The organism is Rhodoglobus vestalii, from assembly GCF_006788895.1.
Lineage (GTDB): Bacteria > Actinomycetota > Actinomycetes > Actinomycetales > Microbacteriaceae > Rhodoglobus > Rhodoglobus vestalii.
In genome coordinates this window covers 2,639,997-2,755,339 of the sequence record NZ_VFRA01000001.1, presented here as the reverse complement: position 1 = coordinate 2,755,339, position 115,343 = coordinate 2,639,997, and the positions used below count along the sequence as shown (strand labels likewise).

Here is a 115,343-nt window from a genome sequence, read left to right as displayed (position 1 = left end):
GTCACCCCCTGTTGTCGGCGCCGTCCAGCTCAGCGCGATGGAGCCACCGTTGACGGTAGCCACCGGCGTGCTGGGCGTTCCCGGCGCGTCCGGGGGAGCAGGTAGCTCGAAGACGACATCCAGCGAGTTCGCCGACAGGGCCGAGGTTGCGCCGGTGGTCGCACGAACCGTGCAATCGCCGCCACCGGTGTAGCCGATCACGCCGGTCGTCGCGTTGACTGTGCAGCCAGTCGTCCCTGCGTCGACCACACTGTAGGCGATGGAAACACCATCGGTGCTGCTGGGGAGAACGGGAGGGGTGAAGGGAGACTCGAATGCGGCGGGAGCACGCTGAGTGTCACTGATTGACCACTCGATATTCGCCGGGGGCAACTGCACAAGATCGAAGGTTTTTCTCGTAGAAACCGGATACGTCGTCGAGGTGGCAGAGGCCGTCGCCACTACGGTGCAGGTGCCGCTGGTGCTGTACGTGAGCTCACCCGACGAGAGCCCCACCTGACAATCACTCGTTGTGGAGGACCCGGATTCGACCGAGTACGACACCGGCCCACCCGAGGTTACGGGCACTGGGCTCGGGGTAAAGGGTGAACTGGTCGTCGTTGTTGGAGTTGGGCTCCAAGAAATCGTGGCCGGGGTCGAGTCGCACTCGGTCCTCTTGGCATCGACAGCCGCGGTATTCCAACCATCCGTAATGATCCACCCGAGAGTATCCGCCGCGTACACGCGCGCGCAGGTGTCGGCAACTTTCGTGCCTGCGCTCAGGGTGAGTCCTGATTGAACGGGCTGAGTAACCCACCCGTTGAGAGTCGCCGCATAGTTCGCGTCGGTCATACCCGATCCGCTCAACATTTCGTACAGGCTGCTAGCGGGATTCGCCACGACTCCAGTGATGTCCAGTGCGCCAAGGTCCTGGTTCATGGACGTCGCGCCCGAAAACATGCGTGCCATTTTGGTGACTTGTGAGGTGTTCCAGCCGCTGACGTCCTGATTGAAGGCGGTGGCACCGCCGAACATGAATCTCATGTCGGTGACCTGTGAGGTGTTCCAGCCGCTGATGTCCTGATTGAAAGCGACAGCGTTTCGGAACATGTTGACCATGTCGGTGACTTGTGAGGTGTTCCAGCCGCTGATGTCCTGATTGAAAGCCTCAGCGCCAAAAAACATTAGGGACATGAGGGTGACTTGTGAGGTGTTCCAGCCGCTGATGTCCTGATTGAAGGCTTTTGCTAACCCGAAGATCCCGTTCATTCTCGTCACGTTCGAGGTGTTCCAGCCGGATAGATCCTCGTTGAAAGAGTCGGTGCTGGTGAATGTGCTCGACAGGTTGGTCACCTGACTGACATCCCACGCACCCACACCGGGCGAAACAACACCGGACTGTTGGAACGCGGCTTGCAAATCTGTGACGGTGGGAGGCAGACTCGCGGTCATCTGAAAATTAGGTGTCTTGAGAAATGCGCTTTTAAGCGACGTCAGGCCGAGGGTTCCCAGACTGACAACTTCGGAAACAAACTTCGCGCTGGCTATGTCAATCAGGGTACTGGCCCCAGAAAACTGGCCAAGACTCATTCTCAGCACTTGCGAATTGATACTCGTGCCCGAAACCGTGACCGTGACAACGTCACCATTCTGGAAAGGCCCAATTGAGGTCAGCCCTATGCCGCCTGACGACAAGTTCGGCATGAAAAGAACCAGAGTTGCGGTGAGGTCATTGGCCGGCACGGTCGAGTAAGAAACTGCCGGAACCCCGCTTCGTTCCCTCGTCCACACGAGTTCAATGTCTTGATAGTTTTCGAGTGCGATCCCAGGGGTCGGTCTGGTCGATCCCGTGTTGTCCCAAACCCACGTGACCTCGATGTCATCAGGGTCGCCCAGGGCGTGTGCGGCGCTTGTGGGGGCCACCACTGCGGGCAACACTAGAGCGCTTACCAGCAGCAACAGCATGGAAAGGAACCGAGGAGCATGTCGAGAATCGTGGCCGGGCGCGCTGCGTCTTGTTGACAAAGGGAAGGCCTCTTTCTGGTACATTCTGTATCGCCGATGTCAGCATCGTGACAATACCACAATTCGTCGAGGCCGACAGTGCGAACACCACTACCCCGGCTACCTCGCGGCGAGTCCCCTCAATTTACCGGGTTGCGTCCAACAGTGTGGTGAGGCAGCGTGCCAGAGAGCGTGCGGCACGCGATGCTGAAGTTACGAGACTGCACGTGCGGGTGCGTGAACTTGAGCAGACCAACGAGGCTTTGCGAAAAGCTATCGGGCTCTTGCACTCGAGGAGCGAACAAGAGCCCGCCGGCACCCCGATACGGACCGATCAACCTGACATTACCGTCGCAGCCCTCGCCTGCGGATCGCGGACCCCGTCCCGCAGAAAGACCGCACGTATCCCTCGCGGATAAGCGAGCTCGAACCCGCGGAAGTCACACAACGGATCGCCCGCGACATTGAGAACCAATCGGCCCGGGCAGGCCTGGAGCTGGGACATCACCGACCTGCGCACCCCGTGGCGTGGTTGCGCATTCGAGGCGTACTCGATCATCGATATCTACTCCCGTAAACTCGTCGGTTGGCGCGTCGAGGACCGCGAGGTCGACGACCTCGCCGTCGAGATGTTTCAGGACGCGTTCGCCCGCGAGGGGCTGCCCAAGGTCGTGCACGCCGACTCCGGACCCGCCATGCGCTCAACCGTCCTGAAGGATCTGCTCGCCGATCTGGAGATCACTCAGACCCACAACCGGCCGCGGGTCTCCAACGATAATCCGTTCTCGGGGACGGAGTTCCGCACGATGAAATATCGACCGAACTACCCCGGCACCCTCCCCGGCACCCTCCCCGACATCGAGCAAGCCCGCATCTTTATGGCTTGGTACGTGCCCTGGTACAACGCCGACCACAAGCACTCCGGCATCGCCCTGTTCGCGCCCAACGAGGTCCACGACGGCACCTGGCAGCTTGACAACGCCCACCCAAAAAGAAAAGAGCCCCGCAACTTCTCCAGAAGTACGGGGCTTTCGCTCCTCGACTTGGACTCGAACCAAGAACCTACCGGTTAACAGCCGATTGCTCTGCCAATTGAGCTATCGAGGATCGCTGTGCAACGCATTCACTTTAGCAAACGATCGCGCACATCAAAAACCATCGGGGATTCGCACAAGGTATGTCGGCGAAAGCTGGCAACGGTGTTTGAGAACTGATTGCTGACGTGCAACACGTTTTCGTGCTGCACAAGATGCCGGGGCCAGTCACCCTCGCACGACACCGCGGTCAGGGGGGCCACGCTGCGGCCATCTTCAGCAATCGTGAGCACCGCAATGAGGTTGCTGCCGCGCACTCCGAGATACGCGTGACGGCTGTCGGGCGAGATTGCGATAGCAGAAGCGTGGTCGCCGTCACGCGCCTCCGGAAGCGAGATCGCGCAGAGTTGATGAAACTCGCGATCGCGCCACTCATAAACGATGACCCCCAGCCCAAGCTCTCCCAGAACGAAGAAGACGTTGTTGGGGCGAGCCACAATATCGCGCGGACCGAACCCGGCCGGCAATACCACCTCATCCACGGGGGTCAGCGCGAAATTGCGGTAATCAAAGATTCGGATGCGGTCAGCGCCAAGATCAAGTGTGACCAGGGTGTGGTCGTCAACAAATAGCGAAGAGTGGGCGTGCGGCCCTTCTTGTTCAGGTCGGGGGCCCCCGCCGGTGGTCTGTACTGATCCACGGTGCTGTAGCACGGCTGAGGCCCCTGAGCCCTCAGATCGTTCGATGATGCCGATAGAGCCTGTTCGGTAGTTCGCGGCGACCACAACGGAACCGTGCACGGTCAGATGGCAGGGGTACTCGCCGCCGCTGGATGCGGTGCGCCGGTTGGTGAGCGTCTCACCGACGCGGTCGAAGGCCACCACCCCGCCCGAGCGAACCATCGCTTCTGCTGCGCAGCAGCGAAATCCCTGCAGAACTACCCTCCATGCCGGCGCAGCATCCTCCCGCAAACCAACAGGACTCCGGGTGTGGGGTTGCGCTAGTGCTGTTCACGATGAAGCTCCGCAAGAGAATGGGCGAGCCCCTGCACATACGGATGCCAAGGGTCGGAAAGAACTTCGTCAAGCTCGCCAATTCCCACCACGATTCCGCGATGCATCACCGCAACGTTGGTGGAAATACGTCGGACGGCCGCGAGGTCGGCGGTGACGAGGAGTGCTGAGAATGCACGTTCCTTCTGAAGGCCAACAATCAGATCAAGAATCGCCGCCCGCGCATTAATATCGATACCGGCAGTGGGATCATCGGCAACCAACAACTGCGGTTCAAGAATCATGGATCGCGCGATCGCCACACGCTGGCGCTGCCCCTTACTCAACTCGTACGGGTAGCGGTTCATTGTGGCCAGCGGCAACCGAACCGTATCAATCAGCGTCGCGACCGCCTCCGCTGCCTCACGCTGATTGAACCGACGATCGCGCACAAAAATGGGTTCGGCAATGTTCTCGCCAATAGTAAGCCGGCCATTCAGGTGGGTTCCTGCGTCTTGGGGCAAATAGCCGACCCTGAGACTCAAACGGTCCCGTTTGCGTCGACTCACTGACCTCAATTCGACCCCCATCACGCTCAACAGACCACCACTAAAGAGTGGCGAACCGTAGGCACCGGTCTCCGCCTGGAGCGCCACCGCTTTAGCGAGAGTGCTCTTGCCAGACCCGCTCTCACCAACCACCGTCAGGACTTCACCTTCGGCAATGTCAAAACTGAGACCATTCACCGCAACGGATCGTGTTTCTGGATTGCGCGAGGGATAGCGCAGTGACAAGTCACGGGCGCTCACTGTTGGTCGAGAAGAGGTCACCTCATTAATCTACGGCAGTCAGCAACCGGAGCGCTTCGCGTCGCCCTGCTTGTTCGCGTGGATCGGGCACGGGCAGCGATGCGAGCAAACGTTGGGTGTATGGATGCTGCGGGTTTCCGAGCACATCCGAACCCACACCCTCTTCGACCAATTGTCCTTTGTATAGCACCGCAATGCGGTCAGACAGCATATCCACCACCGCGAGATCGTGGCTGATGAACAGGGCTGCGAATCCCAAATCGCGCTGCAGCTCAGCGAAAAGTTCGAGAACTTTCGCCTGCACAGACACATCGAGTGCGCTGGTCGGCTCGTCGGCGATCAGCAATCGCGGACCCAATGCTAGCGAGCGGGCAAGACTGGCACGTTGGCGTTGGCCGCCACTCAACTCGTGCGGATACCGGTCAGCAAACGTTCGAGGCAGCTGAACTGCCTCGAGCAGCTCGTTAACCCGACCACGGGCATCCTTGGCATCCTTGGCCTGGTGATGCACGATTAGGGGTTCCGCAACGCACTCCGCAATTGTCAGTAGCGGGTTAAAGCTGGATGCCGGATCCTGAAATACGAACCCGATTTCACCACGAACCGGTCGAAATTTTCGCTCCTTGAACCCCAGCATCTCGTGACCGAGAACCTGAAGCGAACCACCGGTGACCTTGTTGAGCCCCCCAATGGCACGACCGATTGTGGTCTTACCCGATCCGCTCTCCCCCACAAGGCCAAGAACCTCCCCGGGAGAAATGCTGAAACTAACGCGATCGACAGCTCGAAAGGGTGGCTTTCCGAATCGGCCGGGGAACGAGATCTCAAGGTCGGTTGCAACCACAACAGGCTCCACGTTCGTTTCGCCTCCGGCCTCTGCACGGTCAACAACTCGAGCCGCTGCGCGCGCAGCACCGGTGCCAATGCGCGGGACCGCAGCGAGCAGCTTCTGGGTGTACGGGTGCTTAGCTGAATCAAACAACTGCTGAGCGGGCGCCTCTTCCACCAGTTTGCCCTCATACATCACGGCAACCCGGTCAGAAAGGTCTGCCACAATCCCCATATTGTGGGTGATCAGGATGATCGCAGCACCGAACTCGTCACGACACCGCCGAAGTAAATCCAGAATTTCGGCCTGAACCGTGACATCCAACGCAGTGGTTGGCTCGTCAGCAACAATGAGCTCAGGCTCGAGAACAAGAGCCATAGCAATAACCACGCGCTGCTTCTGTCCCCCCGAAAACTGATGCGGATAGTAATCGACCCGCTTCTCCGGCTCCGGAATCCCAACCTTGCTCAGAATCTCGATCGCTTTGACGCGCGCCTGCTTCTTGCTGACCTTCCCGTGCGCCCTCAAACCCTCGGCGATCTGCCAACCAACAGTGAAAACCGGGTTGAGTGCCAGCGAAGGTTCCTGGAAGACCATAGCGACATCCACGCCCCGAAGCTCCCGCAGTCGCTTGCCAGACATGCCAATGACATCCTTGCCATTGAGTACGATCGCACCGCGTGAGACAGCAGTTTCGGGCAACAGACCGAGCACCGATTTGGCTGTGACGCTCTTGCCGCTGCCACTCTCGCCAACGATCGCCAGAACTTCGCCGGGAGCAAGGGTCAGCGAAACGTCATCAACCGCTTTTACGTCCCCGCCATCAGTGGCGAAAGTCACTTCAAGATTTGTGATCTCCACAATGTTGCTCATGAGCGGGCCCCCAGAGGATCGATCGGTGTCTCATCGCCATCAACGTCAACCGTGGTGAGAGCAGACGTCTCAAGAACCGGAACCGATTGGTCAGCGCGACGACGCATGCGCAGTCGCGGATCAGCGAGGTCGTTAAGGCTCTCGCCGACAAGAGTGATTCCCAGCACAACAAGCACAATTGCCGAGCCGGGAAACACTGACGTCCACCAGATGCCGCTCGTGACATCCGAAATTGACTTATTCAGGTCATAGCCCCACTCCGCCGCAGCGGACGGTTCGATACCGAAGCCGAGGAACCCCAGACCAGCCAGCGTCAAAATTGCTTCTGAGCTGTTCAGGGTGAAAATCAACGGCAGGGTGCGAGTGGCATTGCGGAATACGTGACGGAACATGATTCGTGGCGTGCTTGCGCCAAGCACCTTCGCCGACTCTACATACGCTTCCGACTTGATACGCACCGTTTCTGCACGGATCACACGGAAGTACTGCGGAATGTAGACAACCGTGATCGAGAGGGCCGCCGCAAAAACTCCGCCCCAAAAACTCGAACGACCACCGCTAATCGCAATTGCTGCAACAATCGCCAGCAGCAGAGTAGGGAACGCGTAAACGGCATCCGAGATGACAACCAGAACGCGATCAATCCAGCTACCGATGTACCCGGAAACCAGACCAAGAAGCACGCCCGCAAAAATTGACAAAGCAACCGCAACAACGATCACGAGCACCGCGGTGCGCGATCCCCAGATCACCCGAGAGAGCACGTCGTAGCCACCAACGGTGGTGCCGAGAATGTGCTGGCCGCCAGGGGGCACCTGAGCGCCAAAAGTGCCATCGTCATCGCGCAGTTGCGAGAAACCATACGGCGCAAGCAGCGGGGCGAATAGGGCAGTAAGCAGGAAGATTCCGGTCAGAAGAAGACCAGCAACGAGCATCCCGCGCTGAAGGCCAACCGATTGACGGACCTGATGAACAACGGGCAGGCGACGCCAAATACGAACAAACCGTGAGGGTACTGAAGCCATGATTAGTACCTCACTCTCGGGTCGATAATCGCCGCAACTATGTCCACGATGAAGTTGGTCAGAGCAACAATCACAGCCAGCAGCACCACAATGCCCTGCACCGCCACAAAGTCGCGTGCACCCAAATACTCGACAAGCTTGAAGCCGAGCCCCTTCCACTCAAACGTGGTCTCGGTCAGCACCGCGCCTCCCAGCAGGAGCGCGATTTGGAGACCAATAACCGTAATGATTGGGATAAGCGCAGGCTTGTAGGCGTGCTTGCGCACCAGACGGAACTCACTAACGCCACGTGAACGTGCAGAATCCACGTAGTCCATCGACAGCGAGCCGATGACGTTGGTGCGAACCAGACGCATGAAAATGCCCGCCGTCAGCAGACCGAGTGCGAGACCAGGAAGCACTGCATGAGAAAGCACATCAGCAATTGCGGCAGGGCTACCCAGCCGGATCGCATCAATCAGATAGATGCCCGTCGGATTCTCAAGAGTAGTGAGTTGCAGTTCCGTGCGAATGGATGCGCGGCCGGCGACCGGCAAAACCTTCAGCCAGACAGCAAACACCAACTTGAGCAGCAGCCCAGCAAAGAAGACCGGGGTGGCATAGGCGAGGATCGCGGCAACACGCAGCACTGCGTCGGGCCACTTGTCACGAAAATAGGCCGCAATCATCCCGAGCGGAATACCGACAACAAGGGCGACCAGGATCGCGTAGCTCGCGAGCTCGAGAGTGGCACTGCCGTAGGTCACGAGAAGTTCTGAGACCGGACGACCGTCAGTAATCGCCGTACCGAAGTTACCAGTGAAAATTTGGCCCAAATATTCAAAATACTGAACCAAGATCGGGCGGTCGTAGCCGGCCGAACTGATCCGCTCTGCCAGCTGGGCGGCAGTAAGCCGCCCACCGAGTGCGGCCGTGATGGGATCACCAATTGATCGCATCAACACAAAAACCAATGTGACGAGGATGAAGATGGTGGGAAAAATCAGGAGAAAGCGAACGATGAGAAAACGAGCGAGAGGATTTGTGATTCCCCGAGGTCGCCGGGTAGGCGCTGAAGTTGGTGCCGGATCAATGACGGCGAAAGCAGACTGCGACATACCTACCTATCGTGCAGAGGATGGAGACGAGGAGGTGACCCACATTGACTGTGGGCCACCCCCTGTTCGTCACAACGCTAGGCCGAAACCTAACCGGGGCGATTTAGTGCTATTTTGCCAAGCTGCCGAAGCGGAACTTGAACGAACCATCGAGCGTAGCTCCGGTAACGTCCTTGCCCGTAACAGCGATCTGCGCTCCCTGAAGGAACGGCACGGTCGACAGCTGTGCTGCAACCTTTGCTTGGATCTCCTCAATCATTCCCTCACGCGTGGCAGGGTCAAGTTCGGTTGCTTGAGCCACGATCAAATCGTTGACTTCAGCATCCGCATAGTGGTTACCGAGGAAGTTACCTTCACCGAAGAACGGGGCCAGATAGTTATCGGCGTCGGAGTAGTCAGGGAACCAACCCAGCTGATAGGCGGGGTAAGCATCTGCTGAGCGCTCCTTAGCGTAGGTGACCCACTCAGTCGACTGGAGATTGACATCGAAGATTCCCTCCGCCTCAAGCTGACTCTCAACAAGCGCGTACTCGTCACCCGAGGACTCACCGTAGTGGTCTGGGTTGTACTGAAGGTTGAGTGTCACAGGAGTTTCTACTCCAGCATCAGCAAGACGCTTTTGCGCAGCCTCAGTGCTGGGTCCACCATCGCCGTCGCCGTAGAGATCCTTGAGGACCTCGGTTGCGCCGGTGAGTCCGTCGGGAACGTAGGAGTACAGCGGCAGGTAGGTGCCCTTGTAAACCTGGTCAGAAATTTCCTGGCGGTTGATGAGGTCAGCAACGGCTCCCCGAACGGCGAGCGACTTCGCGGCATCAGCCTCGGGAGTCTTTGCACCGAAGGGCTGGGTGTCGAAGTTGAATACGATGTAGCGGATTTCTCCACCGGGGCCTACGACGACATTGACATTGTCATTGCCTTCGAGGTCGGCAACGTCCGTAGCGGAAAGGCTGCGGTGCGCAACATCGATGTTGCCCTCTTGAACATCGAGCTTCAGGTTCGAAGCATCGGTGTAGTACTTGAGCGTGATGCTGTCGGTCTCCGGTGCACCCAAAACGCCCCGGTAGTCAGCATTGGCCTTGAACGACACAATGTTGTTGAAATCGTAGCTGTCGATAACGTACTGGCCAGCAAACGCATTACCCGCGACGATATCATCGTCTGGAGTCACTGCATCGGCGGCAAATACTTCTTCATCGACGATTGGGGCTGCGGGGCTTGAAAGGATTTGCGCAAACGTCTGGTCGTTCCCGTTTTTCAGGTTAAAGACCACGGTCGTGTCGTCGACCGCGTCGACGCTCTCGATGTTTCCCAGCAGCACAGACGGGCCATTCTCGTCAGCGATGGCGACTTGACGGTCAAAGCTGAACTTCACATCAGAAGACGTGAGCTCGTTGCCGTTGGCGAAGGTGAGACCTTCTTTGAGTACAACCGTGTACTCATCGTCGCTCGTGTACTCCGCTGACTCCGCAATGTCTGGTTCAACATCGGAGGTGCCGAGCGGGGAGTTGAGCAGGAACGGGAAAACCTGGTTCATTAGCGCAAACGAACCGTTGTCGTAGGAACCGGCCGGATCAAGGAACGTGACCTTGTCGGTCGTGCCTACGATAAGCGACTCGGAACCGCCACCGCCGGAGGAGTCTCCTCCAGCTTGGCAGCCGGTCAAAGCGAGCGCGAACGCTGCTGAACCGGCAACTACAGCAAGGACTCGCTTGCTGTTCTTGGATGCGGATGTCATATCCGTCCACCTCTTCCTATTACGTGCAGAAAATGCGACGACGCTTTGTGGGCGCCGCGCATCCTAATTCCTCAGTCCTAACACATAGTGAGCCGCAACATCTAGGTTGTTGGCATCCTAATGATCGATGTTTACACGAACGCAACGAAGTGGGGAGAACAACTAATCGTCGCGAAGTGCTCGGCGCTCAGCCTCAATCCTCATCAGATCGCGCTGAGTTTGAACGTAAACGGCAGGATCACTCTCCCGGTCCATGCGCTGAAGCACCCCCAGTAGCTCACGCTTCTGTCGAAGCAGATCGCGCTCAACAAGGTCAGTGGTTACCTGAACGCAGTAGACAGGAATGCGATCTTCGCGCTCAGGAATGGGGGCGACGCTCAATTGCTTCACGAAAGTGGCGAACGACTGCGGCACCTCATCGGCGACCGCCGAGGCCCACCCGGGGAGCAGTGCGCGCTCAACCTGGGACGCAATCGCATCGCGAACAACCGACAGGGTGCTGTCAGCAAACGAGATTTGCGTGAGCTTCTGGATGAGCTCGTCACCGACAATATCCGGATGCTGCAACACCGCCATGAGGGCGTCGCGCTCAAGGCGCGTCGTTGCGTCAGTCTTGAGGCTCATGATCGAAGGACCGCGCTGTTCTGGCACTTCCGTCACCGCGCCACCGGAGCCACTCCCGCCGCCAGACTCGGAGCCTGAACGCATACCCGAACCCGCACCAGAACCGGCCGACGAAGACGTCGGAGCGTGAGAGCTTGCGGGCACCTGACGTTTGGCCGAAGTCACCGCACTCTGAACATCGGAAGGATCCATCCCCAGCCAGCCCGCAACACTGCGCACATACCCGATTCCGAGCGCCTGGTCACGAATGCCCGCAACCACCGGCGCCGCCGCGCGAAGAGCAGCCACCCGACCCTCAACAGTCTCCAGATCGTGCACAGCCAGCTCTCGACGAATCTTGAACTCAAACATGGGCTTGCGGGTGCTGACGAGCCGCCGAACAGCACCGTCACCCTTCTTGAGCCGCAAATCGCACGGATCGAGACCGTCGGGGGCCACCGCAACAAAAGTTTGCGCGGCGAAACGGTGCTCCTCAGCGAACGCACGATTGGCGGCATTCTGGCCCGCCTCATCCGGATCGAACGTAAAAATAACTTCGCCGGTGGCGGTGGTATCAGCGTTGTCATAGTCGCCGATCATCCGTCTAACAATCTTGATGTGGTCCACCCCAAACGCGGTGCCACAGGTCGCAACCGCCGTCGTGACGCCGGCAAGATGGCAAGCCATGACATCCGTATACCCCTCAACAACAACAATCTGTTTGCCGCGCGAAATGTCCTTCTTAGCGAGATCGAGCCCGTACAACACTTGGCTCTTGTGGTAAACGGGAGTTTCCGGCGTATTAAGGTACTTGGGGCCCTTGTCATCATCGAGCAACCGTCGCGCACCAAAACCGAGTGTTTGCCCCGTAACATCCCGGATCGGCCACACCAGCCGCCCCCGGAAACGGTCATAAAAGTCGCCGCGCTCCCCCTTGCCGATCAACCCAGCGATCACCAGTTCATCTGACGTGAAACCCAGAGTGCTGAGGTGCCGAGTGAGCGCACCGCCACGCGGCGCAAACCCGATAACGAAACGCTCGGCAGCAGACTGGTCGAAACCGCGCTCCCCCAAAAAGTTGCGCCCCGGTTCGGCTTCAGGAGTCGCCAACTGGGCAACAAAGAAGTCGGATGCCGCCTGATTCGCTGCCAAAATTCGGGCGCGGTTGCCATGGTCGGTCGCTGCCCCACCATCTTCGTAATGCAGCTCGTAGCTAATGCGCCCCGCAAGACGCTCAACAGCTTCAGAGAATGAGACGTGATCCATCCGCTGCAAGAACGTGAAAACATCACCGCCCTCACCGCAACCAAAACAGTGGTAAAAACCGACCTGAGGCCGCACATGGAAGCTAGGACTGCGCTCTTCGTGAAACGGACACAGCCCCTTCATCGACCCAGAGCCCGCGCTCTTGAGGGCAACATAGTCGCCCACAATATCGGCGAGGTTGGTGCGCGAACGCACCTCGTCAATATCGCTTCGTCGAATCAGGCCAGCCACAATCGTAATTGTAGGCTCACCGGCCGGTGACTCTAGCCAACCAGTCGTGTATGCCAGGCGATCGCCGACTGATCGGTCAGACTGGCCACCTGATCGACCACCGCACGTTTGCGCTGAGGATCAGTCACGGCAGCATCCCAATCGGATTGGAATCCCGAATCGAGGTTGCGCGGAGCCGTCCACAACAACACATCAGCAAGCTCGGTGAGCACATCTTGCTGCTGCCGGTAAATCGGACGACGCGCGTTAATAGACATCACGAAGGCAGCAACAATGCCCTTCAGCACCGCGATCTCCGCCTGAATCTCGTGCGGCACGATCAAGCTCCCCCCAAAACGCGCCAGCGCATCAGTGGCATGGGCCTCACGAGTGGCCTGAACCGCGGCCCCCGCAAAACGACCGATGAGTTGACTCGTAAGATTCTTGAGTCGCCCATGTGCCGCACGGCTCCCATCCCACCGGTCAATCCACTGTTCGAGGAGATCGAGACGGTCAAAGGCGGCAATGAGTTGGTCGTGAGTGAATTCGCCGCCAATCCACTCAAACATCGAATCCACAAGATCATCATGATTAACGCGGGCACCAAGCGCAGTGACATCAATGAAATCGCCAACAATGGCATCCTCGAAATCGTGAACCGAATAGGCGATGTCGTCAGAGAGATCCATCACCTGAGCTTCGATGCAGCGCTGGCGGTCAGGGGCCCCGGCCCGCAACCACTCGAAAGCTGCCATATCGTCGTCAAAAAAACCATACTTGCTGCGACCGCTCGGATCAAGGATTCCCTGAGCGCTCGGCCACGGATACTTAGTGCTCGCATCCAGGCTGGCACGCGTCAGGTTCAGGCCGAAGCTCACCCCATCGCAACCGAAAACTTTTGGCTCGATACGGGTCAGAATGCGCAGCGTCTGCGCGTTGCCCTCGAAACCCCCAATATCAGCCGCCCACTCGTTGAGAGCGCGTTCGCCATTGTGCCCAAACGGCGGATGCCCAAGATCGTGAGACAAACACGCGGTGTCAACCACATCGGGGTCAAGCCCCAAGCTGTCAGCCAACTCACGCCCGACCTGCGCCACCTCAAGCGAATGCGTCAGCCTAGTGCGAGCAAAATCTGCGCCCATTGTCGGGCTGAGCACCTGAGTTTTGGCCGCAAGACGGCGAAGCGCACTCGAATGCAGCACGCGCGCACGATCCCGCGCAAAGTCACTACGCCGACTCGAATGCTGCTCGGGCAACCATCGTTCGCTATCGGCCTCCGAATATCCCCTAGCCTCCACTGGTGCTCAGTTCTGCCTGATTGAGCTCGCTGCGATGAGTCTCCTGCAATTCGCGGCTATCGAGCCACCCCTGCGGAAGCGACGGCCTCTTCGGGGTTCCCGCGCGACCGCGCTGACCCTCCGCATCCGCACCCGGATACTGCTGATCCCCATCCAACTGGCCAAGCAGATCATCAAGCTGCGCAAGAGACTGCACCGTGGCCATCGCCGCACGCAGCCCACCACCAACCGCATACCCCTTGAAATACCATGCAACATGTTTACGGATGTCGCGGCAAGCACGATCCTCCTCACCAAAAAACTCAACGAGCAACTCTGCGTGCCGCTTGAAAGCGGCCGCCACCTCGCCAAGGCTGGGCTCCGCCTTAAGGGTTTCGCCACGGAAAGCGGCGGCGAGGTCACCAAAAAGCCAAGGACGACCAAGGCAACCGCGGCCGACCACAACACCATCGCATCCGGTCTCATCGACCATGCGCAGCGCATCCGCTGCACTCCAAATGTCTCCGTTGCCCAAAATGGGCGTATCGGTGATGGTGTTCTTGAGCTTCTCGATCGCCGACCAGTCAGCAGTGCCCGAATAGAACTCGGCGGCGGTGCGCGCGTGCAGGGCGATGCTGGCAGCGCCGGCACCGGAAGCCACCCGAGCCGCCTCCAGATAGGTGAGGTGATCGGAGTCAATACCCTTGCGCATTTTGATCGTCAGCGGAACATCACCGGCGGCCTTGACAGCACCCTCCACAATGTTGCGAAAGAGATCGATCTTCCACGGAAGCGCCGCACCCCCACCCTTGCGAGTAACTTTGGGCACCGGGCATCCAAAATTCAAATCAATGTGATCAGCGCGGTCTTCCGCCACCAACATCGTCACCGCCTCAGCAACCGTCGTGGGGTCAACGCCATAAAGCTGGATGCTGCGAGTCGTCTCCGACTCATGGTGCGTGATCAGGCGCATACTCTCCGGTGTGCGCTCAACCAGCGCTCGGCTCGTGATCATTTCGCTGACATACAGGCCAGCGCCGTACTCGCGGCACAGGCGGCGAAAAGCGGTGTTCGTGATCCCCGCCATGGGTGCCAAAACGACCGGAACATCGAGATCAAGTCGTCCGATCGACAGCGGTGGCGCGACACGCGGGTCAGCAGGGGCAAGAATAGTCACAGACTGATTGTCCCACGGCGCGCCTCAAACAGCGCCGCCCCTACCGGGAGGCTCCCATTGCCGTTAGAAACCAGACTCCCTCGCCGGGTCGTGACGGCCAAAATTGTGCGGAGCAGGCAGGGCAACTGATGGCAATCGACAATCACCCCAACGTCTTTCGCTTCGAAGGCCACACCTGGGTGAGCATGGCGGACCGTGACAACGCGATCGCTCAACTTCGCACTCAACGAGCGTGGGATGCCTCAAACGCAAAACTTCAGCGCTGGTGGATTGCCATCGCGATCGGAGCCGTTGCCGGCGTTGCCATAACTCTGGCGCTCGGTACAGCAGCACAATTAGACCCCACCGTGTACCTGCTGTCGCTACCGTTCGGATTTGGGGTCGGTGCCATAGCCGGAGCGCTCATCAATAAACGATTCGCTGCTCCCGAAGGGCATCATGCATCACTGCCGGCGCGCCCCACAACAGTGGCGCTCACCAAGGTTCCGCCGCGCGTGGCACGCGAGGCCCCCCTTGGCGCTAGCGCCGAAGAGATTATCGAGTGGTCTAACCGCGGCTTTGTCGGCTAGGTATCGTGCTGCAGGGCTTGGCGCTGCTGGGCGCGGTGCTGCAGTGCCTGATGCTGCAGGGCGCGGCTGACGCGACAGACCTCAGTCGGCTCTAGACGAGGCCCTCATCGATTTGACGGTTCACGAAGGCCTGCGAGTGATGGTCGTCAACGAGGCACGCGTCACCCTCGCAGAGCCCCACATTGGGGTCGCCGACCTGTTGAAGGGCAAGGGTCGGGATCGGCTTTGTAGCGGCGTCCATGGGTTACGCATCTCTTTCGGTAAGTACCTGTGTGAGAACGTTAGCGAAAGTTTCGCTTTCTTGCGCGCCTGAAACTCCATATTTGCCGTCAATCACAAAGAACGGCACGCCCTGAATGCCATATTCCCAGGCAAGGGCCATGTCAGCTTTGACGGCAGGCAGGTACTCGCTTGAGTTGAGAACACGCAGAACGTCGTCACGATCAAAACCAATGGATGCCGCAATGTCGGCAAGATCGTCGACCCTTCCAACATGCTCGGTCTTCACAAAGTAGGCCTCGAGGAGGCGCTCTTTCATCTCCAGCTGACGACCGTGGGCCTTCGCATAGTGAAGAAGCTCGTGCGCTTTCACCGTGTTGGTCTGATGAATATGTTCGTAGTCATAGTCGAGACCCAGGCTCGTGGCAATGTCAGTTACGCGGGTCAGCATCTCTTCTACCTGTGGCATCGGGAGACCTTTGCGTTCGCTCAGGAACTGGGTCGGGGTGCCCTCATACTCAACCGGGGTATCGGGTGCCAGCTCAAAAGAGTGGTACTCGATATCGACCGCTACTCCCGAGCTTTCAACCGCAGCTTCGAAGCGCCGCTTTCCGATGTAGCACCATGGGCACTGAACATCAGACCAGATGTCGACTTTCACGGGCTCACCCAGTGTCGCGTTCTCCGGCTCCGCTTCGGTTGCCGTTGCTGCTTCTGCTGTTGCGTCATCCACTCTCTCCTCAACAGCCCTGAGCTCTAGGTATTCCCGCCTCTCCACCGCCCGCCTCGCCGGTTCCCGTTCGTTCCAGTTGCAAATTCAGGAATTTGCACAAAGGCTGGCTGGGTACCCGCCATATCCCGGCTGTGTCAAATCTCATCCAGCAGGAAGTCCTGAATTTCCGGAGCGACGCGAGGCCGGCGATGCCAGCGCCACGCTGACTGCCCGATAGAAGAGATCCCACTGGGTGAATACCATTTTGGCGCTCACGCTCAGGGCATGAAAACCGGCGATCGTGATCTGGATGCTTTTCAGGTGGTCTTCTTCGAACGTGTCCGCGTGAAACCGCTTTCCGTTAATCTCGAGCCCGACCACATCATCGATGACCATGTCGATTCGCTTATTTCCGACGGCGACCTGAATTTCAACGCGGTGACCAGCGAGCCTCAATCGCGTGCGTGCAAGGCTTTCGGGAAGGCTGTCGGAACGCCCATCCACCCACGACTCAATCCACCGCTTGTGCCTGGGCAGGCTCAGTATCAACTGCTCAAGCCCGAAGGTGTCCAGGCGTCTCGAATACAGCGCCCAATCGATAGCAGCGACCGCAGTTTCGAGATCCTCATCCGAGACCACTCTTCGAAGAGCCTCAGCCAAGCTGACGTGCCAAGTGGATCCGCGTTCGCTGGTAGATGGCGGATCCCAATGCACACAGATCCCGCGGCTAGCTCCGATAGGTTTTCGTCGGTTCCACTGGCTGCGCAATCGTGCCGCATTCTGCGGCACAGAAACGTGAAGCAGGTGCTCTCCGAGAACCCACCCGCCCCAATCGACGATGGCGGATATCCCCGTCAGCCGTCCGCCGACCCGAACCGCTCTCACTCGCCGGGACCCAAGATCCATCGTTGTGTACCAACCTTGGCGGGCTCTCGCTACCGAGCCGTCTCTCACCGCCCGGGTTAGGTCCCAATCTCGCGCACCCCGAGCCACCAGCTGGCGCTTCTGCGCGAAACCGCCCAACTCGTTAACCAGCGCCTGAATGTCTGCCATAACGAGAGCATCGCAGCGAGTGTCGGTGGGCGATCGGAAGCAGCCGTGATCGGTGGACTTGCGGCTTTCACCACGGCTGTGGAGTAGCTGCCAGCTTCGGAAATTCAGGAAATGGGCAGAGTCGCGGGAGAGTTTGACCGTCTTCGGTGCACCCAACAGCGCACAGTCCCACGATTTCCTGAATTTCCGTGGAAGCATGGAGCGCTGCGGGAGCGGGAGCGCTGCGGGAGCGGGAGCGCTGCGGGAGCGGGAGCGCTGCGGGAGCGGGAGCGCAAGCGCCGCCGGAGCGGGAGCGCCGCCGGAGCGGGGGGCTCTCGCCGCGAAATACGCTGGCGGCCCCGCGCGGCGACTAGCAGCCGATGAGCTCCTGCGCGAGATAGGCGCGCAGTCCCTCAAGGGGGATGCGCTGCTGTTCCATCGAATCGCGCTCACGGATCGTCACAGCGTCATCGTCAAGCGAATCGAAGTCGACGGTGACACAGAATGGCGTGCCGATTTCATCTTGACGACGGTAACGACGACCGATGGCACCAGCATCATCGAAGTCCACGTTCCAGTACTTACGCAGGTCGGCGGCAACACTTCGTGCCAGCGGCGAGAGGCGTTCATTGCGCGAGAGCGGCAGAACAGCAACCTTCACCGGCGAAAGTCGGCGATCAAGGCGCAGCACGGTGCGCTTATCGATGCCGCCCTTAGCGTTGGGAGCCTCGTCTTCGGCATACGCGTCGATGAGGAAAGCCATAAGCGCGCGGGTAAGGCCAAACGCCGGCTCAATCACGTAGGGTGTCCAGCGCTCATCCTTGGCCTGATCGAAGTACGACAGGTCGGCACCGGATGCTTCGGAGTGTGTGCGCAGGTCAAAGTCGGTGCGGTTGGCGATACCCATAAGCTCGCCCCATTCACTACCGGCGAAGCGGAAACGATACTCAACATCCACGGTTCGCTTGGAGTAGTGCGAGAGCTTTTCTTGCTCATGCTCATAGAAGCGAAGGTTATCGGGGTTGATGCCGAGGTCGGTGTACCACCGCATGGACTCGTCGACCCAGTACTGGTGCCACTGCTCATCCGTGCCGGGCTCGACAAAGAATTCCATCTCCATCTGCTCAAACTCACGGGTGCGGAAGATGAAGTTGCCGGGCGTGATTTCGTTGCGGAACGATTTGCCCACCTGACCAATACCGAAGGGCGGCTTCATGCGTGCAGCGCCCATGACGTTGGCGAAGTTGGTGAAGATTCCCTGAGCAGTCTCGGGGCGCAGGTAATGCAGACCCTCTTCGTTGTCGACGGGGCCAAGGAAGGTCTTGAGGAGGCCGGAGAAGTTTTGCGGTTCGGTCCACGATCCCGGCTGTCCGGTGTCGGGATCACGAATGTCAGCAAGCCCATTTGCCGGCGGATGCCCGTGCTTCTCTTCGTACGCTTCAAGTAGGTGGTCGGCACGGTAGCGCTTGTGGGTGTGCAGCGATTCCACGAGCGGGTCAGAGAATACCTCTACGTGACCGGATGCTTCCCACACTTTGCGGGGAAGGATGACGGCCGAGTCGATGCCAACAACGTCGTCGCGGCCCTGAACAATGGTCTGCCACCACTGTTTTTTGATGTTCTCTTTGAGGGCGGTTCCCAGCGGGCCGTAGTCCCAGGCTGAGCGTGAGCCGCCATAAATCTCTCCCGATTGGAAGACGAATCCTCGGCGCTTAGCGAGGTTGATGACGGCGTCGAGGGGGTTAGGCGTAGCCACAGAAACTCCAATGGTCAGCCGAGCTGGATGCCCGGTCGGCGAGAGTCCAGCTTAGCTAAGCACGGAGTGCCGCAATGACCGCCGCCACGTCGTCGTCGGTATTCCATAAATGGAATGCTGCACGAAGCCGACCGGCACGCCCCGAAGCAGTAATCCCTGCCGCTTCTAGTTTCACGAGGTCGGCACCACTCTCGTCAGGCCACGTCACGATCGCCCGATCCTGTTGTTCGATCCCCAGGGCATCGCACAGCATGTTTCCGAGGCGGATGGAGTGCTCCCACACTTCAGCAATGTCTATATTCGCGAACAGCTCAATGGAGTGCTCGGCACCCACCCAGGCCTGCCAGGCGGGGGAAACATCGAACTGGCGAGCATCCGTAGCCAGCGTCATATCGGGCCCGTAGACGCTGCACCAAATATCCTCTCCCGCATACCAGCCGGCCTGCACCGGCGTGATGTGCTCGGCAAAATCTTCGGAGATCGTGAGAAAGGCGACGCCGCGGGGCGCACACAACCACTTGTAGGCGTGGCAGACGGTTGCGTCGAATCGGCTGGCATCCACGGGATGGACTCCCGCAGCCTGAGTGACGTCGCAGAGGGTGCGGGCACCATGGCGTGCGGCCGCTCGGGTGATGGCCTCGACGTCGGCGACGGCTCCGTTGCACGACTGGATGAGGGAAAACACGACAAGGTTCGTCGTGTCGCTGACAGCTTCGGCGAGTTCTGCGAGGGGCACCGAACGCACGGTGAGGCCCTGTTGTTGCAAGAACGGGAAGACGATGGAGGTGAAATCTGAGGTGACACACACCACTTCTGAGCCCGCAGGCAGTGAGCACGCGATCACCGAGGCGAGCACGGAGGTTTGAGAACCAATCGCGACCCGGCTCGCGTTGACGCCAACAAGCTTCGCGTAGTGCGCCCGGGTGCGTTCGACAATATCGCCGTAGTCCATGGGCTCACTCTCGGCAGCAGACCAGCGTTGAAGTTCCTCAGCAAGAGCGGTAACAGCGGCTCGCGGCGGGAGGCCCATGGTGGCGGCGGCAAGATAGCCGCGCGTGTGCGTGAAGCTCTCGATTGCGTTGGCGAGTGCCGTGGATGTCATGTCTCTCATAGTGCCGCGAACCGATACATGCAACAAGGGCATGATTGGGATATAAAGCATCATATTCAGTTATGCTTTATCCGTGGATACCACCCCCGACCTCCTCACCCTGCGCATCGTGCGCGCCATCGCCGACCACGGAACCATCAGCAAAGCCGCCCTGGCACTCGGCTACAGCCAACCGGCCCTCAGCCAACACCTCAGTCGCTCACAAGCGCGGCTCGGGCTGGCCCTCGTCCTGCGTTCAGGGCGAGGCGTGCGACTGACCGAAGCGGGGCGAGCATTGACCAGTCACGCCATCACCGTTCTCAATGCCGTGGATGCCGCGAGCGCCGAACTGGCAGAACTGGCGGGCCTCACCAGCGGAACGGTGCGCATCGCGGCCTTCCCCACGGCCTCCTCGACACTCGTTCCTCGACTCATTCGGCAGCTGCGGGAACGGCATCCGCAGTTGACGATCAACTACGTCGAAGCCGAGCCACCGCAGGCGCTGCAACTGTTGCGTGATGGGGCCGCCGATCTAGCTATCACCTTCTCGTATCCCGGCGATCGCTCTGACCCACATCTGGCGCGGGATGGCGGTTACTCAACGGTGCCGCTCTATACCGAGCCCGTCGTGCTGGTACTGCCCGCCAGTCACCCGTCAGCCACCAGCGATGCGGTGAAGCTCGCCGACCTCGCGAGTGACCCCTGGATCGCGGGCTGTACGCTCTGCCGGGGCCACCTGTTGGCGCTGTGCGACGTGGAGGGGTTCGCTCCCGAGATTGGGCTTGAGACCGATAACGCCCTTGCGGTACTGAGTTTTGTTTCCCGGGGGCTTGGCGTCGCGCTATTACCTCAGTTGGCACTGTCGTCACTGACGGTGCCGGAGGGCGTCAGCATCCACGCACCGCAGCCGTCGAGCGAGCGCACCATTCAGTATGTGATTCAGCCGGGCGCAACCCGGATCCCGAGCGTGGCGACGGCGATAGCGACTCTACGCGAGCTGGGTGGCACTATCTGGGGGCTGCGAGACTATCCGGAGAGCGAGCGGACTGCTGGGCTATCCCGAGAGTGAGCGGACCGCCCTGTAAGCGGTTTCGATCTGGGCTGCGACAGTGGCAAGTTGTTCGGCGGTGGTGTCGCCGCTGAGGCTGAACCGCACCGCCGTCTGGGCAATCGCAGGGTCAATGCCCAGGGCGACCAGAACGTGGGATGCTTCGTCGCTGCCGACAGCGCACGCCGAGCCGGCAGAGCAGATGATGCCGGCGCGCCCCAGCTCGAGCAGCAGAGACTCGCCACTGGTTCCCGGGAAACAGAACGAGGCATTGTTGGGGAGGCGGTGCGCGGATTGAGGCACTGTGCTCGGTGCGGCGGGGCCCGTCAGCACCGCCTCGGGCACGGCGGGGCCAGTCAGCACTGCCTCGGGCACTCGCGACAGCACATCGGCAGCGAACGCATCGCGCAGGCTCGCGGCACTCTGCGCGCGTGCGACCCGATCACTCTCGGCGAGCGCGAGCGCATGAGCAATGCCGACAGCTCCAGCCACATTCTCGGTCCCCGATCGTTTACCACGCTCTTGACCGCCACCATGAATGACCGGCTCCAGGGCCCGGCGACCGCGCACGATCAGTACCCCAATTCCCTTGGGTGCACCAAGCTTGTGGCCCGACAGGCTCAGCGCGTCCACTCCCAGCTCAGCGAGACCGAGAGGGAGCCAGCCTGCCGCCTGCACCGCATCCGTGTGCATCGGCACCGAGTGTTCACGGCACAGTTCGGCAATAGCCGCGATCGGCTGAACAACACCGACCTCATTGTTGGCGTACATGATCGTGCAGAGCGTCGTGTCTGCACGTAGCGCCGCCCGCACGTCTTCAAGGTCAATGAGACCCCGATGGTCAACGGGCACCACTGTGACCTCGAACCCGTGCACGCGTCGCAGAAAATCGACCGATTCCAGCACGGCCTCGTGTTCGATGGCACTCGTGACGATGTGTCGGCCGCGGGGCTCAGCGAGAGCCAGACCTTTGATCGCTAAATTGTCTGACTCGGTGCCGCCGGAGGTGAAGATGACATCGGATGCTCGGCACCCGACCGACGCCGCAACACTCTTGCGGGCGGCATCCAGAGAACGTTTGGCTGACTCCCCCAGCTCATGATGACTCGACGGGTTACCAAAGTCACCCGTCAGCAGCGGCCACATCACCTCAAGCACCTCTCGGCGCACGGGAGTGGTTGCTGCTGAATCGAGAAAAATCATCGCTTCGCTGCACTCACCGCAATGTCGAGCCCCAAATCGAGAGAACGCACACTGTGGGTGAGAGCGCCGACCGAGATCACATCAACACCGGTTGCAGCGATTGCCGCCACCGTCTCGAGGGTCACACCCCCACTGGCCTCCACAATGGCGCGACCAGCAACAAGGGCAACACCAGCACGCAAGTCGTCAAGAGAAAAATTGTCAAGCATAATCGTATCCACCCCCGCAGAAACCACCGTCTCAACCTGATCAAGCCGATCCACTTCAACCTCAAGGTGAGTCGTATGTCCGATGCGTTCCCGCGCACGGCGGATCGCTTGCCCCAGATCGATGCCGGCCGCAGCCAACACCGCAAGATGGTTGTCCTTTGCCATCACCGCATCCGAAAGACTAAACCGGTGGTTATGCCCTCCACCGCAGCGCACCGCGTGCCGTTCCAACGCCCGCAGCCCCGGTGTGGTTTTGCGGGTATCAACGATGCGTGCGTGCGTACCAACCACCTGAGCTACATAGGCTGCCGTCTGGGTGGCGATTCCCGACATTCGCTGGCTGAGATTGAGGGCGATTCGCTCCGCCCGCAAGACGGCGCGTGCGTTGCCCGTGACGGTGGCCAGGTGCTGGCCTGCGGTGAAAGAGTCGCCATCACTCACCTGCAGAACGACCTCGGTGCCAGCATCCACCAGCACGAAAGTGCGGGCAAAGAGATCGAGGCCGCTCGCGACTCCCAGCTCGCGGGCACTCAGCACGGCGGTCGCCACCGCGTCGTCGGGAACGAAGGCCTCACTCGTGATGTCACCCCAGGGCGCATCTTCGGCGAGAGCACGATCGATGACGTCATCGACAAGCTGCTGGTTCATCGTGTTGCCGTTTCTACATGATCGTCACGGGTCATGAGGTCCTCCGCCTGCACGCGGTCCTCCGCGTGCAAGCGGTCTTCTGTGGCCATTCGTTCGACTGCCGGCACGAAATCTCCGGCAACATTCACTGCAGCCCAGCGGGTAGAGAACGCCAGCTCGTCGCGCGTCTCGGGGTAATCGGTTCGCTCATGCGCGCCGCGCGACTCTTCGCGACGGAGCGCCGCGACCACGACGAGGCGGGCAAGGTCGAGCAGGTTCGCATTCTCCGCACCCTCAACGGTGGTGGAATCGGCGTGCCAGCGGGCAAGGATCGACCCAGCCTCGGTAAGTCGAGTAGCATCCCGCTCGAGACCGACGTGACTCCACATGAGTTCGCGAAGTTGGTCACGAGTAAACGGCTCCCGGCCCGTGATCTCACACTGCGGCTCCAACGCTTCGACCTCGATCGCCCGCTGCGGCTCAGTGAGTGCATCGGCGGCCCGCCAAGCAAAAACCAGTGACTCCAGCAGCGAGTTGGATGCCAGACGGTTTGCCCCATGCACACCGGTGCAGGCTGCTTCGCCCACGGCATACAGCCCGTACACGCTTGTTCTCCCGGAGATATCGGTGCGGATGCCACCCATCCAATAGTGGGCCGCCGGCGTCACCGGCACTGGCTCGGTTCCCCAATCGAACCCATGCCGTTGGCACACTTCGGTGATCCCGGGGAACCGCATGGCGAGGTAGTCACTCCCCAACCCGGTGGCATCAAGCATGATGGGTCGGCCACCCTGACGCTCCATCGCTTGGGCGATGCCTCGGGCGACGACGTCGCGCGGTGCCAGCTCCCCGTCGGGATGGACGTCGAACATGAAGCGCTTGCCGTGTTCATCGATCAGCGTCGCGCCCTCCCCCCGCACTGCTTCGGAGACAAGCGGATTGCCCGGTACTGCCAGTGAGGTCGGGTGAAACTGGTAAAACTCGACATCGGCAAGCGCTGCGCCCGCGCGATACGCCGCCGCTACCCCATCACCGGTGGTCACAACGGGGTTCGTGGTGTGCTTGTAGAGCTGACCGGCGCCACCACTGGCGATCACTACGATGTCACCGTCGATGACCCGCGAGTTGCCGTCGGCTGCGATGACATCGATCCCGGTGACCCGGCGGACACCGTACGCATTAGTTTCCATCACAAGGTCACGCATGAACGTGTATTCGTACGTCTCAACGGCGAGCGCACGAACCGCCCGCAGAAGGGCAACCTCGATCGCAAGTCCGGTGGCGTCTCCTCCCGCATGCACGACACGGCGCGAGGAATGCGCTGCTTCATGGCCACGAGCCAACTCCCCATTGATGCGGTCGAACTCGACCCCGAGAGCGATGAGTTCGCGCACTCGCAGCGGACCTTCACTGCACAGCACTTCAACGGCATCCCGCTCGCAGAGACCGGCACCGGCTCGCATCGTGTCAGCCACGTGGCTGGCAACCGTGTCATCCGGGAACAGCACCGCGGCGATGCCGCCCTGAGCATATTTGGTGTTGCTCTCGGCCAGTTCTGACTTCGTCACTAGAACCACATCGTGGTGCGCGCTCGCCCGGTAAGCGGTGATGAGACCGGCAATTCCGGTGCCAACAACAATGACCCTCGCCATGGCTACGCCTGAGTGGATGCGGCCGGTGGCTTGGCGGCGAGCATGCGCTCAAGGGCGAGCCGCGCAGGCTCCGCCACATCATCGTCGACCGTTATTTGGTTGAGAACTTCGCCGCGCACCAGCCCTTCCAAAACCCAGGCGAGATAGCCGGGGTGGATGCGGTACATCGTTGAGCACGGGCACACCACCGGGTCGAGACAGAAGATGTGGTGCTGTGGATACTGGGCCGCGAGCCGGTTAACCATGTTGATCTCTGTACCAATCGCAAAGGTCGTGGGCTCCGTGGCGGCTGCAACCGCCTTCTGGATGTAGTCGGTTGACCCAGCTTCGTCTGCGGCATCCACAACGGGCATGGGGCACTCGGGGTGCACAATCACCCGAACGCCAGGAAAGTCTGCGCGAGCCTTGTCTATTTGGCCGACGTTAAAGCGTTTGTGCACACTGCAGAAACCGTGCCAGAGCACAACTTTTGCGTCGGTGAGTGTCTCAGAATCGTTGCCGCCGAGCGGCTTGTTGGGGTTCCACATCGGCATCAGATCGGTCGAGATGCCCATCTTTTTTGCTGTGTTGCGCCCCAGGTGTTGGTCAGGGAAAAACAGCACACGCTGCCCACGCTCATACGCCCACTCCAACACCGTTGTCGCATTAGAACTCGTGCAGACGATTCCCCCATTACGACCACAGAACCCCTTAAGCGCAGCAGACGAGTTCATGTACGTCACCGGGATGATCGGCACACGACCATTGGCATCGGGCTCTGTGCCGTACACCTCCGTTAGTTGCTCCCAACATTCTTCGACCGAGTCGATGTCGGCCATATCGGCCATGGAACATCCCGCAGCAAGGTTCGGCAAAATCACTGCCTGATCAGAACGGGCGAGGATGTCTGCAGTCTCAGCCATAAAGTGCACACCACAAAAGATGATCGCTTCGGCATTTGGCACCGTCTGAGCGGCATTGGCGAGCTGAAAGGAGTCGCCGAGGAAGTCAGCGTGCTGCACGACCTCATCGCGCTGGTAGAAGTGGCCGAGAATGACCGCACGATCGCCCAGGGTCGCTTTTGCGGCAACGATACGGGCGTTGAGATCGTCGTTGGATGCCTTCTGGTACTCGAGCGGCAGTTGACCCTGGCGCGGTGCCCCGGTAGGAATCACATCACCCATCGATGCGCCCGGGCCGTAGCTGGGCAGAGCGAGGTCGAATGTCCACGGACCATCCGCCAGCTCGGGTGCGCACGTCTCACCCTCTCCGGTCGTCGTGATGCGCTGAATGGTCGAATCAATTGATGACACGAGTGCTCCCTGTCTTTGTGTGCCCCAGTGGGCCGTTGTCGACGAGCTCAACGCCCTCGTCATAGCGGTACAGTCTCGGCGGTCGGTGGCGACCTCCCGAGACAACGTGGTTGGTGGGCACGAGCGAGCCTGAGCTCTCGATCTGACGACGAAAATTGGCAGGGTCAAGCTCGCGTTGCAGTACCGCCTCATGCACGAGTCGAAGCTCACTGAGAGTGAACGTTTCACCCAAAAAGGCTCGCGCGATTCGCGAGTATTCCATCTTGGTGCGCAGTCGCCAGAGCGCGTAGTCGACGATGACGTTGTGGTCGAAGGCGAGCTCAGGAAGGTTGTCGGCCGCAAACCAGCGCACATTCTCACCCTCGGTGGCGCGTTCAGCCTCTTCTTGCCGCACGAGTGCCCAGTAGATGATCGAGACCACCCGGGTGCTGACGGAACGCTCAACGTCACCGAAAGCATAGAGCTGTTCGAGGTACGCCGGTTCGAGGGCGGTCGTTTCGAGCAGGTTGCGGCCCGCGGCGTCCGCCAAACTTTCATCATTATCGACCCAACCACCGGGCAAAGCCCACTGGCCGGCAAACGGTTCGCGGGTGCGACGCACCAACGGAATCCAGAGAGCGCTTTGACCTGACTCGGGGATGGGGCGCAGCGCGAAAATTACGGTGGACACCGCGAGCGAGATGCGCTGCTCACTCTTATTCATCGCCGCCCCTCCCAGTAAGAGTCATTGTGACCTGAACAAAGAATACACCTTAAAGTCTTCGTGACCTAAACCGGGATCGTTTTAGGTCAGACGTGCGTCAGTGCGTCAGTGCCTCAGCGCGTCAGGGCCTCAGCGCGTCAGGGCCTCAGGGCCTCAGGGCGTCAGGGCGTCGGGGTATCGACTGCCCGGCCGAAGCGCCTCGTACGACCCGCATAGATCTCGATCGCCTGCCACAGTTGCACGCGGGTGAAATCCGGCCACAGAGTGTCTAAAAACACCATCTCGGCATAAGCGCTCTGCCACGGCATGAAATTGCTCATGCGCTGCTCCCCCGATGAGCGCACAAACAGATCAACATCGGGAAGCTGAGGTTGATAGAGACGCTTCTGGATGAGTTTCTCTGTCACGGCAGCAGGCCTGAGCTTGCCCGCCGCAACGTCATCGGCAATCGACCGCACAGCATCCGCAATTTCGGTGCGGCCACCATAATTGACGCACATCGTCAGCGTGAGCGTGCTGTTGTGCTCGGTCAGTTTCTCGGCAAACTGCAGCTCCTTGATTACCGAAGTCCAGAGCCGCGGTCGACGTCCAGCCCAGCGCACCCGCACACCCCACTCGTTGAGTTGATCGCGACGACGGTGAAGCACATCGCGGTTGAAGCCCATGAGAAAACGCACCTCCTCAGGTGAGCGACTCCAGTTCTCCGTCGAGAACGCATAGACGCTCACCTGCTTCACCCCGATTTGGATGGCGCCGGCCACCACATCGAGCAGGCTCGCCTCGCCAGCCTTGTGACCCTCCACGCGCGTCAACCCGCGAGCGTTCGCCCACCGACCATTGCCGTCCATGACAATAGCGATGTGTTCAGGCACGGAACCCTTGGGCAGCTTCGGCGGCTGAAGCCCCGTCCAATCGAGCGGACGAAAATCGACAGAATCTTTGTGAGTTTTTGCTACGCGGCTCATGCGCTCCGATCCACATGCTGAATAGAGCGAAGACTGCGCTCCAAATGAAACTGGGTGTACGCGGCAACAACGCCACTGGCTTGCGAACGTGAGCGTTCGTCTGCAGCCTCGGCGACATCCCACGTTCCCGAAAGAAGCGCACCGAGCAGTTCGAGGGTGTCGGCGCTCAGCCTGGGAGAGCCGGGCGGGGCAACCTCGTCGGCAACCACACCACCCAGCTGTGCCACGAAAACCGAGTGCGGCCCGGGCGCACCGGTGACAGCACAGTCAACAAAACTGGGCGCCCAGCCCGCGATCGACAGGCTGCGCAACAGGTACGAATCGAGGGTGAGACTCGGGTTGTGCTCGCGCCGCGACAGAGACCGAAGTGCCCCAACCAACAGCAGGTACTGCTGAAGGGAACCATCATCATCCGTGACCTTATCGGCAGTTTCGACCATCACACTGGCGGCCGTATAGCTCGCATAGTCGGCGGTGATCTCAGACCCGTACGAGCCCAAAGTCTCAGCCTGCTGGATGATGTCGAGGCTGCGACCGATATAGCACTGGATGTCGGCGACCATAAATGGTTCCAACCGCGCCCCAAACTTTGAGGCCGTGCGACGCACCCCCTTGGCTACCGCCCGAATCTTGCCGTGCTCGCGCGAGAGCATCGTGACAATGCGGTCTGCTTCACCCAGCTTGTGGGTGCGCAGCACGACGGCTTCATCACGATAGGTTGGCACCCCTCAAGTATCCCCCGGCATGGGGCTGGTCGATGATCGACGGTCCGACGCCACTCGGCATTTGTGGCTCCAAGAGGCTGACTCGTCACTGCGCTGTCGCAGGTGTTGCCTGCGCCGTGGATCTCCGCACCCTGCGCGACCCCACCATTCGGAAATTCAGGAAATTACGGCGCAGAGAGCTGAGAACGCGCACGTTTTCAGGGAAGAAATTGCGGCTGGCTCGAATTTTCCTGAATTTTCGAAGATCGCAGGCGCGCAAAGGTCGGGTCGGGCACGCAGGTGCGTCGCGCCGAGAGCGAAGCGAGAGCGATTGCAGGCTTGCCCGCCGCACAACAGAGCGGCCGGTGCCGCGCATGATACGAATAGTGCGTGAATGAGACTTTCGAAATTCCGCTGTGGGCTGGGCTGCTTGCCGTGGGCGTAGGAGCAATGCAAGGGGCCATGTTTGCTTCGCAATTTCGCGACCGTCGACTTGACCTTCTGGGGGTCGCCATCATCGGAATTTCGACAGGATTCGGCGGCGGCATTGTGCGCGACGTGGTGCTTTCTGAAGTACCCGCGGTTCTCACCACCAACTGGTACCTAATCGTGGCGACCGGTGCTGCCCTGTTCGGCATGCTACTTGAAAGGCTGATTTCCCGGCTCGGGCCCGTCATCACCGTTCTTGACGCGCTCACAATCGGGCTGTTTGGTGCAATCGGCACCACAAAGGCTCTCTCGCTGGGACTCCCCGAGGTGCCGGCAATCTTTGTCGGAGTTATTTCAGCGGTCGGCGGATCCATTCTGCGCGACATGCTGCTCTCGCTGCCAATCTCACTGATGCACGTGGGATCGCTCTATGCGGTAGCGGCCACCGCAGGAGCAACAAGTTTGGTCATTATGCGGGTCTTTGACGTTCCGGTGTTTCTAGCCGCATCGATCTGCGTTGGGCTCACCGTTGGCGTGCGCGTGCTCGCCGTGCTGTTCAATTGGACACTCCCTGAGCAACGCACCATCAGCGGCATGCCGAAGTTTCGTCGCCGCTAGCCCTAATGCCGACCGTGGTTAGAGCACGCTGGCACCAACGCCCACTGGCACCAACGCCCTCAAGCTCCAACGCACACCAATGCTAGTGAGCGATCAGCTCGGCATCGGGAACGGCATTCGCTGCCCGCACCCACCGGTTGACCGCTGACACGATCGCTTTCAGCGAAGCGCGCGAGATGTCGCCATCAATGCCTACACCCCAGAGTCGTTGACCGTGAATGTCGAGCTCGACATAGGCAGCAGCCTGAGCGTTGCTACCGGCACTCATCGTGTGCTCGACGTAGTCATAGAGCTTCACCTCGATGCCTTGGCCCTGGGCGGACAGCATGCCCAAGAACGCATCAATCGGCCCATTTCCGACGTGGGTGCTGTCCACCTCGGCATCGTCGACACGCAGTCGCGCTTCAAGGCTGACTTCGCCATCGTTGGCGCTCGTCGTGCGAGTCGCGAGCAACTCGTATCGACCCCACTTCTGTTTGACCAGATCTGCGGATGCCGGCAGGTATTCATCCTGGAATGACGTCCAGATCTGCTCGCTCGACACTTCGCCGCCCTCAGAGTCCGTCTTGGACTGCACGACGCCACTAAATTCGATCTGGAGTTTACGCGGAAGATCGAGGTTGTGATCGGCCTTCAGTAGGTAGGCGACGCCGCCCTTGCCCGACTGCGAGTTAACCCGCACAACGGCTTCATAGCCGCGGCCCAGATCCTTGGGATCAACCGGCAGGTATGGCACAGCCCACACCAACTCGTTGACGTGTTTACCTTCGCGCTCGGCCTGAGCGGCCATTGCCTCGAAGCCCTTTTTGATCGCATCCTGGTGGGAACCGCTAAAGGCCGTGTAGACGAGGTCGCCAGCCCACGGGCTGCGCTCGTGCACCTTCAACTGGTTGCAGTGCTCTGCGGTGCGACGGATCTCATCCAAGTCACTGAAGTCAATTTGAGGGTCAATTCCCTGCGTAAACAGGTTCAACCCGAGAGCGACAAGGTCAACGTTTCCGGTGCGCTCTCCGTTGCCGAACAGGCAGCCCTCAATGCGGTCGGCACCGGCCATGTAACCGAGCTCAGCCGCAGCGATTCCTGTTCCGCGGTCATTGTGCGGGTGCAGCGAGATGAGAACGTTTTCGCGATGGTTGATGTTGCGCGACATCCACTCAATGGAGTCGGCATAAACATTGGGGGTTGCCATTTCGACCGTAGCGGGGAGGTTAATGATCACTTTGCGCTCGGGGGTGGGCTGGAACACTTCGAGCACTTGGTTGCAGATATCGACAGCGAAGTCGAGCTCGGTGCCCGTGTAGCTTTCGGGCGAATACTCGTAGTAGACCTCGGTCCCGGGCACCATCGCCTCGGAGGCCTTACAGATGCGAGCACCATTCAGAGCAATGTCGATGATGCCCTGCTTGTCTTGGCGAAATACCACATCACGTTGCAGCACACTCGTCGAGTTGTAGAGGTGCACGATCGCCTGCTTGGCGCCCCTAATCGACTCGTAGGTGCGCGTGATCAGCTCCTCGCGTGCCTGAGTGAGAACCTGAATGGTGACGTCATCCGGGATCGCGTTGGTGTCAATGAGCGAACGCACAAAGTCGAAGTCGGTCTGACTCGCCGACGGGAAACCAACCTCGATCTCCTTGTAGCCCATTGTGACGAGCAGATCGAACATGATCCGCTTGCGTTCCGGGCTCATCGGGTCGATTAGCGCCTGGTTGCCATCGCGAAGATCAACAGCGCACCAACGGGGTGCCTGGGTGATGCGTTTCGACGGCCAGGTGCGGTCCGGCAGATCGATCGAGATGACTTCGTGAAATGGACGGTACTTGTGAATCGGCATCGAGGATGCGGACTGATTGTTCTTCATGTGGTGCTCCTGCTGTTCTCAAGGCCTTGTGGGCCACTCGCTTCGGGGTTTGGTCAGCCAATGACGAACTCCGCGACGAGTGAGGCCTGAATTAGGACTCGTCGCGGCAGCTAAGAAGGAGCAGACCGAACAACATGAGTTCAGGGTATCACTGCCCGTGCCGGGAACGACGAGTGGTTTCCTAACCGTTACCGCACGCCCCAAACGCCGGCAGAATCGATGCTAGAAGCCCAATCGCCCCAACTGCTTCGAGTCACGCTGCCACTCCTTGGCAACCTTCACCCGCAGAGACAAAAAGATCTGCTTACCCACAAGCTTCTCAATCTCGGAACGTGCACGCGCACCGACATCCTGAAGGCGTTCGCCGCCCTTACCGATGATGATGCCCTTCTGGCTATCGCGTTCCACAAAAATATTGGCGAAAACTTCGAGCAGGTCTTTGTCTTCGCGTTCGATCATGTCGTCGATGGTGACGGCGATGGAGTGCGGGAGCTCATCCATGACCCCCTCCAGCGCGGCCTCGCGAATCAATTCAGCAACCCGCGACTCGGTCGACTCGTCAGTGACCGCGTCATCCGGGTAAAGCGCGTGCGAGACGGGCATGAGCTTCACAAGCTCGGTTGCCAAAATATCCAGTTGGATGCTGTCAAACGACGAGATCGGAATAATTTCGTCCCAGTCGCGCAGTTCACTCACGGCACGAAGTTGTTCCGCAACACCGGGTCGCGATGATGCGTCAATCTTGGTGACGATCGCGACCTTCTTGGCACGCGGAAATGAGTCGAGCTGCTCATTGATGTAGCGGTCGCCGGGACCGATTTTTTCGTTGGCGGGAATACACAGGCCGATCACATCAACTTCGCCGAGGGTGTCTTGCACAATTGAATTCAGCCGCTCACCGAGCAGGGTGCGGGGGCGGTGCATTCCGGGAGTGTCGACAATGACCAGTTGGCCGTCTTCGCGGTGAACAAGCCCGCGAATGGCTCGACGCGTCGTTTGTGGTTTGGATGAGGTGATCGCCACCTTTTCGCCAACGAGCGCATTGGTGAGGGTCGACTTTCCCACATTGGGCCGACCAACGAAGGTCACAAATCCTGCTCTGAACTCACTGCTGTCGGTCACTGTGATTCACCGTTCTCTCGGTCATTCGAGTCTGATTCGTGTTGGTTCTCGAGCCAAGGGTCTTTGGCGACCAGCACGGTACTGATGCGTTTGCGTCGTCCTTCGGTGCGCTCGGCCGTGAGCACAAGCCCCGAATAGTGCGCTACCGCACCGCTCTCGGGAAGTCTGCCCAGAGTTTTCATGATGAGCCCTCCCACGGAGTCAACCTCGTCATCATCAAGCTCCAGTCCGAATAGATCGCCCAGTTCATCGATCGGCAATCGCGCGCTCACCCGGAACGTGCCATCAGCGAGTTCTTCAAACTCGGCCACCTCACGGTCGTACTCGTCAGAAATATCTCCGACAAGTTCTTCGATGAGGTCTTCCAATGAGACTAGCCCGGCGATGCCACCGTACTCATCGACCACCATCGCAAGATGGTTCGATTCCCGTTGCATTTGACGCAGCAGGCTATCGGCGCGCTGCGATTCCGGCACGAACAGTGCGGGGCGAGCAAGCTCTCTCGTTGTGAGCTTGTCGGATTCAACCGGCTGTTCGTAGACCACTCGGGCAACATCGCGCAGGTACAGCACGCCCATGACTTGGTCTATGTCTTCGCCAATCACGGGAACCCGTGAAACACCCCGGCTCAGGAACAACCCCATTGCCGCGCTCGCCGTGACATCCGCTTCTACCGTCACCATGTCGGTGCGCGGAATCATGACCTCGCGAACCACGGTGCTGTTGAACTCGAAAATTGAGTGGATGAGATCACGATCGTCTTGATCCAACACCTCGTGTTCGGTGGCTTCATCCACCATGCTGAGCAGTTGTTCTTCGCTGGAGAAAGTTGCGCTGCGCGGTCGGCCCGGGGTCACCCGGTTGCCGATAGCCACTAGGGCATCAGCGATGGGCCCCAAGATGACGCGCACACCCCGCACGAGAGGGGCCGCGATTTGCACTACCTTGCGTGAGTGTGCCCGTCCGACACTGCGCGGGCTTGAGCCGACCAGAACAAAGGACGCTCCGATCATGATGAGCGCGCTAAAGAGCAGCGCAAGCCACCACTGCTCAAACACTGACGCAAATACGAGGGTTACGAGCACGGCCGCCGTGGTTTCGAGCACAATTCGCATGAAGTTGAGTGCGTTGAAGTGGGCGCCCATGTCGTGCGAGATGGCCATAATAGCTTTTTTGGCGCGGCTGCGTCCGGCAAGCTCGACGAGATCACTGCGGCTGAGCACGGTCAGCGCAGAGTCGGCCGCTGCCAGTAATCCACCGAGCGAGACCAGCAGAATCGCCACGGTGAGGAAGATGCCGTTCAGCATTGCTGCTACCTACTTCGTTCGGCGAGGGTGAAGCCCAGCAAGATCTCGCGCTGGAGGCTAAACATTTCTTTCTCTTCGTCAGGCTCCGCGTGATCAAAGCCAAGCAGGTGAAGCAGGCCGTGGGTGGTCAACAAGAGCATCTCTTCCAGCGGCGGATGACCAGCTGTCTCGGCCTGCGAAATCGCTACCTGGGGGCAGACCACAATGTCGCCGAGCAGCCCCGCCGGGGTCTGGTGCGCTTCGGTACCGGGGCGCAACTCATCCATCGGAAAGCTGAGCACGTCGGTGGGGCCGGGCTCATCCATCCATTGCAGGTGAAGCTGTTCGATCGCTGCCTCGTCGACAAAGACGATGCCGAGTTCGGCATCCGGGTGCACATGAAGCTGATCGAGCGCAAAAGTGGAGAGACGCTGAAAGGCATGCTCATCGACGTCGATGCCTGACTCGTTGTTGATTTCAATTGACACGCTAGCGTCCCTCGTGGTTGCGGCTGCGCGCGCGCGGTCGGTTCTTGCTGTAGTAGTCATCGCGCTGCTTCTCGGCGTCGTACGTCGTATACGCGTCAACGATCCTGCCCACGAGGCTATGACGCACAACGTCGGCGCTTGTGAGCTCCGCAAAGTGGATGTCGTCAATATCGCGCAGAACCTTCGAGACAAGTTTGAGCCCGCTTGCACCTTCGGGCAGATCGACCTGCGTGATGTCTCCGGTGATGACCATCTTGGAGTCAAAACCGAGGCGCGTCAAAAACATTTTTATCTGTTCGGGGGTGGTGTTTTGGGCTTCATCGAGCACGATGAAGGAGTTGTTTAGTGTGCGACCGCGCATGTAGGCCAGCGGTGCCACTTCGACGGTTCCTGCCGCAAGCAGCTTCGGCACCAGTTCGGGATCCATCATCTCGTTGAGCGCGTCATATAGCGGACGAAGGTAGGGATCAATTTTGTCCGTAAGGGACCCGGGCAAGAAACCCAGACGCTCCCCTGCTTCGATCGCCGGGCGACTCAAAATGATGCGGTCAACTTCTTTGCGCTGCAGTGCCTGCACAGCTTTTGCCATTGCAAGGTACGTCTTGCCAGTGCCGGCCGGGCCGATGCCGAAAACTATGATGTTGTTATCTATCGCTTCGACATACTGCGATTGGCCCAGAGTTTTTGGGCGAATGGCTTTTCCGCGGGAGGTGAGAATTGTTTGGCCCAGAAGCAGATTCGGGCTGCCCTGGTTCTGTCGCAGGATGCTCGCTGACGACTCGACTTCTTGCTCGCCGATATCGTTACCGCCGCGCACCATCGTGACCAATTCGTCAACAAGTTCGCGTGCTGACGCTACCGCAACTGCGTCACCGGTGAGGGTGATCTGGTTTCCACGAACGTGCATCTCAACATCCGGAAATGTGCTCTCAACCACGCGGAACAGTCGATCGTGGGGGCCAAGCAGCCGCACCATGGCAACGCCATCTACTTCGATCGAAACGCTGTCGCGCTCAGCCGGATGTGCTTTATCTGTGTGTGCGAACTCAGAGTCACTAGTGACCAAGGGTGCCTTCCTCGAGGTGTCCGCCGAGCACATGAGCGTGCACGTGGAACACGGTTTGACCGGCGCTCTCGCCGGTGTTGAAAATGAGTCGGTATTCGCCGTTGGTGTGCTCGTTGGCGAGTTGCTGTGCCACTGTGACGACCTCGGAAAGCAGCGCCGGGTTGCCAGCCGCAAGCTCTGCAACGTTGGCAAACTGCTCGGTCGTGGGAACAACGAGTAAATGCACCGGTGCTTGGGGCGCAATATCCCGAAACGCAATCACCGAAGCTGACTCGAAGACAATATCGGCGGGAATCTCGCGAGCAATGATCTTTGTGAAGATCGAAGGGGAATCAGACATGGCTCTAGCCTAAACCTCTAGCCCCAACGACCAAGCTTGACGTTCAGCACGGCGAGCGCCGCCGGTCCCGCCGTAGAGGTGCGCAACACTTCAGTGCCGAGGCGAATCGCGGATGCTCCGGCCGCCGTCAATAGCTCAAGCTCATGGTCAGCCACGCCACCCTCCGGCCCCACGACGAGCACAATGTCGCGATCATCAACGATGAGGTCGGCAAGCGTTTCTGTCGCGGTCGGCTCGAGGATGAGCATCCGGGTGGTGGAGGCGAATGCTGCCAATTGTTTGGTGGAGACGAGATCGAGCACGTCCGGCAGCCATGAACGCAGCGACTGCTTGCTCGCCTCGCGAACAATAGCCGCCCACCGATCGCGCCCCTTGGCAACTTTGGGGCCCTGCCAGCGGGAGATGCTGCGCGCCGCCGACCACGGAACAACACCGTCGACACCCAGCTCAGTGGCGACCTGCACCGCGAGCTCATCCCTGTCTGCTTTGGCAAGAGCCTGCGCGAGGAACACTGCGGGAGTGTTTCGCTCAGCATGCTGAACCTCACTCACACGAATGCTGAGTTCCGTGTGTTCGGCTGTGATGATCGGCCCCGACACGGTCAGCCCGGCACCGTTGCTAATGGCGATCGACTCCCCCACCGCGAGGCGCGAGACAGTCACCGCATGACGCGCTTCCGCTTTCGTCAACGAGACAGTGTCGCCGACCTGGGCGGCATCCAGTTCTTCATCGATATACAGGTGAGCCACCGGCGGTTACCTAAAGGAACCGGTCGCGCAGCTTAGCGAAGAGTCCCTGCTGGAACTCGGCGAAGTGTGGCGCTTTGTTCTTACGAGCGGCCGCCAGCTGCTTGATCAGGGCCTGCTCAGCGTTACTCAACTTGGTGGGAGTGATCACCTGGATGCCCAGCCGTAAGTCACCGCGCCCACCTCCGCGCAGGCTCGTGATGCCCCGATCTTTGACAGTGAGAACCTCGCCACTCTGGGAACCCGGCTTGATATTCACTTCAACCTTGTCGTCCAAACCGTCGAGGGTGACGGTGGTTCCCAGGATTGCATCGACCATCTGCACTTCAACTGTGGCCAGGAGGTCGTCATCGGTGCGGCTGAACACGTCGTGGTGGCGCACCTTCATCTCCAAGAACAGGTCGCCGCTGGGGCCACCCGCTGGCCCGACCTCACCCTGAGCAGGCATCTGAAGACGTAGACCGGTTTCGACGCCAGCCGGGATATCGACCGAAATCGTGCGCTGAGCCCGCACTCGACCCTGCCCGGCGCAAGTGCCACACGGGTTGATGATGATGTTGCCGTAGCCGCGGCACGTGCCACACGGACTCGACGTCATGACGTTGCCAAGAAGGCTGCGCACTTGACGCTGAATCTGGCCGCTGCCCCGACAGATGTCACAGCGAACCGGGGATGTGCCTGGTGCCGTGCAGCTACCTTCACACGTCTCGCACAGCACTGCAGTATTGACCTCAAGGTCGCGGGAGACACCAAAAATGGTCTCCTTGAGGCTCACCTCAACGCGCAGGAGCGCGTCCTGCCCGCGCTCACGTCGCGAACGAGGCCCGACGGATTGCCCTCCGCCCCCGCCTCCGAAGAAGGTCTCAAAGATGTCACCAAAACCGAAGTTTGCGCCACCGAAACCGCCACCGCTGCCGCGGCCGCCCATGTCGTACTGCTGACGCTGTTGGGGGTCACTGAGCACGTCATAGGCGTGCGTTACCGATTTGAAGCGCTCCGAAGCATCCGCACTCGGGTTTACGTCGGGGTGCAACTCGCGGGCGAGTTTGCGGTACGCCTTCTTGATTTCTTCTGGCGTGGCCTCGCGGGCAACACCGAGTGCTTCATAGTGATCTGCCAAAGTTCCGATTGCTCCTTACGAGCTCAGTTTTCTTCTAAAAGTCGTGACAGGTACCGCGCTACCGCGCGCACTGCTGCCATATTGTTCGAGTAGTCCATCCGAGTCGGGCCCAAGACTCCCAGTCGCGCGACGTCGCCGCCCGATGAGGAGTAGCCACCCGTAACGACGGAGGTCTCCTCAAGCCCAAATTCTGCGTTTTCTCGGCCGATGCGAGTAGACACTGACCCACTTGTCACCTGCATCTCACCAAAGAGGCGCAACAACGTGACCTGCTCTTCTATTGCCTCAAGCACGGGAAAAATGCTGCCCGCAAAGTCTTGCTCAGTTCGTGCAAGGTTTGCTGTGCCTGCCAGAACAAGTTTGTCATGCCGATTGGCCAACACCTGTTCCACGAGACTGGAGGCAATCTGACTCACAATGGGCTGGCGCTCAACCGGGAAAATTTCAGCAAAGCGGGTGAGGCTCTCGGCCGCATCAGGCAGTGACTGCCCCATGAGTGCCGAGTTCAACTTCGCTCGCATCTCTCCCAAGAACACATCATCGAGCGGTTCTGAGACATCGATAAGACGTTGTTCGACGCGGCCAGAATCGGTAATGAAGACCGTCATGATGCGGGATGCACTCAGCGGCACCAACTCGATGTGGCGCACCCGTGCCGTTGCCAGCGAGGGGTACTGCACCATCGCGACACTGTTGGTGAGCTGGGAAAGCATGCGTACTGTGCGGGCCAGCACATCATCCAAGTCGTCAGCCTGGCCCAAAAAGGACTCGATTGCTTGGCGTTGAGCGCTCGTGAGCGGGCGAAGATCAGCGAGTTGATCCACGAACACCCGGTAGCCCTTATCGGTGGGCACACGGCCAGATGAAGTGTGCGGGGCAGTGATCAACTCTTCATCTTCGAGGAGAACCATGTCATTGCGGATCGTCGCCGCCGACACTCCAAAGGAATGACGTTCGACAACCGACTTCGATCCGACAGGCTCGCGCGTGGCAACGTAGTCCTGCACAATGACTCGAAGCACGTCAAGCCCGCGGGCGGAAACCATGCCACCACCCACCTCTCTTGATTGGCACTCAATCTGCTCGACTGCCAATCTTACTCGACACACTCTGACACCACCGTTGCACCGCACGCGTGATTAGCGCTAGCGTGTTCCTGTACTTGGGCGATACCCTACCGGGGCAATGCTCAGGTGTTACGCCGAGTATTTTGATGAAACCCGGGAACTTCCCTCGTTCACCTGAAAGGCACGAACACATGACTGACGCAAATCCGCAGCCCGCCGCACCGCAGCCGGCAGCGCAACTAACCCCGGCTGAGGACAAGCAGTGGGCGTCCTTCGCTCATCTGGGTGGAATCATCGGCTTCCTGCCCTCGCTCATCATCTGGCTGGTATTCAAGGAGCGCGGCGCTTTCGCTAACACCGAAGCCAAAGAGGCCCTGAACTTCCAGATCACGATGGCGATCGCACAGGTTGCTCTGTTTATCATCGGTTCGATTCTCACAGCAGTCACCTTTGGCCTCTTCGCCATCCTCCAGACGCTCTTGAGCTTCGCGATCTGGGCCGCCTCGCTGATCTTCTCGATCATCGGATTCACTAAGGCCAAGGACGGCACGAACTACCGTTACCCCTTCGCTCTTCGCCTCATCAAATAGCACGCCTTTGGGTAGCTAACTGATACCCAGCCCCGAGAGCTTCTGCTCTCGGGGCTTCTCTTTTGCCCAATGCACGCTTTAATGGAGTCATGTCAGACTCCACACCCCCCACCAGCTCACCGTACGCACCAACCCAGCCGATGAATCCCAGCGACGAGAAGCTTTGGTCGACGCTTATTCATGTCGGTGGAATTTTCTTTTCCTTCATCCCAGCGCTCGTCGGACACCTCGTGTTTAAGGATCGCGGGCCATTCGTGCGCGCCCACACGCGCACGGCGCTCAATTTCCAGATCACCGTGGCGATCGCCTACGTTCTGAGCCTCATCCTCACCGTGGTCCTCATCGGCTATCTCATGCTCGTTGGCGTCGGCATTGTCATCATTGTGTTCAGTATTATGGCCGCAATTGCTGCCAACAATGGTCAGGCCTACAAGTACCCGCTGACCTTCGAGTTCATTAAGTAGTTCGAACTCGCTAGACAGAGCGAACCTACCGCTTCAAATGGGGGCGTCCGCTAGCAGTCGCCGCACCACGGCATCCGCAAGCAGGCGCCCCTTCAGCGTGAGCTCAATCGTTCCCCGCAGTGCGGAACGCGCAACGACAAGCTCGTCAGCGATGAGGCCAGCTACCGCGTTCCGGCCGTCAGTATCGAGGGTGTTGATGTGCAAACCATTCCGAACGCGGGCGCGCAACAGCACGTGCTCCAAATATTTGCTCGAATCGGCCAACGTCTCCCTGCCTGCCCCCGGCGAGTGCCCGGCGGCCATCCGGTCGGCGTAGGCAGCAGGGTGCTTCACGTTCCACCAGCGCACCCCTCCCACGTGGCTGTGCGCGCCAGGGCCAATACCCCACCAGTCATTGCCCAACCAGTAGCCCAAATTGTGACGGCTTGTGTTAGTCACTTCTGGGTCACTGCTGCCTTTGGCCCAGTTGCTGACCTCGTACCACTCATAACCCGCAGCGCTAAGTTTCTGCTCGGCCAGCTCATACATGTCGGCCTGCAGGTCGTCATCGACCGAAGCGACCACACCGCGGCGAATTTGACCCGCAAGCTTTGTGCCCGCCTCGATGATGAGAGCGTAGGCAGAAATGTGATCCGGGCTCTGCCCAATTGCTTGGTCGAGCGAGCGCTCCCAATCCGCCAAACTTTCGCCCGGCGTGCCATAGATCAGGTCGAGGCTGACATCGAGCCCTACCTCGCGGGCCCACGCGACTACGTGGGGAACCCGCGCAGGGTCATGGGTGCGCTCAAGAGTCGCCAGCACGTGCGGCACCGCCGACTGCATCCCGAACGAGATCCGCGTGAAACCGGCCTCCTTGAGCGCGAGCAAATATTCTCGATCAACTGAATCTGGATTTGCCTCGGTGGTGATTTCGACATCCGAAGAAAAGCCCCACGTGTCGCGGGCAGCGGCAAGCATTCGGGTCAGGTCGGTCACCGGCAGCAGCGTTGGCGTGCCTCCGCCGAAAAACACCGTGGAGGTCTCCCGCGACGCAACCCCAGCCTGAGACAAAACAGCCGAAGCCAAAGCCATCTCAGCAATAGCTTCCGAAGCATAATCAGAGCGCTTCGCCCCCCGCAACTCCTCGCTGGTGTAGGTGTTGAAATCGCAGTAACCGCAGCGCACCCGGCAGAACGGAACGTGAATGTAGACGCTCCACGGTCTGCCCTCAGAACCCACCGCTGCAGACTCGGGAAGGGCACCATCGAGGGGTGCGGGATCTGCAATGGGCACAACACCTGGCACGAACTAGTCTCCTCATCAACCGATTACAAGCGCGCAACAGCGAGTGTGTGCAGGCCTCACTCAATTGTCGCACCTCGTACGTGGGAGAATGAAGAAGTGAAAACACACATCCTGTGGGACATCGACGGCACCCTCATTCACAACTCGCCAGACGGCGCCAACGTGTACCTTGAGGCGTTCACACAGCTCACCGGCGCCCCGCCGCTGCATCGCATCACCAACCCACACGGGATGACCGAAGGGCAGCTGCTCAGCGAACTGCTGCAACTGAACGGTCAACCATCCACGATGCTCGATGACCTTCTCACAGAGCTCGACGTACATACCCTTGCTCAACACGACGGTGGTTTTATCCGTGAGGCTGTTGCTGGTGGCCCCGAGGCCCTTCGCGAGGTCGCGCACCGCGGATGGGACAATGCGCTGCTCACCGGAAATGGTCCGCTCCACTCCCGCTACAAACTGCTGGCCGCCGGATACTCGGCTGACGACTTCACTTGGCAGAATTCGTTTTTCGGCGATCGTTCACCCAGTCGCCCCCACCTCACCTCGCTCGTGACACCCCAACTCGGTGACGGAACCCACATCATTGTTGGCGATACACCCAACGACGGAATCGCCGCCGATGCCGCCTCGCTACCCTTCATTGCCGTCGCCACAGGTGCCTACTCGGTCGCAGACCTCCGCAACACCAGTGCACTATTGGTCGTAGACAATCTCGTCGGCGGGCTCGAAGAGGTGCTTGACACCATCACGCAACTCACCGAGCGCGGCTAATCCGCAGGAATTGCTCCCGCAAGCGCTCGCAAATAGCGGCCAACCACGACGAACTGCAACACTCGCAATGCGGGTGACAGCAGCATCCACTTCGTCGACGCCGGTCGCGAGAAGGAGCGGACAGTGATCCACACCGAATTATCGTCGCGACGCTCGATCATGAACGACTCTTCGCCACGAAGCGGATGACCTTCAAGCGTTCCATACGCAAAACCGGCAACGGTGGGCTCATCCACCACATACACGACACGGACGGGCTCATGCGCCGTCAACCTGCCGCGACCGATGGAAAGAATGATTGTGTCGCCGGCACGCATCTTCGGATGCGTCGCGCTGTCCTTCGACAGATCGAGTAATTCACCGGCCGCATCGCGCGGCAACAACGTGACCCCGAAGCCGCTGCGACGCTTCACACCCCACGTCATGATCTGATGGTGGGCAAAAGCCCACCGTTCATCACCGTGCCCGATGCGAGCGCTGCGCTCGACCCGGCGAAAGCCCGCCGGCGGAAGCACCGTGAAAGTGCTGCCGCGCGTGGCACCTACCGCTCCGTACGTAACGGGCGCATTGGGGTAGGTGCGGGCATCCACTTCGTCTACTTCTTCTCTTTGCCCGACTCGACTTCACCAGACAGCGCCGCAATAAACGCAGCCTGCGGAACCTCGACCCGGCCCACCATCTTCATGCGCTTCTTGCCCTCTTTTTGCTTCTCAAGGAGCTTACGCTTGCGACTAATATCGCCACCATAGCACTTAGCCAAAACGTCCTTGCGCAATGCACGAATCGACTCCCGGGCAATGATGCGCGCACCAATCGCTGCCTGAATCGGCACCTCAAACTGTTGACGCGGAATCAGATTCTTCAGCCGCTCCGTCATCAGCACACCATAGGCATACGCCTTGTCGCGGTGAACAATGGCGCTGAACGCGTCAACTGCTTCGCCCTGAAGCAAGATGTCAACCTTCACGAGATCAGCAGTCTGATTGCCACTGGGCTCATAGTCGAGACTCGCATAGCCCTGCGTGCGGCTCTTCAGATGGTCGAAGAAGTCGAAAACAATTTCGCCAAGAGGCATCGTGTAGTGAAGCTCAACACGGTCAGTACCAACATATTCCATACCCTGCATGGTTCCGCGCCGCGACTGGCACAGTTCCATAACCGTGCCGACAAAATCTTTCGGAGTCAGGATGGATGCCTTCACCATCGGCTCGGTGACGCTCGTGATCTTGCCGACCGGGAACTCGCTCGGGTTAGTGACCGTAGTAACGCCCTTGTCATCGCTCATGACCTCATAGATTACCGAAGGCGCAGTCGCGATCATGTCGAGATTGAACTCACGCTCAAGACGCTCGCGCACAATCTCCAAGTGCAGCAGCCCCAAGAAACCGCAGCGGAAACCAAACCCCAAAGCAACCGAAGTTTCAGGCTCGTAGACAAGCGCAGCATCCGACAACTTCAACTTGTCGAGAGCCTCCCGAAGAACCGGGTAATCAGAACCGTCAATCGGGTACAGCCCCGAGAACACCATCGGCTTCGGCTCGGAATAGCCCTTCAGAGGCTGCGTCGACGGCTTCGCGAAGTTGGTGACCGTATCGCCCACCTTGCTCAGGCGAACATCCTTCACCCCCGTGATGAGATAGCCGACCTCACCGACACCAAGACCCTTCGTCGCCGTAGGTTCCGGCGAACTGACACCGATCTCCAACAACTCGTGAGCCGACTTCGTCGACATCATCATGACCTTCTCGCGCGGCGCCATCGAGCCATCAATCATGCGGACATAAGTAATCACACCGCGATACGCGTCATAAACAGAATCAAAAATCATCGCACGGGCAGGTGCAGACGGATCACCCACCGGTGCCGGGATCAACCGTGTTGCCTCATCGAGCAACTCGGGAACACCCACCCCCGTCTTACCCGAAACACGAAGAACCGTCAACGGATCGCAACCAATAAGGCCCGCAATCTCCTCCGCATATTTGTCCGGATCAGCAGCAGGCAAGTCAATCTTATTCAGCACAGGAATGATCGTCAGATCGTTCTCCATCGCCAAATACAGATTCGCGAGGGTTTGAGCTTCAATACCCTGAGCGGCATCCACCAAAAGAATTGCGCCCTCACACGCCGCCAGAGAACGCGAAACCTCATAGGTGAAATCGACGTGGCCAGGCGTATCAATCATGTTGAGCGCATACGCCTGCTCAAAGCCACTCTCGTCCGTGAGAGCCCACGGCATACGCACCGCCTGGCTCTTAATGGTGATGCCGCGCTCCCGCTCAATATCCATACGGTCCAAATACTGGGCACGCATATCGCGGTCGCTGACAACCCCCGTGACCGACAGCATGCGGTCAGCGAGGGTGGACTTGCCATGATCAATATGGGCGATTATGCAAAAGTTGCGGATAAACGCAGGATCGGTCAAGGCAGGCTCAAGAGTGTAAGAGGCGCGAGGAGACATCCACCCAATTCTCCCACGACACCGACAGTCTTGCGCGCACCCCGCTAAAGTTGAGGTTTTGGGGGCTGTGCGCTGGGGTTAACAACTTGCCAAATGCATTTTTCACGGCGCAGGGGCTCCCGTAAAAACCCGTGCAAACAAGTTTGCACGGCGCTGGGGTCGCGCAATCGCTTCGCAATTGCCATAGCTCCACCGAAACCCGTGCAAACAAGTTTGCACGGCGCTGGGGTCGCGCAATTGCTTCGCAATTGCCATAGCTCCACCGAAACCCGTGCAAACAAGTTTGCACGGCGCTGGGGTCGCGCAATTGCTTCGCAATTGCCATAGCTCCACCGAAACCCGTGCAAACAAGTTTGCACGGCGCTGGGGTCGCGCAATTGCTTCGCAATTGCCATAGCTCCACCGCGCTGGTAACATTGCCTGTTGGCTTATGCATACGGTTCCTAGTCGAACAGTTTGCGCATCGCGGCCGAGGATCAGAACAACGATTCTCTTCCACGGCCGCCCACCATCTCTGACCCACAACCAAGAAAGTACCTACACGTGGCAAATATTAAGTCGCAGATCAAGCGCATCGGCACCAACAAGAAGGCACAAGACCGCAACCGTGCCGTCAAGAGCCAAGTCAAGACCGCTATCCGCGCAACCCGCGAAGCAATCAAGGCTGGCGACAAAGAGACCGCCACGGCACGTCTGCTCTCCGCGACCAAGACGCTCGACAAGGCAGCCGGCAAAGGCATCCTGCACAAGAACCAAGCAGCGAACCGCAAGTCGGCCATCGCCAAGCAGGTCGCAGCACTCTAAAGACCTCACATCGGCAGAACGCCGACGACACACAAACGCCCCCACCGTTCGCGGCCGGGGGCGTTTGTTGCTGAGGCGTTCGTTGCTACGAGACGCAGCAATCTAGCGGATGCCGCGGGCCGCCACAATAGAAATCATGCGCTCTAGCGCAAAAACGGGGTCGCGGCCCAAACCTTTGACCTGAGCATCCGTGTCCGCAATTGCCTCTATGGCGGAACCAAGCCCCGCATCATTCCAGCCCCGCAAATCTTTCATCGCCCTTTCGGCTTGCCATGGCGCCATGCCAAAAGTCTTCGCCGCCTGACCCGAAGACATCGATCCGCCCGAAAGTTTCGCCATCGTGCGCAGCTTCGACGCAAACGCAGCAACGATCGGAACCGGGTCCGCTCCCGACGCCAACGCGTGGCGCAACAGCACAAGGGCCTCCCCAGAGCGGCCAGCGATTGCGGAATCGGCAACTGTGAAGGCGCTGGTTTCGACACGCCCAGAGTAGTAGCGCGCCACCGTTGCTTCATTGATCTCATCGGCATCATCGGCGATCAACTGCTGACAGGCTGCCGCGAGTTCTGCTAGATCGGCTGAAAAAGCAGAGACGAGCGTCCGGAGCGCTCCCGGGGTCACTCGCCTTCGGAGCGTCGAAAACTCCGCGGCCGCAAAATCGTACTTCTCGGCATCTTTCTTGAGCTCGACACAGGCCACCTCAATGCCACCGCCGGCACCTGAACGGATTGCGTCGAGAAGTTTTTTGCCGCGCACCCCCCCGGCGTGGCGCAACACCACGTAGGTGTCTTCGGCAGGGGCATCCAAATACTTCAGAGTCTCAGTGATGAACGCATCAGAACATTTCTCCACATTTGTGACGCGGATCATCCGTGGTTCGCTGAATAGCGACGGGCTTGCCAAACTAATGAGGTCACCGGGGGCATATTGGTCAGCTTCGAGGTCACTCACTTCAAGACTGGGGTCTTCTGCTTTGAGGGTGTCGCGCAGTATGCGAATGGCGCGGTCAGCAAGAAAACTTTCGGTGCCGCTGACCAGCACGATCGGCGCCGGGCGCACCTGGTTCCACGCTAATTGTGCAATTGCGACCTTCGGTTTGACCGGTGATCGTGCGGGGGGCTTAGCGGCCACGAGACTCCTCAGATAAAACTGTGATTCCAGCCTAATGTTGCCCGCCGATGTGCCGTTCCGTCCACAGCCGAACCGATCCAGGGTGCGTTGCTGGCGATACCAACACTAGGCCGTCAGTGTCGCTTCGCACTGCCGTGATTCCCGCCTCCTCAAGCATCGTTAGGGCATCATCCGTTGGATGTCCGTAGCCGTTCTCTGCCCCAACACCGACTAATCCCACGGTGGCGTCGAGCGCGTCATACAGGGGCGGGTATTGATCGGCTGACCCGTGATGGCTGACTTTGACGACATCCACTTGTGACAGCGAGCCTTCTTCGAGAAGGCGCGCCTGCGCGCTTTCACCAAGGTCACCGAGAAATGTCGAACTGAGGCACTGTTGCTCGCAATCAGGTCGCGGAAGAAACTCGATCACAATGCTCGCATCGTTGCCGGGGTCGATTCCCGTGAGCGGCTCGCCGGGCCACAGCACGTTCCAGCGCAGTGCACCCAACTCGCCGCGATCCCCTGTGCTAACAGCACGTACCTGGGCGCCCGCTGCCCCCAGCGATTCGAGCACAGTTCTGTCTTCATCGGATCCGACCGGGCCAACGAGCACCACATCTGCTCGCCCAAAGATTGCCTCGGCACCACCCACATGGTCATGGTCAAAATGGGTGAGCACCAGCAAATCAACGCGATCAACACCCAGTCGTGACAGGCACGCCTCTAGAGGGTCAGGATCTGACCCGGTGTCGATCAGCGCGATCTGCTCGCCACTTCGAACAACAACGGCATCTCCCTGACCAACGTCACACTGAGCAAACTGCCAATCATCGGGCCACAACAGCGCCGCGCTCACTCCGAGCCCGACTGTCGTTGCCCCGGCAAGAGTGGCACACACCACCAGCGTCGCGAGCGCCCGCTGTCGCCACGGATGCTGCATCACCAGCGCCACCAAAAACAGAACCGTCACAACGCTGAGAGCGACGACGCCGACCCAGCCCTCCCACCACGGGATTCGTGCCCCCGGGGCCCCAGCAAAAAATGTTGCCACGGCAGCTACCCACGCGGAGGGCAACCACGCAATCCACATCAGCCCGATGCCGAGCGGTGGACACAGTGACAGTGCCACACAGGCCGCCAAACCCACGACGGTGGCCACGGGAGCAGCCGGGGCGGCGAGCACGTTCGCAACAACACCGTACGTGGGAAGCGTCGGCTGCAACAGCAGGAGGATGGGTTGGCAGGCGAGTTGTGCGGCGAGAGGCACAGCGATGACGAGCGACAACCACCGCGGCAACCATCGGCTAAGAAGGTGCGCCAACGGTTCCGCAAACAGCAGAAGGCCTGCCGTCGCGAATACGGAGAGGGCGAACGCAAAGTTGCGCGCCAGCCACGGATCAAACACAAGAAGACTGATCGCGGCAAGCGAGAGCACGGCCATCCCGCGGAGCGGTCGCCCGATACCCAGCGCGATGAGAACCAGTGTTGCCATTAGGGCCGCTCTCAGCACACTAGGGTCAGGTGTCACCACAACAACAAAGGCGAGCAGCACCGCCACCGACAGCGCAATTCGCACGATACGGTGGGCACCGAGTCTGCTACCGAGGGCCATGATGAGCCCGACGACAATGGCACAGTTTGCCCCTGAAACCGCCGTCAGGTGACTCAGCGAGCTCACACGTACGTTGTTACAGTATTCATATGAGGGCAATTATTTACACCCGCCAGTCGCTCGATAAGACCGGCGAAGAGGCGGGAGTTACTCGGCAACTTGATGACTGCCGCGCTCTAGCCGTCCGAAAGGGCCTGGACGTTATTGCGGAACTCAGTGATAACGATACCTCCGCGACAACAGGTGTGCGTCGACCAGCTTTTGACAGACTGTTAGCACTCGTTGAGCAAGGAGACGCCGACACCGTCGTGATCTGGCACCCCGATCGCCTGTACCGCAGACTGACCGACCTCGTGAAAATCACCGACGTCGCAAAGGATCATGGGCTGACGATTCTCTCCGTCCGAGCAGACGACATTGATTTGAGCACCCCGAGCGGAAGAATGACCGCGAGCATCCTTGGGGCGGTCGCGACTCACGAAGGAGAGCACCGCACCGACCGCCAGAGGAACGCATACAAGCAACGAGCTACAGCAGGGGAATGGCATTTTTCGCACCGGCCGTTTGGGTATAAGCGCGACAGCGGGAGAGTCATCCAAGTTCCAGAAGAGGCAGAGGTGCTTCATGAGGTTCTGAACCGCTACTACGTGGAGGAAGAACCTCGCTACTCCATCATGAGTTATTTGAATGCTCACGGGATCCTCACCCCGAAAGGAAAAAGGTGGGGAATCATTCAGGTCCGCGATCTCTTAACGAATGGCCACTATGCCGGAATCTCAACCTACAACGGTGAAGAAGTTGGTCGAGGTAAGTGGGAGCCTATCGTCGACGAGAAGACATGGCGCGCGTGGCAGACGAGAGCGGCGAAACGTAAACGCAAATCGACATTCACCGCCGCCAAATATTTACTCAGCGGCATTGCCCGCTGCGGCGTTTGCGAAGGAGTCATCTATACCAAAAAACGGAAAGACGGTGGGCTGTCGTATTACTGCACCACCGGTGGATGTGTTCAAAGGTCACTCAAGGCGGTAGACCGTTTGATCGAGGCTGCGGTTTTCGCCAGGCTCAAGATGCCAGATTCTCTCGAAATACTGCGCCCCCGAGGGGCATCCGTTGAACATTTACATGCGGAGCGCACAGAGATCCAAGACCGGATCGATAACTTAGCCGAATTAGTGGCAGACGGCACCCTCACCGGCCAGGCTGTTAGAGAAGCAGCGAAGCCCCTGCGTTCCCGATTGAAGATGATTGATGAGAGTCTCGCAGCGGTTGAGACAGTCTCCGCAATCCCCAGCACATTGTTTGAGCCGGAAGTGGAGAGAAACTGGATTTCACTATCACTTCCGCAGAAGCGCGCGATCATTCGAGCCCTCATGGAGATCAGCATCGCTCGGCAAGCAAATCCCCGAGTCTTCCAGCCCGAGAAGATCCTTATCAAATGGCAGGGATCGTCGGAAGCGCTTTAGACTCCGCGGAATCAGAAAACTCTCAACTAGTCGAAGATCCGCGAGAGAGGAGAGAGGAACAAGAAGGTCGGAACGGCACGGCACCTACGAGCCCAGATCAACACCGTTCAGAGGGGTGTGAGACCAGAATCCGTGGGGCCGGCCCAACCATCCACAAGCCACCTCAATCTTCACGGCCCGCCGATCCGACCACACGAAGAATCCACCAAGCCATCAGCAGGACGACCGCCAGCGGTGCGAAAACGGACAGGACGATGCGGGTGCGCCGGCGCCAAGTGGGGGCGAATAGTGAGAGCGCGCCGTAGGTGATGACGGCCATGATTAGCCAGGCTTGTAGAAAAGGCCAGGGGCTTGACTCAGTCATTGTTCCCCACAGACACAGCAAGAACACGTCCGCTGCCAATCTCGACGGCAAGAGTCTTAGCGGCCGCGAGTGCTGCTAAGTCAGCCTCACTGAGGACGAGAGCCGACACTGTGCTTGGGCCAAATACTTTGCTGGCGGCATCGAGTTCACTGACATGCAGCCATCGGACGTTCATGCCCTGGCCTTCTGAATCGACGAGCGCGTGTACCGGTGTCCATATCTCGGGTTTCGTCTTTGATCGGTTTGGCGATGGAAGGTTGGAGTCCATGTCTCGTTGTGAAGAGACCTTTCGATTCAGTTTGTTCATTTCGGATCTGTGCGCGGCCCCAACGGTCATGTAACCTCCGCCCTTCGTTGTCGAAGTGGGCATGGCCAGGATCGCCAGTATTCGAAGATGTGTCCGATAGGGATTACGACGATACAGACGGAAATGGAGGCGCGGGTGCCGGCAGGTCATTCGACGACACCGACAATGACGGTGCGGGTGGTGCCAGTGGATGAGCCATCAATGGTTGGTGTCTCTACGGCAGGCCACGGTGTTGTCAGCGCAACCTCATTCAATGGGTTGCCTGTGATTCCTGACAGTGAAGCGGTCACACGATAAACGTGGGTGACACCGTAGGTGAAGTCAGCGGGGTGCACGAGGTTGTGGGTCCTCACACTTGGCTTGGCGGAGGCGCCAGCGAGACCAATTTCGGCGGCGCCGACAAAGTGCAGGTCACGACCGGCCGAGTGGGAAACAATCTAGCCTCCTTTAGCCGTCGCAAGAGGTTGTGCGCCTTGACCCACAGGGCCCGGACCGGTGCGTGTGGTGCGTCGTGGTGCGTCTTTCTCAACCGATCTGCCTAAAGATCTCTTGAGTAATGAAAATTTTGGCTAGTGGGGAGTAAATATGCGCACCATGACGCACCACACGCACCACTTTTGAATCTCTCAAACTTTTTTTGGGGCCATCTGAGTTATTCAGCATATTTCGCCGCATGTCAATAAGTACAGGCAGCTACACCGCCTGGAACCTCCGGGAGTTGCTCCTTGGAGTCCTGCGATGAAAGGCCACCAATGAACGACTATTCCCCCGACGATAACGGTGCTCAAGAGCTCGAACTGCGAGCAAAAGCTCAGGTGCTTGGGTCCACCGAAGTTACCTATTCACTAGATGGTGCAGCATTCGAACCGTCTACCGTCGTTGAAGCAACAAGCATTCTGGCGGTCAAGCTGGGCGTTGGTAGCCATCGTTACATCGATTCGACGCGCTACTATGCCATCGCAGTCGAAACACCAGCACCGGAGACGGATGCGTTCGACGCGGTCGCGCCCGCTATCGCCCGTGCTTCCTGTGCTCGTCTATTCACAGCACTGCGCACTGGGTGGTCCGAGACGACAGACCATGGGACGGTCGTCCATCATGCACTGGTTCCGGCCGTCAATGACGCTGCTTTTCAGGATCTCATCCGAAGCTTGCCAACCCGAGAGACACACAGTGGCCCGAACATCGTCGCCAAAATTCTCTTCCGAGCTGACCAAGCCGTCCTTCCGTCGATTACAGCAGATGGCCCGTACACACTATTCGGAGGACAATTCGCTGGAGCTGCCGTACTGACCGGACGTGAGCTCATGGGAATCGCTGTCGTCCTCGACGAATCATCGGACCGCCGCGACGGTATGGCTCGCGGTATCTACGACATTCGCGAACACGACGCCCATACAAACGATGTTCGTGACCGCTTCAATCGAACCCAAAACTCTGTAGACGTTGAACGCCAACTCGTCAATCTCGACTGGAGAGTAACCGAAGAGAACACTGAGAGCGTTCACCTCACCAAAGACGGCTTCATGGGCGAGTTGTTACGTAGCACTGGCATGTTCATCGAGCGGGGTGAGCGCAACGCAATGCTCAAGGACGATGCCGTCGCGCACACTGCCTTCGACCTTCTGATTGGTATCCGTCTCACCGGGGCCCTCACCGACGCCAACGCCGAGTCCGCCGCGAACTGGCTCGTTGAGCACGCAGTGGTCACAACCGATCTGGTTATCTTCTCTGCTCGCGGCAAGATCCCTCAAATTGAACGTACGGGCACCACCCAGTCAATTATCAAGACCTGGGCTGAAACCATTCGCGTCGCACACTCCAGCCACGACGCCGCGACTCCGTTGGCACTTCGTAGAACGGTGACCGGGATAACCCAGGGTGTTGTTTCGGTCACACCTTCCGGTGAGTTGAAATCCTGGGTAGATCGTGGAGCACGGACGCTGCTCATCGCCAGTGGCCAACTCTCCGAATTCAAGGGCAACGACGACCAAGGCAACCCGCGCTACAAAAACTTCCACGAGATTCCCGAGACAATCGTCGAAGGAACAATTGAAGCGTTGCGCACTGAGAGCGTCCTGCCCGCTCTCGAATACTTTGGGCGCGAACCCCTCATCACCCGTGAAGGGCAGGTCATCAGCGAGCATGGGTACGACATGGCGAACAAGGCGTTCCTGAGTATCCCCCGCCGTGAAAGACGCCAGTGGCGCGATGAATACAACGTTCCCCGCACGCCAAGTTTGGCCGATGCTCAGGCAGCTTATGAGCTGCTCGACCTGGAACTACTTGGCGGATTCCCATTTGAGCATGATCGTGATGGCGCGCGCGCGCTCTGCTACGTCCTGACCGCGGTATGCCGAAGCCTGACAACGGGAAGCCCCGCCTGGCTTGCCGTTGCCCAGGACCGGGGGGTTGGCAAGACGCTACTTCTGATGGTCGGCCGTATTCTCGCCCAGGGGTCCGCGGAGGCTGCCAGCTATTACTTTGGCCGCTTCAATGATGACGAGACAACGAAGGCCATCGCGACGGCGCTGCGCAAGGGTGCGTCTCGGTTCGTTCACTGCGATGAAATTCCCAGAGGCGACATCATGAAATCGATTGTGATCACCGAAACAATCACTGGAGTCGATGGTGACAGCAGCATCCGGATACTCGGCTCGTCGGAGTCCGTGATCCGGTCTGGTCTGATCGTGAGCGCTGCCGGAAACAACGTCGAGACTGGCGGAGACCTGGGTCGACGTTTCATCAAAATTGCCCTCGTGAAACCCCAAGGCAAGCAGCCCGCACTTCGCAACCCGAACCTGATTGCGTACGTGAACAAGAACCGCCCGGCACTTCTCGCTGCCGTGCACACGATCGTTCTCTTTGGTATGCAAAACGAGGTAGCGCACCAGACCGAGAGTATGCGGTTCTCGCATAACTGGCAGGAAATCATCGTTGGGGCAATGACGCACTTACGCCACAAGACCGGACAATCACTAGCTGAGGTTGCACTCGATGGGTGGGCTGAGGAGATCGAGGTCGAGGACGAACTCGGGTCGGAATGGGGAAACATCCTCGCAACCCTCTGGGCAAAAAGCTTGGGACAGCCGAAAGATGCAGCCGAGCTCGCGATACTCGCGAATAATTACGACACTCGGCTCGGAGAGGTAGCCCCGGTACTCCCACCTAAACTTGTTGGTCACATTGGCGAAGCAGCAGGGAATTCTCGGATCTGGTCGAAGGAAATCTCCAGCGTGAACGGCACCAGCATTCCCCACGATGGCGCAACCTACGTCATCCGAAAAATTGACCGCGCGGGCAAAACACGACGCGCGCTCCAATATGCCATTACCTGCTTCAACGAGAACGGGCTCGTGCTTCCGGGACGAGACCCCAACGATCTGGAGACACCACAAGTCGCGGAAAACGACGACGAAGTTCTTGCATTGGAGTTCTCATGAGCCGCCTGACGCGCGCGGCACTTCCCGCGCTCTCTGCATGGCTGACCGAGAAACGCCCTCTCGGGTTTAGCCTCACGCAGACGCAGATCGCTGTGGCGGCATCCGATGGAACCAGTTGGGTGTCGAATCTCGGACACGACGAGTTCTCCCGAGAAATCCTGACCATGCTCGGCAACTCCGGCCGGCGAATCTGGTCTGAGATGGCTGGCCGTGCGGCAATTCGGCTAGCTCGAACCCTCAACCTAGAGGTCGGGGAACTCGATTGGATGTCCGATGTGACTACCGCACGCAATGTCGTCTACCCAGGGGTCCCCTTCACACCAAACAACCGTGGCGCCGCACTCAACGCGGTCGCCGCAGCCCGCTTCATGGTGGGTCTCACCGCCGATGCCCCGTTGCCAACCCGGGACGCGGTGCTCTCTTCTTGTGCACAAGAGAAACTCTGGCGACCACGTCAGGCGCGCGGGTGGAGAGTGGACGTTGCCCTCCTAGAGCGCGAACTCGCCGCGGCAACAACCGCACAAGCCCGAGCCCGAGCCGAACTCGGATTCGATATGACCGACACCTCGACCGCCAGCGGAAGCGCAGCCATACACGAATGGCTTGCTCGCGTCGGTATCGCCGTCGTCGACCGCAACAACAATCCTTCGCTAGTCCGCGACAACTACGACAAAACTGTGATCCCCAAAACACCAGAAGCAGCCCAAGCATGGGCAACATTCCGCAGGGTCCGCAGTATCGCGTCGCGGATTGGGAAGCTCAGGGAGATCAAAGCGGCCCTTCGCGGCGATCGCATATTCTCCACCGTCTTCATCCGGTCAACCCGAACCGGTCGAGGCACCGTGGTGAAGCCCGCTCTCCAGAACATCAACCGCGACTTACGCCCACTTCTCATCGCAGACGAAGGGCGAGTTTTGTGCTCACTGGATTTCGAACAAGTCGAACCCCGAGTACTTGCAGCTCTCGCCGGAGACACCGCCATGGCTGCCGCACTCGAAGCGGGCGACATCTACGCCGAGCTTGCCAAAACCATCAATGGACCCGCCTGCCTCGACGCTGAAGGAATCGTCACCGCAGAGGCCCGGGCTCAGGCCAAAGCAGCCCTCTTGGGCATTTTATACGGCAAGGGAATTCCCGCGATCGCATCGAGCCTCGGTGTCGATCGGACGCGAGCCAAATGGATCATTGATTCCATGTGGGATGCTTACCCGGGTTTGCGCCAATACGTCGATGGCCTCCGTGCTGACATGATCGCAGGCACTCCAGATCTAACACCTGACGGACGCCCGCTTCCCCGCGTCAAAGAACTCCATGTGATTTTGAACCACCGCATTCAAAGTTCCGCCGCCGACGTCTTCTACCAAGCCATCGCAAGAGTTGCTGCCCACATCCCAACCGACTATCTATTTCTCGGCATTCATGACGAGTTGGTTCTGAGCGTACCTGCCGGCCGGACTGAATTCGCCAAGCGCGCGCTTGCTGAGATGAACACCGTCTTCCATGGAATACCCATCCGAGGCCAAGCTGTCGAGTTGGGGATTGCCTGGAAGAAATAGCCACCAGTCTCGCAGCCGGTGTGGTCGTCTTCGACGGCCTGCGTCCCCACGAATGGTTAGTGGCCTTTCCACTCGTGGGGACATCAAACACACCGCTTCAACTGGCTGCTCAGGCCGTCCGTTTACTCCACATGTTGCCCTCACATTGTCAGTAAGAAAAACGGCTTGATTCTCGCCGATCGCCCCAACCTAAGAGCGCCGTAAATCGCCCAAGGCATTACCCGGCAGCCGCTCGATCTCCCTCCGTCATCTGTGCTCCGCCCCTAAGATGTAACTCCGGCCACCTCGACGTTGCATCCCCGAACCTCACTGAGACTGCGCTTCGCATCCTCGTCCCGTTGTCACTCCGGTTCGCTGACGCTCACTCGTCGGCTCCTTCGGAACTGGCACTGCGTGCGCTCACTCCAAGACCTTCGAGGGTTTCCGCATTCGCTCCAACCCCGTAGGTCTTTCCGTTCGCCCGCCGGCTGGGTGAATCCGTGATGGAGGCTGACCGGTCTGGTAACCTCCACCGGACTCCGAGCACCGTCACCTATTCCCTCGTCAGCTCAACCGGTCTGGTAACCCCAATGTTCTCCGCGAAACGTCACCCATCCCCAGAGCCCCCGTAACGCCGACGCCCCGACAACGTTGCGCTTCCGCGACTGCCCCAACCGACGCCGACAGGCTGCCCCCGGCAGGGTAACCACACTGCTTCGAAAACTTCACGCCCACTCGAAGAACAGCTAACCGTTGCCGCCGATGAGGAGTCCATTGAGATAGACGGCTGTTCACAAAAATGGACACAGACCGGTGGGGGAAAACATGGTGATGCATGAAGAAGGTCAGCACGGTGCGAAACGCGGCGAGCACAGCGAGCCCTCAGCAAACGAGACGAAGGCATAACGAAAGACAGGACGATGCGAAGCGTGCGAGCGCCAGCGAACACAAGAAGACGAAAAGAACAACAGAACGGGAAACACAGCGATGCGAGAAGATGCGAGCGCCAGTGAGCACAGGCAAGTCGCACCACACCGTGCACTCATGTCACCTCGGGTGACATCTCGTTGCACAGTGCGGCGCTCCCCGAAACAGTTGCGCAGCAACCCAGCAAACAACACGATGCACACAGGAGAACATGACGAAGTCACGCGAGGCGCGAAGCGCCGAGCTCTTAATATGGGCTCGACACCAGCACAGGTTATGCCCCGGTCGGCTACCATCGCGTAGTCAACCGTCGGCTATCGCCGCCGGGGTTGTGCACGGGGCGGGCCCGAGCGAATGAGGGAGGTGCGACTATCGCCGAGGGAGTCATCCAGCGGTCGAACGTCAGGAGTAGGTGACAGACATTGGCGGACGGACATTCTCGGGTCAACCCGGACGGACATCCGATGTCAGTCCGTGACGGGTCTGCTGCACGAGTAGGTGACAGGATCTTGTCAACATACATGCCGACGAATAGTGGCTGGTCGAAGCCGGTCAAGAATTTGTTGGCGACGGTCATGACCTGAAACTCGTCACCACCGATTGCTTTGTCGAGGGCGCGCCCCTTCAGACCGAGGTTCAAGATGGTTTCGGTGAGTTCGGTGACTCCCGAGTCGGGGTCATCGACGGAACCCGAGAACGTGACAAGCGCGCCGAGTTCTTTTTCGAGCTTGTGGTCCTTTCTGTATCGGTCGATCGCCCTCTTGTCTCGCACGGCTTCTAGGCGAGACCCCGTGACAACCATTACCTTCGCACGTCCGCCCCGTTCGCGGCGAACGTTTGTGCGGAAGTGTTCGACAATCACCGCAACTTTCGGCCCTTGCGACATGACCGTGGGTGTTTTCGGAGCGACTTAATGGCCGCACGCCGCTGTCCGTCTAGGTTGCTAACTGTTCAAAGCACAGAAACTTTAAGACAGGAAAACCGCGTGCGGGATCCAACCATGTGGCGAACTCTGCTCGGCGTCGAGAAAACAGTTGTGGAAGACGTTGATCTCGACTTTGATGTTGGGACTCTGGTCGCCCAAGTCAGGCCAACCAGCCCGATGCGGAACTGCTGCGGGAGCTGTCAGAAACGTTCACCGCGGTACGATCGGGGTGTCGTGCGGCGTCGTTGGCGTGGCCTGGACGCGGGCACGACCCGTGTTGATCTGGAAGCTGACTCGACACAGTCCAGTCAGCTCACAGATCACTAGCCAATGGTGGACGAATTGGGTGTTCCCATCCCCCACGTGTGGGCAATGTCCATCGCTTCCTGCCTTGAGGTCACTCCAAGTTTGCGATAGAGACTTCGAGTGTGCGTTTTGAGGGTGTTCTTGGAGATGAAGAGTTTTGCAGCGATTTCCACGAGAGTGAGGGGTGAGGTTAGCTCACCGAGTATTTCGCGCTCCCTGATCGTTGGCTTGGTCAGCTGTTGTGGGTGCCCACGAGACTGCTGGACGTCGGAGCACTTGATATTGACTGCCAGTGCGTCCGCCTCTGGCATCACCATTTGGCTACGTGCTCGAACGTCGACAAGCTGCTGACCTGCAAGCGTTTCGAGGTTGACCCGCATTCCTGCATTTGCTGCGATGCTCGCGGCCGTAATGAACGCGTCTTCAGCTGAGGTAGGTAAATCGGTCGATTCGAACGCGAGGGTTCGTGCAATGTAGACGGAAATCAGCGATGCAGTGGCATGTTCATGTCCGAGTTCGATGCAAGCGTTTGTTGCTTCTATTGCCGCGAGAGGGTCGCCGCGTGCAATGTGAGCGAGGGCGCGCGCCGACTCGATGCAGGGAAAATGTGCTTCGTTCGACGACTCGCCCTTCAACACCGTGAGGGCGGCGCCGGGCTGGTTGGATGCTGTGAGAATTCGGCTGAGGACGGATGCTATGGTTTGGCGAAACAGCGGAATCTTGTGCCGACCTGCCAAGGAACTGAGAAGATTCCTGAGAACTCCGGCGGCTGCCGGATTCCGGCCCGCCCGGAACATCGTTTGCGCCGCTGCGAAAGTGCTCACCCGCGCCCAGATGTCGTCGAATCGAGGATGGTTGCTCGCCGGAACTGTTACCGCAGGAATCGTGCGTTCCTCACCCTTGAAGGCCCGAATTAGGCACTCGCACCACGCGATCTCGGCTGCGGTGTAAGAGTGCGACAGATCCAGTTCTTGTTCTAGCGCGCGAGCGCGATTGATAAGTTCTTGTGTTGCTGCAAGTTCACCGTTCACTGTCAATGTGAGGGCCAGCCCGCTGAGCGCTCGGTAGGTGGAAGCTGGGTCGCGGATCGTTTCAGAAAGCGCCAGCGCCTCGTCGTAGTGAATGGCGGCACGGCGAAAGGCGCCATTAGACAATGCCGTCCTAGCGACCGCGAGCAGGTATTCGAGGTGGAGTTCCCCGATGTCGTTGGCTTCCTGGCGGAGGACACGTTCTCGGTCGGCCGTCGTTTCGGCGGCGACCTTTGCTGCCAGTTCCGGCCGTTCCCGATCCAGAAAAATCAACATGCGGGCAATGTGAACAGTCAACCGCGCGCGTGGAGTCAGCGTGCCGAGTTCGGAGTCCTTGGCGCCGAGAATGCGCGCGGCGTACGGTGCTGCGATCGATGCTGAGAGTGAATTCGAACAAATAAGCCAGACCGCCGCGGAACCCTCAAGGTGGAGAAGCATATCCGTCAAAGAGAACATAGAGCATAACTCTCGGGACTTGTCATGACTGTTCAGTCGGCGATAGCTGAGCCAGTGTGCGGCAAACAGGTCGATCGCCGAATTAGGCTCCCCGAGGTGTTGTAGCTGCTGTGCGGCGGAGCCCACATCACCGATGGCGACGAAATAGTCGCGGGCTAGTAGATGTAAGTGTCGTCGATTGTGGAGATAGTGGGGCAGCGTGATCGATCTCACGATTTCGCGCACGGAATCAGAGAGCCCGTACACATACTCGCCCTCCGGAGTTATCCAGGACTCCAGCAATCCCCGTTCCTGCAATGAACGAAGTTCAAGATCGACGCGACCTCCGCTGACTGCAGTCGCGAGGTGGCTTTCGTGAATTTCTGGAATCAGAGCAAGCAGCGCCAGCACGGTCGGTGCGCCCTCAGGCATCAGCTGCTGTGCTGCCTCCACAAGCACGTGGGCGTGTGCTGTCGCCAACGAGATTTCGACATCCCGCTGCGGATTGCGCACCACCTCAGAAACGAGCGCGGCAGAGAGCGCGAAATCACCGTGGTGGCGATCGACTATTCGCGCGGCCACCGCATCAGCAATGGGGAGGTCCAGACGTGCAAACTCACCACGGAGCGCACCGACTTTCACTCGGAGATCGTGTGCATTGAGGTCTGCAAGATTTTCACCAAAATGTGACATCGAGCGAAAATCGTCGTCTTCAATAAAAAGAATACGCAGTGCCGCAGACTCGGCGACGAAAGCAACAAGCGCGCTGAGCTCGCTTGGCGCTAGCCGTTGAACCCCAAGTTCGATCACGAGCATCGTTCGTCGACCACGTTTCTGGACAACTCCCCGAGCGTGCGTCCGCCGCTGTGCCAGTGCCCCAGGAGCAGGTATTGCCTGCATCGACGCATGATCCCAGTTCGCGACGGCAATCGCATCGAAAATGACGCCGAGAGCCTCCCGCTGCTGCATCGCGTCTGGCGACAGAGTCAGCCAGATCGTTTCTTGATTGACGACGCTGTGTCGCAACCATGCGGCAACCGCGGCTCTTTTCCCCATTCCGGCTGGCGTGCGGATCCAGGTGAGCGATTGTGCCGCGATGAGAGACTCGACCCGGGCTTCGAATGCCGAATTCCTCACCAAATCTCGCGACACTCTGGGCCGTGATCTGCCGTAGATGTGGACGGTAGGTCGGATCCGAGCTGCGCGATTGGCAGCCTCCTGCGTGACGCAGTTGTACTGGCCTCCGTGCGAACCACCGAGTTCCGGTCCACGATGATCGTCCCTTCCGCGGCTCTGAGAAGGTAACTGAAAACCATCCAGCCGACGACCCCGGATGTTGGTCACATCCTGCGTGTGGAAATGTGGCAAGTCTTACTCAAAACCCAGTCTGATTGTGTCTCTTGTCGACGTTCTATTCCTTCGCTGCAATCGGTACGAGTCCCGATGAGGGGTGCGGCCTTCCGGAAGGCCGCACCCCACGGAGTTCGTCTGACCCGATCAGACAAAACCGTCTAACAGCGAGAGCAACCACCGCTTCGCATACCCGAGAAGACAGTCGCGCACTCGTAAAAACAAGCTTGGCAGAGAAACAGGGAACCCAGACTTTTCGAACGGTTGAGATGCGGGGTGAGGTCACTTCGGGTGTCGTGTCGTGATTGGGATCGCTGACAACACCTGCGCGCCCCGTTCGAGGGGCGATCTCGCCTAAGGGGGTGAGCCGTCAAGCTGAGGTGGGGTGAGAAATTGCTGAACCACCTCACTACTTGCCGAGGGAGCCCTAACTTTGAGCCAAGCGAACATGATGCACCCGAGAAGAGAAAGGATCGTGAAAACTTGAAGACGCTAACGAGACCCAAACGGAGTTACTCCACTCAGGCAGAAGTCGCCGATGGTGAAAAACCCCGTGCGAAACTCGGCTTCGTCTTTCATTCCGAGGTATTTCAAAGTGTCCGTACGGGAGAGCCCATTCGTGTCAGATGCGATTGCGTTATCGCAACCGATCACAGCTACAGCGACTGGCTCGATCTGCCGGTAAACGCAGCCCTCAACGCCCAAGTGCGAACTAGAGCCGAAAATATCCCGGTAAAACCACGCCACTGAGAAAAGATACTTTTCATGCACAAGATTACCCGCGCAATCGTTGCCCCTGGCGAACGCCGTATAACTAATTCACCTTCGCTAAATCCCGATTTACAGCCTTAGCCGGCCCAATTATAGGAGTGATGCAATGTCCACTAATATCCCCCAAAACTCAGCCCAGCGGAGAGGGTTTCGCAAGATTCTCGCCATGGGCACCCTGCTCCTAGCGACCGCAGGCTTCAGCGGGATCGCCCAAAGCGCTTCTGCTGCGCAACCGGGAAACGCCGATATCACAGTAGAAGCCGTCGGTTACAACACCCACATTGGCGACAATTATGAAGGTATAAGTGTTGGCTATACATTGGGTGGTGATGATGCATTACAAGTTGAGTCAGTTTCCGTCGCTCTTTATTCTGGGACCACTCTGCTAGTTACAAACACGTCAAAATCAACAAGCCAAATCATCAACAAAGCAGGACAATTCAGCACTGCCTTTAGGACATGGATTGGTACATACAATTCAACTGGCACTTGGAATTTTGGAGATATGTCATGGACTCCAGAACTTGAGCTAAAGCCAACAAAAGCAGTTGTTACACTGACTGATTCTGCGGGCGGAACATACACAGGGGAAAAAACTACCCCTCTATCTGAGGCAACTGCAACTTGGGAACAATTGGTAGGCGTGACTTCAGGAGAGACCCCGGCGACCATGGCGGTCACCGGCGGGACCCTTGATATCACCGTCTCGACAGGATCGGTCTACCTGGGTGCGGCCGTTCCGGGGCAGTCCACGCCGCGCACGCCCCTTGGGGACATGGTTATCACTGATGCCCGCGCAGGCCAGTTGGGCTGGATCGCCTCCGCCGCGGTCACCGAATTCACGAGTGCAACTGTAACCGTTGATGGAAGCCCGGCCACGATCCCGGCCAGCGCCGTCGCCTACACCGCACCAACCGCCGACATGACGGGTACCGTGACGGTCACCGCCACCAGCCCCAAGTCGGTTGACTCGGCCGCAGCAGTTCAGACCGCCACCGCCGTCACCGGCAACAACACCGCGACCTGGAGCCCCACCATCGTCGTCACTGTTCCGGCCCAGGCCCTGGCCGCGACAGACTACGCAGCGACCTTCACCCACTCAGTGTCCTGAGTTTCACCACGGGATTCGGGGCGGCTGGTTTGAGCCGCCCCGAATCCTGACCCAGGACCTCATCCGAGCGGCTCGGTCACGAACCTCGACAGGGACTTTCTTAGACATGAAACGCATATCCCTTACTCACCAGAAAGAAAGCGGCATGAAACCCGGGATGCTTCAGTTGTTCGGCCCGTTTAAACCACTGCTGGTGGTTGGGCTTGCTGCCCTCATGGTGTTCGGTGTGGTTCCTGCCGCATCAGCAGCAACGCCAGTGTCTGGCACTGTCGACAACATCAGCTATAGCGCCGACTCCGATGATCGCTCTGCCGGGGCAACCATCGACAGTTACGACGCGGACGCCGGAGGGCTGGATGTCTCGATCCCTGACACGGTCACGCTCAGCGGCGTCTCCTACGCTGTCACCACCATCGGAGACGATGCGTTCCGCTACAACGCCCTAACCTCGGTGACCATCGGCAACAGCGTCACCACCATCGGAACCCGTGCGTTCTACAACAATGCCCTGACCTCGGTGACCATCGGCGACAGCGTCACCACCATCGGAACCGGTGCGTTCTACCGGAACGCCCTGACCTCCGTGACCATCGGCAACAGCGTCACCACCATCGGAACCAGTGCGTTCTCCATCAACGCCCTAACCTCCGTGACCATCCCCAACAGCGTCACCACCATCGGAAACGGTGCGTTCCGCGAGAACGCCCTAACCTCCGTGACCATCGGCGACAGCGTCACCACCATCGGAAACAGTGCGTTCGACAACAACGCCCTAACCTCCGTGACCATCCCCAACAGCGTCACCACCATCGGCATCCGTACGTTCCTCAACAACAGCCTGACCTCCGTACAGTTTTTGGGTGCAGCACCGACCATGGAAAGTGCCAGCTTGGGGGTCGGCACCGACCTGTTGGTGTCGTTCTTCTCGCGCTACGGGGCGCCACCAGTTGTCGCAGGATTCACCACACCAACTTGGACCACAGACGATTACACCACCCAAGCGCTGGCCGATAACTCAACCGTGGCCTCAGGAGAGACCCCGGTGACTATGACGGTCACCGGCGGGACCCTTGATATCACCGTCTCGACAGGATCGGTCTACCTGGGTGCGGCCGTTCCGGGAGAGACCACGCCCAGCACGCCCCTAGGGGACATGGTTATCACTGATGCCCGCGCAGGCCAGTTGGGCTGGATCGCCTCCGCCGCGGTCACCGAATTCACGAGTGCAACTGTAACCGTTGATGGAAGCCCGGCCACGATCCCGGCCAGCGCCGTCGCCTACACCGCACCAACCGCCGACATGACGGGTACCGTGACGGTCACCGCCACCAGCCCCAAGTCGGTTGACTCGGCCGCAGCAGTTCAGACCGCCACCGCCGTCACCGGCAACAACACCGCGACCTGGAGCCCCACCATCGTCGTCACTGTTCCGGCCCAGGCCCTGGCCGCGACAGACTACGCAGCGACCTTCACCCACTCAGTGTCCTGAGTTTCACCACGGGATTCGGGGCGGCTGGTTTGAGCCGCCCCGAACCCCGTTGGGCACAGCGTGTCCACCCAAAAGTCATTCGCCGATCATGGAAGTTAAAACAGTTGCGTCTACTCACAGCATTCTTATGCCTGCTCTTTTTTGCCGCGGTACCAGTCCCGTCCGCGTCCGCAGCAACATTATCGGCGGACGCGGAGGCTGCTACCGGCACCTTGATAGCGGCCCCGCCTCCGGGAACCCCGGACGGATCGATCGGTATTCGCCTGGTCGACGTTCCCGTCGCCACCCAAAACGATCCCAGGGCACGCAGTTACATTGTTGACCATCTCAATCCCGGCGTGACCATTGACCGTCGCGTCGAGATCGAGAACAAGACCAGCTCCAACCAGTCCGTTCGGTTGTATGCGGGCGCCGCGCGTATCGCTCAGGGCGGCTTCAAAATCGAAGATGGTGCAGCGAAAAACGAGCTAACAACCTGGACGTCCCTCAGCCCGTCGCAGCTGGATTTGAGTCCTGGACAGCAGACCACCGCAGTGGTCACTATCAACGTTCCCCAGGACGCCCCGGAAACGGAGCAGTATGCGGTGATCTGGGCAGAAGTACGCGGCCCCGCACCGGTCAGCGGCGACCCTGCACCGGGCGGCGGCGGCGGGGTCACCGAAGTGAGCCGGGTCGGGATCCGGGTGTACCTGTCCACGGGACCAGGCAACGGGCCACCGACAGCGTTCCGTATCGATTCGATCACCGCCAGCACTGACAGTGACGGCAGCCGAGAAGTGACAGCGCAAGTGAGCAACACCGGCGGGCGGGCCCTGGACATCACCGGCGCACTTGCCCTAAGCAACGGACCCGGGGGCATTTCGGCTGGCTCTTTCCCCATCACGCGAGGCACTACCATAGCCCCAGGCACCAGCGCTGATATCGCGGTGGCCCTAGATCCGCTTCTACCCACTGGGCCCTGGAAGGCCACCCTGGACGTCACTAGCGGATTCGTCACCGTGACCGCCACCGCAGAATTGACTTTCCCCCCAGCAGGCCAAGACCAGCCTCTCAACCCGCTTTGGTTCGCTCTCGGAGGCGGCCTCCTTCTGCTCCTCATTGCAGCCCTGATTCTGTGGATACTGTGGCGAAAGAAAAGCCGCAACGACGACGAGGCTGAAGCGACGGCGTCAAGCCAGTAACGCGACTGGCCCGAACTCGCTAACAGCGTGTTCACTCCACGAGACGGGAATCACCGTGATCCCAAAAAAGGTGTCCGTAACTAAGTACTACTAGCTGAGATGCAGTTGATTTATGGGGACTGTGTATTAAACGGTATTTCTGGCATGACGGCCTAGTCTCCCGCAGTGCCACGCGTCCCACCGATCCGACAATACGGAGACGGTTCAACGCGTAACCGATTTTTTTCGTAAACGAAATGGTTCACCAAGCACCCCAAACTTGGTCATTACGGCTGTCAGCGCCGAACACTCCCCCGGTCAGCGCCGAACACTCCCCCGGTCAGCGCCGCGCACAGAATCCGCATGACGAAAACGACCGATTCAGCCGCCCCTCCCAGTCACCCTGCCAACTTCTCAGCAAACGCGGACCTCACCGAAAACCAAAACTCGGACAATAACGTAGGCGAAACCTCTGACCTCGCAATCCCCGTTTCTGGCCAGCTCCTCGGCTACGTACGGGTGAGTCGAGCCGACCAGAACCTCGATCGCCAGCAAGATGCTCTAACCGAAGCAGGTTGTAGCCGCATCTTCGCTGATGACGGAGTGTCCGGGTCGCTCTCAAGCCGTCCCGCTCTCGATGAGATGTTGGTGTTTGCTCGACCTGGCGACACCATTATGATTTCAGCCCTGGACCGACTTGGCCGTTCCACCAAAAACCTACTCACCCTCGTCGATGACCTGCGAGAACGAAAAATCAGCTTGAAGATCCTCAACCTCGGTATCGACACCGGAACGTCGGCTGGACAGCTGGTGCTCACCGTCATCGCAGCGCTCGCCGAAATGGAGAAAGCGCAATTGGTGGAACGCACCCTCGATGGCCTCGCCGCCGCTAGGAACCGCGGACGGGTAGGCGGACGCCCGGCCAGTCTCAGCCCGGCCCAAAAGCTCGAAGTCACCCGCATGCGCGAAGCCGGGCGCACCACCGGAGAAATCGCAGCGATCCTCGGCTGCTCAACGCGAACAATACGGCGCGTGCCCAGACGGTAGAGCGCTCGTCCTCGTCCCTCGTCCTCGCCCGCCTGCTCGACGCCTGCTCGATGCCCCTCAACGCCGCCAGTCTGGCCCGACTCTGCGGTTGGCCCCACCCACAAGCCCTCAGCCACCTTGATGGGCAGAGGTTTGTCGCTCCTGCTCCCATGAAGCCCGCACCCCGGCGCCTCACCCCGCCGGGCGAGCCGTCGGCGTTGCGCCGTCGGCCGGCGCCAGCCGGTGCTTACCGGCCACAACACGCTGACAGACCGTGGGCGTCGAGGGGTGGCTGCGGACGCGCTGTGGCGTGACGGTTGGCGTTGCGGTGGCGTGGAGATTGCGCTCGCCGCAGGCGGGTATGGGGGCTCTGTGACCTTGGGCTGGGTGCTACTCAGAGGCCGAAGCGCCTCGGCCTCTTGCAATGAGTTCGTCTAATTCAATATCCCCAGTGACAAACACATCAATATTCGCTAAATGCCAGTCGCTGACAGTAAGGCCCTCCATCTTCAGGCTATGGATGGACTCATTCGTGACACGGCGGCGACGGAGCTGCTCTGCCGCAGAAATCGCGGGCGCAGTATGAACAGTCGTCATTTAGATAGTCTACTTTCTCGCACTCATCCACTGCCCCACCCCAACTGGCCGTCACCGCGACGTCCTCCCCCACCCCAACAGGCTGACCCGCACGCGGGGTGGGGCTGAACTTCCCGCTGCGCGGCGCCGGCACCCAAAGGGAGTTCCCACCGCGCAAACCAGAGACCATCACGCTTGCACCCTGGCGGCGCCGAGTTGACGGCGGCGCCAGCCGCAGCAGACTGACAGCCAGCGATCAGGGGGGCGACGCGGAGGAGCTGCGGCGCCGAGAAGTGCGTGACGCGGGGCTAATCGGTGGCGCTTCGAGGACGCTCGCCGCCAGGCGGGCTGTATTGGGTTGTCGGTCGGCCAACGGTATAGACCCCGGTTTAGATCACACCCCACGCCTTAATCAGTCCCACCGACTTCAACGAGCTCAGAAAAGTCATGTCCGTTCGCCCATTGAGGACGGTGACGCTCGGATGTTTCCGGCGCCTTAGTCGCGCGGGCGTCACCGAGTCGTTCAGCAGCAGCAAAGGCCAGGCGCTTGCCCACACCTCAACAACGGGGCCCGGGGCTTCTGTTTTGTCTCTCAGAAGCTCTGCCTGCACCGCGCCGGGTAGCCTCCGAAATTCCCCAGTCCGTTTGAGTTTGGTGATCACAGAGTTTTGGGCAAGGGCTGCAATTCCGAACAGCGCATGCACCCGATCGGCCCTCTGCTGCCGGTTGGCCTCACCGACGTCACCATACGAGATTGTGTAACCGGGAATCAGTGCAGCGAGCAGCAAGTCCGGGTTGCCTGCTGTGAAGATTTCCCCGCCGGTCAGCCGCCCCTCGATCCAGTAGAGGGGTGGAAGCTGTCGTTCAGACGGGCGCACGGGAAGCTCATTGCTGTCATCGGGATTCATCACAAACGCCCTATGCGCGGCCTCACCCGCCAGTAGCATCCGCCACCAGGGGCCGGCATGACACTGCGGTAACAACCCGAAGACAAACCCGCCGCCATAAAGAGATCGGCGTTGCGGGGCATAGCGGGAGGCTTTCAGACGGCGGGGCGTTGGCGGGCGAGGGACGGAGGAGCGAGCCTAGCTTTACGCGCCGAAACATGTCCTGCCCAACATCGCGAAGTCGAGGCTGACCCGCAACTTCTTTTCCTGCGATTGGTTTTTACACCCGATCGAAGTCGGCGCGCATAGAGGCAGCATGACCGAATCTGAGCTCGAACTCTATATTGCCAAACTCGTCGCTGACGCACCGCCCCTGAGTGAGGAGCAAATTGGCATCCTGACCACCATTTTTGCGACGCAGCCACCTCTCCGCGCCGCGGCGTAGGGACCCCTGGGCTGAACCCCATCGGGCGATTGTGTTTGGGGTAGGTGAAAGCTTCCCGCCCCGCGGTTTGCGCCGCCGTTTTTATCGCCCAACCCCGATGCAGTGCAGTGTGGGCCGCAAGGATTGGGGCTGCGACCACTCGCTGTCAGTATGCTGACGCCCGCCGGCAAGGTTCTCCCCTTAGATGGCTTTTTGGGCGTTATCCTCAGGCAGCCCCAGCTCATCACAAAGTCCGTTGCGCAACCCCACGAGCTCGGCGGCCGGACGCGTGCCGACGGAGGCGCTTTCAGAGCTTTACGAGGCCGCATGCGAGACATTCCCACACGATTACGTTGCCTTCACCGGCTGGTTTCATTGGTTCTAGGCACCTAGGACAGTTCGGTGTTTCGGCATCATCCATTCAGTGATTCTACTGATCGGACACCGGATCCTAACGCTGCAAATAACGACGTGCGAGCGAACTTGTTTTCATCGCCGCATCCAACTCTTCGCTAACGGCGGCGGTGTCTCCAATCGCAAGCCCGCCAATGAGTTGTCCGCCACCTCCGGGGAGCATCGCAGCTTCGGTGGCAAACGTGCGCCGCAGTTGGTTTGCCCACTCCACAGCCGCCGGAGGGTCGGCGCGCCACTGAGGTTCATCCGAGGCAAACACCAGCACTGCCCTTCCATCGCCCGGTTCCGTAGCCGTGAGCGTCCCGGTGACCGAAAACTGAACACCAATGCCCCATTCGTGAGCCGGTGGTGCAGGGTCAGCATCGGTCATACCGAAGTAGTTGCCCTCGCGAAAGATGAGGGCGGGAGAGCTCAGAGGCACCGTCTGCCCGTTGACACCGGCAGAGGACAACTGTGCCTGAAAATACTCAGCATCAGTTCGAACCGTCGAGGTGGTTATTCCTCGCACCTCCACCTGAGTATTTCGAGCGGCAAAATCGTTCAGCGCATCCGGCTGACGGCTATCGGCGTGCATCGCAACAGAGGTCGAACACAGAGCCGCCAGGGCGCACGCAAGCGCGATGCTGGACATCAGCGAGCGCCTTGACGCCAACGCAGTCGCTGTTGCCATGCCCGCGGCAAGCCAGAGCACGACGGCGCTCATCACCGCCCACTGCGGGGTGCCAATCAACAGCACAGCGACCAACCAGGCAGCTGCTACCGGAACACTCAGTCTCAGATCAAGGCTCATACCGTGATCAGCTCGCGCAGCCCCTCGAACGTCTTGTCACCGAAACCTGAGACGTTCCGTAGGTCGTCGATTGTGGCGAATCGTCCGTTAGCCTCACGCCACGCGAGAATGCGAGCGGCCAGTGCCGGCCCAACGCGTGGCAGGGTATCGAGCGCCGCAGCATCCGCGGTGTTCAGGTTCACCCGGGAGTCGGAGGCCGCAGAATCTTCGGTCGCTTCACCCTCCACAAGCACTGCGAACTGTTCACCATCGGTCAGGAGTCGCGCGAGATTAAGCTGCTCACGGTCGGCAGTGTCAATAAACCCGCCAGCGGCAGCAATTGCGTCAATAACCCGGGCGCCATCAGCCAGTTCGAAGAGACCCGGTCGCACAACGGCACCCGTGACGTGCACGAAAATCGACGGCGAGGTGACCGCGCCATCATCCGTCAGTTCGCCCTGCTCATCTCGCCGTATCTCGACTGAACCAGAACCGTCGCTGAGCGTGCTCGCAAGCACTGCGCAGCCCAGCGCTACCAGCACAAGCACAACTGCCGCGCCAACGCGCACCCGCAACCGGGCGCGCCTGGCCTGCTCAAACTCTTCCACGCACAGAAACTACGCGGGCCACCGATCGGAAGGCGCGCGTAGTTTCGAAGTGTGCAGTTGCTTAGCCCGCTGCGGGCTGTTGGCGAGTCGCAATGTTGACGAGTCGCGGCGCACGCACGATGACCTTCACAATCTCGCGATCCCCCACGCTGCGGGTGATCACTGCCGAGGCGAGTGCCAGCGCTTCGAGCTCGGCGGCATCAATCTTGGGCGAGACCTCAAGCCGGTCGCGCACCTTGCCATCCACCTGCACGACTGCGGTCACCGACTCCTCAACGAGCAGCGATGGGTCTGCCTTGCGCCAGCCCGCAAGAGCGACGGTCGGCTCGTAACCAAGCTTCTCCCACATCTCTTCGGCCGTATGCGGGGCAAACAGGCTGAGCGCGATGGTGATCACCTCAGCAGCTTCACGCACCGCAGCATCCGCCCCACCGGCACCCGTGTCGATAACCTTGCGGGTGATGTTTACCAGGTCCATAATGCGGGCGACCAAGACATTGAACTTCAGAGACTCGGCAAGTCCTGGACCATCAGCCAAGAAGCGATGAGTGGCGCGACGGAGCGAAACATCACCCGTCTTCCACTCGATCTCAGGCGCACTCGTCACATCCCCAACAAGACGGAACGCGCGAGCCAAGAACTTGTGGGATGCGGGAGGCGACACATCCTCCCAGTTGATGTTCTCCTCGGGTGGGCCCGCAAACGCGAGCGTCAAGCGCAGCGCATCGGCACCGTGCTCGGCAATTTCGCCCGAGAAAGTCACGGCCTTGCGGCTGCGCTTCGACATCTTCTTGCCCTCAGAGAGCACCATGCCCTGATTCAGAAGTGCGCTGAAGGGTTCGGTAAAGCTCACATATCCAAGGTCAAAGAGCACCTTCGTGATGAAGCGCGAGTACAGCAGGTGCAGAATGGCGTGCTCAACACCACCGACATACTGATCGACCGGGGCCCACTTCTCGGCCTCGGCCGGATCGAAAGCCTTGTCGGGGTCATTCGGCGCCAAAAAGCGCAAAAAATACCATGAGCTGTCAACGAAGGTGTCCATCGTGTCTGCATCGCGTAGTGCCGGGCTACCATCACGCGGGTCGGTAACGTTGATCCAGTCTTCGGCGGCGGCGAGCGGCGACTTGCCCTTGGGCTTCAGATCGAGGCCCTCGGTCGACGGCAGCTCAACCGGCAGCTGGTCGAAGGGAACAGGAATCAGTTCGCCATCAGAACCGTGGATGATCGGGATGGGGGTACCCCAGAAACGCTGGCGGCTGATCAGCCAGTCGCGCAACCGGTACGTCTTGGCGGCACGCCCGGTTCCCGCGGCTTCGAGTTGCTCAACGATCTTCTTGATCGCATTGTTCTTGCTCAGGCCATCGAGCGGCCCAGAGTTGATCATGCGGCCATCACCCTGCAACGATTTTCCCGTGCCGCGCGGGTTCAGCGGAGGCAGATCATCCGGGAGGATCGCCATACCGTTTTCGTCGAGCTCGAGAACAGGAATCGCACCCGTGATTGGCGCATTCGTGTCAAGCACGACGCGAACCGGCAGGTCAAACTTAATCGCAAACTCGAGGTCACGCTGGTCATGAGCGGGAACCGCCATAACAGCGCCGTGGCCGTAGTCGGCGAGCACGTAGTCTGCTGCCCAGATCGGGATCCGCTCACCCGTGACCGGATTGATGGCAAACCGGTCAAGGGGAACACCGGTCTTCGTGCGAGTGGCGTCCTTTCGCTCAATCTCCGTCTGCTTCTGGGTCTGCTCAAGGTAATTCGTGAACGAGGCCTTCACCTCGTCGCTCGCATCGGCCACAAGTTCTGCCGCCAGATCGCCGTCGGGGGCAACCACCATGAAAGTGACGCCGTAGAGAGTGTCGGGGCGCGTTGTGAAGACCGTGACTTTCTCTTCACGACCCTCGATGACAAAGTCGACGTCGGCGCCGATCGAGCGCCCAATCCAGTTGCGCTGCATCGACAGAACCTTCGCGGGCCACGCACCCTCAAGCTGATTGAGGTCATCGAGCAGGCGATCGGCGTAGTCAGTAATCTTCAAATACCACTGGGTGAGCTTCTTCTTAACGACAATTGCGCCAGAGCGCTCTGAGGTGCCATCGGCCAGAACCTGCTCGTTGGCGAGAACCGTCTGATCTACCGGATCCCAGTTGACCCACGAGTCCTTGCGGTACGCCAGGCCCTTTTCGTACATTTTGAGGAACAGCCACTGGTTCCATTTGTAGTATTCGGGGTCGCTCGTGTGGAGTACACGATCCCAATCAAAAGAAACACCGTAAAGCTTCATGCTCTTTTTCTGCTGCGCGATGTTGTCGTAGGTCCAGCCGCGTGGGTCAATGCCGCGCTCAATCGCAGCGTTCTCTGCAGGGAGACCGAAGGAATCCCATCCGATCGGATGCAGGACGTTAAACCCACGTTGACGCCAGTAGCGTGCCGCGATATCGCCGAAAGCGTACGCCTCAGCATGACCCATGTGCAGGTCGCCCGAGGGGTACGGAAACATATCGAGAATGTACTTTCGTGGCCGCTTATCGTTGGGGTCACTGGTCGCGAACGGCTTGAGCTCTTCCCACTTTGCCTGCCACTTCGCGTGGATAGCGGCTACGTCATAGCCCGAGGCAACGTCGCGGTCGTCGTGTGCACCAGCAAAGTTGGGCTGCTCAGTCACGTAAATACTCTCAATTCGTTGCAGGGGAAGATCCAAGATTACCCAACCAGCGCACGCGACGCCGCATCACCGAGGGTGCACACCCAATACAGCGAGCATGGCGGCTGCTTTCAGCTTCACCTCGGCGAGTTCGTCAGCGGGCACAGAGAGGGCCGTGATGCCGCCCCCCGCACCGATTGTCGAGCCCCGATCATCCATAACAATCGAGCGGATGACCATCGCAAGATCGACAGCACCGTCAAGCCCCACATACCCAAAAACTCCGGAATAGACCCCCCTCGGCGAGACTTCCAGGGACTCAAGAATGCGGGTGGCTGAATGCTTGGGTGCCCCCGTCATTGACCCGGCCGGAAATAATGCGGCAATCGCATCGACAGCACTCACGTCGTCACGCAACCGCCCAACAACGGTGCTCACCAGTTGGTGAACGGTTGCATAACTCTCCAACGCAAACAATTGCGAAACCACAACCGAACCCACCTCGCACACACGACCAAGATCATTACGCATGAGATCGACAATCATGAGATTTTCGGCGCGCTCCTTCTCGCTAGCCAGCAATTCAACACGAAGGCGATCATCTTCATCGGGATCGCAGTCGCGTCGCCGGGTACCCTTAATCGGCTTCGTCTCAATGACCCCTGTCGTATCGATCGACAAAAATTGCTCCGGTGATGAACTCAACAACACCGTCTGACCCACCTGAACGAATCCACCGTGGTGGCTGGGGTTCGCGGATCGCAGAGCCAGATAGGTGGCCACCGGATCCCCCGCCGGCTCAACGCGTGCGCTCGTGGTTAGGCACAGTTGGTAGGCATCACCCTCAAAGATCGATTGCTGGCACTGCGCAATCATTTCCAAGTACTGCTCGTCACTGTCACGCCATACAGCCACGGGTGTCTTGGGTCCCACGGGTCCCTTGAGAGCGTGACAGGGTTTGGGGTGAGAAACACCCAGAGCCGCACGCGCAACCAGCGTTTCCATCTGATCACGCCACTGCTGCAGCTCGCCAGTCCAGTCGTCACCGAGCGCCACAACGCTGAGGGCCCGAGACTGGTGATCGCACACAATCATGCGGTCGATCCACAACCAGGCCGCGTTGGGGGTTGATGCGTGGCTGCGGATCGCAACATCCATCGACTCGCCCCGCAGCTCATAGCCCAGCCATCCGACCCACCCGAGGCGAAACCCGACTGGGGAATCAGAAAAGTCGATGTTTGCGGGAACGAATTCTCGTCGCATCCAGTCAAAAACCGGTTCATCAAGTTCGGTGCTGAGGACCGCGCGCGCGGATACCGCCAGGTAGCTGCGACCCTTGGATGCTGTCACTCCACTATCGAGCCACACCGCGCCTTTTGCGCCGGAGCTTTCGGCATCGACACCGTGAGTCGCCATCAGTTGCGCAAACACCGCGGCAGGGTCAGCAAAGCTCGCCAGGTCAGCAGAGAGCACGCGAGAGCGCATAACCTAAGCCTATGAGTGCAAGCGCGGTTTACCGGTGGCAGAACAGTCAACTGCGAGAAGTATCCCCTGAACTTCTCGATGCGACTCCCATCGCTGTCGCAGATTCGTGGCTTGTCGACGCAGGTAACGTGCTCGCTCTCAACCTTCATCGGCAACGCTTCGTGGATGCCGTACCGTCTGACCTGCACGAGACCGCAAACGAATTTTTCACGGCTGCAATCGCACAACTCCCTCGCGCCGGTGCCTGGTTTCCGCGCGCAGAGCTGCGCGGAGGCGAGTTTTTCCTTCAGCTACGCACCGCCCCGGAATTGCACCGCTCGGCAACCGTCATGAGTCATGCGGGAGATGATCCCCGCACTGTGCCGACCGTTAAAGGGCCTGACCTCGACGCGCTGGGTGCGCTCGTCGCCGCGGCTCGACTGCAGGGGGCCGACGATACGGTGCTGCTGACCACCGAAGGGTACGTCATTGAGGGCGCGTACAGCGCAGTGCTGTGGTGGCGGGGAGATATTCTGTGCGGCCCGCCGGCCGAATTCGATCGCGTCGATAGCGTGACCGCGCGCAGCGTGCTGACCCTCGCCCGTGCGCTCGGTCTCGATACTCACACGGAGGCGGTGACTCCGGCAGAACTCGATGGCTGCGAGGTGTGGATCGTTAATGCTCTGCACGGCATCCGCATTGTCTCTGGCTGGGTTGACGGCCCCGCGCTGGCAGAGAAGCCGAAACGGCTTGAGCAGTGGCGCACCCGCCTCAGTGCTTTAGCGCACCCTATTTAGCCAGTTTCTTCACGGTTACGATCGCTAGGCTCGGCACGTGCACCCCGTTGATCTCGCCCTGAGCGCCGAGCCGATCACTGGCGGTGCGGGCTTTGGGCAGTGGCTCAACGATGCACTGACATACATTCTTGACACCGTGCAGTCGGTGGATCCGGCACTTCGTACGGTTCTGGCCGGCGTCGCAATTATGCTGGAGACGTCGATCTTCATCGGATTGATCGTGCCGGGCGACACCGTAGTAATTGTGGCCAGTACGGCCGTCGGCAGCGTTGTCGAGGGATCGTTTCTGGTTGCCGCCGTCATTGTTGGAGCTCTCATCGGTGAGAGTGTCGGATTCGCTCTTGGCCGCTATTTTGGTCCCAAGATTCGTGAATCACGTCTCGGTGACCGTATTGGCCGGGCACATTGGGATCAGGCGGAGCGCTATCTTGCGCGCCGTGGCGGGATTGCGGTGTTCATCTCACGGTTCTTGCCTGTACTGCACTCGCTTATTCCGGTGACGGTGGGAATGAGCGCCATGCGCTACCGCACTTTTATGGCGTGGACTGTTCCCGCCACGACTATCTGGTCGATCACCTATGTGTCTGTTGGAGCCCTCGCTGCGGGTAGTTTTCGCGAACTGCTCGATAGCTTGCACTACGCGGGCTATATCTTTGTCGCAATCGTTGCCGGGTTCGCGGTGCTCGCGATTCTCGCCAAGAAGCTGTTACAACGGTCTCAGAAGCGCCACATGGAAATCCTCGAGCACGAGCACGAGCAGCCTCGCTAGCCCAGCACCGGCGCTCCACAACCAAGCGAGGGGCGGATGCACGTGCATCCGCCCCTCGCTTACTGTCCCGGCCAGTGGTGTTTGCTAGCCGAGACCGTTTTCGCTCAACCATGCGCTGGCGATATCGTCTGACGACATCTTGTCGACTGTGCTCTGCACGTTGAGCGCCACTAGGCCCTCTGGTGTGAGCTTGGCGCTGACCGCGTTGATGACGTCGGCGATCGAGTCCGCAATATCTGCGTTCACGAGCGGCACAACATTCGAGGCCAAGAACAGACCCTCGGGGTCGGTGAGGCTCACGAGGTTCTCGGTCTGGATGCGCGGATCGGCGCTGTAGACGTTGGCAATGTTGATGGTTCCCGCGGCAAGTGCATCAACCGTGGTGTCTCCTGTGGCGGTGAAACCGACCGTTGCGCCATAGACCTCTTGGAGACCGGTGGGACCGTAGGGGCGCTCTTCGAGCTCAGCGTTGCCGCCCAGCGTGAGGTCACTCACACCCGCGAGGTCGGCGAGGCTGACGAGCGAGTTTGCGGCCGCGAAGTCTGCGGTCACATTGTATGAGTCTTGGTCGGTCGCGGATGCCTGGTCGAGCACCGTGAGGCCCTCGGGCATCGCATCGGCAAGCTCTGCGTAGACCTCTTCTGATTCGGTCGCTGTGGTGTCGGGGCTGTAGAACTGGAGTAGGTTTCCCGTGTACTCGGGGAATACGTCTACTTCGCCGCTTTCGAGCGCGGGCAGGTAGGCGTCGCGTTGACCGATCTGGAATTCGCGCTCCACCTCAAAACCAGCGTTTTCGAGAGCCTGCGCATAAATTTCGGCAATGATCTCGTTGGAATAGTATGCCTGCGAGCCAACAACGATGGTCTCGCTGTTGGTGTTCTCATCACCCGATCCGGTGTCTAATGGGTCACCAGTTGCACACCCTGTGAGGGCCAATGCCGCCCCGACCACGGCTGCACCAAGTGCAAGCCGGCCTTTGTTCCTTGCTGTGAACATTTTATCCTCTTCTTTCTTGGGCAGCCTTTGCTGCCACCGCTCGTCGTCGGGGTGACGACGTGCGGACATCTTTAGCACGCCCAGCCGAGACTCCGCGGGGGATCGCGAACTGTTGGATGAGCGCAAAAATTGCGTCGAGCGTGAGCGCGAGCGCCGCGATAAGCAGGGCGCTACCCAGCATCTCGTCGTAGCGCTGGAGCGGCAGTCCGCGGAAAATATAAATTCCGAGTCCTCCCAGTCCGACATACGCTGCGAGCGTTGCGGTAGCTACGACCTGCAGAGTGGCCGCACGGAGCCCGCCGATTAGCAGAGGCAACCCGATGGGCACTTCCACCTTCCACAGAATCTGCCACTCGGTCATGCCCACCGAGCGCGCGGCGTCAATAACGCGACGATCAACCGCTTCAATTCCGGCGTAGGCGCCGGCAAGAATTGACGGGATTGCAAGCAACACAAAAGCGGTGATCGCAGCAATTTGGAGTTGCACTTGCGCGACTCCTATTAGCAGTACAAGAAATAAGATGAGCCCAAAGGACGGTAACGCGCGGGCCGCGCCCGAAAGTCCCACGGCAAAGTCACGGCCCTTACCGGTGTGGCCGATGAAAAATCCGAGGGGGACCGCAATGAGGGCGGCGATCACGACCGATATGAAGGTATAAAACAGGTGCTCTTCAAGTCTCAGAGGAATGGGGTTACTACCCACAAGCCGCTCTGGGGAGAACAACCACTGAAAGGCCTCGATCAGAAAGTTCATACCGCGGCCCCTTCCGCAGCTACTCGCAGCCGGCCAGCTTTCATCTTCTTGACTGCGGTCCACGGCATCAATAGCCGGCCGAGAAGCACAAGCGCACGGTCGATGAGTAACGCAACAATGACTGTCATCACAACGCCGGCAAAGATCTCTTCAGGAATTCGACGCTGAAATCCGTTGGTGAAGAGGTATCCAAGGCTTTCCACTCCGATCAGGATGCCGACGGTCACGAGACTCACAGTCGACACGGCAGCTACCCGCAGCCCGGCAAGAACGACAGGACCGGCGAGGGGAAAGTCCACGGTCCAGAATCGACGCCAACCACCAAAACCGACAGCGGTAGCTGATTGACGGATCGCGGGGTCGACGGAGGCCAGAGCATCCGCCACCGAGCGCGCCATGATCGCAACGGCGTAGAGCGTAAGCGCAATCGTGATGTTGAGTTCGCTCAAGAAGCTAATGCCCAAGATCGGAGGCAAAATGACGAAGAGAGCCAGCGAGGGGATTGTGTACAGCAGTCCCGCGAGGGTCAGAAGAATTCCCCGAGTGAGCTTGAAACGATAAGCGATCCAGCCGAGGGGAATAGAAATGAGAAATCCGAGAACGATCGGGGGGATGCTCAGTCGAACATGTTCAAGCGTGAGTCCCCAGATCAAATCAAGATTATTGATGATCCACGTCACTATTGCTCCGACCCGCCCACTAGCACTCCGGCTCCCCGGCCCTCACTATCGATCACAATCGTTCCCGACTCTGTCTTCTTTAATGACAGAGCGCGCTTGCCTCGGTCCGTGCCGATGAAACTTGCGACGAACTCGCTTGCGGGGTTTGCCATGATTTCGTTCGGGCTGCCGACCTGCGCGATTTTGGCACCCTTTTCGAGGATGACGACCTGATCGCCGAGAAGAAAAGCCTCGTCAATGTCGTGCGTGACGAAAACGATTGTCTTGTCGAGCTCGTGCTGGAGCCGAATAGTCTCCTGCTGGAGCTCCGCTCGCACGATCGGGTCTACTGCGCCAAAAGGCTCATCCATGAGAAGGATGTTCGGATTCGCCGCGAGTCCGCGCGCCACACCGACGCGCTGTTGTTGCCCGCCCGAGAGCTGACTTGGGTAGCGGTCGGCCAGGCTGCGACTCAGCCCCACCGTGTCGAGAAGCTCAAGGGCTTGCGCTCTCGCCTGCTTTTTTGCGACACCGTTGAGCATAGGAACAGTCGTGACGTTGTCGATGACTTTGAAGTGCGGCAGAAGCCCAGAGTTCTGCATCACATAGCCGATGCTGCGCCTTAGCGAGACCGGCTCCTTCTGCATAATGCTCTCGCCATCAATCTCGATGTCGCCACCGGTGGGATCGACCATACGGTTGATCATTCTGAGCAGTGTGGTCTTTCCACTACCGGATGATCCTACGAACACGGTGATCTTGCGTGACGGAATCACGATATCGAAATTATCAACAGCAACGGTACCGTCGCCGAAACGTTTGGTTACTGCGCGAAATTCAATCATGATTTCGGCTCATTCCTCGCGCTTCTGCGCGGATCGACACTTGCCAGCACTAATAGCTAAACAGTATTCGACGCCGCTGTCATTCCCGATCGGGCATAACTAGGCAGATTTACATGAAACCGAGATTGTTACCAGCCGATGGTCTCCGCAACAAATTTGCGAACGGCAGACGTGCTCACGCTAATAAACTCTTCGTCGCCCTGGGGGTTCGCCAGGAACGCCCGCGCAACGAGGGCGTCACTCATCTCAAGCGCAACTTCAAGGGTGAACCGCGTCGCCGCAGAATTCTCGACGCCGAAGCGAGACGATAGTGCCTCGACGATCCGCTCAGCGACAAGTGACTTGTAGGTGCGACCGTTGGGTAGTGGGCGAAGATCAAGTTGATCGCCAACTCGAAGACCGCGGAACCCGGGTTCGGTGCGGTAAGTATCGACGACAGACGAGAACGCCGTTGCCAACGCCGCACGCCAGTCTGGCTGCGAAGGATCGTTAATCGCTTCGATGATGCGCGCCATCACACGCTCAAAGTTGCGAGAGCCCAAGGCCTGCAACAGGACGATGCGATCGGGAAAGTAACGGTAAACGGTGCCGATGGAGGCTCCCGCACGCTCAGCAACCATGGCGGTAGTGAGTCGCTCTATGCCGAACTCATCAACGATGGATGCTGCTGCATCAAGCAGCGCGGTTAGTCGAGCGGTGCTCCGTGCTTGCACGGGCTCGTTGCGAAGCGAAACTGCTGGTTCAGCCACGAATTCAATGGTTGGTGTGTGAGCGTTCACGATGGCCCCTTTCTTGGTGTGTGACCAATCCTAACCTTTAGAACGCTTGTTCTACCGGGGCGAAAAGCCGATTTTGTGGTGAGCAACAAACTAGAATTGGAGTATGTGCGGTCGATTTGCCCTAGATGAGACGATCAATCGGCTGATTACCGAGTTCGTTACCGCGACGGGACGCCCGCCCGAGCAGTGGCAAGCGGACTGGCTTGCCCCGTCGGTCGTTAGGCCCACCGATCAGGTTCCCATTCTTTTCAAGACTAGGGAGGACCGCGACACCCGCAACTCCGCGCTCATTCCACGAGCGGCCCTAGCGCAGTGGTGGTTAACACCGCCGTCCTCCACCGTATTGCGGGGCAAGTACGCGACATTCAATGCACGCAGCGAGACAGTCACCCAGAAACCAACATTTCGTGATGCCGTGGCACGCCAGCGCGCGGTGCTTCCCGCAATCGGGTACTTCGAAACCCAAAAGACTGAGTCCAACGCAGTTCCCCACTTCATCACCGCTGACGGTGGCCTTCTTTTCTTCGCAGGCCTCTATTCCTGGTGGCAAGACCCGTCCTGCGAGCCGGATGATCCTCGGCGCTGGCATCTCACCACCACCATGCTCACTCAGGCTGCCACGGGAGCGCTGGCAGAGATCCACGACCGGATGCCGGTAACCATCGCCCGCGATGCCATCGACGAGTGGATCGATCCCCGTGTTCTCGGCGACGAGAGTGTTGTGCAGAACGTGGTCGCAGCATCCGCAATCCTGAGTGAACAATTACACGCGGAACCCCAACCACGGGCATGAAATAGGACCGCCAGTGCTGCCGGAGAGGTGGTGTGACCCTAGGCTGGAGAAATGGTTCGACTCGGTAAAGCACAAACTCCCGCGCAAGCAGCAGGAGAAATTTTGCACCGTGCGGCTCGCATCGAAGACACGTTCCATCGTTGGAGGGAGCGCCGCGGCCGCAAGCGTGGCCTCACTGCCACAATCATTCCGTACAGCAGTTATGGTACGACCGACTGGGCACGCGTACTCTGCCGCGTGGTACTGACGCGAGGCACAGAGGCATCAAAGAAGCGCGCCGAGAATGTTCGTGGCTGGCGCAGCTTTTTCAGTATTCCGGTCAATGACGAAGTTGTGACGGTTACGATCGGCGGCAGAGCGGTGCAGCTTACGCCGGGCCGCGGTGGCGTAATCGACAAACAGGTGGATGTCGCGCTCGAGCCGGGATGGCAGACTGCCACTCTCGACTCAGCGGGTTCCGACGCCACCATCACGCACATCTTCGTTGTCGACCCGCGCGCTACTTTCGGAATCATTTCTGACGTGGATGACACGGTGATGGTGACCGCGCTACCCCGCCCCTTGCTCGCCGCCTGGAACACTTTCGTGTTGGATGAGCACGCACGACGCCCCGTCGCTGGGATGGCCGTGCTGTACGACCGGCTCGCTCGCACCAATCCCCTCGCCCCCGTTGTTTATCTTTCTACGGGGGCTTGGAACGTTGCCCCAACGCTGACTCGCTTTCTCCGACGCAACCTTTATCCGCGCGGGGCGATGCTCCTGACGGACTGGGGTCCGACACACGATCGGTGGTTTCGGAGCGGCGCGGAACACAAACGCGAAAGCCTTCGTCGGCTCGCGTCAGAGTTTCCTCGGATCAAGTGGTTGTTGGTCGGTGACGATGGACAACACGACGAGAAGATCTACGGCGATTTTGCCACAAGTCATCCCGACAACGTCGCTGCAGTCGCGATCAGACAGCTGTCAACGAGGGAAGCGGTTCTCGCCGGTGGCCGCAGCACATCTACTGAGCGAGAACGAGAGTCGTCGATTCCCTGGCTGTACGCCTCAGATGGCGCACGGCTCGCTGTTGAACTGAGAGAGCTCGGTCTCGTCGACGATTGAGGCGCCCCTGACGCATCATTTGTAAAATTTCCTGCACGATCGGCCGGATGTGCAGAAACCGGGCCGCGGACGCTGCAATGATTGGTGCATGGCGTTACCCATCGAAGATTATGCCCTTATTGGCGACTGCCGGACAGCTGCACTCGTCGGTATCGACGGAAGCATTGACTGGCTCTGTTTCCCGAGATTCGACTCCGCATCAATGTTTGGGGCGTTACTCGGCAACGAAGACCACGGTCGCTGGCTGGTAGCCCCCAGCGCCTGCCTCGACAGTTCGGCATCCGTCACGGTAACGCGCAAGTACCGCGACAACACCTTCATTCTTGTTACCACGTGGGTAACCGACGAAGGTGAAGTTGAAGTAATCGACTTCATGCCTTTTGGCAACCGACGTGCAGACGTTGTTCGACGCATCCGCGGAGTTCGCGGCACAGTAACTATGCACACAGAACTCCTGATTCGTTTCGGCTATGCCACCGCTCTTCCCTGGTTACATCAGGCGCCGGAGGCCGGAGGTCACGCGGTGATCGCCGTTGCCGGGCCAGACGCGATTGTCGCCCGCGGAATTGAACTGCATGCCGCCGACCACAAGCACACTGGCAGTTTCTCTGTGGGCGAGGGTGAAACTCACGACCTGACGATGACCTGGTACCAGGCGCACCGCAACCCGCCTGCCGCTGTGAATGTCGACGATGTGCTCGCTCGCACCAGCGAATGGTGGACTAACTGGGCTTCGCACTGCGAACCGTCAGACGAGTACCCCGAGATCGTCAAGCGGTCCCTGTTGGTGCTGCGCGCACTGACGCATGAAGATACCGGCGGGATTGTTGCCGCCGCCACCACGAGCTTGCCCGAATGGTTTGGTGGCAGCCGAAACTGGGACTACCGCTATGTCTGGCTGCGCGATGCAGCGCTCACGCTACATGTGTTGCTCGATCACGGGTACATCGCCGAGGCAGAAGCGTGGCGTCGCTGGCTTTTGCGCGCAATCGCCGGCGACCCCGCCGATGTACAAATCATGTATGGGCTCTCGGGAGAGCGCTGGCTTGAAGAGCGCGAAATTGATTCTCTCCCCGGATATGAAGGGGCATCTCCGGTTCGAATCGGCAACGGTGCCTTCAACCAGTTCCAAGGAGACGTGTTTGGTGAAGTCATGGTTGCGCTTCAAGCAGCTCGCCGTTCTGGTGTTCACGAGAACGACTTCTCGTGGCCGCTGCAGCGCGCTCTGATGGCATTCGTTGAAGATAACTGGAACCGACCAGACCATGGCATCTGGGAGATCCGCGGGCCCGAGCGTCACTTCACTCACTCCCGTGTGATGCTGTGGGCCGCTCTAGATTGTGCAATCAACGCCGTTGAAGAGTTCGGTCTTGAGGGTCCCGTCGAAACTTGGCTTGTGATTCGCGAGGAGATTCGTAAGGAGATCGAGCGCGATGGTTGGGACGCCGAACGCGGCACCTATACCCAGTATTACGGCGGAGCTGGCGTTGACGCTTCACTGCTGCAACTCCCCCAGGTCGGCTACCTCGCCGCTGACGACCCCCGGATGCTCGGAACCGTCGCTGCCATCGAAGAGGAGCTTCTCGTTGATGGGCTGGTGCTGCGCTATCTCACAGAAACAGGCATAGACGGCCTTCCGCACGGAGAAAACCCGTTCCTCGCGTGCTCATTCTGGCTTGTCGAACAATATGCCGGATCGGGACGGGTCGAGGATGCAATCGTTCTGATGGATCGTCTCGTCGGCTTTGCCAACGATGTCGGTCTCATCAGTGAGGAGTACGACACCGTCAGTGAGCGTCAGGCTGGCAATACTCCGCAGGCGCTCAGCCACCTCGCACTAGTGCGGGCCGCCGACGCGATCTCGAAAGTAAAGACTTCGAAGTGAAACTATTGACGACGCTCACACTCGCGCGTCGCTCACCCCTGCTCCAGGTTCTGAAGACCTCGATCGCAACAGTACTCGCGTGGGTGGTCGCCAGCTTCGCTCTTCAACAACCGTTACCCATCTTCGCCGCCATCGCGGCACTGCTGGTTGTTCAGCCGAGTGTTAGCCAGTCGATTGAGAAGGGACTTGAGCGCAGTATTGGTGTCGTGGCAGGCGTGGCGATTGCGCTGGGAGCTGGCCAGCTTTTTGGCGACCAGAGCTGGGTGATCCTGAGCGTCATCATCATTTCTGTACTCGTGGCGTGGGCGCTGCGTCTAGGCCCTGGCTCGGCGAACCAGATCCCCATCAGCGCGATGCTGGTGCTCGCACTCGGCGGTCAGAACGCTGGCTATGCGGGCGAACGAATCATCGAGACCGTCATCGGCGCCCTGATCGGGCTGATCGTCAACCTGGCGATCGTGGCACCTGTATTTGTCAGCCCGGCGCGTGTCGCGGTCGCGTCACTCACCAAGCGAGTGGCTGCAGTGCTTGAATTGTTGGCTGAGTCACTGCGCACTGGGCGTACCGAAACCCAGCTACGTGCCCTACTCGATGAGGCCCGCCAGCTCCGTGACTTGCGCGACGCCGCCGCGGTGGCCCTTCGCCAGGGTGAAAACAGCCTCACTCTCAATCCCAGGAAGAGCCGCCATCACCGGATGCTGCGGCGCGAGTCAGAGCTTTTTGCGCTGTTGAGTGTGCTCGTGACACGCACCCTCGGCATGGCCAGAGCTATTCACGACCGGTACGACACAAATCTGGCATCAGACCCCACCGTCGCGTCGATCGCACAGGAACTGGAACGGGCGGCACACGATTTGCGGCTGCGCGGCCGCGCACCCGGCGAACGCGAGTCTGCGCGGCCGACGCAGGAACTGCTGATTCTCACAGCGCCGCTCACTGTGCTTAAAGCGCATCCGCAGCACTGGATCTTAATCGGCTCCCTCTTAGAAGATGTGCGCCGTGTCCACGAAGAAATCGTGGGTCATACCGACAACGGGTAGCCCAGCCCGCACGCCAAGGCTCAGAAAAGCCAGGTGAGGGAAGCGAACTCTTCGGCGGTGAGCCCAAACTGCTCGGTCGCGTGGGCCACTTCGGACCGCACTGAGGTTACCGGTGCGTCTTTGCGCACAAGAACATCAATTCCGGCCGGCGACAGTCGGGAGCGAGAGAAACGGATGACCGCAATAGTAAAGGCCTCGTTCGCGCCGGCCACCTGCCAGCGGCTGGCAAGAATCTTCAACACGCCGTGACCGCGCCACACAAATTCATCGCCACGCAGGCGGTCGGTTCCGACAATCGTTTTCGGAGTGCCATCGGTTGTCGCGTACCTGACCGTGTCCCTCAGCATCAATTCTTTCCCCTCAACCGTGTCGTAGGAGAATTCGGGGTTATGACGCTTGCCATCGAGCCACCTCGGAAAATTGCTTGCGGCCACCGTCCACGTGCCCGGCAACTGTGCGGCAAGCATCGAGGCATCAAAGACTTCATTCACCTGACCAACATAGGTCACCGCGGCTGAGAGTCCACGATGCCACGGCGGGCGAGCGTTACTCTTACGGCATGCTTCACGCTCTTCTTCGGTCTTCACATCCGGGGCCAACAACCGCGGTCTCGCTCATTGCCCTGTCGCTTTCGATCGGGATCGGCCTGGAACCGTGGAGAATTGCTGCCGTCACGCTAATGATTGTGTGCAATCAACTCTCCGTTGGACTCTCGAACGACTGGCTCGATGCGGCACGTGATGTGCAGAGCGATCGGAGCGATAAACCGATCGTCAGCGGAGATGTGTCAGCCTCAACTGTTGCGCGAGTGGCAGTGACCCTGGCGGTGATTTCCGTCGCGCTCTCACTGCTCCTGGGACCATTCGCCGCCATCGCCCATGCACTGTTCCTTGCCAGCGGTTGGCTCTATAACGTTGGGCTCAAGTCAACACCCGCGTCGGTGATCCCGTACGTTGTCGGTTTCGGTTCGCTACCGGCGATCGTGACCCTTTCTGCAGACCCACCCCAGCTCGCCACCGCCTGGGCAATCGCGGCCGGCGCGTTACTGGGGGTAGCCGCACACTTCAGCAACGTTTTACCCGATCTTGACGACGACAGCGACACGGGCGTCAGCGGCCTTCCCCACCGGCTTGGTGCACAAATCTCGGGGTTTGTCATCGCTGCAAGTCTCGTTGCCGCAGCGCTGGCAATCGTCTTTGGCCCACAGAATCCCGTTACTGCTGTGTCAATAGTTGGCCTTGCTATGACCCTCATTCTGGCGGTGACCAGTGTCGTGCTCGTGATCCGGAACACCAGGAAACGGGTGCTATTTCGCCTAACCATCGCCGCAGCGCTTATCGATGTCGTGCTGTTGCTGCTGTCGGCCCCACAACTGCGCTAAGCGGCATCCGAAGGGTTGGATTCCGTCGAGACCGGGTTGCGGATGCCCACAAGCGAGACAAAGGCTCCGATAAAGAACAGCGCTGCCGTCACGATCATGGCGCGGTGAAAATTATCCACCGTCAAGGGCCCGACCACGATTACGCCGATGAGAGCGATAGTGATGAGCCCCGCAATTCGCGAGACCGCGTTGTTGACGGCAGAACCGATCCCGGCCTGACGCGCTGAGATCGCGCCCAGGATCGCGGAGGTGAGCGGGGCCACGGTCATCGAGAGCCCCACCGAAAACAGCACGACTCCCGGCAGCACCTGAGTGAAATAGTTCACACTCTCTTGCATCGTGAGGAAGGTGAGGTAGCCAATACCACCCAGCAATGGCCCCACGGTCATGAACAGCCGTGGGCCGTAGGTGCCGCTGAGACGCCCAAAGAACGACGACAAGAGGATGATGCCAATCGACGACGGCAGGAATGCGAGGCCGGCCAGAGTGGCACTGTAGCCCGCAACCTCCTGGAGGTAGACCACCACGATGAACCCACCCAGGGCCATCGCACCGTAAATGAAGATGGTAGCAATGTTGCCCATACTGAAGTTGCGCTCCCGGAACAGCTTCAGGGGCAGCATCGGCTGGGGCGTACGCCGTTGCCAGAGAACAAAAGCCACCAGACTGAGCAATCCGACGATCAAGGGCACAAAGACAGCGGGGCTTCCCCACCCGTAGTTTCCCTGCTCAATGAGGGCAAAAACGGGACCTCCGAGACCGATGATGCCCAATACCGCTCCGAGGTAATCAATGCGGGTGTTCTTGGTGCGTTCATCTCGGTGCCCGAGCATGACCAGCATCCACAGGGTGACAGCGATTGGCAGCACGTTGATTGCAAAGACCAGCCGCCAACTGAGAAAGTCAACGAACACACCGCCGACAACCGGGCCCACGATGAATGCTGCACTCGTCCACGCCGTCCACGCACCAATCGCCTTCGCTTGGGCGGAACCACGGAATGTTGACATGATGAGAGCGAGCGAACTGGGAACCAGAAGTGCCCCAGCGGCTCCCTGAACACCGCGCAACACAATGACAAGCTCCGCCGTTGGGGCCACGGCAATTGCGAGCGAGACAACACCGAACGCCACCAATCCGATGCGCAGAATAACAATGCGCCCAAAAACATCAGACAGGGAACCAGCGAGCAGGATGAGGGAACCGAGCGTGATGAGGTACGCATCGACCACCCACTGCTGCGTACTCAGACCACCACCCAGCTCATCCCGGATAGCTGGCAGAGCAACATTGATCACTGAACCATCGAGAAACGCCACAAAGGACGCGAGAATTGCGATAATCAGAATGAGCCGTTGATCTCTAGTCACACACACAGTCAACACCCTGAGGGCCAAGGTTTATGCCCGAAATCTGAGTTAGTCGAGTCGATCAAATGCAGAAACGCGCACCACGGCGACCCCTTCCGCCGCAGATTCGGCAAGATCCACCGTCGCTGAAATCGCCCAGTCGTGGTTTTCTGCGGGGTCAGCGATAACCTGGCGAACCTGCCAGGAGCCGGGCAACTCGGTGATCTCGATCATCGACGGGCCACGGGCATCCCCCGCCGTCGACATCGTCTCGTGCTCGTCAAAGTAACGATCGAGCGCATCACCCCACGCCTGCTCATCGAAGCCCGCTGCGGCATCCAATTCACCGAGCGCGACAGCATCATCTCTGGCCGCCAATTGCACGCGACGGAACATCTCGTTGCGCACCAGCACCCGAAACGCTCGCGCATTCGTGACAACGGATGCCGGGGTGGGCGGCGAAACTGGCTCAGAGCTGGTCGCACTATCGGCCCCGTTCGTCATGGCCTCCCACTCGTCGATGAGACTCGAGTCGACCTGACGAACAAGCTCCCCCAACCACTCGATGAGGTCAAGAAGTTCGTCAGTCTTGGCATCATCCGGAATCGTCTGCCTGGTGGCACGATACGCATCCGAAAGATAGCGAAGCACCAATCCCTCGCTGCGCGCGAGCCCATAAAAGCCGACAAAGTCCGCAAACGTCATGGCCCGTTCATAGAGGTCGCGCACCGCACTTTTGGGGCTGAGCTCGAAGTCGCCGATCCATGGCTGACTGGCGCGATACATGTCGAAAGCCGCTGTGAGGAGTTCGTCGAGGGGCTTTGGCCACGTAACTTCCTCCAGCAATTCCATTCTCTGGTCGTACTCGATCCCCTCCGCTTTCATCGCGGCAACGGCTTCACCACGCGCCATGAACTGCTGCTGCGAAAGAATTGGGCGAGGATTATCGAGGGTTGCCTCGAGCACCGAGATCATGTCAAGCGCGTAGGTGGGTGACTCGCGATCCAGCAGATCGAAGGAGGCAACCGCAAACGGCGACAGGGGCTGATTGAGCGCGAAGTTGGCCTGCAGATCGACCGTGAGCCGAATTTCGATGCGGTCCTCGAAGCTCTCAACTTCTTCGCCATCGACGATCATGGTGTCGGCGACCCGGTGTTCCTCCACAATCTCTGCCGTGCGCAGGGTTCGGTAAATTGCGAGCGCCTGGCGTGCCAGTTCACGCTGCTTCGGTCGGGGCTCATGATTGTCTTCGACCAGATGCCGAACGTTGGAGAAGACGTCTCCCCCGCGTGCGATCACATTGAGGATCATGGCGTGATTCATGCGCATGTTGCTCGTCAGCAGCTCTGGCTCGGCGGCAATCATCCGCTCAAAACTGGACTCACTCCAGGTGACAAACCCTTCGGGGGGCTTCTTGCGAACGAGCTTGCGGAGCTTCTTGGGATCGTCGCCGGCCTTGGCAACCATCTTGGCGTTGTCAGACTCGTGCTCCGGTGCTTGGGCCACAACCGTTCCGGCGGTGTCGAAGCCTGCGCGACCGGCGCGACCGGCGATCTGGTGGAACTCTCGCGCGGTCAGCTGCCGCATCCGCGTTCCATCAAACTTGGTTAGTTGGGTCAATAGCACGGTGCGGATGGGCACATTGATGCCGACGCCGAGGGTGTCTGTTCCGCAGATGACCCGCAGCAGCCCGCGCTGGGCAAGCTGCTCGACCAACCTCCGGTACTTGGGCAGCATTCCGGCGTGATGTACCCCGATCCCGGACCGAATGAGCCGTGACAGGGTTTTTCCGAATACCGTCGTGAATCTGAAGTCGCCAATCGCTTCGGCGATCTGATCGCGCTGCTCGCGAGACACCACCTTGATGCTCGTCATGGCTTGCGCGCGCTCTAGGGCAGCAGCCTGAGAGAAGTGCACGATATAGATCGGCGCTTGCCCCGTCGAGAGCAAATCTTCGACCGTTTCGTGGATGGGGGTGATGGCCCAGGAATAGTGCAGCGGTACGGGGCGCTCGACACCGGTTATCAGGCTGGTCTCTCGGCCAGTTCGGCGGCTGAGGTCGTCGGCCAACGGCTGCATGTCACCAAGGGTTGCCGACATCAGCACAAACTGCACGCTGGGCAGAATCAGCAGCGGCACCTGCCACGCCCAGCCGCGATCGGGGTCGGCGTAGAAATGGAACTCGTCCATCACGACTTGGTCGACGCGGGCATCCGCACCCTCGCGTAGAGCGAGGTTCGCCAGAATCTCTGCCGTGCAGCAGATGATCGGTGCATCCGCGTTCACAGAAGAATCGCCGGTCACCATTCCCACATTCTGCGCCCCGAAGATCTCGACGAGAGCAAAGAACTTCTCGCTCACGAGCGCTTTGATGGGCGCCGTGTAGAAGGTGCGTTGGCCCTGCGCCAGCGCGATCGCGTGGGCGGCGATCGCCACCAGCGACTTTCCGGTGCCCGTCGGCGTCGACAGGATCACGTTCGCGCCAGACACCAGCTCGATCACGGCTTCGTCTTGGGCCGGGTACAGGCTCAGACCGCGATCGGATGCCCACCCGACGAAAGCGTCATAGGTTGCGTCTGCGTCGTAGGGCGTCGGAAGCGCATCCAAGAGTGAGGGCATTGTTCAACCGTAGCCGGATGACCGGGCTGTTCTTGCCCGACTAGCTGAGCGCCAGCATGACGGAGGCCACCAGCGCGAGCCCCATGCCGAGGAGTTGGATTCTGCTGACCCGCTCGTTCAACGTGAACCGCGCCAGCACGATCGTGGCGAGTGGATAGAGACTAACGAGTACCGAAACTACGGCCAAGCTTCCCGCTTGGAGTGCGAACAGGATGAAAGCGTTGGAGGCCCCGACAAGCACCCCTCCCGCAGCGGCGAGCAATCGTGCCCGGGCCACGCTCACAACGGGGCCACCTTCGGGCTGATGGTCAAACTGGGCAAAGAAGCGTCGAAGAGGCGCGCTCAGCCGAGTGAGTGCCAACAAAATAAGCATCGCACCAAGACCGACCAGAATCTCGACCACCGCCGTAGCCAAGCCGGCGGATTCCGGTGCCTGATCCAGTGCGATCAGAGCGGTTCCTAGGCTGATACCCGACACCAACCCCACGACCACCGTTCGGGGCCGCACGCGCACCGCGGCATCCGTTCGTGTGACGGAAACGAGTAATGCGCTGATGAGCGCCAGGGCGATGGCAATCCACGCCTGCACCGGCAACCGCTCACCGCTGATGACGGCGAAAGCTACCGGAACGACAGCACCCACCACCGCGATGAGGGGTGCCACGAGACTCATGGGGCCATCGGCGAGGGCGGCATAAAACGTGAGAAGCCCAACGATGGCACTGACGCCGGCGACAGCACCCCAGGTGATGGCACCACTCTCCCACCGAACGACCACAAAGGGCAGGGCGATGAGCAGGGCGAGTGTGGCGAACACGTGGATGATCGTGGTCGCCGGCACGACCCTCAGCCGACGCGTGCTCACACCACCAAAAAAGTCGGAAACCCCATAGAAAAGGGAGCCCGCCAGCGCGAGAACGACACTGAGGATCATCGCGCCAGTTTAGAGCCCGCAACCCCCGGTGGTCCCCACTGTTTTCGACGCATCATCACAGTGCGACGAACACGGTGCGACGGAGCACGTAGCCTGCTGGCCGCGGGTAGAATCTGGTGTGCTCAATTCAGGCGACTCTCCCGACATCGGCCTCAGCGGCGTCGACCCGTCGGAACTTGCCACGACCCTCAGAGTCTTGCAGCAGATGGCGGGAATCGACGAGGAGCACCCCGATTTCGTCACGGTTCGACGGGCGACCGCCGCAATGTTCAAGGCGGTCAAGAAGGAGCGTCGGCTTGAGAAGCGCGCAACGATTGCGGACGCCGATCGCCAAGTGATTGGCGCGACCGCCACCGGAGCCGCTGACCGCATCGACGATGAGACTCGTGGCATCCCGATTTCGACCAGCACAACCACCCCATCAGCCGGCGAACTGATCAAAGCGCGCCCCTGCTACATTTGCAAGCAGCCGTATACGACTGTCGATTCGTTCTACCACCAGCTCTGCCCGCGCTGCGCCGCGTTCAATCACGCCAAACGTGACGCGCGCACAGACCTCACTGGCAGGCGTGCGCTGCTCACCGGTGGTCGCGCGAAAATTGGCATGTACATTGCACTGCGGTTGCTTCGGGATGGCGCCCACACGACAATCACCACACGGTTTCCGCGGGATGCGGTTCGTCGTTTCTCGAGCCTGCCCGATTCTGCAGACTGGTTGGATCGGCTTCGCGTGGTGGGGATTGATTTGCGCGACCCGGCACAGGTCATCGGGCTTGCCGAGTCCGTTGCCGAACAGGGGCCCCTCGACATTCTGATCAACAATGCGACGCAGACAGTTCGTCGCTCCCCCGGCGCGTACCAGCCGCTGGTCGATGGTGAGCTGGCACCGCTGCCCGATGGCCCGCTGCCCGAACTTGTCACTTTTGGCCACACGAACGATCCGCACCCGCAGGCTCTCGCACAGTCGGTGGCCGCACACCCGATTCTGGCTGCCGCTGCCACTCGCGCCGAAGAACTGACGGAACAGGCAATGACGGCGGGGTCAAGCTCACTTCAACGCCTCGCTGCCGGCACCGCAATTGATGCGGGAGGGCTCGTTCCCGACCTCGACTCAACCAATTCTTGGACACAGCATGTTGATCAGGTTGATCCGCTCGAGATGCTCGAAGTGCAGCTCGCCAACACCACCGCACCCTTCGTGCTGATCTCGACGCTGCGGCCGGCGATGGCTGCCTCGCCGTCACGACGCAAATACATCGTCAATGTGTCGGCGATGGAGGGCGTTTTCGGCCGCGGTTACAAGGGCCCCGGTCATCCCCACACCAACATGGCGAAAGCGGCAGTCAACATGCTGACCCGCACCAGCTCACGCGAAATGTTCGAAACCGATAGGATTCTGATGACCAGTGTTGACACCGGTTGGATCACGGATGAACGCCCGCACCCCACGAAGGTGCGGCTGGCCGAAGAGGGCTTTCATGCGCCGCTCGACCTTGTCGATGGTGCGGCCAGGGTCTACGACCCGATCGTGCGCGGCGAAGACGGCGAAGACCTGTTTGGCATTTTTCTGAAGGACTACGACAAGAGCTCATGGTGACCCCGGCCGAGTTTCTCGCCGCCACGGCAAGTGGCACCCGCGTTGTTGTGCGGCACCTCATCGACGATGGCCGCGCCACCGACTCCCTCGGCTATTTTCACCTCGCCGATGACACCCACTGCGTTGTTGCGACCAAGCGCGGACTCGAAACTATTGAGCTGGCCCGGGTGATTGCCGCCAAGGAGGTGCCGCCGCCCCCGGCACCTCGCCGCCGCACTACTTCGGCGGAGTAGCCTTCGCGCGACTCGGCTTCTTGGCTCCTGACGGGGTGTGGGGTTCGGTGGGCTCCAGCATCATGCCTGCGGATGGGGTCACTCATGTGATGGGGCACTTGTTTTCGGGCGAAGAAGGTTCGCGGGAGATCCGTAAGGGCGTAGGCTGCTGGCTGGACAGTGGCAACAAGAGAATAGGTAAGTTGAGGCCGTGGGCGTAAGAATCGAAAGAATTGATCTTCCCGGTTTTGGTATTCGCAATGATGTGATCACCAAATCGGGGTGCCGTGTCAGCGTGGTTTCTCTGCGTTCCGGCGAACGCGACCTCGCATTCTTCAACGCGGATGACCCTGATTCGAATGCGGCCTCAATTTCGCTGAGCGATGACGAGGCTGCCGCTATCGCAGAGGTTTTGGGTTCGTCGCTCACGCTAAGCCGGTTGTCGGTTCTCGGCGAGAAGGTTGAGGGGCTCTTCTTTGAGGAGATTTCTCTGCCTGGCGGTTCTGGTTTCGTGGGTCATCCCATGGGCTATATGAAGGCTCGCACCCTCACCAGCGCGTCGATCGTTGCGATCGCCCGCGGCAGTGATGTTTTGCCATCACCCGGCCCTGAAGTTGTTTTCGAGTCGGGCGATGTGATTGTTGCCGTTGGTACCCGTAAGGGTCTCGACGCTCTGGGCAAACTCATCAACAACGGTCCCAGCTAGGGCCCGCGTATGCATGAGACGACGCAGCTCCTCATTGAGGTTGGCGCTCTCCTGCTGGTACTCAGCGTGCTGGGCCGTATTGCTTCACGCTTCGGCTTTTCGGCTATTCCGCTGTACCTTCTTGCGGGTCTCGCGATTGGCGAGGGTGGATTCTTACCGTTTGATGCTTCTGAAGAGTTTTTCGAGGTTGGTTCGCAAATCGGCGTAATTTTGTTGCTGACAATGCTGGGTCTGGAATATTCCGCCGAGGAGCTCGTCTCGAACCTCAAGAAATCTCGGATTTCAGGAATTCTGGATGGCGTTTTTAATGCGCTGCCCGGCGCCCTATTTGCAATCCTTTTGGGGTGGGAACCTACCGCCGTCGTGGCTTTGGCTGGCATCACCTGGGTGTCATCATCGGGAGTTATCGCAAAGGTGGTTCGCGATCTGGGGCGACTTGGTAACCGAGAGACACCTACCATTCTCTCCATTCTGGTGATGGAAGACCTCGCTATGGCGTTCTACCTTCCGGTACTTTCCGCTCTGGTTATTGGTGCAGGCCTGTTGCAGGGTGCCTTCACCGTCGCAATCGCTGTTGCGGTGGTGCTGCTCATTCTTTACGTTGCGCTTCGTCACGGTCGCGTTTTGTCGCGACTACTTCCGGACAAGAATGCTGAGGCGCTGCTCTTGGGTGTTGTCGGACTCACGATGCTGGTTGCTGGCCTTGCAGAGCGTGTCAGTGTTTCTGCTGCAGTGGGCGCCTTCCTCGTCGGCATCGCGATTTCGGGTCCTGTTGCACGCCAGTCAGCCCAGCTCATCACCCCCCTCCGTGACCTTTTTGCTGCAGTCTTTTTCGTCTTTTTTGGGATCTCGACAGCACCCGGAGACATTGTTCCGGTTTTGCTTCCCGCAGCTGCACTCGCGGTGATCACCATCGCAACAAAGACTCTCTCCGGCTATCTGGCTGCGAAGCGCGCCGGGATCGCTACCGCTGGCCGTTGGCGTACGGGTCTCGCTCTGACCCCCCGGGGCGAGTTTTCTATCGTGATCGCGGGTCTCGCTGTCGGCGCCGGAGTTGAGCCCATGCTGGCGCCCCTAGCCGCGGCGTACGTGCTCATGACGATCGTGGCTGGGCCGCTACTTGCGCGCATCCCGGACTCGAAATGGTTCAAGGCCCGTGTGCGAAAAGCCTCGGGAACCCCACCGCCGCTGGCAACAGCGCCCGCGTAAACCGCTCTATACAAGCCACTCCGCAGCCAGACCAGAGAACCCGATCGTTGGGTCGGAGAACCAAGAAAACCGCCGAGCCCAGAGGTTCAACGGTTTCCTGTGTGCTGAGACATTCCCGTCCTGAGACAGAAAAATGGTGGATCCAAGGGGATTCGAACCCCTGACCCCCTGCATGCCATGCAGGTGCGCTACCGGGCTGCGCCATGGACCCATTTGTCTAATTTTCGTTACCAAAAATGCAACTTCTCAAGATTACTACACACGCGGCACCTCCAAAACCATTCGTCGGGCTCGGTGGCGATGAGTCCGGGGGCTGTCGGCATCGAAACCGATGCCGACAGGCCCACAGACACTGAGGTGCTTACCTCAGTGAGCGCACCGTTCCGGCTAGGAGACGGGGATTACGAGCCCGGCATAGAAGTCGTTGATGTATGCCTTCGTTTCATCGGAGGTGAGCAGTTCGTAGAGCTTCAGCACGCGCGGGTCGCCCGTGAGCTCATCGCGAGTGGCCAACACGTTATAGAACGAGCTCGTAGTGGGTTCCGTTACCAACTGCAAATCACCAGTGAGGCCTGCGGCTCCGGCGTAATTGAAGTTCACGATGGCCGCATCCTTGTCATCGAGCGCGGACGGCAGGCTTGCCGCGTCGATTTCGATAAAGTCGAAGCCGTTGGGGTTCGCAGTGATGTCGGCAACCGTTGATGGCGCGTCGGTGGTCTGGATGAGCCCCGCATCCGCAAGCAGCAGCAGCGCCCGGCCTTCATTGCTCGCATCGTTCGGTAGTGCGATGCTTGCGCCATCCTTAAGGTCAGTGAGCTCATCGACGGTCTTCGAGTACAGCGCCAGAGGCGGAAGGTAGACCTGACCAACAACCGCAAGGGTGCCGTTCGTGTTCTCGTTGTAGAGCTCCAAGAAGGGTGCGTGCTGGAACAGGTTCACATCGAGGCTACCCTCGCTGAGTGCCGGGTTCGGCGTGGTGTAGTCGGTGAACTCCACAATGTCGAGTTCGAGACCAGCGGCCTCAGCCTGCCCGCTGTCAATCAGAAACTGAACGATCTCACCGGCGGGCGTTGCTGTGGCCCCGACGGTGAGCGAACCGAGGGTGCCGTCAGTGGGTGCCGATTCTTCAGCGGGAGCCGAGCATCCGGCCAAAGTCAACGCAAGAACGCCTGCGGCGGCCACAGTGGGGAGGGAGAAAAACTTGGAGCGTGACATAACAATCCTTCGTGATGGGTGAACAAACAGGGGTGGGTGAATCGAGAAAACTACTCAGGGGTAAGCCGCCGACGACGTCAGCGGTGCGACATTCGGTTGGCCAGACGGGCACCAACGGCCTGCACGATCTGCACAATCGCGACCAGCACGATAATCACCGCGACAATGTGGATGACGCTGTAGCGCTGATGACCATAGCGAATAGCGACATCGCCGAGCCCGCCACCGCCAATCGCGCCCACGATTGCCGAGTAGTTCACAATCGACACCACTGTCGTGGTAAAGCCACGGATGAGGCCAGGCACAGCCTCGGGAACAATAACTTTCGACACCAGCTGCCAGCGAGTGGCGCCCAGGGACAGCCCGGCCTCAACCAACCCCTCACTCACCTCGCGCAGTGAGATCTCAACGATGCGTGCATAGAACGGGATCGCCGCCACCGCGAGAGGCACAATCGCGGCCGTCACACCGAATGCCGATCCCAGTAGAAACCTTGTGAATGGGATGAGCGCAATCATCAGAATGATGAACGGAATTGATCGCCCCAGATTCACCACCGCCTGAAGCACCCCGTTGATGATCCGACCAGCGGCAATGCTGCCGAAAGGACTCTCCAGGATGCCGCCGCGATCAGTGATCACCAGCAGTGTGCCCGCCGCCAGCCCAAGAATGAGGGTGATGAGCATCGTGACACCCACCTGGTAGAGCGTCTCCCCCGTTGCCCTAAGCAGTGTTTCGAAGAGCTGTGGCCAAAAGTCGGGAGCAGTGGAATCGATCATCGCCCGCTCCTCACAATCTCAACAACAAGCCCTTGGGCGCGCAGGTCACTAATCGCGGCGGTGTGCGCATCGATCGTCCCCGGAAGTTCGAGGCGAGTTCGCCCAGACTGCGCACCGCCAATGGTCTCCATCGCCGCACCCAACAAACCGACGTCGAGCTGATGGGTGCGCGCCAGTCGCGCAACCACCGGGCGCGCCGACGACAAGCCCACAAAAGTGACATCGATCACGGTGGAGTTGCCGTCAGGCAGCTCCCCAAGAGGAAACAGGCCACGAGCAAGCTGTGAGCCTGGCTGGGCGAGCAAATCGACCAAACGGCCCTGCTCGAGAATGCGGCCACCACTCATGAGCGCCGCCGAATCGCAGATGCTTTTGACGACATCCATCTCATGGGTTATCAGCAGAATGGTGAGGCCGAGGTCACGATTGAGGCTCTTCAGCAACTGAAGAATTGAGTGGGTGGTTTCGGGATCGAGGGCGCTGGTTGCTTCGTCACTCAGCAACACTCGGGGGCGGGATGCCAACGCGCGGGCGATGCCAACGCGCTGCTTCTGACCGCCAGAGAGCTGTGCGGGGTACTGGTTAGCTTTATTTTCGAGGCCCACAAGTTCGAGAATTTCATTGGTCCGGCTGGCCCGTTCACGCCGGCCCACACCCACAACTTCGAGGGCAAGCTCAACGTTGCCCCGCACTGTGCGGCTATCGAGCAGATTGAACTGTTGAAAGACCATGCCAATCTCGCGCCGGGCATGAAGCAGGTCGCGGTCACTGAGTGCTGTGAGTTCACGATCGGCGACAGAAACAGAACCCGAATCCGGCCGCTCAAGAAGGTTGACTGTACGGATGAGCGTGCTCTTGCCCGCACCGCTTTGGCCAATCACACCAAAGATCTCGCCGGCATCAACCGCAAGGCTCACCCCATCGAGCGCACGAACGGGGTTCGTTGCGGCACCAAAAACTTTGGTGACGGAAGTGAGCGTGATCATGAAACCCCTGGTAGTGAAGACGAGCCCTTTCGGACTGCCGCGGGGTCTAACTGCCCGGCTGAATCAACACAACCAGTTCACTGTGGGGAATCGAAATTGAGTTACGAACTGTGAAGCACACTAACCCAACCAGCAAGAAAAGCTGACTAAACGGAGTCTGCTTCGGGCTCAGCCTTTTCTGCAATCGTGACGGGGATTACCGGGCAGTCACTCCACAAACGATCAAGCGAGTAGTAGAGACGGTCTTCTTCATGGAAGATGTGTGCCACGATGTACCCGAAGTCAAGCAGGATCCACCGCCCCTCAGCCCGACCCTCACGACGCATCGGTTTGACTCCGGCCTCGATCATCTTTTCTTCGATCTCGGATGCGATTGACTGAACGTTGCGTTCGTTTCGCCCCGTCGCCAAGAAGAATACATCGGTGTATGGTGTCGGCCCGGTGACATCTAGTGCAACCATATCCGTTGCCTGCTTGGCATCGGCGGCGGTGGCGACTACGGAGAGAAGCTCGAGAGAACGAGGAGAAGCAGTCACAGGATCCTTAATCGCAAAAAGCTGTCGGAAAAGAGTTAAATTTACAACATGTTGAAAGCAAAAGCCGCCACAAGAAGTCCGGCGACTACGACCGCCATTGACGCCGCCGAAATCAGCAGCACCGTCAGTGCGCGCGTGCCCTTCGGCTTCTGCGTCTGCGTGACGGACTGATTCGAGAACGTGCTTACCGCTGTGACCGCACGAACGGGTGCCGAATCGGTTGAAACGATATCGCTGTCATTGAGGTCGAGCAGAGAATCGATGTCTGATCGATCGAAGCGGTCAGACACGCCACTGGCAGAGAGTGTGCTGGGCAGATCGATCGATCCCGTGAGCACCGGCTCTCCGTGTGAATTAAGCAGACCGCGGATGTCTGTCGCGAACGGAATGGCGGGCAAGACTAGTGCGCTTGTTGTGTTTGTTCCGCTGCCAATGGTTCGAGAAATGATGGAGCCACTCGGTTCATCGTCAGCGGCAGCCTGTCGAGACCAGTGTCCTGTGGGCGCAAGCTTTACCCCCGCGGCATCGACAAGTGGTGAAGAGCTGTGCGCATCGTGGGGCGCGGCAGGGTCGACCTCGGCGGAGAGAAGCTCACCATCGAGACGCTTTCGTGCCAGATCGTCAAACTCTCTGCGCACAGTGCTGAGGTTTGCCGCCGTTTCGTCAGCTGTCGGCGCAGAATGTTCGTTCGAGGATTCAGGGTCGAAACCGAACAGGTCAGCCATGGTGTGCTGAGCTTCCGGCTGCGGTTCCCCTGTCGGATTCTGCGGCTCATCAATTGTGGAGGCTGATGCCGACGAGCCTGCCCCCCGCAGCACGTCAGCGAGCGGTGATGGAGGCGCAGCGTTAGTTGCCGCCTCTTTTGCCGAGCCGTCGGCATTCGCAAGCAATGATTCGAATGCGCTGAGGGCATCTTCTGATGACGCACTAGAAGATGCCGCCTCAGGAACCACTGCGAGCGGATCGATTAGAGCTGGCGGCTCAAGGTACACCGGGGTCTCTGACTCAACCGTTAGGGCCGCAACTGCGGGAGCTACCTCTGCTTCTTGACGTGCGCGGAGCTCACGGAGTTCACGACGGGTCAGAGTGCGCTCTGGCGCGTCTTCTTCGTCCGCCGCAAGCGTGCCGGGAGTAGCAGTTTCTGAAACCGGCGATGCTTGTTCGACCGGCGATGCCTGTTCGGCAGACGGCGCTTGTTCGACTGATGGCGCCTGCGCAGGGGAGGGTGCCGGGGGCGCGAAGTGGGAATACTGTGTTTGCGGCGACGGCGGAGGTGCGCTCAGGTACGCCTCCTCGCCCGACGGGCCGGAAGTTGATGACGTTGGCGAATCACTTGAGACGGTAGCCGTCGGGGCAGAATCGCTTGAACTGGTGGGAGTGCCATCAGCCTGATCTTCAACCGCGCTGTCAGCGGCTTCCCCCGCCACATCCTTCGCCGGGAAGGTCGTGAAACCCTCTGTGGAAGACTGCTCGTCGGCAGCTCGTTCGCGCTCACTCTGACGTGCCGCGCGCCGCGATTGCGGCTGCGGATCGTGAAAAGTGGTCATGGCATACTCCGATACAAATGGTGCTTAGCGATGTATTGAACGACACCATCCGGAACCAAATACCAGACGGGTGAGCCCTGACTCACTCTGGTTCGGCAATCAGTGGATGAGATCGCAAGCGCCGGCACTTCTAACGAGCTTACGCCTTGCGTAGGCAATCCGCTAATGGTTAGGGGGTGTCCTGGCCGTGAAACTGCTATGAAGTGAGCAAGGTCCCAGACCTCTGAAACGTCTTTCCACTCCATGATTTGGGTCATCGCGTCCGCACCAGTGATGAAGAACAGATCGGCGTCGGGATACGCCTTTCGCATGTCGCGGAGAGTGTCGATCGTGTAGGTCGCGCCTTCGCGCTCTAAGTCGACGCGACTGACATTGAAGCCGGGGTTCGCGGCCGTCGCGATTACCGTCATCAGATAGCGGTGTTCCCCGGCTGTCACCGTCGATTTCATCCACGGCTTGCCCGTCGGAACAAAAATTACCTCGTCAAGCTCAAACTGTTCTTGCGCCTCACTGGCCGCCACAAGATGGCCGTTGTGGATGGGATCAAAAGTGCCACCCATAATGCCGATGCGCGACCGCCGCGGCGCCGTTTCGGCCGACATGAATAGACCCTAGTGGCCTGCGTCGTGAGCGCTGCCAGCCTTCGAGGGCTTAACGCCTTGGCGGTTCGCTACGTCACGAAAGCTCCAGGTGACAAAACCAAGAGTCGTCAAAAGGACCGCCGCGATAAGCGGGAACGCGAGCACTGGCAAAACCAGCGGTGCGAGCTCTTCGGTCGAAGCAAACACGTTCAGAAAAATCGACATTACATCTCCATTCAGAAAACCGCTAACAGTCTAGCCGCGCACCTGACCGCTGCCGCGCACGACCCACTTCGTGCTGGTGAGTTCTGGCAACCCCATGGGCCCTCGCGCGTGGAGCTTCTGGGTAGAAATACCGACTTCGGCCCCAAACCCAAACTCCGCGCCATCCGTAAACCGTGTCGATGCGTTCACCATCACCACCGCGGAGTCCACCTCCGCCAGAAAACGGTCAGCATTAGCCAGATCGTTGGTAATGATCGATTCGGTGTGTTTGGTCGAATACGTTGTGATGTGGTCGATAGCTGCATCGAGGTCTGCGACGACACGCACTGCGATGTCGAGACTCAAATGCTCAACGCCCCAAGCGTCATCGCCAGCAACTAGACACTCCGGGAACAGCTCCCGCGTGCGCTCATCCGCATGAATGGTCACACCAGCTTCGGCAAGCTTTGTGAGCACTCCGGGAATGAGGCGCTCGGCTGCCGCTTCGTGCACCAGCAGGGTCTCAAGCGCGTTGCAGACGCTGGGTCGCTGCACTTTGGCGTTGTGCACAATCTCGATCGCGGTGGTCTCATCGGCGGATTCGTCAAGGAACACGTGCACTACCCCAGCCCCCGTCTCAATGACCGGAACGGTCGACTCGTCAACAACCGTTTGGATGAGCTGAGCACTCCCCCGAGGAATCAGCACATCAACGAAACCTCGCGCCCGCATGAGCGCCTGTGCCCCGCCACGGCCAAACTCATCCACTGTTTGCACTGCGGTTGGCTCGACACCCACGCTTCGAAGCGCCGCCTGGATGATCTCGACGAGTACCCGATTGGATTCCTCGGCGGCTGAACCACCACGAAGCACGACCGCGTTACCGCTCTTGAGCGCCAGCGCGGCAATATCGATCGTCACGTTCGGCCGAGCCTCATAGATGGCACCGATCACGCCAAACGGCACACGCACTTGAGAGACCGAAAGACCATTGGGGAGCACCGCCCCACGCACCATAGTGCCGACAGGATCGGGCAGCTCGATGATCTCCCGAACTGCCTCAGAGAGCTGCTCGATGCGAGCGTGCGTCAGCCGAAGACGATCCTGAAGCCCCTCGGCCATGCCGCCGACTCTGCCCCGCTCGCTGTCGAGCTCATTCGCTGCGATGATCTGCTCTGCGTTGGTCGTAAGGTCTCGGGCGATCGCAGCGAGAGCGGCGTTTTTCTGCACCGTCGTGAGTGTAGAGAGTGTGCGAGAGGCGGCACGGGCGGCGGTGAGTTTCTCGGCTATCGCGTGCCCGATTACTGCGGAATCAACCATAACCAGAGTGTAGCCGCGCGACCCGAGACCTATCGACCGCTACAGACCACTACAGAGCCGCGGCATCCGCTTCGAACCAGGTGCCGATGGATGCTCCGGCCAATGCAGCCGCCACGCTACCGGTTTCGGCCAGCAATACGGGTATCCCTGCGGCCGCCGCATGCTTCGCCGCCGCGACTTTAGTTCCCGCACCCCCGGTGCCGACGCCTGCGATACCGATATCGCCGAATGTGACTTCGGCGAGGTCGTCGTCGAACGCGACGAAGTTGATACGTTCCGCGCCCGGTTCCGACGGCGGTTTTGTATACAGCGCGTCAATATCGGACAGCAAAACAAGCATGTCTGCCCGCACAAGAACCGAGACGAGAGCGGCCAAGCGGTCGTTGTCACCAAACCGGATCTCGTGGGTTGCCACCGTGTCGTTTTCATTGACGATGGGCAAAATCTTCAGGCCAAGCAGCCGTTCCATGGCCCGTTGGGCATTGCTGTGGTGAGTGGGATTCTCCATGTCACCCGCAGTGAGCAAAATCTGAGCCGCGACGACCCCGTAGCGATCGAAGCTTTCTTGATAGCGGTAGATAAGCACATTTTGGCCCACTGCCGCTGCGGCTTGCTGTGTCGCAAGATCGGTAGGGCGACCATCGAGCTTCAAGAATGGGATGCCCGTAGCAATCGCACCCGACGACACCAGAATGACTTCTGAACCTGTTGCATGGGCTGCGGCAAGCGCATCAACGAGAGCGCCGATTTGACCGACGTTAACACCGCTGACCGAGGACGATCCGACTTTGACAACGATGCGACCCGCACGAGGGATGTCGGCGCGCACGGCAGGCTTGCTAGTCACGGTTCTCCGAGTCAACATCTTTCTCGACCGCGAAACCTTCGTCGTCTACCCAGACGCCGGCTTCGCGCTCCGACTGGAGTTCGGCGCGGGCTGCCGCCTTGGCATCCATGCGCTCAAGATAGTTGCGACGACGGCTGCGGTTGGTTTCACGCGGGTTATCGTCGAGACGTGGGTCGGTTCCTCGCGGGGCGACCAGCAGCTCGGCCGCGGACGAAAGTGTGGGCTCCCAGTCGAAGACAACGCCGCCGCCGGCACCAATAATTACCGTGGAGCCGGGAACGGCACCCGATTTGAATAGCTCGTCTTCGACACCGAGTCGAGCCAACCGGTCTGCCAGATAGCCGACCGCTTCCTCATTCGTGAAGTCTGTTTGTGCAACCCAACGCTCAGGCTTGTCACCAACCACGCGATACACGTTTCCGTAGGTACCACCCTCGACCTTGACGACGAAGTCCTTCGCGTTCACCGCACGCGGGCGAAGAACGATTCGTTGACTGACAGGTTCGGAGTTCTGAGCCTCGCGATCGGCGAGCACCAGAGCCGCTAGCGCAAACGAGAGTTCGCGCAGGCCGGCGTGCGAGACAGCGGAGACCTCGAAAACACGGTAGCCGCGCCCTTCAAGCTCGCTCTTCACGAGATCTGCAAGCTCACTACCGTCAGTGACATCGATTTTGTTCAGCGCGATGAGCTGCTCGCGCTCAAGTAATGGCTTCTGACCCTCAGGTACAGGATAGGCGGCCAGTTCGCCGAGAATTACATCGAGATCGCTGATCGGGTCACGACCGGGCTCGAGCGTTGCGCAGTCAAGAACGTGCAACAGGGCGGTACACCGCTCGACGTGGCGCAAAAATTCGAGCCCAAGACCCTTGCCCTCGCTTGCACCCTCGATCAAACCGGGAACGTCGGCAATCGTGTAGCGAACATCGCCAGACTCAACAACGCCCAAGTTTGGATGCAGCGTCGTGAACGGGTAATCGGCAATCTTCGGCTTTGCTGCACTCATCGCTGCAATCAAACTCGACTTGCCCGCCGAGGGGTATCCCACGAGTGCCACATCGGCCACCGTTTTGAGTTCGAGGAAGATGTCGCCCTCAAACCCGGGCGTTCCGAGCAGAGCGAAACCGGGAGCCTTACGCTTCGTGGATGACAGAGCCGCGTTTCCGAGGCCCCCCTGGCCACCTGGGCCAACGACCAAGCGCATGCCGGGTTCATCCATATCGAGCAGAATCTCGCCGGCCTGATCACGGACGAGCGTGCCAACGGGAACGGAGAGCAGCATTTCTAAGCCCGCCGTACCGGCTTTGTGGTCACCTTGCCCTGGCTGACCGTGCTGCGACTTGCGGTGCGGCGAACGGTGGAAGTTCAGAAGTGTAGTGACCTGGGGGTCGCTGAAAAGAACAATGTCACCGCCGTCGCCTCCGTTGCCACCGTCGGGACCGGCAAGCGGCTTAAACTTTTCACGCTTGACTGAGACACAGCCGTTTCCGCCGTGTCCTGCCACGAGATGGAGGGTTACCTGGTCGACGAACGATGCCATGATGGTTCCTCCTATTCTTGTGAGTCACGGGCCGAGCTTGTGCTGTGTAAATGGCTGGTGCTGTGTTAAATGGCGAGAGCGAGCCGAAGCTCGCTCTTCGCTGTACCGGTCGCCTGCGAACAGGCACCGATGAAACTAAACGGTGACGATGTTGACGACTTTGCGGCCGCCTTTGGCACCAAACTGTACTGAGCCCGCGGAGAGCGCGAACAGTGTGTCGTCTCCACCGCGCCCGACGTTGACGCCGGGGTGGAAGTGGGTGCCACGCTGACGAACGAGAATCTCGCCGGCGAGAACAACTTGGCCGCCGAAGCGCTTTACGCCGAGGCGCTGAGCGTTAGAGTCACGACCGTTACGGGTGGAGCTTGCGCCCTTTTTATGTGCCATTGTCTTGGAAGTCCTTTACGCTCGTCAGCTAGTTGATGCTGGTGATCTTGATGCGGGTCAGCTCTTGGCGGTGACCCTGGCGAACCTTGTAACCGGTCTTGTTTTTGAACTTCTGAATCACGATCTTAGGACCGCGCTCGTCGTTCAGAACCTCAGCAACGACCTTGATCTTCTCGAGCGCCTTGGCGTCGTGAGTGATCTTGTCGCCATCAACGAACAGAACTGGAGCGAGCTCGACATTGCCGTTCTTGTCGGCTGCGATGCGGTCGAGAACGACAACAGTGCCAACCTCTACCTTCTCCTGCCGCCCACCGGCGCGCACAACTGCGTAAACCACTTTTGACCCTTACTTAACGATTAATAGCTAGAACTACTGAAGCTTGTGGTGAATTCTGCGGGCAACGCCCAGCACACACCAAGGAACTACAATACTCGACGTGGGCACTCCCGGTCAAACGACACGGATCACAATCGCGACGATTGCGAACAAAGTTCAAGCGCAGCGAAAGCAATAGTACGCCGCACAAGGGCACCCGGTCAAAACCGCACCGTCACGATCTGCCCTCAATTATGCTGAGCAAATGACTGTGTTGATCGACCAGCCGATCTGGCCAGCGCACAACACGGTGTGGGCGCACATCATCAGCGACACTTCGCTCGATGAATTGCACGACTTTGCCCATCGCGCCGGTATCCCCCGCCAAGGCTTTGACCTTGACCACTATGACGTTCCCGCCCGCATGTGGGAGCAACTTGTTGGCCTGGGCGCACAACCGGTGTCAGTGCGAGAGTTTGTGCGCAGTCTTGAAGCGAGTGGCCTCCGCATATCGCAGCGCGAGCGAAGGCTGCCGTCAGTCCCACCGCCTCGAGGGCAGAGTTCACCGTGAGAGTGATCCACGCCGAACGAAATTCGAAGGAGATCGACTGGCGAAGGGCATCCGACTCCGTCATCACCACCGAGATGCCTTCAGCCTCCACAACCAAGGCAACCACAGTGTCAATCTCAACATCACGAAGCTCTGCAACCGTAGCGAACACGAAGACTCCGCGGTTGAGTCGAGGCTCCATCTCGGCCAGCAGTGTGTTCAGATCAGAAATTGCGCTCACGGATCAAACTTATCGCCACACCGCGCCGAACCCCTCAACGCTGCGAGTGACCGCGCCGGTAGCGACCTCAACGATGTACGTTGTCACACTGCGCGGCCGTGCGGCCATCACATATTCGTCAGAGTCGAATACAGAAAAGTTTGGGTGAACCTCCACCGCAACAAACTGTCCATTGGGTGAAACTCGAAAGTCGAGAATCGCACCCTTGTCGTCAACAGTTTGGTACAGGACGCGCGAAACATCACCGTCGTCATAGGCGAGCACGCTGCTGAAGGTACCCGCTGTCTGACCCACCAACACCATTTTGGCGATCAAAGCACCCGTGGCATCCACATCGGCCTGACCCAAGAATGGCTGCTCGTCATCAATAGGAGAGGGAAAAAGTCGGGTCTCGGATCCATCGCTCAGAGACACTGCTGCGCTGCCGCGTGGATCGGTCAGAACGACATGAGTACCATCGGCCGAGACTCGATCGAATTCGAAATATTGACCGAGCGGCACGACGTCACCGCTTGCCAGGTCGACTCTCACAACCGTGGTGTCGGTAGTGAGAGCCACGATATTTGAGGTTCCCGGAATGAACTGCCATCCCAGCACCCGCATCGGTTCACCATCAATGCCGGCCACCGCAACAACGTCGCGCCCCCGGTCAACATCGACGGTGTACAGCGTGTGCGAAATAGTCTCATTGGGGCCCCGGTCAACGCTCGAGATAGTGAACCCGAGAGTTGACCCCGAACGCGAGGCATCAAGATCTGCGACCTCCCCCACCTCGGGGAGCAACACTCGTTCGGTGATCCCCGTCTGAGGATTGACGAGTTGCAGCGTGCCAATACGATCAGCGCTGGCGGTCGTTACCGCCAAAAGCTCCCCCACCGGAACAAACTCTTGGATTCCCTCGCCCGCAAAAAGCACCGAACGCGCACTTCCACTCAGCCCGGTTTGAACGATCTCATCGGTTGGCTCACCGCGGTCAAGGTAGTAGAGCTCCGGCTCACCCGTAGTGAAAGAATAGTCAATCGTTGACGCCGAGCCACCAGAGATACTCACGACGTCGTCAACGGTAACCGTGTAGGCCGTGTTGTATTCCAGAGGCCCGTCGAAGGTCAACGACACCAGATCTGCCTCGCTAGTGACGCTCACAGCGGCGGCCGGCTCCACGGTGACGGCATCCACCGCAACGGCAGCGACTGATTGATTCAGAAAAAGTCGCAACGTTTGATCAGCGGAAGAAACAACGGCATCCGCGTCAAGTTGTGCGCTGGAGAGCTTTGGCCCCTGCAGATAACCGAGGGCCAAAAATACCCCACACAGCGCCAACAGCACTCCAACAGTCCAGCCAAATGCCTGACGAAAAGAGCGGATGCCCGGACGCGAGTGCCCGGAGCGTCGGCTAGTAGAGATATGGCTCACTCGGCCGCTCCACCCCGCTCAATTCGTTGGGAACAAGAACCAGCGACGCATCGCTGCGCGAACTAGGGTTGATCTCAAAAAGACCGGTGACCTCCACCCACGCGTCAACCGCAAAACTGTTTTTCCAGTTCGGTGCATAAACAGCGATTCCTGTTGGCTGAGCGTCGACCGCACAGCAGGTTACGGTGAACCGAGACAGATAGAAAATGTTCTCCGGGTCATCTTCACTTTCGGTGATGAAACCCACCACGGTTGCGGTCTTGTCGGCATAGAAACTCGGATCGCTGGTCTGGCGCAGCAGCGACGCCCAGTCGACCACAGTGAAGCTCGCAATCAGGGACTCATCGGCGTTGGCAACGTCATCCGCATTCTGGCTATCGCTGCCCACCGTCGAACCCACAATGTCCCGCTGGCTGGCTGTCGCGCTCGAGAGCGTTGCTGGTGGGACAACAATGAGCGATACCGCAACGACGCCGGAGAGCACCAGCGCAGTGATGCCGACAATCTTTGCCCAGCCCTTCGAGACTGCGGGTTCCTCTGGGCTGCGTGGGCGAACAGCGACACTCATCACACCCAATGCAAGCGCGATCGCTGCCATGATCACGGTGAAGACGATATAGCGCGGGTGAATATAGAGAACCAGTTGCTGGGTTACCGCAAGCCACACGGTGGCGCTCACGGCGATGACGATGAGAATCACGCCCCACCAGCGTTGAAGGCTAGGCCACAAAATTGATCACCAACCCAATAAACGCGCTCATGAGGGCCACGACGAGCGACAATTGCACCAGCACTCTGGCGGTGAAAGTCGTGCGCATAATCGCCAGCATCTTGATGTCAATGATGGGCCCGAACACCAAGAACGTGACGATTGAGCCGGGCATGAACGTACTCGCGAACGGCAGAATGAAAAAGGCATCAACGCTGGAGCACACCGAAATGATGAACGCCAGCAACATCATCGCGAGAATCGACCACAGCGGGTTGCTGCCGAGTGACACCAGAACATCACGAGGAACGGCCACTTGGATTGCTCCGGCGATCAGCGAGCCAATAAAGATTGCGGGCATGAGCACGCTCGACTCGCGCATGAAAATATCGAGGCTCTTCTCAGAACGAGTCTGACGATGATGATCCGACCCCGCAGCGCATTGCGCGGCGAACCGATCCGTGAGCAATGCGTTGGGCTGTGGATGCAGACTAAAGAGCCAACCAACAATATTCGCGATGGCGAGCCCACCGAGAATGCGGCCAACCAGGATGCCATCGTCAAATCCGAACGCCTGATACGTGGTGATGATCGTAATGGGGTTGATGATGGGGGCCGCAAGAAGGAAGGTCATCGCCTCTGGCACCGAAAAACCTTTAAGGATAAGGCCTCGAGCCAGAGGAACGTTGCCACATTCGCACACCGGAAGGGCGATACCGAAAAGTGAGATCGCCGCCCGCCGTAGCACCGGGGCGTGCGGCAGATAGCGCATGAGCAGGTCGTCGGGCAACCATGTCTGCACAACAATTGACAACACAATTCCGAGGACAACGAATGGTAGCGATTCGATGATGATGCTCGTCGCAAGGGTGAGCAAATCTTGCGGCACATTGGGAACGCCTACTGAGTCAAGCCCTCCGGTAAACGCGCGAAGCGCGAGCACCCCAGCAACTCCGAGCGTTCCGATGGCGAGCCACAGCAAGCGGCGTCGTGAACGGCGAGGTCGCTGATCGTGTCGATGATCATGTCGATGATCGTTTTCGACACTTCCCGGCACAGTCAGACTCACGAGCCAACCTTACAAAATTGAAACTCCATAAATGCCGGGAATTGTCGGATCTATTTGTTGTCGCTTGGAGCTGGGGAGATCGTCTTACCCTGGCTGCTGGCACGACGTGATCCGCGCGACTTTCCTTGACCCGGCTTCGTGGGCTCCGGGAGTGCTTCGAGAACTGATCCCAATATCTGCTCAGCATCGTGTGTGCTGAGCTTTGGCGGAGCCTTTGATGCCTTCGAGGCGGGTAGATCAAGAATGGCAACCGCGGCTTCTGCAGCAGCCTCAACAATGTCGCTGGTCTGGGGAGGCGACTTCTGAGTCTTCTTCTCGGAGTTGACGTCATCCGGCTTCTTCGAGGAGCCTGCATCGCTTGGGGGAGCGGCCTTCTCTGACGAAGCCAATTTCTGCGCCGTCGATGCTGCCTCGTGGGGTTCTGCGGGCGCGCGAGTGCTGTGATCTGAAGCCGCTACGACCGTGCTCGCAGCAACACGAGCAAGCGCCAGCCGAACGTCCTCTGTGATTGCGTGAGTTCCGTTGCTGCCGCTATTGTTCGAGCCACTCTGAGCAGGTTTTGCGCTGCCATTGGACTGTTTGCTAGCAGACCCGCCGCTGTGGGCTGATTCGGAACTACTGGCGCCGTTGTTGTTGCCACCATTGTTGTTGCCTGCGTTGCCGCCGCTGTTAACGTTGCCACCGCGATTACGTCCACGACGACCGCTGCCCGCCTGCTCACTCTGAGTGGTCTGCTGGCGGTGCTTGGTAACCGGATCATGGTGAACGACGACGCCACGACCCGCACACACTTCACAGTTTTCGCTGAACGTTTCGAGCAAGCCGAGACCCAATTTTTTGCGAGTCATCTGCACGAGACCCAGCGACGTCACTTCTGCAACCTGGTGTTTCGTGCGATCACGGCTCAAGCACTCAACAAGTCGACGCAACACAAGGTCACGGTTCGACTCAAGCACCATGTCAATGAAGTCAACGACGATGATTCCACCAATATCACGCAATCGCAGCTGGCGAACGATCTCTTCGGCAGCTTCGACGTTGTTTTTCGTGACCGTCTCTTCTAGGTTTCCACCCGAGCCAACGAACTTACCTGTGTTGACATCGACAACCGTCATCGCCTCCGTACGGTCAATGACAAGCGAGCCACCGGAGGGCAACCACACCTTGCGATCAAGAGCTTTCTCGATCTGCTCAGAAACTCGGTATTCCTCAAAGGAGTCAACGGTGCTTTCATGCAGTTGAAGGCGATCCAGCAGATCAGGGGCAACCGAACGAACATAGCTCTCAATGGTGGTGCGAGCATCGTCGCCTTCGATTACGAGCTTGCGGAAATCTTCGTTGAAGACATCACGGATGATCTTGATCAGCAGGTCTGGCTCCGAGTGGAGCAGTGCAGGAGCCTGCGCCTTCTCAACCTGCGAGCTGATGTCGGCCCACTGGCTAGTCAGACGGCTCACATCGAGGGTGAGCTGCTCTTCCGTGGCCCCCTCGGCCGCCGTTCGCACAATGACGCCAACGTTCTCCGGAAGCACGCCCTTAAGAATTTTCTTGAGTCGTGAACGTTCGGTATCGGGGAGCTTGCGACTAATGCCACTCATCGAACCATTCGGCACGTACACGAGATAACGACCCGGCAGCGACACTTGGCTCGTCAGGCGCGCACCCTTGTGACCGATCGGATCTTTTGTGACCTGAACGAGCACGCGGTCGCCTGGCTTGAGCGCGAGCTCAATGCGGCGGGCCTGCTGCTTGCCGTCAGGAGAGTTCTCTGCCGCAGCATCCCAATCAACTTCGCCCGAATAGAGCACGGCGTTCCGGCCGCGCCCAATATCGACAAACGCTGCCTCCATGCTGGGCAACACGTTCTGCACACGACCCAGGTAGACGTTGCCGATCAGGCTCGCATCCTGGGCTTTGGCAACATAGTGCTCCACCAAGACGCCATCTTCGAGAACGGCGATCTGGATGCGGTCAAACTTTGAGCGGACCACCATGACGCGGTCAACGCTTTCACGACGCGCCAAAAACTCGCTCTCCGTGACAACCGGACGGCGGCGACCAGCATCGCGGCCATCGCGGCGGCGCTGCTTCTTAGCTTCAAGACGAGTTGACCCCTTAACGCGAGTCGGCTCATTGCTGGGCTCAGCCTGCTTGCGCGGTTGGCGCACCCGCACAACGGTGTTCGGCGATTCATCGCCGGGGCGAGCCTCTTCACCCGAACGACGACGTGAACGTCGACGCACATTGCCTGCCTCGTCATGCGCCCCAGAGTCGTCTTCGATGGTGTCGGGGTGTGACTTGTTGTCGTTGCGGGTTCGAGGAGCGCGAGCGGCAAGGGCGGGAAGATCAGGAGCTTGGAACAGCAGCGACGTCGTTGAGGGTGGCGTTGCTGCTGGCTTTTTCTTGGCCGCTGGCGCCTTCGCAGCCGGCGTTGCCTTCGAACGCGCATCCGTATCGGTAGCAGCGGGAATTTCAGTCACAGATTTTGGAAGGTCGAGGCCCACGTGCTGAGCGGCCGATTTCGCCGCCGGCCGTTTCGCTGCCGGTGCTGGGGTTTCGGCTGACGGTGTCTCTGCTGGACGACTCTGTGCCGGTCGACTCTGTGCCGTCGGCTTCTCTGCCACAGCCCGGGAAGCCGGAAGAATTCGGCCAAAAAGGCCCTTCTTCTTGGGAACTTCTTTCGATTTATCGCTTTCATTCACCATCGCTGGTGTACTCCTTGCCCTGATAGGCGACCGCGCCACCCACCGGGTACTCTCTCGTGCGCTATTCCCCCACCAAACCTATGGCTGAGGAACCGCTACTAATTCTTCAGGTCCTGCAACGGGCCCGTGGCTCGCGGTGCAGTTGTGCCCTGTCACGACACTTCGGAACTGGCTATCCGACTCGCGCAACTAACGTTGCGTAACTGGTCCGGTCGCTATGCCCGGAAAGCTTTCTTGGCGTCATTCCGAGCGCGGCCCGGAGTAACTACCCCTCATTATCGCATGCATTCCCAGAAAGTGAGCCTGACGGGCATGCGATAATCCCAACATGACTGCATCCGGGGTTCACAAAAGACCTATTGCCCTCGCCATATTTTTGATTGTTAGTGGCGTTATTGGCCTCGTGGCTTCATTCCAGCTCACGGTAGAAAAGATTCGTACCCTCGAGAATCCGGATGCGGTACTGAGCTGCGACTTCAGTCTCATCGTTCAGTGCGCAAAAAACTTGGATTCTGCACAGGGGGCAATTCTCGGCTTCCCCAACCCCCTCATCGGGCTGATCGGTTTCACCGCGCCCGTCGTTGTTGGTGCCGCAACTCTGGCCGGTGCGCGCTTCGCGAGCTGGTTCTGGGTCGTGTTTAACATCGGAATCGCGGGAGCATTCGCCTTCTGCCTCTGGCTCGCCTACCAGAGCATCTTTGACCTCGCTACGCTGTGCCCCTGGTGCATGGTGGTGTGGTCAGTGACGATTCCCATGTTTTGGGCAGTCACGCTGCGAAACCTCACGGTGGGCGCAATTGCTGCACCGCGCACACTGCGTCGAGCCGCCGCCGCCGCGTATAGCTGGGTGCCCGTCATCACAATCGTGGGCTACATCATCATTGCGATCGTTGCCCAGATTCGCCTCGACGTTCTCAGCTACCTGTAAAGGCCAGATTTAGCGGAACCAGAGCGCCAATTCGCGTGTCGCCGACTCGGGCGAGTCACTGCCGTGAACAAGGTTCTGCTGAACCGCTAAGCCCCAATCGCGGCCGAGGTCGCCACGGATGGTTCCGGGGGCTGCCGTCGTAGGATCGGTCGTGCCCGCAAGAGAACGGAAACCCTCTATGGCGCGGTTGCCCGCGATGCGCAGCGCAACAGTCGGGCCAGACTGCATGAAGTCGAGCAGTGGCTCGTAGAACGGCTTGCCTTCGTGCTCGGCATAGTGCTCCGCAAGCAAATCTACGTCAGCCTGCACAAGACGCACATCAACTAGTTGATAGCCCTTAGCCTCGATACGACGAAGGATTTCTCCGGTCAGGTTGCGAGCAACGCCATCCGGCTTGATCAGTACGAGTGTCTCTTCGATGTTCATTCTGTCTCCTCATCGGGGGTGGTTGTGGTTGTTGAACCCATCGCTTGCGCTTTAGCGGCATCGATCTGACGGCCTTTGATAAAGCAGTACGTCCAAATCGCGGCGAAACCAGCGCCCACCACGAACATGGGCGTGAGTACGAAGCCGAGGGCGATAAGACCGCCCTGCAACACCCATCCGACCCATAAAGCCCCGGGGCGGTGCAGCATTCTCGCGAGCACTACAAAGAGGATGATGAGCACCGCCCCGCCGATAAACGCGGGCGCCGGGGGCAGAGCCTTCAGCCCAAATGCCGTCAACGCAACAAAGAAAATGAGGGTCGCATCGAGCACCAAAACGATGCTCAGCAGCAGCTCAGTTACCGTACGTTGTCTGCGCGGGCGCGCCGTTTTGCTCATGGCTTCCACCCTTCCATATCCGCCAGCGCCAGCGCCTCAGCGACGAGTGAAATTGAGCCGGTAACAACCACGGCGCGGCGCTCATTCTCGGCCGCCCAGCCGCGAGCCAGCTCCATCGCCTCAGCAAAGGAATCAAAGTCGGTGGTCTCTTCATGGAGCTCACGCACGATCTCGACGAGATCCTCGGGAGCGACAGCGCGGTCAGACTGCGACGAGGTGACATAGAACCGGTTCGCCACCGGAGCGAGTGCTCCAATGATTCCCGCAGCATCCTTGTCATCAAGGACACCGACAACGAACGCGATCTCATCGAAGGTGAAGTACTCCTTGAGCGCCGCCGCCAGCGCCGCCGCCCCGTGCGGGTTGTGCGCGGCATCCACAATGACAGTCGGTTCGGCACCGATAACCTGAAGGCGACCGGGGGACGAGACGGTGGCAAGCCCCTCGGCAAGCACATCCATAACCAGTGCCTGGCTACCCGCGCCGAGGAAAGACTCCACAGCAGCAATCGCGAGAGCAGCATTGTGGCCCTGGAACTCACCAAACAGTGGCAAGAAAAGGTCAGAGTAGGTTGCGGCGAGGCCGCGGACAGAAATCAACTGGCCACCAACCGCCACCGCGCTGCTGAGCAACTCAAACGCATCGCCCTCGAAACCCAACTTCGACTCCGTGAGATCTGCGGCGCGTTCAAGAGCGATCTGGGCGTCAGAAGTCTGCACCGCAGACACGATTGCCGCTGCCGGCTTGATGATCCCCGCCTTAGTGCGCGCAATCTCGGCAATAGTTGAGCCCAAGCGTTGGGTGTGGTCAAGCGCTATAGGGCTGAACACTGCCACTTGGCCGTCGGCCACGTTGGTGGAATCCCACTCGCCCCCCATGCCCACTTCAAGCACCGCAACATCGATGGGGGCGTCCGCAAAGCTCGCGAACGCAAGAACTGTCAGCGCTTCAAAATACGTCAGCGGCTCCTCGCCCTTAGCGAGCAGCTCAGCATCCACCATCAGCAAATAGGGGCGGATGTCAGCCCAGTTTTCGGCCAAAGCGCGGTTGGAGATCGCCCGCCCATCAATCATGATCCGCTCGTTCACGCGCATCAGATGTGGGCTCGTCATGAGCCCCGTACGCAACCCGTAGGCGCGCAGGATGCTCTCGACGATGCGGCTCGTTGAGGTCTTGCCGTTGGTGCCCGTGAGGTGAATCACGGGGTAAGTGCGCTGCGGGTCACCGATCAGTTCCACGGCACGACGTGTTGCCTCGAGGCGCGGTTGGGGCGCCTGCTCCCCTATGCGGGCAAGCAGTTCTTCATAAACCAGTCCAGCATCCTGCGCGTATTCGGAATCTTCGAGTTCGAAGTCCGAATCGTCGTCGATATTGGTGCCCTCAAAACCATCGGCGAAAGGGCTGAGGTCGGCGAGAGGGTGCGCGCCGTCGAGTTCGGCGCGCTCTTCGTCGCTGAGCGAATCATCGAAGGATTCGTCGGGCTCTGCACTGTCATCGAATTCATCATCGCGTTCAGACATCGATCGTTCCCATCTTGGTGATGTCAATCACCAGGCCACCCGCGTTGGCATACTTTCCTGCCGACAATTCCGTGCGATACGTCTCCAGTGTGCCCTCTGAAAGCTCGTTCACGAAGCCCTGAACGGTTGATTCCGCTGCAAGCGTTTCGGCGGCGATCATGGCGCTGTGGAATTCAATCGCTTCACGATCATCCGCATCGATGGCCGTGATGATGAGAGCTATCCGGTCGCTCACGTCGAGACCAGCGGCCTTGCGAGCATCCTGAATCACCCGGATCGCATCCCTCGCCAAACCTTCAGCGGAGAGCTCCGGGGTGAGCTGGGTGTCAATGATCACAAACCCACCGTCGGAAAGAAACTCGATCGCGCTTGCGGCATCCGCTGCTTCCATCTGGAGCTCGTACTCGGACGGCTCCAACGCCATACCGTCAACGGAGACACCATCCGCGGTGGCCAGCCAGTTGCCGGCCTTAGCTTCCTTGATGACGTGCTGCACTTGCTTGCCGACTCGGGGGCCGAGAGCACGAGCGTTAACAGAAAGCTTCTTGGTGATTCCGAAGCTCTCAAGGGAACCCTCTTCGAGCGCTTCAAAGCGCACCGCTTTGACATTGAGCTCATCGCGCAGGATTTCGCTGAACAGCGCGAGAGCGCCTGGCGCGTCACTCACCACCGTCAGCGATGCCAGCGGCAGTCGAACGCGCAGACTGCGAGCTTTGCGCAGTGCGAGACCGCTCGAGGCGATTTCGCGCACGCGATCCATCGAGGCCACTAGGTCGTGATCGCTGGGGAACGCGGAGGCGTCGGGCCAGTCCGTGAGATGAACGCTTCGCCCATTGGTGAGTCCCCGCCACATCTCTTCAGACACCAGTGGGAGCAATGGTGCGGCAACGCGCGCGACAGTTTCAAGCACCGTGTACAGCGTGTCGAAAGCGTCGGTGTCATCCCCACCCCAGAACCGGTCGCGACTGCGGCGAACGTACCAGTTTGTGAGAACGTCGCCGAAGTCGCGCAGTTTCGCGGCCGCCGTCGGACTGTCGAGTGCCTCCAGCTCAGCGGTGACATCTTCGATAAGTTCGCGTGTCTTAGCCAGCAGGTAGCGGTCGAGCACGTTTGTAGAATCGGTGCGCCACTGAGCTTCGTAGTTGTCAGCAGCATTGGCATAGAGCGTGAAGAAATAGTAGGTGCTCCACAGCGGGAGCAGCATTTGGCGCACCCCATCTCGGATACCTTCCTCGGTGACCATAAGATTGCCGCCGCGAATCACCGAACTCGACATCAGGAACCAGCGCATTGCGTCAGCGCCATCGCGCTCAAAAACCTCAGAGACGTC

General features: G+C 59.5%; 105 protein-coding genes, 2 tRNA genes and 2 pseudogenes (2 of these 109 cut by a window edge). 30 read left to right on the top strand and 79 right to left on the bottom strand.

Annotated features, from left to right (window positions below; genetic code table 11):
- Positions 1-1,944 carry the 5' portion of a BspA family leucine-rich repeat surface protein gene (locus FB472_RS13570; protein ID WP_170192101.1) on the bottom strand. Its footprint begins 318 nt before the window's first position, so only the first 1,944 of its 2,262 coding nucleotides appear in the window; it begins with the start codon at positions 1,942-1,944; its stop codon lies beyond the left edge, outside the window.
- A gap of 503 nt (positions 1,945-2,447) precedes the next feature.
- Here FB472_RS13570 and FB472_RS14740 point away from each other — a divergent pair.
- Positions 2,448-3,056, top strand: a complete 609-nt coding sequence (locus tag FB472_RS14740; protein WP_141991598.1) for a DDE-type integrase/transposase/recombinase — start codon at positions 2,448-2,450, stop codon at positions 3,054-3,056.
- On the opposite strand, the gene FB472_RS13555 is transcribed toward FB472_RS14740, so the two are convergent.
- The 10 genes from FB472_RS13555 to dusB all read right to left on the bottom strand — a co-directional run bounded on the left by FB472_RS13555 (position 3,018) and on the right by dusB (position 14,910).
- Positions 3,018-3,090 (bottom strand) — tRNA-Asn (locus FB472_RS13555). The two genes, FB472_RS14740 and FB472_RS13555, sit on opposite strands and share 39 nt — an antisense overlap.
- Before the next feature lie 16 nt (positions 3,091-3,106).
- Complete coding sequence (locus FB472_RS13550; protein ID WP_215730452.1) at positions 3,107-3,919, bottom strand: lactonase family protein; 813 nt, start codon at positions 3,917-3,919, stop codon at positions 3,107-3,109.
- 98 nt (positions 3,920-4,017) lie between these two features.
- A complete protein-coding gene (locus FB472_RS13545; RefSeq protein WP_246078238.1) occupies positions 4,018-4,839 on the bottom strand; it encodes an ATP-binding cassette domain-containing protein in 822 nt (273 codons plus the stop codon).
- Positions 4,840-4,843: 4 nt separating this feature from the next.
- Positions 4,844-6,520 carry an ABC transporter ATP-binding protein gene (locus FB472_RS13540; RefSeq protein WP_141991332.1) on the bottom strand — a complete coding sequence of 559 codons (1,677 nt, stop codon included), beginning with the start codon at positions 6,518-6,520 and terminating at the stop codon, positions 4,844-4,846.
- Positions 6,517-7,545 carry an ABC transporter permease gene (locus FB472_RS13535; RefSeq protein WP_141991331.1) on the bottom strand — a complete coding sequence of 343 codons (1,029 nt, stop codon included), beginning with the start codon at positions 7,543-7,545 and terminating at the stop codon, positions 6,517-6,519. Before FB472_RS13535 ends, FB472_RS13540 begins: the two co-directional genes overlap by 4 nt.
- A gap of 2 nt (positions 7,546-7,547) precedes the next feature.
- Entirely contained in the window at positions 7,548-8,642 is a 1,095-nt protein-coding gene (locus tag FB472_RS13530; RefSeq protein WP_141991330.1) for an ABC transporter permease, read from the bottom strand.
- A 109-nt stretch (positions 8,643-8,751) separates the two neighbouring features.
- Positions 8,752-10,377: an ABC transporter substrate-binding protein gene (locus FB472_RS13525; protein ID WP_141991329.1), complete on the bottom strand. Its 1,626-nt coding sequence runs from the start codon at positions 10,375-10,377 to the stop codon at positions 8,752-8,754.
- Between the two features lie 162 nt (positions 10,378-10,539).
- Positions 10,540-12,477, bottom strand: coding sequence for a DNA primase (gene dnaG / locus FB472_RS13520; protein ID WP_141991328.1), 1,938 nt, complete (start codon positions 12,475-12,477; stop codon positions 10,540-10,542).
- A 32-nt stretch (positions 12,478-12,509) separates the two neighbouring features.
- Complete coding sequence (locus FB472_RS13515; RefSeq protein ID WP_141991327.1) at positions 12,510-13,754, bottom strand: deoxyguanosinetriphosphate triphosphohydrolase; 1,245 nt, start codon at positions 13,752-13,754, stop codon at positions 12,510-12,512.
- The gene (gene dusB, locus FB472_RS13510) at positions 13,744-14,910 is read right to left on the bottom strand and encodes a tRNA dihydrouridine synthase DusB (protein ID WP_141991326.1); all 1,167 of its coding nucleotides are present in this window, start codon (positions 14,908-14,910) and stop codon (positions 13,744-13,746) included. Before dusB ends, FB472_RS13515 begins: the two co-directional genes overlap by 11 nt.
- Positions 14,911-15,038: 128 nt before the next feature.
- Here dusB and FB472_RS13505 point away from each other — a divergent pair, with 128 nt between their 5' ends.
- Positions 15,039-15,479, top strand: a complete 441-nt coding sequence (locus FB472_RS13505; RefSeq protein ID WP_141991325.1) for a hypothetical protein — start codon at positions 15,039-15,041, stop codon at positions 15,477-15,479.
- A gap of 91 nt (positions 15,480-15,570) precedes the next feature.
- On the opposite strand, the gene FB472_RS14100 is transcribed toward FB472_RS13505, so the two are convergent.
- The 5 genes from FB472_RS14100 to FB472_RS13485 all read right to left on the bottom strand — a co-directional run bounded on the left by FB472_RS14100 (position 15,571) and on the right by FB472_RS13485 (position 20,300).
- Positions 15,571-15,720 carry a hypothetical protein gene (locus FB472_RS14100; protein ID WP_170192100.1) on the bottom strand — a complete coding sequence of 50 codons (150 nt, stop codon included), beginning with the start codon at positions 15,718-15,720 and terminating at the stop codon, positions 15,571-15,573.
- Between the two features lie 3 nt (positions 15,721-15,723).
- Positions 15,724-16,371 carry a DsbA family oxidoreductase gene (locus tag FB472_RS13500; RefSeq protein ID WP_141991596.1) on the bottom strand — a complete coding sequence of 216 codons (648 nt, stop codon included), beginning with the start codon at positions 16,369-16,371 and terminating at the stop codon, positions 15,724-15,726.
- A gap of 201 nt (positions 16,372-16,572) precedes the next feature.
- A complete protein-coding gene (locus FB472_RS13495; protein ID WP_141991324.1) occupies positions 16,573-17,463 on the bottom strand; it encodes a glycyl-tRNA synthetase in 891 nt (296 codons plus the stop codon).
- Positions 17,464-17,812: 349 nt separating this feature from the next.
- A complete protein-coding gene (locus tag FB472_RS13490) occupies positions 17,813-19,198 on the bottom strand; it encodes a glycine--tRNA ligase (RefSeq protein WP_141991323.1) in 1,386 nt (461 codons plus the stop codon).
- Between the two features lie 55 nt (positions 19,199-19,253).
- Positions 19,254-20,300: an aminotransferase class V-fold PLP-dependent enzyme gene (locus tag FB472_RS13485; RefSeq protein WP_141991322.1), complete on the bottom strand. Its 1,047-nt coding sequence runs from the start codon at positions 20,298-20,300 to the stop codon at positions 19,254-19,256.
- Between the two features lie 82 nt (positions 20,301-20,382).
- On the opposite strand from FB472_RS13485, the gene FB472_RS13480 reads away from it, so the two are divergent.
- Positions 20,383-21,357, top strand: a complete 975-nt coding sequence (locus FB472_RS13480; RefSeq protein WP_141991321.1) for a LysR family transcriptional regulator — start codon at positions 20,383-20,385, stop codon at positions 21,355-21,357.
- On the opposite strand, the gene FB472_RS13475 is transcribed toward FB472_RS13480, so the two are convergent.
- From FB472_RS13475 to recO, 7 genes are all read right to left on the bottom strand, one after another.
- The gene (locus tag FB472_RS13475) at positions 21,343-22,539 is read right to left on the bottom strand and encodes a cysteine desulfurase family protein (protein ID WP_141991320.1); all 1,197 of its coding nucleotides are present in this window, start codon (positions 22,537-22,539) and stop codon (positions 21,343-21,345) included. The genes FB472_RS13480 and FB472_RS13475 overlap by 15 nt on opposite strands.
- A complete protein-coding gene (nadC, locus tag FB472_RS13470; protein ID WP_141991319.1) occupies positions 22,536-23,396 on the bottom strand; it encodes a carboxylating nicotinate-nucleotide diphosphorylase in 861 nt (286 codons plus the stop codon). The genes FB472_RS13475 and nadC overlap by 4 nt, the downstream gene beginning before the upstream one ends.
- On the bottom strand, positions 23,393-25,027 hold the full coding sequence (nadB, locus tag FB472_RS13465; RefSeq protein ID WP_141991318.1) for an L-aspartate oxidase: 1,635 nt from the start codon (positions 25,025-25,027) through the stop codon (positions 23,393-23,395). The genes nadC and nadB overlap by 4 nt, the downstream gene beginning before the upstream one ends.
- A gap of 2 nt (positions 25,028-25,029) precedes the next feature.
- Complete coding sequence (gene nadA / locus FB472_RS13460; protein ID WP_141991317.1) at positions 25,030-26,319, bottom strand: quinolinate synthase NadA; 1,290 nt, start codon at positions 26,317-26,319, stop codon at positions 25,030-25,032.
- Entirely contained in the window at positions 26,306-27,022 is a 717-nt protein-coding gene (locus FB472_RS13455) for an NUDIX hydrolase (protein WP_141991316.1), read from the bottom strand. Before FB472_RS13455 ends, nadA begins: the two co-directional genes overlap by 14 nt.
- A gap of 161 nt (positions 27,023-27,183) precedes the next feature.
- A complete protein-coding gene (locus FB472_RS13450; protein WP_141991315.1) occupies positions 27,184-27,987 on the bottom strand; it encodes an isoprenyl transferase in 804 nt (267 codons plus the stop codon).
- Positions 27,984-28,712 carry a DNA repair protein RecO gene (gene recO / locus FB472_RS13445; RefSeq protein ID WP_141991314.1) on the bottom strand — a complete coding sequence of 243 codons (729 nt, stop codon included), beginning with the start codon at positions 28,710-28,712 and terminating at the stop codon, positions 27,984-27,986. The genes FB472_RS13450 and recO overlap by 4 nt, the downstream gene beginning before the upstream one ends.
- Positions 28,713-29,081: 369 nt before the next feature.
- Here recO and FB472_RS13440 point away from each other — a divergent pair, with 369 nt between their 5' ends.
- The gene (locus FB472_RS13440) at positions 29,082-29,738 is read left to right on the top strand and encodes a trimeric intracellular cation channel family protein (protein WP_141991313.1); all 657 of its coding nucleotides are present in this window, start codon (positions 29,082-29,084) and stop codon (positions 29,736-29,738) included.
- 82 nt (positions 29,739-29,820) lie between these two features.
- Here FB472_RS13440 and leuA read toward each other — a convergent pair whose 3' ends face one another.
- From leuA to hrcA, 9 genes are all read right to left on the bottom strand, one after another.
- Positions 29,821-31,599: a 2-isopropylmalate synthase gene (gene leuA, locus FB472_RS13435; protein ID WP_141991312.1), complete on the bottom strand. Its 1,779-nt coding sequence runs from the start codon at positions 31,597-31,599 to the stop codon at positions 29,821-29,823.
- A gap of 222 nt (positions 31,600-31,821) precedes the next feature.
- On the bottom strand, positions 31,822-32,721 hold the full coding sequence (gene era, locus FB472_RS13430) for a GTPase Era (RefSeq protein ID WP_141991311.1): 900 nt from the start codon (positions 32,719-32,721) through the stop codon (positions 31,822-31,824).
- Positions 32,718-34,028, bottom strand: a complete 1,311-nt coding sequence (locus FB472_RS13425) for a hemolysin family protein (RefSeq protein ID WP_141991310.1) — start codon at positions 34,026-34,028, stop codon at positions 32,718-32,720. The genes era and FB472_RS13425 overlap by 4 nt, the downstream gene beginning before the upstream one ends.
- A gap of 5 nt (positions 34,029-34,033) precedes the next feature.
- Entirely contained in the window at positions 34,034-34,495 is a 462-nt protein-coding gene (ybeY, locus tag FB472_RS13420; RefSeq protein WP_141991309.1) for an rRNA maturation RNase YbeY, read from the bottom strand.
- Between the two features lies 1 nt (position 34,496).
- Positions 34,497-35,561: a PhoH family protein gene (locus FB472_RS13415; protein ID WP_141991308.1), complete on the bottom strand. Its 1,065-nt coding sequence runs from the start codon at positions 35,559-35,561 to the stop codon at positions 34,497-34,499.
- Positions 35,551-35,901 (bottom strand): HIT domain-containing protein, encoded by a 351-nt coding sequence (locus FB472_RS13410; protein ID WP_141991307.1) that lies wholly within the window; start codon positions 35,899-35,901, stop codon positions 35,551-35,553. The genes FB472_RS13415 and FB472_RS13410 overlap by 11 nt, the downstream gene beginning before the upstream one ends.
- A 17-nt stretch (positions 35,902-35,918) precedes the next feature.
- Complete coding sequence (locus FB472_RS13405; RefSeq protein ID WP_141991306.1) at positions 35,919-36,650, bottom strand: 16S rRNA (uracil(1498)-N(3))-methyltransferase; 732 nt, start codon at positions 36,648-36,650, stop codon at positions 35,919-35,921.
- A gap of 10 nt (positions 36,651-36,660) precedes the next feature.
- Positions 36,661-37,767 carry a molecular chaperone DnaJ gene (gene dnaJ, locus FB472_RS13400; RefSeq protein WP_141991305.1) on the bottom strand — a complete coding sequence of 369 codons (1,107 nt, stop codon included), beginning with the start codon at positions 37,765-37,767 and terminating at the stop codon, positions 36,661-36,663.
- Positions 37,768-37,790: 23 nt separating this feature from the next.
- Positions 37,791-38,813, bottom strand: coding sequence for a heat-inducible transcriptional repressor HrcA (gene hrcA / locus FB472_RS13395; RefSeq protein ID WP_141991304.1), 1,023 nt, complete (start codon positions 38,811-38,813; stop codon positions 37,791-37,793).
- 212 nt (positions 38,814-39,025) lie between these two features.
- On the opposite strand from hrcA, the gene FB472_RS13390 reads away from it, so the two are divergent.
- Together FB472_RS13390 and FB472_RS13385 are read left to right on the top strand one after the other, a co-directional pair.
- Positions 39,026-39,424, top strand: a complete 399-nt coding sequence (locus FB472_RS13390) for a DUF4870 domain-containing protein (RefSeq protein WP_141991303.1) — start codon at positions 39,026-39,028, stop codon at positions 39,422-39,424.
- A gap of 89 nt (positions 39,425-39,513) precedes the next feature.
- Complete coding sequence (locus tag FB472_RS13385) at positions 39,514-39,888, top strand: DUF4870 domain-containing protein (RefSeq protein WP_246078236.1); 375 nt, start codon at positions 39,514-39,516, stop codon at positions 39,886-39,888.
- Positions 39,889-39,921: 33 nt separating this feature from the next.
- Here the strand turns inward: FB472_RS13385 and hemW are convergent, their stop codons facing one another.
- Positions 39,922-41,172, bottom strand: coding sequence for a radical SAM family heme chaperone HemW (hemW, locus tag FB472_RS13380; RefSeq protein WP_141991302.1), 1,251 nt, complete (start codon positions 41,170-41,172; stop codon positions 39,922-39,924).
- A gap of 96 nt (positions 41,173-41,268) precedes the next feature.
- On the opposite strand from hemW, the gene FB472_RS13375 reads away from it, so the two are divergent.
- Positions 41,269-41,946: an HAD family hydrolase gene (locus FB472_RS13375; protein ID WP_141991301.1), complete on the top strand. Its 678-nt coding sequence runs from the start codon at positions 41,269-41,271 to the stop codon at positions 41,944-41,946.
- Here FB472_RS13375 and FB472_RS13370 read toward each other — a convergent pair.
- Together FB472_RS13370 and lepA are read right to left on the bottom strand one after the other, a co-directional pair.
- A complete protein-coding gene (locus tag FB472_RS13370) occupies positions 41,943-42,536 on the bottom strand; it encodes a DUF1990 domain-containing protein (protein ID WP_021808993.1) in 594 nt (197 codons plus the stop codon). The two genes, FB472_RS13375 and FB472_RS13370, sit on opposite strands and share 4 nt — an antisense overlap.
- Positions 42,537-42,541: 5 nt before the next feature.
- Positions 42,542-44,410: a translation elongation factor 4 gene (gene lepA / locus FB472_RS13365; protein WP_141991300.1), complete on the bottom strand. Its 1,869-nt coding sequence runs from the start codon at positions 44,408-44,410 to the stop codon at positions 42,542-42,544.
- 543 nt (positions 44,411-44,953) lie between these two features.
- Between lepA and rpsT the strand changes: the two genes are divergently transcribed.
- Complete coding sequence (rpsT, locus tag FB472_RS13360; RefSeq protein WP_021808990.1) at positions 44,954-45,214, top strand: 30S ribosomal protein S20; 261 nt, start codon at positions 44,954-44,956, stop codon at positions 45,212-45,214.
- Positions 45,215-45,316: 102 nt separating this feature from the next.
- Here the strand turns inward: rpsT and holA are convergent, their stop codons facing one another.
- Together holA and FB472_RS13350 are read right to left on the bottom strand one after the other, a co-directional pair.
- A complete protein-coding gene (gene holA / locus FB472_RS13355) occupies positions 45,317-46,345 on the bottom strand; it encodes a DNA polymerase III subunit delta (RefSeq protein ID WP_141991299.1) in 1,029 nt (342 codons plus the stop codon).
- A 31-nt stretch (positions 46,346-46,376) separates the two neighbouring features.
- On the bottom strand, positions 46,377-48,005 hold the full coding sequence (locus FB472_RS13350; protein WP_170192099.1) for a ComEC/Rec2 family competence protein: 1,629 nt from the start codon (positions 48,003-48,005) through the stop codon (positions 46,377-46,379).
- Positions 48,006-48,028: 23 nt separating this feature from the next.
- Between FB472_RS13350 and FB472_RS13345 the strand changes: the two genes are divergently transcribed.
- Entirely contained in the window at positions 48,029-49,405 is a 1,377-nt protein-coding gene (locus FB472_RS13345) for a recombinase family protein (RefSeq protein ID WP_141991297.1), read from the top strand.
- A gap of 163 nt (positions 49,406-49,568) precedes the next feature.
- Here the strand turns inward: FB472_RS13345 and FB472_RS13340 are convergent, their stop codons facing one another.
- From FB472_RS13340 to FB472_RS14095, 3 genes are all read right to left on the bottom strand, one after another.
- Positions 49,569-49,769, bottom strand: coding sequence for a hypothetical protein (locus FB472_RS13340; RefSeq protein WP_141991296.1), 201 nt, complete (start codon positions 49,767-49,769; stop codon positions 49,569-49,571).
- Positions 49,762-49,944, bottom strand: coding sequence for a hypothetical protein (locus FB472_RS13335; protein WP_141991295.1), 183 nt, complete (start codon positions 49,942-49,944; stop codon positions 49,762-49,764). Before FB472_RS13335 ends, FB472_RS13340 begins: the two co-directional genes overlap by 8 nt.
- Before the next feature lie 278 nt (positions 49,945-50,222).
- Positions 50,223-50,366, bottom strand: coding sequence for a hypothetical protein (locus FB472_RS14095; RefSeq protein WP_170192098.1), 144 nt, complete (start codon positions 50,364-50,366; stop codon positions 50,223-50,225).
- A 462-nt stretch (positions 50,367-50,828) separates the two neighbouring features.
- On the opposite strand from FB472_RS14095, the gene FB472_RS13330 reads away from it, so the two are divergent.
- Positions 50,829-53,519 carry a hypothetical protein gene (locus FB472_RS13330; RefSeq protein WP_141991294.1) on the top strand — a complete coding sequence of 897 codons (2,691 nt, stop codon included), beginning with the start codon at positions 50,829-50,831 and terminating at the stop codon, positions 53,517-53,519.
- Positions 53,516-55,075, top strand: coding sequence for a DNA polymerase (locus tag FB472_RS13325; protein WP_141991293.1), 1,560 nt, complete (start codon positions 53,516-53,518; stop codon positions 55,073-55,075). The genes FB472_RS13330 and FB472_RS13325 overlap by 4 nt, the downstream gene beginning before the upstream one ends.
- 1,195 nt (positions 55,076-56,270) lie before the next feature.
- Here FB472_RS13325 and FB472_RS13320 read toward each other — a convergent pair.
- Positions 56,271-56,867: a hypothetical protein gene (locus FB472_RS13320; RefSeq protein WP_141991292.1), complete on the bottom strand. Its 597-nt coding sequence runs from the start codon at positions 56,865-56,867 to the stop codon at positions 56,271-56,273.
- A 99-nt stretch (positions 56,868-56,966) separates the two neighbouring features.
- Between FB472_RS13320 and FB472_RS14735 the strand changes: the two are divergent.
- Positions 56,967-57,203, top strand: a pseudogene (locus tag FB472_RS14735) (transposase family protein); the annotation flags it as partial.
- A 26-nt stretch (positions 57,204-57,229) separates the two neighbouring features.
- Here FB472_RS14735 and FB472_RS14455 read toward each other — a convergent pair.
- Positions 57,230-59,812: a helix-turn-helix transcriptional regulator gene (locus FB472_RS14455; protein ID WP_141991291.1), complete on the bottom strand. Its 2,583-nt coding sequence runs from the start codon at positions 59,810-59,812 to the stop codon at positions 57,230-57,232.
- A 1,627-nt stretch (positions 59,813-61,439) separates the two neighbouring features.
- Between FB472_RS14455 and FB472_RS13310 the strand changes: the two genes are divergently transcribed.
- The 4 genes from FB472_RS13310 (at position 61,440) to FB472_RS13295 (ending at position 65,603) form a co-directional block, all read left to right on the top strand.
- On the top strand, positions 61,440-61,907 hold the full coding sequence (locus FB472_RS13310) for a hypothetical protein (protein ID WP_141991290.1): 468 nt from the start codon (positions 61,440-61,442) through the stop codon (positions 61,905-61,907).
- 106 nt (positions 61,908-62,013) lie between these two features.
- Positions 62,014-63,396 (top strand): leucine-rich repeat domain-containing protein, encoded by a 1,383-nt coding sequence (locus tag FB472_RS13305; RefSeq protein ID WP_215730450.1) that lies wholly within the window; start codon positions 62,014-62,016, stop codon positions 63,394-63,396.
- A gap of 104 nt (positions 63,397-63,500) precedes the next feature.
- Positions 63,501-64,577, top strand: a complete 1,077-nt coding sequence (locus FB472_RS13300; protein WP_141991289.1) for a hypothetical protein — start codon at positions 63,501-63,503, stop codon at positions 64,575-64,577.
- Between the two features lie 342 nt (positions 64,578-64,919).
- Positions 64,920-65,603 (top strand): recombinase family protein, encoded by a 684-nt coding sequence (locus FB472_RS13295; protein WP_141991288.1) that lies wholly within the window; start codon positions 64,920-64,922, stop codon positions 65,601-65,603.
- A gap of 369 nt (positions 65,604-65,972) precedes the next feature.
- Here FB472_RS13295 and FB472_RS13290 read toward each other — a convergent pair whose 3' ends face one another.
- The gene (locus FB472_RS13290; RefSeq protein ID WP_141991287.1) at positions 65,973-66,179 is read right to left on the bottom strand and encodes an antitoxin VbhA family protein; all 207 of its coding nucleotides are present in this window, start codon (positions 66,177-66,179) and stop codon (positions 65,973-65,975) included.
- A gap of 368 nt (positions 66,180-66,547) precedes the next feature.
- The gene (locus FB472_RS13285) at positions 66,548-67,066 is read right to left on the bottom strand and encodes a hypothetical protein (RefSeq protein ID WP_141991286.1); all 519 of its coding nucleotides are present in this window, start codon (positions 67,064-67,066) and stop codon (positions 66,548-66,550) included.
- Positions 67,067-67,361: 295 nt separating this feature from the next.
- Here FB472_RS13285 and FB472_RS14515 point away from each other — a divergent pair, with 295 nt between their 5' ends.
- The gene (locus tag FB472_RS14515; RefSeq protein ID WP_281283317.1) at positions 67,362-67,490 is read left to right on the top strand and encodes a hypothetical protein; all 129 of its coding nucleotides are present in this window, start codon (positions 67,362-67,364) and stop codon (positions 67,488-67,490) included.
- A 430-nt stretch (positions 67,491-67,920) separates the two neighbouring features.
- Here the strand turns inward: FB472_RS14515 and FB472_RS13280 are convergent, their stop codons facing one another.
- The 4 genes from FB472_RS13280 to FB472_RS13265 all read right to left on the bottom strand — a co-directional run bounded on the left by FB472_RS13280 (position 67,921) and on the right by FB472_RS13265 (position 73,392).
- Positions 67,921-68,673, bottom strand: a complete 753-nt coding sequence (locus FB472_RS13280; RefSeq protein WP_141991285.1) for a DUF4131 domain-containing protein — start codon at positions 68,671-68,673, stop codon at positions 67,921-67,923.
- On the bottom strand, positions 68,670-69,260 hold the full coding sequence (locus FB472_RS13275) for a ComEA family DNA-binding protein (protein ID WP_246078234.1): 591 nt from the start codon (positions 69,258-69,260) through the stop codon (positions 68,670-68,672). Before FB472_RS13275 ends, FB472_RS13280 begins: the two co-directional genes overlap by 4 nt.
- 61 nt (positions 69,261-69,321) lie before the next feature.
- Positions 69,322-71,928, bottom strand: coding sequence for a leucine--tRNA ligase (leuS, locus tag FB472_RS13270; RefSeq protein WP_141991284.1), 2,607 nt, complete (start codon positions 71,926-71,928; stop codon positions 69,322-69,324).
- 66 nt (positions 71,929-71,994) lie between these two features.
- A complete protein-coding gene (locus FB472_RS13265; RefSeq protein WP_141991283.1) occupies positions 71,995-73,392 on the bottom strand; it encodes an anthranilate synthase component I family protein in 1,398 nt (465 codons plus the stop codon).
- Positions 73,393-73,403: 11 nt separating this feature from the next.
- Between FB472_RS13265 and FB472_RS13260 the strand changes: the two genes are divergently transcribed.
- Together FB472_RS13260 and FB472_RS13255 are read left to right on the top strand one after the other, a co-directional pair.
- Positions 73,404-74,168: an aminotransferase class IV gene (locus tag FB472_RS13260; protein WP_141991282.1), complete on the top strand. Its 765-nt coding sequence runs from the start codon at positions 73,404-73,406 to the stop codon at positions 74,166-74,168.
- Between the two features lie 73 nt (positions 74,169-74,241).
- Positions 74,242-74,937 (top strand): DedA family protein, encoded by a 696-nt coding sequence (locus FB472_RS13255; RefSeq protein ID WP_170192125.1) that lies wholly within the window; start codon positions 74,242-74,244, stop codon positions 74,935-74,937.
- Positions 74,938-75,021: 84 nt separating this feature from the next.
- Here FB472_RS13255 and FB472_RS13250 read toward each other — a convergent pair whose 3' ends face one another.
- The 5 genes from FB472_RS13250 to FB472_RS13230 form a co-directional block, all read right to left on the bottom strand.
- On the bottom strand, positions 75,022-75,933 hold the full coding sequence (locus tag FB472_RS13250) for an ABC transporter substrate-binding protein (RefSeq protein ID WP_141991280.1): 912 nt from the start codon (positions 75,931-75,933) through the stop codon (positions 75,022-75,024).
- Between the two features lies 1 nt (position 75,934).
- On the bottom strand, positions 75,935-76,687 hold the full coding sequence (locus FB472_RS13245; protein WP_141991279.1) for an ABC transporter permease: 753 nt from the start codon (positions 76,685-76,687) through the stop codon (positions 75,935-75,937).
- Positions 76,684-77,367 (bottom strand): ABC transporter permease, encoded by a 684-nt coding sequence (locus FB472_RS13240; protein ID WP_021808974.1) that lies wholly within the window; start codon positions 77,365-77,367, stop codon positions 76,684-76,686. The genes FB472_RS13245 and FB472_RS13240 overlap by 4 nt, the downstream gene beginning before the upstream one ends.
- Positions 77,367-78,191 carry an ABC transporter ATP-binding protein gene (locus FB472_RS13235; protein WP_021808973.1) on the bottom strand — a complete coding sequence of 275 codons (825 nt, stop codon included), beginning with the start codon at positions 78,189-78,191 and terminating at the stop codon, positions 77,367-77,369. The genes FB472_RS13240 and FB472_RS13235 overlap by 1 nt, the downstream gene beginning before the upstream one ends.
- Positions 78,192-78,319: 128 nt before the next feature.
- Positions 78,320-78,970 (bottom strand): TetR/AcrR family transcriptional regulator, encoded by a 651-nt coding sequence (locus FB472_RS13230; RefSeq protein ID WP_141991278.1) that lies wholly within the window; start codon positions 78,968-78,970, stop codon positions 78,320-78,322.
- Between the two features lie 103 nt (positions 78,971-79,073).
- Here FB472_RS13230 and FB472_RS13225 point away from each other — a divergent pair, with 103 nt between their 5' ends.
- From FB472_RS13225 to FB472_RS13210, 4 genes are all read left to right on the top strand, one after another.
- Positions 79,074-79,763: an SOS response-associated peptidase gene (locus FB472_RS13225; RefSeq protein ID WP_141991277.1), complete on the top strand. Its 690-nt coding sequence runs from the start codon at positions 79,074-79,076 to the stop codon at positions 79,761-79,763.
- Between the two features lie 51 nt (positions 79,764-79,814).
- A complete protein-coding gene (locus FB472_RS13220) occupies positions 79,815-80,867 on the top strand; it encodes an App1 family protein phosphatidate phosphatase (protein ID WP_141991276.1) in 1,053 nt (350 codons plus the stop codon).
- Positions 80,868-80,955: 88 nt separating this feature from the next.
- Complete coding sequence (locus tag FB472_RS13215) at positions 80,956-82,752, top strand: glycoside hydrolase family 15 protein (protein WP_141991275.1); 1,797 nt, start codon at positions 80,956-80,958, stop codon at positions 82,750-82,752.
- Positions 82,749-83,792: an FUSC family protein gene (locus tag FB472_RS13210; protein ID WP_141991274.1), complete on the top strand. Its 1,044-nt coding sequence runs from the start codon at positions 82,749-82,751 to the stop codon at positions 83,790-83,792. The genes FB472_RS13215 and FB472_RS13210 overlap by 4 nt, the downstream gene beginning before the upstream one ends.
- Positions 83,793-83,812: 20 nt before the next feature.
- Here FB472_RS13210 and FB472_RS13205 read toward each other — a convergent pair whose 3' ends face one another.
- Entirely contained in the window at positions 83,813-84,283 is a 471-nt protein-coding gene (locus FB472_RS13205; RefSeq protein ID WP_246078233.1) for a hypothetical protein, read from the bottom strand.
- Positions 84,284-84,351: 68 nt separating this feature from the next.
- On the opposite strand from FB472_RS13205, the gene FB472_RS13200 reads away from it, so the two are divergent.
- A complete protein-coding gene (locus tag FB472_RS13200; RefSeq protein ID WP_141991273.1) occupies positions 84,352-85,173 on the top strand; it encodes a UbiA family prenyltransferase in 822 nt (273 codons plus the stop codon).
- Here the strand turns inward: FB472_RS13200 and FB472_RS13195 are convergent.
- Genes FB472_RS13195 through FB472_RS13185 form a run of 3 tightly spaced genes read right to left on the bottom strand, consistent with a single transcriptional unit; the run spans position 85,170 to position 90,075 of the window.
- On the bottom strand, positions 85,170-86,543 hold the full coding sequence (locus FB472_RS13195; protein ID WP_141991272.1) for an MFS transporter: 1,374 nt from the start codon (positions 86,541-86,543) through the stop codon (positions 85,170-85,172). The two genes, FB472_RS13200 and FB472_RS13195, sit on opposite strands and share 4 nt — an antisense overlap.
- 48 nt (positions 86,544-86,591) lie before the next feature.
- Positions 86,592-89,141 carry a DEAD/DEAH box helicase gene (locus FB472_RS13190; RefSeq protein WP_141991271.1) on the bottom strand — a complete coding sequence of 850 codons (2,550 nt, stop codon included), beginning with the start codon at positions 89,139-89,141 and terminating at the stop codon, positions 86,592-86,594.
- A gap of 40 nt (positions 89,142-89,181) precedes the next feature.
- Complete coding sequence (locus tag FB472_RS13185) at positions 89,182-90,075, bottom strand: DMT family transporter (RefSeq protein ID WP_141991270.1); 894 nt, start codon at positions 90,073-90,075, stop codon at positions 89,182-89,184.
- A gap of 118 nt (positions 90,076-90,193) precedes the next feature.
- On the opposite strand from FB472_RS13185, the gene FB472_RS13180 reads away from it, so the two are divergent.
- The 4 genes from FB472_RS13180 (at position 90,194) to FB472_RS13160 (ending at position 93,799) form a co-directional block, all read left to right on the top strand.
- The gene (locus tag FB472_RS13180) at positions 90,194-91,672 is read left to right on the top strand and encodes an SDR family oxidoreductase (protein WP_141991269.1); all 1,479 of its coding nucleotides are present in this window, start codon (positions 90,194-90,196) and stop codon (positions 91,670-91,672) included.
- Positions 91,666-91,905 (top strand): hypothetical protein, encoded by a 240-nt coding sequence (locus tag FB472_RS13175; RefSeq protein WP_141991268.1) that lies wholly within the window; start codon positions 91,666-91,668, stop codon positions 91,903-91,905. The genes FB472_RS13180 and FB472_RS13175 overlap by 7 nt, the downstream gene beginning before the upstream one ends.
- Positions 91,906-92,095: 190 nt before the next feature.
- Positions 92,096-92,590 (top strand): cation:proton antiporter regulatory subunit, encoded by a 495-nt coding sequence (locus FB472_RS13165; protein ID WP_141991267.1) that lies wholly within the window; start codon positions 92,096-92,098, stop codon positions 92,588-92,590.
- 9 nt (positions 92,591-92,599) lie between these two features.
- Positions 92,600-93,799 carry a cation:proton antiporter gene (locus tag FB472_RS13160; RefSeq protein WP_141991266.1) on the top strand — a complete coding sequence of 400 codons (1,200 nt, stop codon included), beginning with the start codon at positions 92,600-92,602 and terminating at the stop codon, positions 93,797-93,799.
- A 134-nt stretch (positions 93,800-93,933) separates the two neighbouring features.
- Here the strand turns inward: FB472_RS13160 and FB472_RS13155 are convergent.
- The 13 genes from FB472_RS13155 to rplU all read right to left on the bottom strand — a co-directional run bounded on the left by FB472_RS13155 (position 93,934) and on the right by rplU (position 104,075).
- Positions 93,934-94,010 (bottom strand) — tRNA-Ala (locus tag FB472_RS13155).
- 176 nt (positions 94,011-94,186) lie between these two features.
- Positions 94,187-95,014, bottom strand: a complete 828-nt coding sequence (locus FB472_RS13150; RefSeq protein WP_141991265.1) for a MetQ/NlpA family ABC transporter substrate-binding protein — start codon at positions 95,012-95,014, stop codon at positions 94,187-94,189.
- Between the two features lie 77 nt (positions 95,015-95,091).
- Positions 95,092-95,793 carry a methionine ABC transporter permease gene (locus FB472_RS13145; protein WP_141991264.1) on the bottom strand — a complete coding sequence of 234 codons (702 nt, stop codon included), beginning with the start codon at positions 95,791-95,793 and terminating at the stop codon, positions 95,092-95,094.
- A complete protein-coding gene (locus FB472_RS13140) occupies positions 95,790-96,779 on the bottom strand; it encodes a methionine ABC transporter ATP-binding protein (protein WP_141991263.1) in 990 nt (329 codons plus the stop codon). The genes FB472_RS13145 and FB472_RS13140 overlap by 4 nt, the downstream gene beginning before the upstream one ends.
- A 146-nt stretch (positions 96,780-96,925) precedes the next feature.
- Positions 96,926-97,315 (bottom strand): ribosome silencing factor, encoded by a 390-nt coding sequence (rsfS, locus tag FB472_RS13135; protein ID WP_021808955.1) that lies wholly within the window; start codon positions 97,313-97,315, stop codon positions 96,926-96,928.
- A 41-nt stretch (positions 97,316-97,356) separates the two neighbouring features.
- Entirely contained in the window at positions 97,357-98,862 is a 1,506-nt protein-coding gene (locus FB472_RS13130; RefSeq protein ID WP_141991262.1) for a hypothetical protein, read from the bottom strand.
- Positions 98,859-99,464 carry a nicotinate-nucleotide adenylyltransferase gene (gene nadD, locus FB472_RS13125; protein WP_141991261.1) on the bottom strand — a complete coding sequence of 202 codons (606 nt, stop codon included), beginning with the start codon at positions 99,462-99,464 and terminating at the stop codon, positions 98,859-98,861. The genes FB472_RS13130 and nadD overlap by 4 nt, the downstream gene beginning before the upstream one ends.
- Before the next feature lie 9 nt (positions 99,465-99,473).
- The gene (locus FB472_RS13120; protein WP_141991260.1) at positions 99,474-99,668 is read right to left on the bottom strand and encodes a hypothetical protein; all 195 of its coding nucleotides are present in this window, start codon (positions 99,666-99,668) and stop codon (positions 99,474-99,476) included.
- Between the two features lie 30 nt (positions 99,669-99,698).
- On the bottom strand, positions 99,699-100,967 hold the full coding sequence (locus FB472_RS13115) for a glutamate-5-semialdehyde dehydrogenase (RefSeq protein WP_141991259.1): 1,269 nt from the start codon (positions 100,965-100,967) through the stop codon (positions 99,699-99,701).
- A gap of 49 nt (positions 100,968-101,016) precedes the next feature.
- Positions 101,017-101,832 (bottom strand): glutamate 5-kinase, encoded by an 816-nt coding sequence (proB, locus tag FB472_RS13110; RefSeq protein WP_141991258.1) that lies wholly within the window; start codon positions 101,830-101,832, stop codon positions 101,017-101,019.
- Positions 101,807-103,351, bottom strand: a complete 1,545-nt coding sequence (obgE, locus tag FB472_RS13105) for a GTPase ObgE (RefSeq protein WP_141991257.1) — start codon at positions 103,349-103,351, stop codon at positions 101,807-101,809. Before obgE ends, proB begins: the two co-directional genes overlap by 26 nt.
- 135 nt (positions 103,352-103,486) lie before the next feature.
- Complete coding sequence (gene rpmA, locus FB472_RS13100) at positions 103,487-103,738, bottom strand: 50S ribosomal protein L27 (RefSeq protein ID WP_021808948.1); 252 nt, start codon at positions 103,736-103,738, stop codon at positions 103,487-103,489.
- A 28-nt stretch (positions 103,739-103,766) separates the two neighbouring features.
- Complete coding sequence (rplU, locus tag FB472_RS13095) at positions 103,767-104,075, bottom strand: 50S ribosomal protein L21 (protein ID WP_141991256.1); 309 nt, start codon at positions 104,073-104,075, stop codon at positions 103,767-103,769.
- 244 nt (positions 104,076-104,319) lie between these two features.
- On the opposite strand from rplU, the gene FB472_RS13090 reads away from it, so the two are divergent.
- The gene (locus tag FB472_RS13090; RefSeq protein WP_141991255.1) at positions 104,320-104,625 is read left to right on the top strand and encodes a DUF4031 domain-containing protein; all 306 of its coding nucleotides are present in this window, start codon (positions 104,320-104,322) and stop codon (positions 104,623-104,625) included.
- A 28-nt stretch (positions 104,626-104,653) separates the two neighbouring features.
- On the opposite strand, the pseudogene FB472_RS14730 reads toward FB472_RS13090, so the two are convergent.
- From FB472_RS14730 to FB472_RS13065, 5 genes and pseudogenes are all read right to left on the bottom strand, one after another.
- A pseudogene (locus FB472_RS14730) lies at positions 104,654-104,845 on the bottom strand (ACT domain-containing protein); the annotation flags it as partial.
- 9 nt (positions 104,846-104,854) lie between these two features.
- Positions 104,855-106,258: an Ig-like domain-containing domain gene (locus FB472_RS13080; RefSeq protein WP_246078231.1), complete on the bottom strand. Its 1,404-nt coding sequence runs from the start codon at positions 106,256-106,258 to the stop codon at positions 104,855-104,857.
- Positions 106,239-106,958, bottom strand: coding sequence for a TIGR03943 family putative permease subunit (locus tag FB472_RS13075; RefSeq protein WP_246078230.1), 720 nt, complete (start codon positions 106,956-106,958; stop codon positions 106,239-106,241). The genes FB472_RS13080 and FB472_RS13075 overlap by 20 nt, the downstream gene beginning before the upstream one ends.
- 19 nt (positions 106,959-106,977) lie before the next feature.
- Positions 106,978-108,030 (bottom strand): permease, encoded by a 1,053-nt coding sequence (locus FB472_RS13070; protein ID WP_425467232.1) that lies wholly within the window; start codon positions 108,028-108,030, stop codon positions 106,978-106,980.
- A 56-nt stretch (positions 108,031-108,086) separates the two neighbouring features.
- Positions 108,087-110,741 (bottom strand): Rne/Rng family ribonuclease, encoded by a 2,655-nt coding sequence (locus FB472_RS13065; protein WP_141991252.1) that lies wholly within the window; start codon positions 110,739-110,741, stop codon positions 108,087-108,089.
- Positions 110,742-111,069: 328 nt separating this feature from the next.
- On the opposite strand from FB472_RS13065, the gene FB472_RS13060 reads away from it, so the two are divergent.
- A complete protein-coding gene (locus tag FB472_RS13060) occupies positions 111,070-111,669 on the top strand; it encodes a vitamin K epoxide reductase family protein (RefSeq protein ID WP_141991251.1) in 600 nt (199 codons plus the stop codon).
- 9 nt (positions 111,670-111,678) lie between these two features.
- Here the strand turns inward: FB472_RS13060 and ndk are convergent, their stop codons facing one another.
- The 4 genes in view from ndk to ileS are tightly spaced (each overlapping or abutting the next) and all read right to left on the bottom strand, a layout consistent with a single transcriptional unit that may run on beyond the window.
- Positions 111,679-112,095: a nucleoside-diphosphate kinase gene (gene ndk, locus FB472_RS13055; RefSeq protein ID WP_141991250.1), complete on the bottom strand. Its 417-nt coding sequence runs from the start codon at positions 112,093-112,095 to the stop codon at positions 111,679-111,681.
- Complete coding sequence (locus FB472_RS13050) at positions 112,092-112,493, bottom strand: DUF4233 domain-containing protein (RefSeq protein ID WP_141991249.1); 402 nt, start codon at positions 112,491-112,493, stop codon at positions 112,092-112,094. The genes ndk and FB472_RS13050 overlap by 4 nt, the downstream gene beginning before the upstream one ends.
- The gene (locus FB472_RS13045; RefSeq protein ID WP_246078229.1) at positions 112,490-114,013 is read right to left on the bottom strand and encodes a bifunctional folylpolyglutamate synthase/dihydrofolate synthase; all 1,524 of its coding nucleotides are present in this window, start codon (positions 114,011-114,013) and stop codon (positions 112,490-112,492) included. The genes FB472_RS13050 and FB472_RS13045 overlap by 4 nt, the downstream gene beginning before the upstream one ends.
- Positions 114,006-115,343: the 3' end of an isoleucine--tRNA ligase gene (gene ileS / locus FB472_RS13040; protein WP_141991248.1), read on the bottom strand. The gene runs 1,953 nt beyond the window's last position; the window shows 1,338 of its 3,291 coding nt (coding positions 1,954-3,291); its start codon lies off the right edge, out of view; its stop codon occupies positions 114,006-114,008. Before ileS ends, FB472_RS13045 begins: the two co-directional genes overlap by 8 nt.

Excerpts from the sequence above, each read along its gene's own strand:
- FB472_RS13550 (WP_215730452.1), bottom strand. The coding sequence starts at position 3,919 with ATGGTTCGCTCGGGCGGGGTGGTGGCCTTCGACCGCGTCGGTGAGACG.
- FB472_RS13540 (WP_141991332.1), bottom strand. The coding sequence starts at position 6,520 with ATGAGCAACATTGTGGAGATCACAAATCTTGAAGTGACTTTCGCCACT.
- FB472_RS13535 (WP_141991331.1), bottom strand. The coding sequence starts at position 7,545 with ATGGCTTCAGTACCCTCACGGTTTGTTCGTATTTGGCGTCGCCTGCCC.
- FB472_RS13530 (WP_141991330.1), bottom strand. The coding sequence starts at position 8,642 with ATGTCGCAGTCTGCTTTCGCCGTCATTGATCCGGCACCAACTTCAGCG.
- FB472_RS13525 (WP_141991329.1), bottom strand. The coding sequence starts at position 10,377 with ATGACATCCGCATCCAAGAACAGCAAGCGAGTCCTTGCTGTAGTTGCC.
- FB472_RS13505 (WP_141991325.1), top strand. The coding sequence starts at position 15,039 with ATGGCAATCGACAATCACCCCAACGTCTTTCGCTTCGAAGGCCACACC.
- FB472_RS14100 (WP_170192100.1), bottom strand. The coding sequence starts at position 15,720 with ATGGACGCCGCTACAAAGCCGATCCCGACCCTTGCCCTTCAACAGGTC.
- FB472_RS13495 (WP_141991324.1), bottom strand. The coding sequence starts at position 17,463 with ATGGCAGACATTCAGGCGCTGGTTAACGAGTTGGGCGGTTTCGCGCAG.
- FB472_RS13485 (WP_141991322.1), bottom strand. The coding sequence starts at position 20,300 with ATGACATCCACGGCACTCGCCAACGCAATCGAGAGCTTCACGCACACG.
- FB472_RS13475 (WP_141991320.1), bottom strand. The coding sequence starts at position 22,539 with ATGATTTTTCTCGATTCAGCAGCAACCACTCCCGTGCGCCGAGAGGTG.
- nadC (WP_141991319.1), bottom strand. The coding sequence starts at position 23,396 with ATGAACCAGCAGCTTGTCGATGACGTCATCGATCGTGCTCTCGCCGAA.
- nadB (WP_141991318.1), bottom strand. The coding sequence starts at position 25,027 with ATGGCGAGGGTCATTGTTGTTGGCACCGGAATTGCCGGTCTCATCACC.
- FB472_RS13455 (WP_141991316.1), bottom strand. The coding sequence starts at position 27,022 with ATGAATAAGAGTGAGCAGCGCATCTCGCTCGCGGTGTCCACCGTAATT.
- FB472_RS13450 (WP_141991315.1), bottom strand. The coding sequence starts at position 27,987 with ATGAGCCGCGTAGCAAAAACTCACAAAGATTCTGTCGATTTTCGTCCG.
- leuA (WP_141991312.1), bottom strand. The coding sequence starts at position 31,599 with ATGAAGAACAATCAGTCCGCATCCTCGATGCCGATTCACAAGTACCGT.
- FB472_RS13425 (WP_141991310.1), bottom strand. The coding sequence starts at position 34,028 with ATGCTGAACGGCATCTTCCTCACCGTGGCGATTCTGCTGGTCTCGCTC.
- FB472_RS13410 (WP_141991307.1), bottom strand. The coding sequence starts at position 35,901 with ATGTCTGATTCCCCTTCGATCTTCACAAAGATCATTGCTCGCGAGATT.
- hrcA (WP_141991304.1), bottom strand. The coding sequence starts at position 38,813 with ATGGTTTCCGCCCGCGGGCTTGACGTGCTTCGAGTCATTGTGCAGGAC.
- FB472_RS13390 (WP_141991303.1), top strand. The coding sequence starts at position 39,026 with ATGACTGACGCAAATCCGCAGCCCGCCGCACCGCAGCCGGCAGCGCAA.
- FB472_RS13385 (WP_246078236.1), top strand. The coding sequence starts at position 39,514 with ATGTCAGACTCCACACCCCCCACCAGCTCACCGTACGCACCAACCCAG.
- lepA (WP_141991300.1), bottom strand. The coding sequence starts at position 44,410 with ATGTCTCCTCGCGCCTCTTACACTCTTGAGCCTGCCTTGACCGATCCT.
- FB472_RS13345 (WP_141991297.1), top strand. The coding sequence starts at position 48,029 with ATGAGGGCAATTATTTACACCCGCCAGTCGCTCGATAAGACCGGCGAA.
- FB472_RS13340 (WP_141991296.1), bottom strand. The coding sequence starts at position 49,769 with ATGACTGAGTCAAGCCCCTGGCCTTTTCTACAAGCCTGGCTAATCATG.
- FB472_RS13335 (WP_141991295.1), bottom strand. The coding sequence starts at position 49,944 with ATGAACGTCCGATGGCTGCATGTCAGTGAACTCGATGCCGCCAGCAAA.
- FB472_RS13330 (WP_141991294.1), top strand. The coding sequence starts at position 50,829 with ATGAACGACTATTCCCCCGACGATAACGGTGCTCAAGAGCTCGAACTG.
- FB472_RS13325 (WP_141991293.1), top strand. The coding sequence starts at position 53,516 with ATGAGCCGCCTGACGCGCGCGGCACTTCCCGCGCTCTCTGCATGGCTG.
- FB472_RS13320 (WP_141991292.1), bottom strand. The coding sequence starts at position 56,867 with ATGTCGCAAGGGCCGAAAGTTGCGGTGATTGTCGAACACTTCCGCACA.
- FB472_RS13305 (WP_215730450.1), top strand. The coding sequence starts at position 62,014 with ATGAAACGCATATCCCTTACTCACCAGAAAGAAAGCGGCATGAAACCC.
- FB472_RS13295 (WP_141991288.1), top strand. The coding sequence starts at position 64,920 with ATGACGAAAACGACCGATTCAGCCGCCCCTCCCAGTCACCCTGCCAAC.
- FB472_RS13290 (WP_141991287.1), bottom strand. The coding sequence starts at position 66,179 with ATGACGACTGTTCATACTGCGCCCGCGATTTCTGCGGCAGAGCAGCTC.
- FB472_RS13285 (WP_141991286.1), bottom strand. The coding sequence starts at position 67,066 with ATGAATCCCGATGACAGCAATGAGCTTCCCGTGCGCCCGTCTGAACGA.
- FB472_RS14515 (WP_281283317.1), top strand. The coding sequence starts at position 67,362 with ATGACCGAATCTGAGCTCGAACTCTATATTGCCAAACTCGTCGCTGAC.
- FB472_RS13280 (WP_141991285.1), bottom strand. The coding sequence starts at position 68,673 with ATGAGCCTTGATCTGAGACTGAGTGTTCCGGTAGCAGCTGCCTGGTTG.
- FB472_RS13265 (WP_141991283.1), bottom strand. The coding sequence starts at position 73,392 with ATGCGCTCTCGCGTGCTCTCTGCTGACCTGGCGAGCTTTGCTGACCCT.
- FB472_RS13260 (WP_141991282.1), top strand. The coding sequence starts at position 73,404 with ATGAGTGCAAGCGCGGTTTACCGGTGGCAGAACAGTCAACTGCGAGAA.
- FB472_RS13250 (WP_141991280.1), bottom strand. The coding sequence starts at position 75,933 with ATGTTCACAGCAAGGAACAAAGGCCGGCTTGCACTTGGTGCAGCCGTG.
- FB472_RS13245 (WP_141991279.1), bottom strand. The coding sequence starts at position 76,687 with ATGAACTTTCTGATCGAGGCCTTTCAGTGGTTGTTCTCCCCAGAGCGG.
- FB472_RS13235 (WP_021808973.1), bottom strand. The coding sequence starts at position 78,191 with ATGATTGAATTTCGCGCAGTAACCAAACGTTTCGGCGACGGTACCGTT.
- FB472_RS13225 (WP_141991277.1), top strand. The coding sequence starts at position 79,074 with ATGTGCGGTCGATTTGCCCTAGATGAGACGATCAATCGGCTGATTACC.
- FB472_RS13220 (WP_141991276.1), top strand. The coding sequence starts at position 79,815 with ATGGTTCGACTCGGTAAAGCACAAACTCCCGCGCAAGCAGCAGGAGAA.
- FB472_RS13215 (WP_141991275.1), top strand. The coding sequence starts at position 80,956 with ATGGCGTTACCCATCGAAGATTATGCCCTTATTGGCGACTGCCGGACA.
- FB472_RS13200 (WP_141991273.1), top strand. The coding sequence starts at position 84,352 with ATGCTTCACGCTCTTCTTCGGTCTTCACATCCGGGGCCAACAACCGCG.
- FB472_RS13190 (WP_141991271.1), bottom strand. The coding sequence starts at position 89,141 with ATGCCCTCACTCTTGGATGCGCTTCCGACGCCCTACGACGCAGACGCA.
- FB472_RS13185 (WP_141991270.1), bottom strand. The coding sequence starts at position 90,075 with ATGATCCTCAGTGTCGTTCTCGCGCTGGCGGGCTCCCTTTTCTATGGG.
- FB472_RS13175 (WP_141991268.1), top strand. The coding sequence starts at position 91,666 with ATGGTGACCCCGGCCGAGTTTCTCGCCGCCACGGCAAGTGGCACCCGC.
- FB472_RS13160 (WP_141991266.1), top strand. The coding sequence starts at position 92,600 with ATGCATGAGACGACGCAGCTCCTCATTGAGGTTGGCGCTCTCCTGCTG.
- FB472_RS13150 (WP_141991265.1), bottom strand. The coding sequence starts at position 95,014 with ATGTCACGCTCCAAGTTTTTCTCCCTCCCCACTGTGGCCGCCGCAGGC.
- FB472_RS13145 (WP_141991264.1), bottom strand. The coding sequence starts at position 95,793 with ATGATCGATTCCACTGCTCCCGACTTTTGGCCACAGCTCTTCGAAACA.
- FB472_RS13140 (WP_141991263.1), bottom strand. The coding sequence starts at position 96,779 with ATGATCACGCTCACTTCCGTCACCAAAGTTTTTGGTGCCGCAACGAAC.
- FB472_RS13130 (WP_141991262.1), bottom strand. The coding sequence starts at position 98,862 with ATGACCACTTTTCACGATCCGCAGCCGCAATCGCGGCGCGCGGCACGT.
- nadD (WP_141991261.1), bottom strand. The coding sequence starts at position 99,464 with ATGTCGGCCGAAACGGCGCCGCGGCGGTCGCGCATCGGCATTATGGGT.
- FB472_RS13120 (WP_141991260.1), bottom strand. The coding sequence starts at position 99,668 with ATGTCGATTTTTCTGAACGTGTTTGCTTCGACCGAAGAGCTCGCACCG.
- FB472_RS13115 (WP_141991259.1), bottom strand. The coding sequence starts at position 100,967 with ATGGTTGATTCCGCAGTAATCGGGCACGCGATAGCCGAGAAACTCACC.
- proB (WP_141991258.1), bottom strand. The coding sequence starts at position 101,832 with ATGTTGACTCGGAGAACCGTGACTAGCAAGCCTGCCGTGCGCGCCGAC.
- obgE (WP_141991257.1), bottom strand. The coding sequence starts at position 103,351 with ATGGCATCGTTCGTCGACCAGGTAACCCTCCATCTCGTGGCAGGACAC.
- rpmA (WP_021808948.1), bottom strand. The coding sequence starts at position 103,738 with ATGGCACATAAAAAGGGCGCAAGCTCCACCCGTAACGGTCGTGACTCT.
- FB472_RS13090 (WP_141991255.1), top strand. The coding sequence starts at position 104,320 with ATGACTGTGTTGATCGACCAGCCGATCTGGCCAGCGCACAACACGGTG.
- FB472_RS13065 (WP_141991252.1), bottom strand. The coding sequence starts at position 110,741 with ATGGTGAATGAAAGCGATAAATCGAAAGAAGTTCCCAAGAAGAAGGGC.
- FB472_RS13060 (WP_141991251.1), top strand. The coding sequence starts at position 111,070 with ATGACTGCATCCGGGGTTCACAAAAGACCTATTGCCCTCGCCATATTT.
- ndk (WP_141991250.1), bottom strand. The coding sequence starts at position 112,095 with ATGAACATCGAAGAGACACTCGTACTGATCAAGCCGGATGGCGTTGCT.
- FB472_RS13050 (WP_141991249.1), bottom strand. The coding sequence starts at position 112,493 with ATGAGCAAAACGGCGCGCCCGCGCAGACAACGTACGGTAACTGAGCTG.
- FB472_RS13045 (WP_246078229.1), bottom strand. The coding sequence starts at position 114,013 with ATGTCTGAACGCGATGATGAATTCGATGACAGTGCAGAGCCCGACGAA.